The 102,804-nt window shown below is 71.3% G+C and carries 91 protein-coding genes, 1 tRNA gene and 1 pseudogene (1 of these 93 cut by a window edge); 61 read left to right on the forward strand and 32 right to left on the reverse strand.

Features of this window, described 5'->3' with window-relative positions; all coding sequences use genetic code 11:
* Positions 1 to 555, forward strand: the 3' portion of a protein-coding gene (locus ACGFIW_RS22390; protein WP_357556255.1) for an acyl-CoA thioesterase II. It extends 330 nt beyond the left edge of the window; the window shows 555 of its 885 coding nt (coding positions 331–885); its start codon lies off the left edge, out of view; it ends in the stop codon at positions 553 to 555.
* A 46-nt stretch (positions 556 to 601) separates the two neighbouring features.
* On the opposite strand, the gene ACGFIW_RS22395 is transcribed toward ACGFIW_RS22390, so the two are convergent.
* Complete coding sequence (locus tag ACGFIW_RS22395; protein WP_393318824.1) at positions 602 to 1,270, reverse strand: YceI family protein; 669 nt, start codon at positions 1,268 to 1,270, stop codon at positions 602 to 604.
* Positions 1,271 to 1,525: 255 nt separating this feature from the next.
* Here ACGFIW_RS22395 and ACGFIW_RS22400 point away from each other — a divergent pair, with 255 nt between their 5' ends.
* On the forward strand, positions 1,526 to 1,990 hold the full coding sequence (locus ACGFIW_RS22400; protein ID WP_393318827.1) for an RrF2 family transcriptional regulator: 465 nt from the start codon (positions 1,526 to 1,528) through the stop codon (positions 1,988 to 1,990).
* A 165-nt stretch (positions 1,991 to 2,155) separates the two neighbouring features.
* Positions 2,156 to 3,136: a sulfite exporter TauE/SafE family protein gene (locus ACGFIW_RS22405; RefSeq protein ID WP_393318829.1), complete on the forward strand. Its 981-nt coding sequence runs from the start codon at positions 2,156 to 2,158 to the stop codon at positions 3,134 to 3,136.
* A 602-nt stretch (positions 3,137 to 3,738) separates the two neighbouring features.
* Here ACGFIW_RS22405 and ACGFIW_RS22410 read toward each other — a convergent pair.
* A complete protein-coding gene (locus ACGFIW_RS22410) occupies positions 3,739 to 5,199 on the reverse strand; it encodes a pyridoxal-dependent decarboxylase (protein WP_393318832.1) in 1,461 nt (486 codons plus the stop codon).
* 229 nt (positions 5,200 to 5,428) lie between these two features.
* Here ACGFIW_RS22410 and ACGFIW_RS22415 point away from each other — a divergent pair, with 229 nt between their 5' ends.
* Positions 5,429 to 7,699 (forward strand): cellulose binding domain-containing protein, encoded by a 2,271-nt coding sequence (locus ACGFIW_RS22415; RefSeq protein ID WP_393318835.1) that lies wholly within the window; start codon positions 5,429 to 5,431, stop codon positions 7,697 to 7,699.
* 200 nt (positions 7,700 to 7,899) lie between these two features.
* Here the strand turns inward: ACGFIW_RS22415 and ACGFIW_RS22420 are convergent, their stop codons facing one another.
* Both ACGFIW_RS22420 and ACGFIW_RS22425 read right to left on the reverse strand, forming a co-directional pair.
* Complete coding sequence (locus ACGFIW_RS22420; RefSeq protein WP_393319417.1) at positions 7,900 to 8,943, reverse strand: LLM class flavin-dependent oxidoreductase; 1,044 nt, start codon at positions 8,941 to 8,943, stop codon at positions 7,900 to 7,902.
* An 11-nt stretch (positions 8,944 to 8,954) separates the two neighbouring features.
* Entirely contained in the window at positions 8,955 to 9,434 is a 480-nt protein-coding gene (locus ACGFIW_RS22425; RefSeq protein ID WP_393318838.1) for an Lrp/AsnC family transcriptional regulator, read from the reverse strand.
* Positions 9,435 to 9,517: 83 nt separating this feature from the next.
* Here ACGFIW_RS22425 and ACGFIW_RS22430 point away from each other — a divergent pair, with 83 nt between their 5' ends.
* Positions 9,518 to 10,696 carry a trans-sulfuration enzyme family protein gene (locus ACGFIW_RS22430; RefSeq protein WP_393318841.1) on the forward strand — a complete coding sequence of 393 codons (1,179 nt, stop codon included), beginning with the start codon at positions 9,518 to 9,520 and terminating at the stop codon, positions 10,694 to 10,696.
* Here the strand turns inward: ACGFIW_RS22430 and ACGFIW_RS22435 are convergent, their stop codons facing one another.
* From ACGFIW_RS22435 to ACGFIW_RS22445, 3 genes are all read right to left on the reverse strand, one after another.
* Positions 10,697 to 11,347: an NAD-dependent epimerase/dehydratase family protein gene (locus tag ACGFIW_RS22435; protein ID WP_393318844.1), complete on the reverse strand. Its 651-nt coding sequence runs from the start codon at positions 11,345 to 11,347 to the stop codon at positions 10,697 to 10,699.
* A gap of 92 nt (positions 11,348 to 11,439) precedes the next feature.
* The gene (locus ACGFIW_RS22440) at positions 11,440 to 11,922 is read right to left on the reverse strand and encodes a hypothetical protein (protein WP_393318847.1); all 483 of its coding nucleotides are present in this window, start codon (positions 11,920 to 11,922) and stop codon (positions 11,440 to 11,442) included.
* A gap of 299 nt (positions 11,923 to 12,221) precedes the next feature.
* A tRNA-Leu gene (locus tag ACGFIW_RS22445) sits at positions 12,222 to 12,298 on the reverse strand.
* A 105-nt stretch (positions 12,299 to 12,403) separates the two neighbouring features.
* Here ACGFIW_RS22445 and ACGFIW_RS22450 point away from each other — a divergent pair.
* The 8 genes from ACGFIW_RS22450 (at position 12,404) to polA (ending at position 22,466) form a co-directional block, all read left to right on the forward strand.
* Positions 12,404 to 13,027, forward strand: a complete 624-nt coding sequence (locus ACGFIW_RS22450; protein ID WP_088991522.1) for an ANTAR domain-containing response regulator — start codon at positions 12,404 to 12,406, stop codon at positions 13,025 to 13,027.
* A 70-nt stretch (positions 13,028 to 13,097) separates the two neighbouring features.
* Complete coding sequence (locus ACGFIW_RS22455) at positions 13,098 to 14,288, forward strand: hypothetical protein (protein ID WP_393318850.1); 1,191 nt, start codon at positions 13,098 to 13,100, stop codon at positions 14,286 to 14,288.
* Between the two features lie 354 nt (positions 14,289 to 14,642).
* Complete coding sequence (locus ACGFIW_RS22460) at positions 14,643 to 15,794, forward strand: branched-chain amino acid ABC transporter substrate-binding protein (protein WP_393318853.1); 1,152 nt, start codon at positions 14,643 to 14,645, stop codon at positions 15,792 to 15,794.
* A gap of 66 nt (positions 15,795 to 15,860) precedes the next feature.
* Complete coding sequence (locus ACGFIW_RS22465) at positions 15,861 to 16,844, forward strand: branched-chain amino acid ABC transporter permease (protein WP_393318855.1); 984 nt, start codon at positions 15,861 to 15,863, stop codon at positions 16,842 to 16,844.
* Positions 16,841 to 17,998, forward strand: a complete 1,158-nt coding sequence (locus ACGFIW_RS22470; protein ID WP_393318857.1) for a branched-chain amino acid ABC transporter permease — start codon at positions 16,841 to 16,843, stop codon at positions 17,996 to 17,998. Before ACGFIW_RS22465 ends, ACGFIW_RS22470 begins: the two co-directional genes overlap by 4 nt.
* 1 nt (position 17,999) lies before the next feature.
* Positions 18,000 to 18,932: an ABC transporter ATP-binding protein gene (locus ACGFIW_RS22475; protein WP_393319421.1), complete on the forward strand. Its 933-nt coding sequence runs from the start codon at positions 18,000 to 18,002 to the stop codon at positions 18,930 to 18,932.
* A complete protein-coding gene (locus tag ACGFIW_RS22480; RefSeq protein ID WP_393318860.1) occupies positions 18,919 to 19,632 on the forward strand; it encodes an ABC transporter ATP-binding protein in 714 nt (237 codons plus the stop codon). The genes ACGFIW_RS22475 and ACGFIW_RS22480 overlap by 14 nt, the downstream gene beginning before the upstream one ends.
* Positions 19,633 to 19,766: 134 nt before the next feature.
* Complete coding sequence (gene polA / locus ACGFIW_RS22485; protein WP_393318863.1) at positions 19,767 to 22,466, forward strand: DNA polymerase I; 2,700 nt, start codon at positions 19,767 to 19,769, stop codon at positions 22,464 to 22,466.
* Positions 22,467 to 22,798: 332 nt separating this feature from the next.
* On the opposite strand, the pseudogene ACGFIW_RS22490 reads toward polA, so the two are convergent.
* The 4 genes and pseudogenes from ACGFIW_RS22490 to ACGFIW_RS22505 all read right to left on the reverse strand — a co-directional run.
* Positions 22,799 to 23,146 (reverse strand): annotated as a pseudogene (locus ACGFIW_RS22490) (DUF3140 domain-containing protein); the annotation flags it as partial.
* Entirely contained in the window at positions 23,133 to 23,351 is a 219-nt protein-coding gene (locus ACGFIW_RS22495) for a DUF2945 domain-containing protein (RefSeq protein WP_393318865.1), read from the reverse strand. The gene ACGFIW_RS22495 and the pseudogene ACGFIW_RS22490, both read right to left, overlap by 14 nt.
* 52 nt (positions 23,352 to 23,403) lie before the next feature.
* On the reverse strand, positions 23,404 to 24,003 hold the full coding sequence (locus ACGFIW_RS22500) for a Uma2 family endonuclease (protein WP_393318868.1): 600 nt from the start codon (positions 24,001 to 24,003) through the stop codon (positions 23,404 to 23,406).
* A gap of 56 nt (positions 24,004 to 24,059) precedes the next feature.
* Positions 24,060 to 24,866, reverse strand: coding sequence for a class I SAM-dependent methyltransferase (locus ACGFIW_RS22505; RefSeq protein WP_393318871.1), 807 nt, complete (start codon positions 24,864 to 24,866; stop codon positions 24,060 to 24,062).
* Positions 24,867 to 25,257: 391 nt separating this feature from the next.
* Between ACGFIW_RS22505 and rpsA the strand changes: the two genes are divergently transcribed.
* Both rpsA and coaE read left to right on the forward strand, forming a co-directional pair.
* The gene (gene rpsA / locus ACGFIW_RS22510; RefSeq protein ID WP_393318874.1) at positions 25,258 to 26,769 is read left to right on the forward strand and encodes a 30S ribosomal protein S1; all 1,512 of its coding nucleotides are present in this window, start codon (positions 25,258 to 25,260) and stop codon (positions 26,767 to 26,769) included.
* Between the two features lie 590 nt (positions 26,770 to 27,359).
* Complete coding sequence (gene coaE / locus ACGFIW_RS22515) at positions 27,360 to 28,541, forward strand: dephospho-CoA kinase (RefSeq protein ID WP_393318877.1); 1,182 nt, start codon at positions 27,360 to 27,362, stop codon at positions 28,539 to 28,541.
* Positions 28,542 to 28,551: 10 nt separating this feature from the next.
* Here the strand turns inward: coaE and ACGFIW_RS22520 are convergent, their stop codons facing one another.
* Positions 28,552 to 30,597, reverse strand: a complete 2,046-nt coding sequence (locus tag ACGFIW_RS22520; RefSeq protein WP_393318880.1) for a hypothetical protein — start codon at positions 30,595 to 30,597, stop codon at positions 28,552 to 28,554.
* A gap of 299 nt (positions 30,598 to 30,896) precedes the next feature.
* On the opposite strand from ACGFIW_RS22520, the gene uvrB reads away from it, so the two are divergent.
* The 3 genes from uvrB to ACGFIW_RS22535 all read left to right on the forward strand — a co-directional run bounded on the left by uvrB (position 30,897) and on the right by ACGFIW_RS22535 (position 35,185).
* Positions 30,897 to 33,005, forward strand: coding sequence for an excinuclease ABC subunit UvrB (gene uvrB / locus ACGFIW_RS22525; RefSeq protein ID WP_393318883.1), 2,109 nt, complete (start codon positions 30,897 to 30,899; stop codon positions 33,003 to 33,005).
* 66 nt (positions 33,006 to 33,071) lie between these two features.
* The gene (locus ACGFIW_RS22530) at positions 33,072 to 34,220 is read left to right on the forward strand and encodes a VOC family protein (RefSeq protein WP_393318885.1); all 1,149 of its coding nucleotides are present in this window, start codon (positions 33,072 to 33,074) and stop codon (positions 34,218 to 34,220) included.
* 107 nt (positions 34,221 to 34,327) lie between these two features.
* A complete protein-coding gene (locus ACGFIW_RS22535) occupies positions 34,328 to 35,185 on the forward strand; it encodes a helix-turn-helix domain-containing protein (RefSeq protein WP_393318888.1) in 858 nt (285 codons plus the stop codon).
* A gap of 155 nt (positions 35,186 to 35,340) precedes the next feature.
* Here the strand turns inward: ACGFIW_RS22535 and ACGFIW_RS22540 are convergent, their stop codons facing one another.
* The gene (locus ACGFIW_RS22540; RefSeq protein WP_357069740.1) at positions 35,341 to 35,634 is read right to left on the reverse strand and encodes an antibiotic biosynthesis monooxygenase family protein; all 294 of its coding nucleotides are present in this window, start codon (positions 35,632 to 35,634) and stop codon (positions 35,341 to 35,343) included.
* 83 nt (positions 35,635 to 35,717) lie between these two features.
* Between ACGFIW_RS22540 and pnuC the strand changes: the two genes are divergently transcribed.
* The 3 genes from pnuC to ACGFIW_RS22555 all read left to right on the forward strand — a co-directional run bounded on the left by pnuC (position 35,718) and on the right by ACGFIW_RS22555 (position 38,887).
* Positions 35,718 to 36,374, forward strand: coding sequence for a nicotinamide riboside transporter PnuC (pnuC, locus tag ACGFIW_RS22545; protein WP_393318890.1), 657 nt, complete (start codon positions 35,718 to 35,720; stop codon positions 36,372 to 36,374).
* Positions 36,371 to 37,480: an AAA family ATPase gene (locus ACGFIW_RS22550; RefSeq protein ID WP_393318892.1), complete on the forward strand. Its 1,110-nt coding sequence runs from the start codon at positions 36,371 to 36,373 to the stop codon at positions 37,478 to 37,480. Before pnuC ends, ACGFIW_RS22550 begins: the two co-directional genes overlap by 4 nt.
* Before the next feature lie 408 nt (positions 37,481 to 37,888).
* Positions 37,889 to 38,887, forward strand: a complete 999-nt coding sequence (locus tag ACGFIW_RS22555) for a TerC family protein (protein ID WP_393318895.1) — start codon at positions 37,889 to 37,891, stop codon at positions 38,885 to 38,887.
* Positions 38,888 to 39,017: 130 nt separating this feature from the next.
* Here the strand turns inward: ACGFIW_RS22555 and ACGFIW_RS22560 are convergent, their stop codons facing one another.
* Entirely contained in the window at positions 39,018 to 39,998 is a 981-nt protein-coding gene (locus ACGFIW_RS22560; RefSeq protein WP_393318897.1) for an NlpC/P60 family protein, read from the reverse strand.
* Entirely contained in the window at positions 39,998 to 41,095 is a 1,098-nt protein-coding gene (locus ACGFIW_RS22565; protein ID WP_393318900.1) for a mandelate racemase/muconate lactonizing enzyme family protein, read from the reverse strand. The genes ACGFIW_RS22560 and ACGFIW_RS22565 overlap by 1 nt, the downstream gene beginning before the upstream one ends.
* 102 nt (positions 41,096 to 41,197) lie before the next feature.
* Here ACGFIW_RS22565 and ACGFIW_RS22570 point away from each other — a divergent pair, with 102 nt between their 5' ends.
* Positions 41,198 to 41,485, forward strand: a complete 288-nt coding sequence (locus tag ACGFIW_RS22570) for a helix-turn-helix domain-containing protein (RefSeq protein ID WP_393318903.1) — start codon at positions 41,198 to 41,200, stop codon at positions 41,483 to 41,485.
* Positions 41,439 to 42,236, forward strand: coding sequence for a tyrosine-protein phosphatase (locus tag ACGFIW_RS22575; RefSeq protein ID WP_393318905.1), 798 nt, complete (start codon positions 41,439 to 41,441; stop codon positions 42,234 to 42,236). The genes ACGFIW_RS22570 and ACGFIW_RS22575 overlap by 47 nt, the downstream gene beginning before the upstream one ends.
* Here the strand turns inward: ACGFIW_RS22575 and ACGFIW_RS22580 are convergent.
* The 3 genes from ACGFIW_RS22580 to typA all read right to left on the reverse strand — a co-directional run bounded on the left by ACGFIW_RS22580 (position 42,190) and on the right by typA (position 45,808).
* Positions 42,190 to 42,906, reverse strand: a complete 717-nt coding sequence (locus ACGFIW_RS22580; RefSeq protein WP_393318908.1) for a lysoplasmalogenase — start codon at positions 42,904 to 42,906, stop codon at positions 42,190 to 42,192. The two genes, ACGFIW_RS22575 and ACGFIW_RS22580, sit on opposite strands and share 47 nt — an antisense overlap.
* A 53-nt stretch (positions 42,907 to 42,959) precedes the next feature.
* Positions 42,960 to 43,820, reverse strand: coding sequence for a serine hydrolase (locus ACGFIW_RS22585; RefSeq protein ID WP_393318911.1), 861 nt, complete (start codon positions 43,818 to 43,820; stop codon positions 42,960 to 42,962).
* Positions 43,821 to 43,939: 119 nt separating this feature from the next.
* Positions 43,940 to 45,808 carry a translational GTPase TypA gene (gene typA / locus ACGFIW_RS22590; protein WP_393318914.1) on the reverse strand — a complete coding sequence of 623 codons (1,869 nt, stop codon included), beginning with the start codon at positions 45,806 to 45,808 and terminating at the stop codon, positions 43,940 to 43,942.
* A gap of 134 nt (positions 45,809 to 45,942) precedes the next feature.
* Between typA and ACGFIW_RS22595 the strand changes: the two genes are divergently transcribed.
* Positions 45,943 to 47,361, forward strand: a complete 1,419-nt coding sequence (locus ACGFIW_RS22595) for a DedA family protein (RefSeq protein ID WP_393318917.1) — start codon at positions 45,943 to 45,945, stop codon at positions 47,359 to 47,361.
* A gap of 33 nt (positions 47,362 to 47,394) precedes the next feature.
* Positions 47,395 to 48,276, forward strand: a complete 882-nt coding sequence (locus ACGFIW_RS22600) for a transglycosylase SLT domain-containing protein (RefSeq protein WP_393318920.1) — start codon at positions 47,395 to 47,397, stop codon at positions 48,274 to 48,276.
* Positions 48,277 to 48,317: 41 nt separating this feature from the next.
* On the opposite strand, the gene ACGFIW_RS22605 is transcribed toward ACGFIW_RS22600, so the two are convergent.
* On the reverse strand, positions 48,318 to 50,444 hold the full coding sequence (locus ACGFIW_RS22605) for an MMPL family transporter (protein WP_393318923.1): 2,127 nt from the start codon (positions 50,442 to 50,444) through the stop codon (positions 48,318 to 48,320).
* Positions 50,445 to 50,569: 125 nt separating this feature from the next.
* Here ACGFIW_RS22605 and ACGFIW_RS22610 point away from each other — a divergent pair, with 125 nt between their 5' ends.
* The 5 genes from ACGFIW_RS22610 (at position 50,570) to ACGFIW_RS22630 (ending at position 55,777) form a co-directional block, all read left to right on the forward strand.
* Positions 50,570 to 51,085, forward strand: coding sequence for a MarR family winged helix-turn-helix transcriptional regulator (locus ACGFIW_RS22610; protein ID WP_393319424.1), 516 nt, complete (start codon positions 50,570 to 50,572; stop codon positions 51,083 to 51,085).
* A gap of 3 nt (positions 51,086 to 51,088) precedes the next feature.
* On the forward strand, positions 51,089 to 52,753 hold the full coding sequence (locus ACGFIW_RS22615; RefSeq protein WP_393318926.1) for a CocE/NonD family hydrolase: 1,665 nt from the start codon (positions 51,089 to 51,091) through the stop codon (positions 52,751 to 52,753).
* Positions 52,754 to 52,930: 177 nt separating this feature from the next.
* Entirely contained in the window at positions 52,931 to 53,812 is an 882-nt protein-coding gene (locus tag ACGFIW_RS22620) for a hypothetical protein (protein ID WP_393318929.1), read from the forward strand.
* A 112-nt stretch (positions 53,813 to 53,924) separates the two neighbouring features.
* Entirely contained in the window at positions 53,925 to 54,500 is a 576-nt protein-coding gene (locus ACGFIW_RS22625) for an ArsR/SmtB family transcription factor (RefSeq protein ID WP_393318932.1), read from the forward strand.
* On the forward strand, positions 54,497 to 55,777 hold the full coding sequence (locus tag ACGFIW_RS22630; protein WP_393318935.1) for an MFS transporter: 1,281 nt from the start codon (positions 54,497 to 54,499) through the stop codon (positions 55,775 to 55,777). Before ACGFIW_RS22625 ends, ACGFIW_RS22630 begins: the two co-directional genes overlap by 4 nt.
* A 49-nt stretch (positions 55,778 to 55,826) precedes the next feature.
* On the opposite strand, the gene ACGFIW_RS22635 is transcribed toward ACGFIW_RS22630, so the two are convergent.
* Positions 55,827 to 56,030 (reverse strand): cold-shock protein, encoded by a 204-nt coding sequence (locus ACGFIW_RS22635; protein WP_007462771.1) that lies wholly within the window; start codon positions 56,028 to 56,030, stop codon positions 55,827 to 55,829.
* Positions 56,031 to 56,223: 193 nt separating this feature from the next.
* Between ACGFIW_RS22635 and ACGFIW_RS22640 the strand changes: the two genes are divergently transcribed.
* Together ACGFIW_RS22640 and ACGFIW_RS22645 are read left to right on the forward strand one after the other, a co-directional pair.
* A complete protein-coding gene (locus ACGFIW_RS22640; RefSeq protein ID WP_393318938.1) occupies positions 56,224 to 56,907 on the forward strand; it encodes a class I SAM-dependent methyltransferase in 684 nt (227 codons plus the stop codon).
* Between the two features lie 102 nt (positions 56,908 to 57,009).
* Positions 57,010 to 57,618: a DedA family protein gene (locus ACGFIW_RS22645; RefSeq protein WP_393318941.1), complete on the forward strand. Its 609-nt coding sequence runs from the start codon at positions 57,010 to 57,012 to the stop codon at positions 57,616 to 57,618.
* Positions 57,619 to 57,978: 360 nt separating this feature from the next.
* Here ACGFIW_RS22645 and ACGFIW_RS22650 read toward each other — a convergent pair whose 3' ends face one another.
* On the reverse strand, positions 57,979 to 58,632 hold the full coding sequence (locus tag ACGFIW_RS22650) for an MBL fold metallo-hydrolase (RefSeq protein WP_393318944.1): 654 nt from the start codon (positions 58,630 to 58,632) through the stop codon (positions 57,979 to 57,981).
* Positions 58,633 to 58,639: 7 nt separating this feature from the next.
* On the reverse strand, positions 58,640 to 59,356 hold the full coding sequence (locus tag ACGFIW_RS22655; RefSeq protein ID WP_393318947.1) for a maleylpyruvate isomerase family mycothiol-dependent enzyme: 717 nt from the start codon (positions 59,354 to 59,356) through the stop codon (positions 58,640 to 58,642).
* Between the two features lie 179 nt (positions 59,357 to 59,535).
* Between ACGFIW_RS22655 and rsgA the strand changes: the two genes are divergently transcribed.
* The 5 genes from rsgA to ACGFIW_RS22680 all read left to right on the forward strand — a co-directional run bounded on the left by rsgA (position 59,536) and on the right by ACGFIW_RS22680 (position 68,024).
* On the forward strand, positions 59,536 to 60,606 hold the full coding sequence (rsgA, locus tag ACGFIW_RS22660; RefSeq protein WP_393318950.1) for a ribosome small subunit-dependent GTPase A: 1,071 nt from the start codon (positions 59,536 to 59,538) through the stop codon (positions 60,604 to 60,606).
* 165 nt (positions 60,607 to 60,771) lie between these two features.
* A complete protein-coding gene (gene uvrA / locus ACGFIW_RS22665) occupies positions 60,772 to 63,717 on the forward strand; it encodes an excinuclease ABC subunit UvrA (RefSeq protein ID WP_393318953.1) in 2,946 nt (981 codons plus the stop codon).
* Positions 63,718 to 64,105: 388 nt separating this feature from the next.
* Positions 64,106 to 64,588, forward strand: a complete 483-nt coding sequence (locus tag ACGFIW_RS22670; protein ID WP_393318956.1) for a Rieske (2Fe-2S) protein — start codon at positions 64,106 to 64,108, stop codon at positions 64,586 to 64,588.
* A gap of 156 nt (positions 64,589 to 64,744) precedes the next feature.
* Complete coding sequence (gene uvrC, locus ACGFIW_RS22675; protein ID WP_393318959.1) at positions 64,745 to 66,736, forward strand: excinuclease ABC subunit UvrC; 1,992 nt, start codon at positions 64,745 to 64,747, stop codon at positions 66,734 to 66,736.
* Between the two features lie 625 nt (positions 66,737 to 67,361).
* Positions 67,362 to 68,024, forward strand: a complete 663-nt coding sequence (locus tag ACGFIW_RS22680) for a C39 family peptidase (protein WP_393318962.1) — start codon at positions 67,362 to 67,364, stop codon at positions 68,022 to 68,024.
* Between the two features lie 86 nt (positions 68,025 to 68,110).
* Here ACGFIW_RS22680 and recQ read toward each other — a convergent pair whose 3' ends face one another.
* Together recQ and ACGFIW_RS22690 are read right to left on the reverse strand one after the other, a co-directional pair.
* Complete coding sequence (gene recQ / locus ACGFIW_RS22685) at positions 68,111 to 69,952, reverse strand: DNA helicase RecQ (protein WP_393318965.1); 1,842 nt, start codon at positions 69,950 to 69,952, stop codon at positions 68,111 to 68,113.
* Positions 69,953 to 70,008: 56 nt separating this feature from the next.
* Positions 70,009 to 70,548, reverse strand: coding sequence for a hypothetical protein (locus ACGFIW_RS22690; protein ID WP_393318968.1), 540 nt, complete (start codon positions 70,546 to 70,548; stop codon positions 70,009 to 70,011).
* Positions 70,549 to 70,696: 148 nt separating this feature from the next.
* Between ACGFIW_RS22690 and ACGFIW_RS22695 the strand changes: the two genes are divergently transcribed.
* From ACGFIW_RS22695 to ACGFIW_RS22705, 3 genes are all read left to right on the forward strand, one after another.
* The gene (locus ACGFIW_RS22695) at positions 70,697 to 71,551 is read left to right on the forward strand and encodes a DUF5753 domain-containing protein (protein WP_393319427.1); all 855 of its coding nucleotides are present in this window, start codon (positions 70,697 to 70,699) and stop codon (positions 71,549 to 71,551) included.
* 24 nt (positions 71,552 to 71,575) lie between these two features.
* The gene (locus ACGFIW_RS22700) at positions 71,576 to 71,782 is read left to right on the forward strand and encodes a DUF397 domain-containing protein (protein WP_393318970.1); all 207 of its coding nucleotides are present in this window, start codon (positions 71,576 to 71,578) and stop codon (positions 71,780 to 71,782) included.
* Between the two features lie 159 nt (positions 71,783 to 71,941).
* Positions 71,942 to 72,748 carry a hypothetical protein gene (locus tag ACGFIW_RS22705; protein ID WP_393318973.1) on the forward strand — a complete coding sequence of 269 codons (807 nt, stop codon included), beginning with the start codon at positions 71,942 to 71,944 and terminating at the stop codon, positions 72,746 to 72,748.
* 175 nt (positions 72,749 to 72,923) lie between these two features.
* Here ACGFIW_RS22705 and ACGFIW_RS22710 read toward each other — a convergent pair whose 3' ends face one another.
* A complete protein-coding gene (locus ACGFIW_RS22710; protein ID WP_357379117.1) occupies positions 72,924 to 73,268 on the reverse strand; it encodes a hypothetical protein in 345 nt (114 codons plus the stop codon).
* 227 nt (positions 73,269 to 73,495) lie between these two features.
* On the opposite strand from ACGFIW_RS22710, the gene rapZ reads away from it, so the two are divergent.
* The 8 genes from rapZ to ACGFIW_RS22750 all read left to right on the forward strand — a co-directional run bounded on the left by rapZ (position 73,496) and on the right by ACGFIW_RS22750 (position 80,713).
* Positions 73,496 to 74,398: an RNase adapter RapZ gene (gene rapZ / locus ACGFIW_RS22715; protein WP_393319429.1), complete on the forward strand. Its 903-nt coding sequence runs from the start codon at positions 73,496 to 73,498 to the stop codon at positions 74,396 to 74,398.
* Complete coding sequence (locus ACGFIW_RS22720) at positions 74,395 to 75,579, forward strand: 2-phospho-L-lactate transferase CofD family protein (RefSeq protein ID WP_393318976.1); 1,185 nt, start codon at positions 74,395 to 74,397, stop codon at positions 75,577 to 75,579. Before rapZ ends, ACGFIW_RS22720 begins: the two co-directional genes overlap by 4 nt.
* A 54-nt stretch (positions 75,580 to 75,633) precedes the next feature.
* Positions 75,634 to 76,614, forward strand: coding sequence for a DNA-binding protein WhiA (gene whiA / locus ACGFIW_RS22725; protein WP_350872673.1), 981 nt, complete (start codon positions 75,634 to 75,636; stop codon positions 76,612 to 76,614).
* A gap of 266 nt (positions 76,615 to 76,880) precedes the next feature.
* Positions 76,881 to 77,885: a type I glyceraldehyde-3-phosphate dehydrogenase gene (gap, locus tag ACGFIW_RS22730; RefSeq protein ID WP_179780100.1), complete on the forward strand. Its 1,005-nt coding sequence runs from the start codon at positions 76,881 to 76,883 to the stop codon at positions 77,883 to 77,885.
* Positions 77,882 to 79,081: a phosphoglycerate kinase gene (locus ACGFIW_RS22735; RefSeq protein ID WP_393318980.1), complete on the forward strand. Its 1,200-nt coding sequence runs from the start codon at positions 77,882 to 77,884 to the stop codon at positions 79,079 to 79,081. The genes gap and ACGFIW_RS22735 overlap by 4 nt, the downstream gene beginning before the upstream one ends.
* Positions 79,082 to 79,083: 2 nt before the next feature.
* A complete protein-coding gene (gene tpiA / locus ACGFIW_RS22740) occupies positions 79,084 to 79,875 on the forward strand; it encodes a triose-phosphate isomerase (RefSeq protein ID WP_393318983.1) in 792 nt (263 codons plus the stop codon).
* 95 nt (positions 79,876 to 79,970) lie between these two features.
* Positions 79,971 to 80,231, forward strand: a complete 261-nt coding sequence (gene secG / locus ACGFIW_RS22745) for a preprotein translocase subunit SecG (RefSeq protein WP_355033235.1) — start codon at positions 79,971 to 79,973, stop codon at positions 80,229 to 80,231.
* 140 nt (positions 80,232 to 80,371) lie between these two features.
* The gene (locus tag ACGFIW_RS22750; RefSeq protein WP_393318986.1) at positions 80,372 to 80,713 is read left to right on the forward strand and encodes an RNA polymerase-binding protein RbpA; all 342 of its coding nucleotides are present in this window, start codon (positions 80,372 to 80,374) and stop codon (positions 80,711 to 80,713) included.
* A 7-nt stretch (positions 80,714 to 80,720) separates the two neighbouring features.
* Here ACGFIW_RS22750 and pgl read toward each other — a convergent pair whose 3' ends face one another.
* From pgl to tkt, 6 genes are all read right to left on the reverse strand, one after another.
* Positions 80,721 to 81,491, reverse strand: coding sequence for a 6-phosphogluconolactonase (gene pgl / locus ACGFIW_RS22755; RefSeq protein WP_393318989.1), 771 nt, complete (start codon positions 81,489 to 81,491; stop codon positions 80,721 to 80,723).
* A 139-nt stretch (positions 81,492 to 81,630) separates the two neighbouring features.
* Entirely contained in the window at positions 81,631 to 82,647 is a 1,017-nt protein-coding gene (locus ACGFIW_RS22760) for a glucose-6-phosphate dehydrogenase assembly protein OpcA (RefSeq protein WP_393318993.1), read from the reverse strand.
* Entirely contained in the window at positions 82,644 to 84,149 is a 1,506-nt protein-coding gene (gene zwf, locus ACGFIW_RS22765) for a glucose-6-phosphate dehydrogenase (RefSeq protein WP_393319432.1), read from the reverse strand. Before zwf ends, ACGFIW_RS22760 begins: the two co-directional genes overlap by 4 nt.
* A gap of 226 nt (positions 84,150 to 84,375) precedes the next feature.
* Positions 84,376 to 86,025 (reverse strand): glucose-6-phosphate isomerase, encoded by a 1,650-nt coding sequence (locus ACGFIW_RS22770; protein ID WP_393318996.1) that lies wholly within the window; start codon positions 86,023 to 86,025, stop codon positions 84,376 to 84,378.
* A 147-nt stretch (positions 86,026 to 86,172) separates the two neighbouring features.
* Entirely contained in the window at positions 86,173 to 87,348 is a 1,176-nt protein-coding gene (tal, locus tag ACGFIW_RS22775; protein ID WP_393318999.1) for a transaldolase, read from the reverse strand.
* Positions 87,349 to 87,363: 15 nt separating this feature from the next.
* Positions 87,364 to 89,505 carry a transketolase gene (gene tkt / locus ACGFIW_RS22780; RefSeq protein ID WP_393319002.1) on the reverse strand — a complete coding sequence of 714 codons (2,142 nt, stop codon included), beginning with the start codon at positions 89,503 to 89,505 and terminating at the stop codon, positions 87,364 to 87,366.
* A gap of 263 nt (positions 89,506 to 89,768) precedes the next feature.
* On the opposite strand from tkt, the gene ACGFIW_RS22785 reads away from it, so the two are divergent.
* The 3 genes from ACGFIW_RS22785 to ACGFIW_RS22795 all read left to right on the forward strand — a co-directional run bounded on the left by ACGFIW_RS22785 (position 89,769) and on the right by ACGFIW_RS22795 (position 92,277).
* The gene (locus tag ACGFIW_RS22785) at positions 89,769 to 90,722 is read left to right on the forward strand and encodes a heme o synthase (RefSeq protein WP_393319004.1); all 954 of its coding nucleotides are present in this window, start codon (positions 89,769 to 89,771) and stop codon (positions 90,720 to 90,722) included.
* A gap of 284 nt (positions 90,723 to 91,006) precedes the next feature.
* The gene (locus ACGFIW_RS22790; protein WP_357069825.1) at positions 91,007 to 91,342 is read left to right on the forward strand and encodes a hypothetical protein; all 336 of its coding nucleotides are present in this window, start codon (positions 91,007 to 91,009) and stop codon (positions 91,340 to 91,342) included.
* Positions 91,343 to 91,356: 14 nt separating this feature from the next.
* Positions 91,357 to 92,277 carry a RimK family alpha-L-glutamate ligase gene (locus ACGFIW_RS22795; RefSeq protein WP_393319008.1) on the forward strand — a complete coding sequence of 307 codons (921 nt, stop codon included), beginning with the start codon at positions 91,357 to 91,359 and terminating at the stop codon, positions 92,275 to 92,277.
* Between the two features lie 643 nt (positions 92,278 to 92,920).
* Here ACGFIW_RS22795 and ACGFIW_RS22800 read toward each other — a convergent pair.
* The gene (locus ACGFIW_RS22800) at positions 92,921 to 93,865 is read right to left on the reverse strand and encodes a heme A synthase (protein ID WP_393319011.1); all 945 of its coding nucleotides are present in this window, start codon (positions 93,863 to 93,865) and stop codon (positions 92,921 to 92,923) included.
* A gap of 116 nt (positions 93,866 to 93,981) precedes the next feature.
* Here ACGFIW_RS22800 and ACGFIW_RS22805 point away from each other — a divergent pair, with 116 nt between their 5' ends.
* The 10 genes from ACGFIW_RS22805 (at position 93,982) to ACGFIW_RS22850 (ending at position 102,666) form a co-directional block, all read left to right on the forward strand.
* A complete protein-coding gene (locus ACGFIW_RS22805; RefSeq protein WP_393319014.1) occupies positions 93,982 to 94,782 on the forward strand; it encodes a helix-turn-helix transcriptional regulator in 801 nt (266 codons plus the stop codon).
* A complete protein-coding gene (gene sufB, locus ACGFIW_RS22810) occupies positions 94,779 to 96,209 on the forward strand; it encodes a Fe-S cluster assembly protein SufB (RefSeq protein WP_234588434.1) in 1,431 nt (476 codons plus the stop codon). Before ACGFIW_RS22805 ends, sufB begins: the two co-directional genes overlap by 4 nt.
* 90 nt (positions 96,210 to 96,299) lie before the next feature.
* The gene (sufD, locus tag ACGFIW_RS22815; protein WP_393319018.1) at positions 96,300 to 97,445 is read left to right on the forward strand and encodes a Fe-S cluster assembly protein SufD; all 1,146 of its coding nucleotides are present in this window, start codon (positions 96,300 to 96,302) and stop codon (positions 97,443 to 97,445) included.
* Positions 97,445 to 97,771, forward strand: coding sequence for a non-heme iron oxygenase ferredoxin subunit (locus ACGFIW_RS22820; RefSeq protein WP_109820754.1), 327 nt, complete (start codon positions 97,445 to 97,447; stop codon positions 97,769 to 97,771). The genes sufD and ACGFIW_RS22820 overlap by 1 nt, the downstream gene beginning before the upstream one ends.
* On the forward strand, positions 97,771 to 98,544 hold the full coding sequence (gene sufC / locus ACGFIW_RS22825; protein WP_234588431.1) for a Fe-S cluster assembly ATPase SufC: 774 nt from the start codon (positions 97,771 to 97,773) through the stop codon (positions 98,542 to 98,544). The genes ACGFIW_RS22820 and sufC overlap by 1 nt, the downstream gene beginning before the upstream one ends.
* 20 nt (positions 98,545 to 98,564) lie before the next feature.
* Positions 98,565 to 99,869 carry a cysteine desulfurase gene (locus ACGFIW_RS22830; protein ID WP_393319022.1) on the forward strand — a complete coding sequence of 435 codons (1,305 nt, stop codon included), beginning with the start codon at positions 98,565 to 98,567 and terminating at the stop codon, positions 99,867 to 99,869.
* 2 nt (positions 99,870 to 99,871) lie between these two features.
* A complete protein-coding gene (gene sufU, locus ACGFIW_RS22835; RefSeq protein WP_393319435.1) occupies positions 99,872 to 100,345 on the forward strand; it encodes a Fe-S cluster assembly sulfur transfer protein SufU in 474 nt (157 codons plus the stop codon).
* Positions 100,346 to 100,421: 76 nt separating this feature from the next.
* Entirely contained in the window at positions 100,422 to 100,907 is a 486-nt protein-coding gene (locus tag ACGFIW_RS22840) for a metal-sulfur cluster assembly factor (protein WP_393319025.1), read from the forward strand.
* Positions 100,908 to 101,112: 205 nt separating this feature from the next.
* The gene (locus ACGFIW_RS22845; protein ID WP_393319028.1) at positions 101,113 to 101,712 is read left to right on the forward strand and encodes a TIGR03086 family metal-binding protein; all 600 of its coding nucleotides are present in this window, start codon (positions 101,113 to 101,115) and stop codon (positions 101,710 to 101,712) included.
* Between the two features lie 321 nt (positions 101,713 to 102,033).
* Positions 102,034 to 102,666, forward strand: a complete 633-nt coding sequence (locus ACGFIW_RS22850) for a LysE family transporter (RefSeq protein ID WP_393319031.1) — start codon at positions 102,034 to 102,036, stop codon at positions 102,664 to 102,666.
* Positions 102,667 to 102,804 lie beyond the last annotated feature (138 nt).

Genomic DNA, 102,804 nt, shown 5'->3' on the forward strand with positions numbered 1-102,804 from the left:
TTCATGTCGGCGTCGTTCCAACGGGCCGAGGAGGGGCTGGACCACCAGGCCCCGGCTCCGCTGGACGTGCCGCCGCCGCAGGACGTCCCGACGATGAGCGACCGGCTCTCCCGGTACCCGGAGCGGCTCGGCATGTGGGGTCAGATCCCGCGGCCGATCGACGTACGCTACGTCGGCGAGCCCGGCTGGGTCCGTCCCGGCGACCGGCCGGCCGACCCGCACCAGCGCGTCTGGATGCGCATCGACGGCAAACTGCCCGACGATCCGCTGCTGCACGCCTGCGCGCTCACCTACGCCTCGGACCTCACCCTGCTGGACTCGGTGCTCTCCGTCCACGGCGAGGTGTGGGGGCCGGGCGGGCTGGTCGGCGCGAGCCTGGACCACGCGCTGTGGTTCCACCGGCCGTTCCGCGCCGACGAGTGGTTCCTCTACGACTGCCTGAGCCCGTCGGCATCCGGCGCGCGTGGCCTCGCCACCGGCCGGATGTTCACCACGGACGGCCAGCAGATCGCCAGCGCCGTCCAGGAGGGCCTCCTGCGCCGCGTCGGCGCCTGACGCTCCCGACCACGTCCCCGCCAGGACCTGGCGGGGAGGGCCTCGGTCAGGCCTGGTGGATCGCCTCGCCCGCGATCTCGATCTGCACCGTCTTGCCGACCAGGACCCCGCCGCTCTCCAGCAGGACATTCCAGAGTAGGCCGTAATCCTCGCGGTTGATCTCGGCCGTCGCGCTGAACCCGAAGATGTTCTGCCCGTACGGATCACGACGGGCACCACCGAAATTCACCTCCAGGTCGACCGCCCGGGTGATTCCTTTCACGGTCAACTCACCGGTCAGCACGAATCGCCCCGGTGTGGCGTCGGACTGCGGCGGAACAATGGGACTCCGACCACGTCCACCGAGCCGGTGGCTGCGCAGCCGCGCCCATTGGAAGATGGGGTCCTCGGTGCCCTGCCACCTGATGCCGGTGCTTCGATATTCGAGCGTGGGATAGCGCTCCACGTCGAGGAAGTCGGCACTCTTCAGATGCGTGTCCCGGTCGCTGCTGCCGGTGGTGATGCTGGCCGACGCGATGGTCGCCGTCACCGAGGAGAGCAGCGGGTCCTCCGCCACGAAGATCTGCGCGGTGGCCTCGGCGAACTCGCCGCGCACCGGGCTCACCATCATGTGCCGGGACAGGAAACCGATCCGCTTGTGCGCCTGATCGAGAAGATAGGTGCCAGCGACCGGGATGGTCATGCCATCCCAGGTGCGTGTGGCGATATCGGTCATCGTGTTGCCTTCCCCCGATGTTTGTCAATCTGCTGACCGGCACCGCCACAACGGTCTGGCGGTCGTGCCCCCGCCCAGCATAAGGACGCTTCATGCCGGCATTTCGGCCCCCACCTCACGGTGGATCATGGCGTACTTTGACTGGTCCTCGACGACAGCCGGAACGGGCGCGAATGACGCGAATTCCATCGATGCTTAGCCGATCAGCCGAGGGTCGCCCGCCCGGCCGGTTGACCGGGGGCTAACCTTGCCGGCATGCGCCTCTCCGCCCGGGTCGACTACGCCCTCCGCGCGGCCGCCGAGCTTGCCGCGACGGCCAGTGGTCCTGGGCGCGGCCGGCCCGTCACGGCCGAGCAGATCGCCCGTGCCCAGGAAATCCCGCCGAAGTTCCTGGAGAGCATCCTGCTGCAACTGCGCCGGGGCGGCATCGTGCACGCCCAGCGCGGCCCGGAGGGCGGCTACTGGCTGGCCCGCCCCGCCGAGGAGATCTCGCTCGCCGAGGTGATCCGGGTGATCGACGGGCCGCTGGCCCACGTCCGCGGGCAACGCCCCGAGCAGCTCGGCTACCACGGCCCGGCCCGCGCGCTCCAGGAGGTCTGGATCGCGCTGCGGGCAAGCGAACGGGAGATCCTGGAACTGGTAAGCGTCGCCGACGTGGCCGCGGGCACCCTGCCCGCGCGAATCACCGAGCTGGTGGCCGACCCGCGCGCCTGGATCTGAGCACCGGCCCGATCCCGGGCCCCGTGCTGCCTGGGTCGGCCGTGCTGCCTGGGTTGGCGTCGCACGGTGGGCGTCCCATCCACCGATCAGAGGCTTGACCCGGGCCGCCCCGTGCCGCATTGTCGACTAAGTCGATAGGAGATACCGAAAAGTCAGGGGGCGCTCGTGCGCAAGCTGCTGGTACTCGCTCTGGTCGGGCTCGTCGCGCAGCTGATCGACGGCTCGCTCGGCATGGCGTACGGGCTGACCTCATCCACTCTGCTGCTGGTCGCCGGGGTCGCCCCGGCCGCCGCCTCGGCCTCGGTGCACCTGGCCGAGATCGGCACCACCCTCGCCGCCGGGGTCGCGCACTGGCGCTTCGGCAACGTCGACTGGCGGGTGGTGACCCGCATCGCCCTGCCCGGCGCCATCGGTGCCTTCGCCGGTGCCACTCTGCTCAGCTCGATCTCCACCGAGGCGGCCGCGCCGTGGATGGCCGGCATCCTCTTCACCCTCGGCGCGTACCTGCTGGTCCGCTTCGCCCGACCGCTGCGCACCGATCGGGTCGGCGGGCGGCTACGCGGGCGTTTCCTCGGCCCCCTGGGCCTGGTCGCCGGCTTCGTCGACGCCACCGGCGGTGGCGGATGGGGTCCGGTGGCCACGCCGGCGCTGCTGGTCTCCGGCCGCATGGAACCCCGCAAGGTGATCGGCTCGGTGGACACCGCCGAGTTCGTCGTGGCCGCCGCGGCGAGTGTCGGCTTCCTGATCGGGTTGGGCTCCGAGGGGTTCCTGCTCCCCACCGTCGCCGCGCTGCTGATCGGCGGGCTCATCGCCGCCCCGTTGGCCGCCTGGCTGGTGCGCATCGTGCCCGCCCAACTGCTCGGTGCGGCGGTCGGCGGCGTGATCGTGCTGAGCAACGCCCGCACGCTGATCCGCTCCGCCGAACTGGACGGCCCGGTCCGCCCGGTCCTGTACGCCCTGTTGGCCGCCGGCTGGCTGGCCGCCCTGGTGCTGGCCGTCCGAGCGCTGCGCCGCACCCGCCGGGCCCGCGCCGAAGCCGCGAGCGCTCCCTCCGTCGCGACCGTCCCCGCCGCGCTGCCCGAAGTTGCTGCCACCGGTGCGGTAGCGGCCGACCTGGCCGCCACAGGTACGCCCACGCCACGCTGAACCCCGTCCGCCTCCGGGCTTTGCCCCACGGTCGGGCTTGCCCCACGGTCGGGCTTGCGCCACGGTCGGGCTTGCGCCACGGTCGGGCTTGCGCCACGGTCGGGCTTGCGCCACGGTCGGGCTTGCGCCACGGTCGGGCTTGCCCCACGGTCGGGCTTTGCCCCGACGGCGAGGCACCACAACTCCATGATCGACGGCGGCTGCCGTCCGGGGGGTAGGGTGCGCGGTCCAGAGCGCGATAGGACCGGGTTGGCGTCGCGACTGCCAGGGTTGGGTCACCAAGATCGTGCACTATCCAGGATGTAGTGGCCTCCCCCGGCGCTTCGTGGCCACTACATCCTGGTTCGAGCGTGGCCCGGCGCCGTATGCGCCCCACACCCCGCCCCGGTCTTCCGGCGGTGGTGTTCGTTGCCAAGATCCGCGCAAGATCGGGGATAGTGCTGTCTCCCGCGTGTCTGAGGCAGCACTTTCGGGGATGTTGTGGCGCGGGGCGCGGGGCGCGGGGCACGGGGCACGGGGCACGGGGCACGGGGCACGGGGCACGGGGCGCGGGGCGCAGGAGTGAAGGGCGCGCGTGACGACGGGCGATGGTGCTGCGGCGGTCAGGGAGAACGCAGGTTGTCGGCCGTCTCGGCGAGCAGTGTCCAGGCCTCGTCGATATGGGCCTCGGTGGTCTGGGGCGAGCCGACCGCCAGCCGTAGCGTGTAGCGGCCGGCGACGCGGGTGTGCGTCAGGTGCACCCGTCCGGTGGCGTTGACCGCGGCCAGCAGTGCCGCGTTGGTGTCGTCGTCGGCGCGCAGTCGGAAGCAGACGAGTGAGAAGGGGTGCGCCGCCGTCACCTCGAACCGGTCGTCGGCGCGGACCCGCTCGGCGAACCGGTCGCCCAGTGCCACCCCGGAGCGGATGTGCGCCCGCAACCCCTCGGCGCCGTACCAGCGCACCACGAACCACAGTTTCAGGGCGCGGAACCGCCGGCCCAGCGGCACCTGCCAGTCCCGGTAGTCGATCACCGCGCCGGACTCGGAGGCCGCGTTGCGCAGGAACTCCGGCAGTACGGTCAGCGCGTCGATCAGTTCGGTGCGGTCGGCCACCCAGAACGCGTCGCAGTCGAACCCGGTGAGCAGCCACTTGTGCGGGTCGAAGCAGTACGAGTCGGCGTACTCCAGGCCGGCGTGCGACCACCGCAGTTCGGGGCAGACGGCGGCGGCGCCCGCGTACGCGGCGTCCACGTGCAGCCAGATCCCGTACTCGGCGCAGATGGCACCGATCTCCGGCAGTGGGTCGATCGCGGTGGTGGAGGTGGTGCCGATGGTTGCCACCACGATGGCGGGTACGTCCCCGGCGGCCAGGTCGGCCTCGATCGCCGCGCGGAGTGCGCCCGGCAGCAGTGCCTGGCTGTCCGGGTCGACGTCGATCGGCCGGATGCCGTCGGTGCCCAGCCCGGCGATCCGGGCGGCCTTCTCGATGGAGGAGTGCCCGTGCACGGAGGTGTACGCGCGGTAGCGCCTGTCGATGCCGGTGTCGCGCCAGCGGCCTCCGCTGGCCCGGTGCAGCGCGGCCAGGGTGGCCACCAGGGTCGCCGAGGACGCCGAGTCCTGGATGACGCCACCGCCGGTGCTGGTGGAGCGAAATCGGTGCGGCAGGTCCATCAGTTGGGCCAGCCAGTCCATGAGCACCGTCTCCAACTCGGTGCAGGCGGGGCTGGTGGCCCAGAGCATGCCCTGGACGCCGAGCCCGGAGCTGACCAGGTCACCGAGCACGCTCGGGCCGGACGCGTTGGCGGGGAAGTAGCCGAAGAAGCCCGGGTGCTGCCAGTGGGTCAGCCCCGGCAGGACGATCGACTCCAGGTCGGCGAGGACCGCCTCGACCGGTTCGCCGCCGGCGGTGGGCGGGGCGGCGGGGAGGGCGGCGGCCACCGTGCCCGGCGGGTCGGCGGAGGTGACAGGTCGTTGCGCCAGCGTCGTCCAGTAGTCGGCGATCCAGTCGACGACCGCGTGGCCGGCGCGACGGAACTCGGCGGGGTCCATGTGCGGGGTGCTCATCCACACGAGTTGATCAGCCATCGAGGGTGGAGGCAAGACGGGCCGTAGTGGTATCCAGCAACGGTCGTCGATGTTGCGTGGCGGAAAGCGCTTGCCCTACGATGCGCGGTGAGTCGGATCCGCGAGTTCCAGGGCGTTCACCCCCGATCAGATCGCCGTCCGCCGCCGTTGTGGCGCGACGGGTCCACCGCGCGTCCCGGGCAGGGCAGGTGGGCCGCCGCGATCTTCCGCGGATCCTCGGAGGCAGTCCATGCACCCGTCCAGACATCGGCTGATCCTGCTCGCCGGCACGACGGCGGCCGCCGTCGTGGCCGGCACCCTCGGCACGGTGGTCGCCTCGGCCGCCGCCGTCGGCTGCCGGGTCGACTATCAAGTAACCAACCAGTGGCAGGGCGGCTTCGGCGCCAACGTCACTGTCACCAACCTCGGCGACCCGGTCAGCGGGTGGGCCCTCACCTGGTCGTACGCGGCCGGGCAGCAGGTCACCCAGGCGTGGAACGCCGCCGTCACCCAGTCCGGTGCCCAGGTCACCGCCCGCAACGTCGACCACAACGCCGGCATCGCCACCAACGGCACCGCTGGCTTCGGCTTCAACGGTTCGTGGACCGGCAGCAATCCGGTGCCGACCAGCTTCGCGCTCAACGGCACCACCTGCACCGGCACCCCGGCCACCGAGGGACCGACGACACCGCCACCCACCACGGCACCCCCGACCACCCCGCCACCCACCACCCCGCCCCCGACCACGCCACCGCCCACCACACCTCCGGCCGGGGCGAAACAGATGGAGAACCTGGACCGGGGGTTGATCAGCGTCCGTTCCGGCAGCGGCAACCTGGTCTCCTGGCGACTGCTCGGCACCGAGACCTCCGGGGTGGCGTTCAACCTCTACCGGGGGTCGACCAGGGTCAACGCCAGCCCGATCACCGGCGCCACCACCTACCTCGACGGCGGCGCGGCGGCCGGCTCGGCGTACACCGTGCGGGCCGTGGTCGGCGGCGCCGAGCAGGCGGCGTCGGCACCGGCCCTACAGTTCGGCAACGGCTACCTGGACGTGCCGTTGCAGGTCCCGGCCGGCGGCACCACCCCCAGCGGGGAGAACTACACCTACAGTGCCAACGACGCCTCGGTCGGGGACCTCAACGGCGACGGCAGCTACGAGATCGTGCTCAAGTGGGACCCGTCGAACGCCAAGGACAACTCGCAGTCCGGCTACACCGGCAACGTCTACGTCGACGCGTACACCCTGACCGGCACCAGGCTGTGGCGGATCGACCTGGGCCGCAACATCCGGGCCGGCGCCCACTACACCCAGTTCCAGGTGTACGACTACGACGGTGACGGCCGCGCCGAGGTGGCCATGAAGACCGCCGATGGCACCCGCTCCGGCACCGGCCAGCTCATCGGCTCGTCGTCGGCGGACCACCGCAACTCCAGCGGCTACGTGCTGGCCGGCCCGGAGTACCTGACCATGTTCAACGGCCAGACCGGCGCGATCGCATCCACCGTCAGCTATGACCCGCCGCGTGGCACGGTGTCGTCCTGGGGCGACTCGTACGGCAACCGGGTGGACCGGTTCCTCGCCGGCACCGCGTACCTGGACGGGCAGCGCCCCTCGCTGATCATGGCCCGGGGCTACTACACCCGCGCGGTCGTCGCCGCCTGGGACTTCCGCAACGGCACGCTGACCAGGCGCTGGACGTTCGACTCGAACTCCTCCGGCAACGGCGCCGCCGCCGGCCAGGGCAACCACCAACTCTCCGTCGCCGACGTCGACGCCGACGGCCGTCAGGAGATCGTCTACGGCGCCGCCACCATCGACGACAACGGCCGGCTGCTCTACTCCACGGGCAACGGGCACGGCGACGCCATGCACGTCGGTGACCTCGACCCGGGCCGCGCCGGCCTGGAGGTCTTCAAGGTCGACGAGGACGCGAGCAAGCCCAGTTCCTGGTTCGCCGACGCGCGTACCGGTCAGATCCTCTGGTCCACACCGGCCTCCGGTGACAACGGCCGTGGCGTCTCCGCGGACATCTGGGCCGGCAGCCCCGGCGCGGAGTCGTGGTCGTCGGCCGTCGGCGGGTTGGCCAACACCAGGGGGCAGAACGTGGGACGCAAGCCGTCGTCGACGAACTTCCTCGCCTGGTGGGACGGCGACCCGGTACGCGAACTGCTGGACGGCACGAAGATCGACAAGTACGGCACCGGCGGCGAGACCCGACTGCTCGATGGCAGCGGGGTGGCGTCCAACAACGGCACCAAGTCCACCCCGGCGCTCTCCGGCGACATCCTCGGTGACTGGCGGGAGGAGGTGATCTGGCGGACCACCGACAGCCGGGCGTTGCGCATCTACAGCACGCCCACGCCGACCAGCACCCGGATCCACACCCTGATGCACGACCCGCAGTATCGGGTGGCGGTCGCCTGGCAGAACACCGCCTACAACCAGCCGCCACACCCGGGGTTCTTCATCGGCGACCAGATGGCCAGCCCACCCACCCCGAACATCTACCTACGTTGATCTGACCCCTGGCGGTCCCGAACGGGGTCGCCTAGGGTGGCAGGCACCGGGCCGCAGCCGCGGAATCCGCTCAGCTCCGGCCCGGTGCGCCACACCGCGGCATTCCCGACCCGTCCCGACCGGGGATGCCGTACCACCACCGGCACCAACATTAGGCAGCGTCGGGGTCGTGGGGGTGACGCTGACGTGAAGATCGTGTTTCATGCCTCCCGGCGCAGACCACCCGCCACCTGCTCGGCAATCAATTCGTAGGACCGCACCCGGTCGGCGACGTCGTAGACGAGCGTGGTCAGCATCAGCTCGTCCGCGCCGGTGCGCTCCACCAACTCGGTGAGCTGCCGGCGCACCGTCTCCGGCGAGCCCATCGCCTGACCGTCGCGGCGTTGCAGGACGAACTCCCGCTCGATCTCGGAGTACGGGTACGCCGCCGCCTCGTCGGGCGTCGACAGCGGCTCCGGCCGACCGGAGCGCAGCTTCAGGAACGACAGCGCGCTCGGCCCCGCCAGCCACTCGGCCCGCTCGTCGGTCTCCGCGCACACCGCGTTGACCGCCACCATCGCGTACGGCTTGTCCAACCACTGCGATGGCCGGAAGTTCTGCCGGTACAGGGCCAGCGCCGGCAGCGTGTTCGCCGAGCTGAAGTGGTGCGCGAAGGAGAACGGCAGGCCCAGCAGCCCGGCGAGTTGGGCACTGAAACCACTGGAACCCAGCAGCCACACGGCCGGCTGCTCACCGCGACCCGGCGTGGCGATGATCTGCCCCGGCTTCTCGCCGCTGAAATAGTTCATCAGGTCGGCCAACTCGCGCGGGAAACCCTCCGCCGACAGGCCCTCCATGGTGCGCCGCAACGCCAGCGCCGTCACCTGGTCGGTGCCCGGCGCCCGGCCGATGCCCAGGTCGATCCGACCGGGGTGCAGCGCCTCCAGGGTGCCGAACTGCTCGGCCACCACCAGCGGCGCGTGGTTGGGCAGCATCACCCCGCCCGATCCGAGGCGGATCGTCGACGTGTTCGCCGCCAGGTGCGCCAGCAGCACCGCGGGGGCGGAGCTGGCGATCGCCGGCATGTTGTGGTGCTCGGCCACCCAGAACCGGTGGTAGCCCAGCTCCTCCGTGCGGCGGGCCAGCTCGGTGGTCGCCTCCAGGGCCGCGCCGGCGGTGGTGCCCTTGGCGACCGGGGCAAGATCAAGAACAGACAACGGTACGGTGATCACACGCAGTGCCAACTCCCCGGCCCGCCCGTTCATTCCACCGCCGCTCACCCCATCCCACGTGCCTGTTCGAAGATCAGACTGGTCTGGGTGTGCTGCACCACCGGGTCCACCGCCAGGTGATCGAGCACGAAGTCGCGCAGCGCGTCACCGGACGCCGCCCGCACGTGCAGCACGTAGTCCTCCGCACCCGCCACGTGGAACACCGACACCACCCCCGGCAGCCGCACCGACCGGGCCCGGAAGGCGTCCACGGCGGCCCGCTCGTGCGCGGTCAACCGCACCGACACCAACGCCTGCAACGGCAGACCGAGCGCGGCCGGGTCCACCTCGGCGTGGAAACCACGGATCGCGCCCCGGTCCCGCAGCGCCCGGGTACGGGTCAGGCATGTCGACGGCGCCACCCCCACCCGCTCGGCGAGGGCATTGTTCGGCAGGCGACCATCCGCGGCCAACTCGGTCAGGATGGCCCGGTCCACCTCGTCCAGGGCCGGATACGGCCGCACATCGTTCGGCGCAGAAGACATCCGGCCATCCTCGCCCGAATCCACGAACGAAACCAGGGCCAACTCCAGAATCATCTGCCGACCCATTGCCTCCTGGCAGGTGGATGTTCGAACCTACCGGCATGACAACGATGGACACCCGGGCCGTACACGCCGGCCGCGACGACCTGCGCACCCTCGGCGTGCACGTACCACCCATCGACCTGTCCACCACCAACCCCCTGCCCTCGGTCGACGACGGCGGCGCCGCGTACGAGCAACTCGCCACCGGCGGCACCCTCCCCACCGACGGCGGCGCCGTCTACCAACGGCTCTGGAACCCCACGGTCGCCCGCTTCGAAACCGCCCTCGCCGAGCTGGAAGGCACCACGCAGGCCGTCGCCTTCGCCAGTGGCATGGCCGCCCTCACCGCAACCCTGCTCGCCGCCGCCCGCGACGACCGCCGGCACGTCGTCGCCGTCCGACCCCTCTACGGCGGAACCGACCACGTCCTCGCCACCGGCCTGCTCGGCACCACTGTCACCTGGGCCCGCCCGCACGAGGTCGCCGCCGCCATCCGCCCCGACACCGCGCTCGTCATCGCCGAGACACCCGCCAACCCCACCCTCGACCTGGTCGACATCGCCGCCCTCGCCGCCGCGGCCGGCGACGTCCCGCTGCTCGTCGACAACACCGTCGCCACCCCCGTCCTGCAACAACCCGCCCGACACGGCGCCACCCTCGTCCTGCACAGCGCCACCAAGAGCATCGGTGGGCACGGCGACGTGCTGGCCGGCGTCGTCGCCTGCGACGACGACTGGGCCGTGCGACTACGCCAGGTCCGCGCCGTCACCGGCGCGATCCTGCACCCGCTCGGCGGCTACCTGCTGCACCGCGGCCTGCAAACCCTGCCGCTGCGCGTGCGCGCCCAGCAGGCCAGCGCCGAGAAACTCGCCGGCTGGCTCGCCGGCCACCCCGCCGTACACCGGGTGCACCACCCCTCGACGCACGACCCGGCGGCGCTGGTCGGCCGCCAGATGTCCGGACCCGGCAGCCTGCTCGCCTTCGAGGTACGCGGCGGCGCACCCGCCGCGGCCGCCGTCGCCGGCGCCTGCCAGCTCATCACCCACGCGGTGTCCCTCGGCGGCGTCGACACCCTGATCCAGCACCCCGCCTCGCTCACCCACCGCCCCGTCGAGGGCGACGCGAAACCCGCGGCCGGCCTGCTGCGCCTCTCGGTCGGCCTGGAAGACCCCGAGGACCTGCGCGCCGACCTCGCCGCCGCCTTCGACACGATCGCCTGATCAGCGCAGCTCGCGGTTGCCCAACACCCGGGTCGGCGAGCCCTCCCGGGTCACCCGCAACATCGCCCGACCGATCCCGTCGGTGGTGGTCACCTGGTTCGGCAGCAACCGCCGCAACACCGGAAACAGCGGACGCGTGACCGCGTACCCCAGCCGGTACCACCGGGTCTTCGACACCGCCCCGTACGTCGGCTGGATGAAACCCGGTCGCGCCGCGTAGCCGTTGGGCAGCAGCTCGATGATCGCGTTCTCGGCGCGACCCTTGACCCGCGCCCACATCACCCGGCCCCGACCCGACGAGTCGGTCCCCTGCCCCGAAACGTAGACGAAGGTGACCTGCGGGCTCACCTCCGCCAACAGTCGCGCCGCCGCGAGCGGATAGTCGTAGCTGACCCGCGTGTACGCCGCCTCGTCCAGACCCAACGAGGACACCCCCAGGCAGTAGAAACAGGCGTCCACACCGGTCAGGTCGGCCCGCACCGGGTCCAACTCGCCCACGTCGGCGACGGTCAGCTCCCGCAGCCTCGGATCCTGCCGACCGGTCGGTCGGCGACCCACCGTCACCACCTCCCGCACGTCGTCGGCGAGCAGACACTCCCGCAACACGCCCTGGCCGACCATGCCGGTCGCGCCGAAAACAACAACCCGCATCGGTTTGCACCCCTGTCGTCGACCCGGCAACCGGCCATCCGCCCGCGCGTCGGTCAGGCTCCCACGATCGACGTGATCCGCGCGACAGGCGATCAGGATTTCGGGCCGACGTGCCGGTCCAGGGCGGCGACAGCGGCCCGCCGCGCCACCGAGAGCGAGTTGCGCCGGTTCATCCGCCAGGCGATGCCCAGCAGGTCGAGACTCCACTGGCACAGCGCCATGATGTCGGTCGACTCGTTGACGAACATGTAGCGCGGATAGACGTACACCCGGCCGCGCATGGTCACCCGGTTGGCGATGCGGCAGCCGTCGGAGTGGAACAGGCCGCGCAGGAAGTCACCCGGGTGGGCGGCAACGAGATCGCGCTGCCAGTCGGCAAGGACGATCGGCCGTTCGTGCTTCCTGCCGGGACCATGCTGGGGAAGCAGGCATGGCCAGTGCTTGGCGGAACTCTGCACGCTGACGCAACCAGGCTGCTGGACACGCTGGACCTTCGCCGCGAGCACCTGCCGCATGCTGGCGTCGCACGCCTCGATCAAGCCCGGCCAACTACTGCTGCAAGCGATGCGCAGCACCGGTACTCGTGCGGAGGTGACGAGATGCCCGTCGCCCAGGTAGAGACCGAGCAGGTAGAGGTATGCAGATGGAGCTGTCTGATTCTCGACCTCGGGCCGGCAGCGAAAGCAACGAAGCTCGCTGCTGGACCTTCTCGGCTTGACCTCGTGCTTGCACCAGCCCCTGACCGTCGGGTACGGAAGTCTCAGACGTCTGGCAACCTCGGCGACCGTACTGCCAGCGAGGTGCTCCTGCCGCGCACGAATGCGTAGTTCAGGTGGATGCACATCACGATTTTGGAACAGCCGTACGACACTTTTGGTGCCCCCGGTGGGAGTCGAACCCACACTGTCGGAGGTTTGAGCTCCGTTTCTCTGCCGGTTGGAATACGGGGACGCTTGGCCGAGTGCTCTGGTGGCCTCACATAGGATACCTACTACGCTGAGGGCGGTGACACCCGGCTGGGCGGGTGACGCGTTCGAACTGGTGGGGGTAGGGCTGGTGGCTGAGATGCCGACGGATGCCGAGCGCAGGCGCGTACTGATCGCCGAGGATGAGGCGCTGATCCGGCTGGACCTCGCCGAGATGCTCGTCGAAGAGGGTTACGAGGTGGTGGGGGAGGCCGGTGACGGCGAGACCGCCGTCCGCCTCGCCGAGGAGCTGAAGCCCGACCTGGTCATCCTCGACATCAAGATGCCGATCATGGATGGGTTGGCCGCCGCCGAGCGAATCGCCGGCGCACGGATCGCCCCGGTGATCATCCTGACCGCGTTCAGCCAGCGTGACCTCGTGGAGCGGGCGCGGGCGGCGGGCGCGATGGCGTACCTGGTGAAGCCTTTCCAGAAGAGCGACCTGGTCCCGGCGGTGGAGATCGCGCTGTCGCGCTACTCGGAGGTCGCGGCCCTGGAGGCGGAGGTCGCGAGCCTGACCGACCGTCTGGAGATCCGCAAGGCGGTGGAGCGCGCCAAGGGTGCGCTGATGACCACGTACGGGATGACCGAGCCGCAGGCATTCAAGTGGATCCAGCGCACGGCGATGGACCACCGGATGACCATGAAAGAGGTTGCCGAGCGGATCCTCGCGGAGACCGCCGGCGGCGAGGTGTCCCAGCAGCCGACCGTCTGAGTCCCCGATCCGTTCGATCCGGGCCGCGCCGGGGCCACCGCGCGCGACTCCCGGTGGTTAGCATCGACGGGTGTCCGTCCGACGGGTGATCGCGGTGTTCGGCCTCTTCGCGCTGTTGTTAGCCGGCGGTTGCGACGGGCCGACCGCGCCGGGCCGCGCCGGTGCGACGCCGGCCATCGCGCCGGCGCTACGGCCGGGTTGGCAACCCCTGGCGCTGCCGGCGCCGCCGGGTGGTGCGGGCCGCCTTCTGGTTCGCGACGCGACGTCGTGCGCGGGTCGGTGGTTCCTGGTCGGTGGCGTGCTCGACGCACAGGGCGGCACCCGTCCGGCGGCCTGGACCAGCGTGGACGGTACGACGTGGACGGTCCAACCGGTGCGTGCGGATTCCTTCTACGGTCGGCAGAACGTGTTCCTGTCGGTGGCGTGCCGCGATGGTAAGGCGGCGTTGATCGGCGCCAAGGTCGGCGGCGCGCACGGCAATCCGCGGGTGAGCACGTGGCGTCAGGTGGCCGATGGCGCGCTGGTCGAGGTGCAGGCGTCGTTCGAGACGTACGGCGGGCCGACGGCGGTGAACGTGTCCCGGCTGACGGCGGGTGCGCCGGGCTGGTTGATCGTCGGCAACCGTTCGGCGGGTGCGGCGTCCTGGGTGTCGGCACCGGCCGCGGCGGAGTTCGCGCTCGTCGAGGGTGCGCCGGAGTTGGCCAGTGACCCGGCGGGGGTGACCTGGGCGTTCGACGCGGTGGCGACGTCGTCGGGTTGGCTGGCGGTGGGTGGTTTGCTGCCGGCTGGCCGGATCGACCGTGACCCGGCGGTGTGGTCGTCGCCGGACGGGCGCTCGTGGCGGCGCACGGTGTTGCCGGGCGGTTCGGAGTACGAGGAGTTGCAGCGGGTGACGCTTGTCGGCGGGGTGCCGGTGGCGGTCGGGCTGCGCGGGGCGACGTTCGGGGCGTGGCGGCAGGAGGCCGGGGGCTGGGTGGCCGGCGGGACGTTCGGGCGGTGGGCCGGGGCCGGGGTGCAGGCTGTGGCGTCGCTGGTGTCGTCCGGGGATCGGCTGTTCGCCGCGGTGACCGATGGCGCACGGCACTCGGTGTGGGTGTCGACGGATCTGGGTGGGTCGTGGCGGGAGGTCGCGATGCCGCTGGGTGTGTCGGCGGGCGTCGACCGGGACGTGACGCTGGTGGCGGTGGGCGACCGGTGGTGGTTGGCGGCGGACGACGGCTCGCGGGCCGGGCTGTGGTGGGCGTCCGGTCCGGGAGTCTGAAAGCCGACGCTTCGCCCGCAGCTGTGCTTCGTCCGGCTGTTATCGCTGTTCAGGGTGGGTCCTGTGGGGCTGTGGTGGCCCCTGTGAGCGTGGCCGGACGCCCTCTGGACCCGGGCTTAAGGACCAACTGGCGGATTCGCCTGTTACGGGCATCGACATGATTGCCCACGTCTTCGTAACGGTTTCGCAGACCCCGCCTTCAGGCCTTCCGGGACGGTATGTCGTGTCGGTACGCTCCGCCATCACGAGCCGTAACGCAGGGGGAGTCCCTGCGGGGTGGGTGGAATTGCGGTCTGCGTGCTGTCGCCGTCGCAACGGGTCAGTCGCGTCCGCATCTGGAGGAGGTCAGTAGCCGTGAGGCGAAGCTATGTACGGGCGCTGGGCACCGTTGCGCTCGCCGCGACCCTGGTGGTCGCGGCTGGTTGCCAGGATTCCGGTGGTGGCGACGATAAGGCCGCGTCCGGTAGTTGCGGTGGCAAGATCGCGATCTTCGGCGCGTTCACGGGTGACAACGCGGGTCTGGTGATCCCGTCGCTCAACGGCGCGGAGCTCGCCTTGGAGCAGTTCAACGCGGCCAACCCGAACTGCAAGGTCACCATGCAGCGGTTCGACACCCAGGGTGACCCTGCGGTGGCGACCCCGTTCGCGAACCAGATCGCGTCGGACAACTCGTTCCTCGGTGTCATCGGTGGTCACTTCTCCGGTGAGTCGGACGCGACGATGCCGATCTACCAGGCCGCCGGCCTGGCGATGGTCAGCCCGTCCGCGACCCGGGCGGACCTGACCCAGAAGGGCAACACGTCCTTCTACCGCGTGGTCGGCAACGACGGCACGCAGGCCGGCGCGGTGGCGAGCTACCTGAAGACGCAGAACGCGCAGAAGGTCTTCCTCGTCGATGACGCCAGCGCGTACGGCGCGGGCATCACCGAGGAGCTGGGCAAGCAGCTCGGCCCGCTGATCGTGAACAAGGACAAGATCCAGGAGCGGCAGGCGCAGTTCGACGCCACCATCTCCAAGATCAAGGCCGCGCAGGCGGACTTCGTCTTCTACGGCGGTTACACCCGTGAGGCCGCTCCGCTGGTGAAGCAGATGCGCGCCGCCGGTGTCCAGGCCAAGTTCGTCGGCCCGGACGGTCTCTACGACCCGGCGTTCCCGAAGGGTGCCTCCGGTGGCGCCGAGGGCTCGATCATCACCTGCCCGTGCCTCCCGCCCGACAAGGCCGGCGGCACCTTCTCGGCCGACTACAAGAAGAAGTACGGCATCCCGCCGGGCTCCTACGGTGCCGAGGGCTTCGACGGCGCGACGGTCTTCCTGGACGCCTTCAAGGCCGGCAAGAAGACCCGCGCCGACATCCTGGCGTTCGTGAAGTCGTACGACAAGCAGGGTGTGTCGAAGTACATCAAGTTCGACTCCAAGGGTGACGTCGACCCGACGAAGGTCGTCATCTGGGCCTACCAGGTCAAGGGCGAGGCCATCGAGCCGCTGCAGGAGCTCAAGCTCAGCTGACGCCCACGAAATGGAGTGCGGCCGGGGTGTTTCGCCCCGGCCGCACTCGATTCAAGGAGACCCCCGGTGCATTTCGATGAACTGATCGGCCATCTCGGCCAGCACACGGTCGACGGCCTGTCCAAGGGCGCCATCTACGCCCTGATCGCCCTTGGCTACACCCTCGTCTATGGCGTCCTTCGTCTGATCAACTTCGCGCACTCCGAGGTCTTCATGGTCGGCACCTTCGCGGTGCTGATCCTGTGGACCCAGCTCGGCGTGCAAAATAACCCGCCTGTCGGCCAGGCGATCCTCTTCCTGGTGCTCGGTCTGGTCGTCGCGGCGGTCGCCTCGGGCGGTACCGCTCTCGCGCTGGAGCGGATCGCGTACCGGCCGTTGCGGCGCAAGAACGCGCCGCCGTTGATCTTCCTGATCACCGCGATCGGCCTGTCGCTGGTCTTCGTGGAGCTCTTCGGGCAGGTGCTGCCCAAGCTGCTCGGTGGTGTGCTGCCGGATGTGTTCGGCCGGCCCCGGCAGATCGTCGGTATGCCGACGATCATCCAGCAGGAGACCCTGTTCACCATCGGCAACACCGCGATCACGAACATCCAGCTGATCGTCTTCGTCGCGGCGGTGGCGATGATGGCCCTGCTGGACTGGTTCATCAACCGCACCCGCTACGGGCGGGGTGTGCGGGCGGTGGCCCAGAACCCGGAGACCGCCGCGCTGATGGGCGTCAACCAGGAACGCGTGATCATGCTGATCTTCGTGCTGGGTGGCATCATGGCCGGCGCCGCCGCGCTGTTGTGGAGCATGCGGTTCGGCTTCACGCAGAACAGCATCGGTTTCGTGCTGGGTCTGAAGGCGTTCACCGCCGCGGTGCTCGGCGGCATCGGCAACCTGCGCGGTGCGCTGCTGGGTGGCCTCTTCCTCGGCATCGTCGAGGTGTACGGCGCCACGCTCTTCGCCTCCAACTGGGAGGACGTCATCGCCTTCGTGGTGCTGATCGTGGTGCTGATGTTCCGGCCCACCGGCCTGTTGGGTGAATCGCTCGGGAGGGCCCGCGCATGATCGACAAGATTCGCTCCGCAGACCGTCGCCGGGTCGGCGCGCTGACCTCGGTCGGCGACCGCTGGCGGGCGCTCACGAAGTGGCAGCAGGCGATCGGCCTGGCCGCCTTCGTGGCGATCCTCTACTACCTGCCGCTGCTCGGCATCCCGGGTCTGACCTGGTTGCGTACCGACTCGATCGAGGGCGGCAACAACTGGGCGGGCGTGCTCTTCGTCTGCGCCATCTACGTGCTCGTCGCGATCGGGCTGAACGTGGTGGTCGGCCTCGCCGGTCTGCTCGACCTGGGCTACATCGGCTTCTTCGCCATCGGGGCGTACAGCGTGGCGCTGTTCGGTTCGGTGAACTCGCCGGTGGTCAAGTGGATCCAGCAGGAGTTCAACCTGCCGCCGACCTGGGCGGTGACCTGGGCGATCTGCCTGTTCATCGCGATCGTGCTGACGATGATCTCCGGGGTGCTGCTGGGCTGGCCGACGCTGCGGTTGCGCGGTGACTACCTGGCCATCGTGACGCTGGGCTTCGGCGAGATCATCCGGATCGTCGCGCGCAACGCCACCGGGCTGACCAACGGGCCGGTCGGTATCTCGGCCATCCCCGGTCCGGAGGGCGCCCCGTCGGCGGACAACAAGGTCTTCGGTCTGATCGACGCGAAGCCCTGGTACTGGTTGGCGATCACCTTCGTGCTGGTCATGGTGTTCCTGGTGCGTCGACTGGAGCACAGCAGGGTCGGCCGGGCGTGGTTGGCCGTCCGTGAGGACGAGGACGCCGCAGCGGTGATGGGTGTGTACCCGTTCAAGTTCAAGCTGTGGGCGTTCGCCATCGGTGCGGCGCTGGGCGGCCTGTCGGGCTTCCTGTTCGGCAGCCGGAACGCGTTCATCGACCCGACCCAGTTCAACGCGAACCTGTCCATCCTGTTCGTCGCCATGGTCGTGGTCGGTGGTTCCGGCAACATGATCGGCGTCTCGCTCGGCGCGGTGCTGCTGGCGTACCTGCCGGAGCGGTTCCGCGACTTCGCCGACTACCGGTGGCTGGTCTTCGGCCTGGCCATGGTCCTGGTGATGATCCTGCGTCCGCAGGGTCTGGTCCCGAGTCGGCGGCGTGCCCGCGAGTTGAAAGACCGCGCGGCGGAGGCAGAGGAGGTGCCCGCTCGTGTCTGATCTGACCACCAGCACCGCGACGCCGAAGATCCCGACTCAGGCGGGGCCTCGGTCGGTGCTGCTCGAAGTCGACGACGTCACGCTCCGCTTCGGCGGCGTGGTCGCCCTCGACAAGATCAATTTCCAGATCTACGAGGGCGAGATCCTCGGCCTCATCGGGCCGAACGGCGCCGGCAAGACCACCAGCTTCAACGTGATGACCGGGGTCTACAAGCCGACGTCGGGGGCGGTCACGTTCCGCGGTCAGCGCGTGACCGGCCGCAAGCCGCACCAGATCAGCCAGTTGGGCATCTCCCGGACGTTCCAGAACATCCGGCTCTTCCCGGAGATGACCGCACTCGAGAACGTGATGGTCGGCACCGACTCCCGGCACAAGACGAGCGTTCCCGGGGCGCTGTTCCGGCTCTACCGGGTGCGACCGAAGCCGGAGGAGCTGCCGCAGGTCACCGCCGCGTCCGGGATCGCCCGGACCTGGCAGCAGGTGCGCCTGTCGGCCGCGAAGATCTTCGGTCTGTCCCGGCACATCCTGGAGGAGCGGGCGGCCGAGGCCAAGGCGCTCGAGTTGCTGCGCTTCGTCGGGATCGCCGACCGGGCCAACGACGAGGCGCGCAACCTGCCGTACGGCTACCAGCGCCGACTGGAGATTGCCCGCGCGCTGGCCACCGAGCCGAAGCTGATCTGCCTGGACGAGCCGGCCGCCGGCTTCAACCCAGCGGAGAAGGAGGAGCTCCTCACCCTGATTCGCCAGATCCGTGACATGGGCCTCACCGTCCTGCTCATCGAGCACGACATGCGGCTGGTCATGGGTGTCACGGACCGGATCGTGGTGCTGGAGTTCGGCCGCAAGATCGCCGAGGGTGCGCCCGCGGAGGTCAGCCGCGATCCGAAGGTGATCGCCGCGTACCTGGGGGAGCCCGCCGATGACGCTGCTTGAGCTGGAGAACGTCGCCGTCGCGTACGGGCGGATCGAGGCGCTGCACGGGATCAACCTCACCGTCAACGAGGGTGAGGTGGTGGCTCTGATCGGCGCGAACGGCGCCGGAAAGACCACCACCATGCGGGCCATCTCCGGGACCAGGTCACTGGCCGCCGGGAAGATCACGTTCAACGGCGAGGACATCAGCAAGCTCCGGGCCGACCTGCGGGTGGTCCGGGGGTTGTGTCAGTCGCCCGAGGGACGGCAGATCTTCCCGGGTATGACGGTCATGGAGAACCTGGACATGGGGGCGTACACCCGGCGGGACTCCGCCGGCATCGCCTCCGACCTGGACCGGGTGTTGACCCTCTTCCCGCGGCTGGCCGAGCGGCGCAAGCAGGCCGGTGGCACCCTCTCCGGCGGCGAGCAACAGATGCTCGCGGTCGGGCGGGCGCTGATGAGCCGACCGAAGCTGCTGCTGCTCGACGAGCCGTCGATGGGTCTGGCCCCGTTGGTGATCCGGCAGATCTTCGACATCATCACGGAGATCAACCAGCAGGGCATGACGATCCTGCTTGTGGAACAGAACGCCCAGCAGGCGTTGTCGCGGGCACACCGCGGCTACGTGCTGGAGACCGGTCAGATCGTGAAGGAGGGGTCCGGTCAGGACCTGCTGCACGATCCGTCGGTCAAGGAGGCGTACCTCGGCGTGGCCTGAGCCACCCGAGCGGCGGCCGGTCATCCCTTCCGGGGGTGGCCGGCCGTCGGCGTTCGGGCCGGCGGCTGTTCTCGCCCCGGTTCACTCGGTGCCGCCGGCCAGGGATGTCGGTGCGACGGACTAGAGTCGCTGCCGTGACAGCTACGACGCCGCGCCTGCTCCTCGTCGACGGACATTCCCTGGCATACCGGGCCTTCTTCGCCCTGCCTGTGGAAAACTTCTCCACCACGACGGGTCAGCCGACCAACGCGGTGTATGGCTTCACCTCCATGCTGATCAACGTGCTGCGTGACGAGCAGCCCACCCACATCGTCGTGGCCTTCGACGTCTCCCGCCGGTCCTTCCGCACCGAGAAGTACGCGGAGTACAAGGCCGGCCGCAGCGAGACCCCGACCGACTTCAAGGGCCAGGTCAGCCTGGTCAAGGAGGTCCTGGCCGCACTCCAGATCCCGGTGGTGGAGATGGAGGGCTACGAGGCCGACGACGTCATCGCCACGCTCGCCTGCCAGGCCCGCGACCAGGGCATGTCGGTGCTCATCAGCAGCGGTGACCGCGACGCGTTCCAACTGGTCGACGACCAGATCACCGTCCTCTACCCGCGCAAGGGCGTCTCCGACCTGGCCCGGATGGACCCGGCGGCGATCGAGGCGAAGTACGGCGTGCCGCCGCAGCAGTACCGGGACCTCGCCGCGCTGGTCGGCGAAACAAGCGACAACCTGCCCGGCATCCCCGGCGTCGGCCCGAAGACCGCGGCCAAGTGGATCGCCACGTACGGCGGGGTGGAGGGCGTGATCGCCCGCGCCGACGAGATCAAGGGCAAGGCCGGCGACAGTCTGCGGGAGCGGCTCGCCGACGTGATCCGCAACTACGAGATCAACCGCCTCGTCTCCGACCTGGAGCTGCCGCTGCGCCCGGAGGACGCCCGCTGGGCCGGCTGGGACCGGGAGGCGGTGCACCAGGTCTTCGACACCCTGGAGTTCCGCATCCTGCGCGACCGTCTCTACCAGTACCTGGAGGCGGTCGAGCCGGAGGCCGAGTCCGGCTTCGACCTCACCGGCGAGGTGCTCACCGAGCCCGGCGCGCTCGCGGGGTGGCTGACCACGCACGCCCCGACCGGCATCCCGGTCGGGTTGGCGGTCAAGCTCGACAGCGGTCCCAACCGCCGGCACACCGCCCCCATCCTCGCGCTGGCGTTGGCCACCGCGGGTGGTGCGGCGGCCTGGGTCGACCCCACGCGGCTCGACGCCACCGACGAGAATGCCCTGGCCGGCTGGTTGGCCGACGCGCAGCGGCCCAAGGTGCTGCACGACAGCAAGCCGGCCGTGCTGGCCTGCGCCGCGAACGGCTGGCAGCTCGCCGGCATCGTCCGCGACACGCAGATCGCCGCGTACCTGGCCCGCCCCGACCAGCGGTCCTACGACCTGACCGACCTGGCGCTGCGCTACCTGCACCGGGAGCTGCGGGTGGACGTCCCGGAGTCCGGTCAGCTCACCCTCGACGGGCTCGGCGACGAGGGCGTAGCCGAGCAGAACCTGATGCTCCAGGCCCGGGCCACCCTCGACCTGGCCGACGCGATCGACGCCGAGCTGTCCCGTGACGGCGAGCAGTCCGCCCGGCTGATGGCCGGGGTGGAGCTGCCGCTGATGCGGGTGCTGGCCGGCATGGAGCGCACCGGCATCGCCGCCGACACGCACTACCTGTCCGAATTGGAGGCGGACTTCGCCGCCGAGGTGAAGGCCGCCGCGCAGGGCGCGTACGAGGCGGTGAACCGGGAGTTCAACCTCGGCTCGCCCAAGCAGTTGCAGGAGATCCTCTTCACCGAGCTGGGCCTGCCCAAGACCAAGAAGATCAAGACGGGTTACACCACCGACGCCGACGCCCTGCAGTGGCTCTACGCGCAGCAGCCGCACCCGGTGCTGGCCCACCTGCTGCGCCACCGGGACGTGGCCAAGCTCAAGTCGACAGTCGACGGGCTGCTCAAGTCGGTCTCCGACGACGGCCGGATCCACACCACGTTCAACCAGACGGTGGCGGCCACCGGGCGGCTCTCCTCCACCGAGCCCAACCTGCAGAACATCCCCATCCGCACCGAGGAGGGCCGGCGGATCCGCCGGGCCTTCGTGGTGGGTGAGGGGTACGAGTGCCTGCTCACCGCCGACTACAGCCAGATCGAGATGCGCATCATGGCGCACCTGTCCTCGGACGACGCGCTGATCGAGGCGTTCAACTCCGGCGCCGACTTCCACGCCGCCACCGCCTCGTCGGTCTTCGGGGTGCCAGTCGACGAGGTCAGCGCCGACCAGCGCCGCAAGATCAAGGCCATGAACTACGGCCTGGCGTACGGGCTGAGCGCGTTCGGCCTGTCCCAGCAGCTCACCATCAGCACCGAAGAGGCCCGCGGGCTGATGGAAAACTACTTCGCCGGTTTCGGCGGGGTGCGCGACTACCTGCACCAGGTGGTCGCGAAGGCCCGTCAGGACGGCTACACCTCCACCATCCTGGGGCGCCGCCGCTACCTGCCCGACCTGGTCAGCGACAACCGGCAACGCCGCGACATCGCCGAACGGATGGCCCTCAACGCCCCGATCCAGGGCTCCGCCGCCGACATCATCAAGGTGGCGATGCTGCACGTCGACACCGCGCTGGGCGAGGCCGGGCTGCGCTCGCGGATGCTGTTGCAGGTGCACGACGAGCTGGTCTTCGAGGTCGCCCCCGGCGAGCGGGAGGCGTTGGAGGCACTGGTCCGGCGGGAGATGGGCGAGGCGTACCCGCTGTCGGTGCCCCTGTCGGTGTCGGTCGGCGACGGGCTCGACTGGAACAGCGCTGATCACTGATTGTTGGTTGCGGTGTGGGGGTTCCGGGGCAGCCCGACCCGCTCCGGGTGGTCAGGCTTGATCCCTGCGCGGGTCGGGCTGCCCCGGAACCCCTGACCGGTCGCCCTGGTCGTGGTCGCCCGTGTGCCGGGAGGACCCTGACCAGGTTGCTCTGGTGACGGCCGTTGGCCTCGTGGGCGTCGGCCAGGTCGAGCGCCCCCGTCCCGCCGGCCCCGCCCGCCCGGCGGGCACCGTTTCAAGATCTGCGCAACTTCGGGGAAAGTGCTGGGTCGTGTCGTTGTGAGGCATCAACTTCACCGACGTTGCGCGGATCTTGCGCGAAGCACCTGTTACTTCATTGGGTCGTGGCCCCAGTTCATGAGGGACCAGCGCCACCTCGTGTCGCGGACGTTGCCGGAGGGGCGCTGTGCCATGTGCCGGCGGACGTACCCGACGACCTTGCGCATGTGCTTGTAGTCGCCCTCGGACAGGTCGCCACGTTTGCGCCGGAGCAGGTTGATGATCTTCCGGCCGGATTCGTGTCCGACGGACTCGCCGCCACCGGACCGGCCGCCCTTGTGCCAGCCAACCTGCTTCGACTCGTCGGTCTCCAGCCAGGTGGACAGCTCGCCGGGCTTCATGTTCACCGCCTCGGTGAACTCCCGGTAGGTGTCCCGGCCCTGGTCGTCAGCCTTGCTCATGACGCAGCGCCTCGGGTCGGTGGGCCACGTCGCGGCCCGTTCCGTCACTGCGAACCCGGTACTGCGGGTCGTCGGGGGCCGCGTTCACGGCCCGTCCGCGGATCCGCGTCCGCTCGGTGATCGTCTCCTGCACCACGCCGTACGCGCGGCTGCCGTGGGCCGACCAGGAAACCTGGTCGCCCTCGCGGAATCGCTGCTCGGCCATGCTCCTCGGCTACCCGACAGCGGCGCGACGAAACGGCAGGTCCGGGGACGCGCTACGGGGTGATCTCGGCGATCGGCAGCTTGATGTCGAACGGCTCGGCCAGCTCGATCACGTCGGCGCCGTCGGCGACCAGCTCGTACTGCCGCTCACCGCCGGGGCCCACCCGGTCGCCGATCCGGTACGCGTAGACGTGCACCGGGTCCTGCTCGATGCGCCAGTAGAACGGGATGCCGGCGGCGGCGTACTCGCCGGGCTTGGCGAACCTGTCGACCCGTCGCGTGCCGGGCGAGACGATCTCCACGGCGAGGACCACGTCCGCCGGACGCAGCGAGGATCGGGATGGCGCCACGCCGGCCCGCCGCAGGAGAACGTCCGGCTGTCGGCTGGTGTTGGGACTCAGCCCGACTCCGACGGCCTGAACGACCCGAAGGTCAGCCGGCACGTGTTGCAGCAGCCAGTGCGCAAGCAGGAACGAGATGTCTTGATGGCCCAGGGTGGGGGAGGGTTTTACCTGGATAACTCCGTCGACGAGTTCGACGCGGGGGGCGTCGTCCGGCAGGGTGAGCAGGTCCTCCAGCGTGTAGTCGGCACGCTGCTGCCGCATCGGATCCGGACGCCAGGGGCCAGGTGATGGGATGGGCTCGGCGCTCACGGGACGAACCTACCGGCGGTCGATGCGACGCAGGGCGGACTGCGGGTGCGACGCGCTCACCTCCCGGGCTTCTCGGTGACGAAGATGGCGGTGCCGGGGAAGAGCCGACCGCGCAACGGGCTCCACTGCCCCCAGACGCCCTCGTGCCCCTGCGGCCATTCCGGCTCCACCAGGTCCAGCAGCCGGAAGCCGGCGCCGACTAGCTCCCGGATCCGGTCGCCGAGGGTGCGGTGCTGCTCGACGTACGTGGCGACGCCGGCCTCGTCCTGCTCGACGTAGGGGGAGCGGTCGAAGTACGAGTGCACGGCGGTCAGCCCGCCCTCGCCGGGATCGTCGAGGAAGATCCACCGCATCGGGTGGGTCACCGAGAACACCCACCGTCCGCCGGGGCGCAGCACCCGGTGCACCTCGGCGAGCAGCGCCGCCGAGTCGTCCACGAACGGGATCGCGCCGAAGGCGGTGCAGGCGAGGTCGAACGACCGGTCGGCGAACGGCAGGGCGAGCGCGTCGGCCTGCACCAGCGGTACGCGTACCCCGGTGCGGTCGGCGGCCTTGGCGGCGTGCCGCAACATGCCGGCGGACAGGTCGAAGGCGACCGGCCGGGCACCCTGGGTGGCCAGCCAGCGGGCGGCGGAGGCCGCGCCGCAGCCAACCTCCAGCACCCTTCGACCGGGTAGGTCGCCGAGCAGCCGGGCATCGGCCTCGCGCAGGCCCTCCGGGCACCAGACGAAGTCCACGTCGCCGAGGAACGCGCCGTGCTCAGCCTGGTAGTCGTCGGCGTCGCTGTCCCACCAGCCGCGGTTGGCCCGCCGGGCCTCGGCGTCACCCACCCGGCGCCGGGTGACCCGGTTGTCGTCATCCACGCGCCCACGCTAGGCCCCAGCCGCCAGGTTGGGTGCGGCGGCGCGTCCACGATCGGCGCGAGTTCGCGAGTGCGGGGGGCGTGCGACGTCCGGGGCGGCTGTGACGCACGAGACAGCAGAGGTGTTTTCCGGGCGATTGTTCGTCTTTCGCAGGTCATCACACGGAGAGAAGCCGGGAGGGCTTGCACGCTGTGGTAATGCGCACGGTAGGCTAGACGATGCGCTCGCGGATCGCGTTGCCTCGGCAGGGAGCAGGTGCGCGGTCGACGGAGCCACATCATGATCTCACTAGGCGATCGTTCGGTGTGCCCGGCGACGGATCCGCTGGCGCGAACAGGTCACTGCGACACCAGCCTGCTGTGACAACCCACCGACCGGAGCAACCGCCCACATGACGAGCAGCATCGAGGCCCCCTCGAGCGCCACCCGGGTCACCCACGACGATCTCGGTTCCGAGGAGGCATTCCTCGCCGCGATCGACGAGACCATCAAGTACTTCAACGACGGCGACATTGTCGAAGGCACCGTCGTCAAGGTCGATCGGGACGAGGTCCTGCTCGACATCGGCTACAAGACCGAGGGCGTCATCCCCTCTCGTGAGTTGTCGATCAAGCACGACGTGGACCCTGCCGAGGTTGTGACGGTTGGCGACCACATCGAGGCCCTTGTCCTCCAGAAGGAGGACAAGGAGGGTCGTCTGATCCTCTCCAAGAAGCGGGCACAGTACGAGCGGGCCTGGGGCACGATCGAGAAGATCAAGGACGAGGACGGTGTCGTCCGCGGTTCGGTCATCGAGGTGGTCAAGGGCGGCCTCATCCTCGACATCGGGCTGCGCGGCTTCCTGCCCGCCTCCCTGGTCGAGATGCGTCGTGTGCGCGACCTGCAGCCGTACGTCGGGCGGGAGCTCGAGGCCAAGATCATCGAGCTGGACAAGAACCGCAACAACGTGGTCCTGTCCCGCCGGGCCTGGCTGGAGCAGACGCAGTCCGAGGTGCGCACCGAGTTCCTCAACAAGCTGCAGAAGGGCCAGGTCCGCAAGGGCGTCGTGTCCTCGATCGTCAACTTCGGCGCCTTCGTCGACCTTGGCGGCGTCGACGGTCTGGTGCACGTCTCCGAGCTGTCCTGGAAGCACATCGACCACCCGTCCGAGGTCGTCGAGGTGGGCCAGGAGGTCGAGGTCGAGGTCCTGGACGTCGACCTGGACCGCGAGCGGGTCTCGCTGTCGCTGAAGGCGACCCAGGAGGACCCGTGGCGGCAGTTCGCCCGCACCCACGCGATCCAGCAGATCGTGCCGGGTAAGGTCACCAAGCTGGTGCCGTTCGGTGCGTTCGTCCGCGTGGACGACGGCATCGAGGGCCTGGTCCACATCTCCGAGCTGGCCGAGCGCCACGTGGAGATCCCGGAGCAGGTCGTCCAGGTCGGCTCCGAGGTCATGGTCAAGGTCATCGATATCGACCTGGAGCGCCGCCGGATCTCGCTGTCGCTCAAGCAGGCCAACGAGGGCTTCGTCGAGGGCGAGGAGCACTTCGACCCGACCCTCTACGGCATGGCCGCGACGTACGACACCGAGGGCAACTACATCTACCCGGAGGGCTTCGACCCGGAGACGGGCGAGTGGCTCGAGGGGTACGACAAGCAGCGCGAGACCTGGGAGAACCAGTACGCGGAGGCTCGTCAGCGTTGGGAGGCCCACACCAAGCAGGTGCAGACCTCTCGGGCCGCCGACGCCGAGGCTGCCGCCAACCCGACTCCGGTCGTCCCGGCCGCTGCCGGTGGCGGCGGCGGTGGCACCACCTCTTCGTCCAGCCCGGCCCCGAGCCGGCAGGCCGAGGAGCCGGCCGGCACGCTGGCCACCGACGAGGCGCTCGCCGCTCTGCGGGAGAAGCTCGCCGGCGGCAAGTGACCCGCTGAACGACTGAACGACTGAACGACGACGGGCCCCGCCCCCGCGATCTCCGGATCGTCGGGGGCGGGGCCTTCGCCGTACGCCCCGTGCCCCGCGCCAGTCGCCGTACGCCCGCCCCGTGCCCCGGGGGGCGAGTCGCGGGCGCGCTGGGCCGGCGACCGGGGCGCTGTGGCGGGGCGTGCTGAGCGGCGGCCACGGCGCCGTGGCGGGCGTGCTGAGCGGCGGCCACGGCGCCGTGGCGGGCGTGCTGAGCGGCCGCCGTGGCGCCGTGGCGGGGCGCGCCGGGCGGCGACCGTGGCGCCGTGGCGGGGCGTTCTGGGCGGCGGCCGTGGCGCCGTGGGCTCCGCGGTTGGTGTGGACCGCCAAGATCGTGCTCGATCCATGATGTAGGTGCCTCCCGGACGCCACACACCACTACATCCTGGATCGAGCATGATCTTGGCGTGGGGCGTGGGGCGTGGGGCGTGGGGCGTGGGGCGTGGGGCGTGGGGCGTGGGAAAGCAGCGGCCGCAGATGGGGCGGGCTGGGGCCTCGCCGAGCCGGCGGTGGGTTTGGCGGCAGGGCTCGTGATCCGGTTGACTGGTCGGGTGCTGAGAGTGGGGTTGACCGGCGGGATCGGGTCGGGCAAGAGCGCGGTGGCGGCACGGCTCGTCGAGCGGGGCGCGGTGCTCATCGACGCCGACCGGGTGGCCCGCGAGGTCGTCGCCCCGGGGAGCGATGGGCTGGCCGAGATCGTTGCCGCCTTCTCCGAGACAGTGCTGGATGCCGATGGCGCCCTGGACCGTGCCGCGCTGGGCGCGGTGGTGTTCGCCGACGAGGCCGCCCGCCGTCGGCTGGAGTCGATCACCCACCCCCGGGTCCGGGCCCGCACCGCGGAGTTGGCCGCCGCGGCACCACCCGACGCGATCGTCGTCAACGACGTACCGCTGCTGGTGGAGGTGGGTCTCGCGCCCACGTACCACCTGGTGATCGTGGTGCAGACGGCCGTGACGACCCGACTGGAACGGCTGGTGCGCGGCCGGGGGATGGGGCGTGCGGAGGCCGAGCGGCGGATTGCCGCGCAGACCGACGACGCCCGCCGCCGGGCGGCTGCCGACGTGGTGCTCGGCAACGACGGGAGCCTGGTGGCGTTGCACGACGCCGTCGACGCGCTCTGGTCGCAGCGGCTGCTGCCCTACGAGGACAACCTGCGTCAGCGGCGGGTGGTCCCGCCGGGTGGTGGCGACCCGGTGGGGCCCGACACGAGTTGGCCCGAGCAGTACGCGCGGCTGGCCGCCCGGATCCGGCACACACTGGCCTCGGACGCCCTGCGGATCGACCACATCGGCTCGACCGCGGTGCCCGGCCTTACCGTCCAGGACGTCATCGACGTGCAGGTGGCCGTGCCGAGCCTCGTGGACGCCGACGGGGCGCTGGCCGACCGGCTGGCGAACGCCGGGTTCCCGCGGGTGCCGGGGCAGTGGTGGGACGATCCGCGCCCGGCCGGCAGTGGTCGGTGGGAGAAGCGGCTGCACGGCAGCGCGGACCCGGCTCGTCCGGTGCGTCTGCACGTGCGGCTGGAGGGGTCGCCGGGCTGGCGGTACGCGTTGCTGATGCGCGACCACCTGCGTGCCGACCCGGATCACCGGGCCGCGTACCTGCAGCTCAAGCGGGATCTGGTCGATGCGGCTCCGGTCACCGGCGACTCCGGCACGGCCCGGGACCCCTGGTTCGACGAGGAGTACCTGCGGGCCGAGCAGTGGGCCGCGCAGACCGGCTGGCGGCCCTGAGGGTCACGGGTCAGCGACGCCGGGGAGCCGGTGGTCGAGGCTTGGCAGGCGCTCGGGGCACCGGCGTCAGTCGGGGCACCACGGCGGGGTGGAGATCCAGTTGGGCCCACGTGTTGCCGTTGGTGTGCAGCTCCAGCCGCCGTAGCGACCCGTCGCGGTCGATCCAGTAGCGCAGCCGTCCGGCCGCCGGACCCGCCTCGACGACGTCCACGGCCCGTCCGGCGATGACGTCCTCGCGTACCCGCACGGCCGCGCCGCGTGGCCCGACCGACCCGGCCGCCACCGCGGCGTCGACGAGCAGGCTCACGTCGTCCCCACCGGATCGGGCGGCTCGCCACGCTCCGGCCGGGGGCGGCAGGGGTGGCCGGCCCGGCTCCTCCGCCGTGCCGCCGCCAGCGGCAGCCGCCGGCAGATCCGCCCGGGCCAGCCCAGCGGTGTCGCGGCGCAGCAGGGTCCGCCGATCCGGTGCGCCCAGGTCGGCGACCGTGAGGTACGCGGTACGCGCGGTCCAACTCAACCAGCCGGCACCCCGGAGGTTGGTGTCCGTGCCGGTCGGCGCGGTCAGCGTGACCGCCGCGCCGCCCTGGGCGCGTAGCCGGGCTGGCAGCCGATCCAGTCGACGCTGCTCGGCGTCGTTCAGTGCGCGGGGCAGACCGGGCCGGCCGCCGAGGGCGTCCACCGGCCGGAGGGTCGGCCGGTCCGCCCGGTGCAGGGTCACCGTGACCGGTCCGACGCCGGGCAGCCGGGTGACGAGCTTGTGCAGTCGGGCGTCCGGGTCGAGCCAGTACCGGGTCTGCCCGTCCGGCCCGGTGCTCGTCGACCCGACCTCCGGCGCGGGTGCCGCGGTGCTGCCCGCCGGTGTCCGGGCGAGCAGCGGTGCCTGGAGGACGTCCACCGGGCCGCCCGCCACGGTGTCCCGGGCGATCCAGCGCGCGGCGCCGTCCGGCACCGTCGGGGTCGCGTCCGGGCGGTCGGCGGCGAGGCCGAGGAGCAGGTCGAGCACCGCTGCCAGGCTCGCCCCGGACGGCAGGCGGTGCAGCCGCCAACGGTCCGCCGGAGGCACCAACGGAGGTGCGGCGGGGGTGGGCACCGCCGCCACGTCGGGCCGGATCACCAGCACCGAGCCGGCCCGCTGCACCAGCCCGCGCTCAGCACCCGCGCCGGGCCCGCCCACGTCGAGGTAGAGCAGCGACCGCGACCAGTCCACCCAGCCGACCAGTTCGATCCGGGCCGCGTCGACGCCGGCGGTGACGCGGACCCCGGCGCGCAGGTCCCGCAGGTTGGTGACCCGCACGGCGGCCAGCCGCTCGCCCTCCGCGAGAGTCAGCGGCCGGGCGGGCTCGGGCGGATCCGGCGCCCAGCTCAGCAACCCGAGCACCAACGCCGTCGCGGACGTCACGGCGGTCAGACCGAGCGCCATCAGCACGGTACGTCTGCGCCGGCTGGTCGAGGCCGGACCGGTGGTGCCGGCGGCCGGGTCGGCGTCGGTGCGGCTGGTCGTCGGCGTCCTGGCGGCGGACCGGCCGGTGGTCGTTCGGCGGGGGTGGGCGGGCCGTGCGGTGGTGCTGCTCCGGGGCGCGGCGGACCGGCCGGTGGCGGGCTGGGTCGTGGCGGCCGGTGGGTCGGTGGTGGGCCGGTCGTTGCCGGTCGGTCGGGCGGTGGTGGTGGGCTGGTCGGTGTCGGTCGACCCTCCGGTGTCCTTGGGCCATCCGGTGTGCTTGGGCCGTCTGGTGTCCTTGGGCCGTCCGGTGTCTTTGGGCCGTCCGGTGTCCCTGGGGCCTCCGGTGTCGATGGATCGTTCGGTGGTGGGCTGGTTGGTGTCGGTCGGCCGCTCGGTGTCGGGCCGGCCGGCGGTGGACCCGCTCCGGCTCCCGGTGGACCGGTTGGTCGCGTTGGCGCCGGCCGAGCCGGTGCGGTGCCGTCCGGCGCCGCGCCGTCCGGCGGCCGGCGTGCCGGACCTACCCGCCGGGGAAGCGCTCCGCCGGTTGGTGCTGGTCGGCTGGGGCGTGCCCGTGGGGGTGGTGGTGTCGGGCGGCGGGGTCGCAGAGGTGTCCACGGGAGGTGAAACGGGCGGGAGGCGCCGGGGTGACGAGCAGGGGCGCTCGCGGCGGCCGGTCTGCGCCTCGAGCGCGACCACACGGGTGCGCACGCCGAACGAGCCGGGTGCTGCGACCGCAGTGCCGGGGGTGGCCGGCCGTGATGTTGGCCTGGCCACCGGCCCGGTCGGCCGCCGCGAGCGGCCTACGTGGAGAGCGTAGTCCCGGTGACATCTGCCACACAATGGGAATATTGAAGCTGATCACGTACCTGGCGTGACGGCCGTTCCTGTCGGACCTCCGGCGTACCGTTGACGGCATGGCGCTCGACATTCCCCGGCTCGACAGCCGCTTCCAGGTCGTCAGTGAGTTCCAGCCGGCCGGCGACCAACCGGCCGCCATCGACGATCTTGCGCGCCGGGTGCGGCGCGGCGACCGCAACACCGTGCTGCTCGGCGCGACCGGCACCGGCAAGAGCGCCACCACGGCGTGGCTGATCGAGCGGTTGCAGCGCCCGACGCTGGTGCTCGCCCCGAACAAGACGCTCTGCGCCCAGCTGGCCAAGGAGTTCAGCGAGCTGCTGCCGCACAACGCCGTCGAATACTTCGTCTCGTACTACGACTACTACCAGCCCGAGGCGTACATTCCGCAGACCGACACCTACATCGAGAAGGATTCCTCGATCAACGAGGAGGTGGAGCGGCTGCGGCACTCGGCGACCATGTCGCTGCTCACCCGCCGCGACGTGATCGTGGTGGCGACCGTCTCGGCGATCTACGGTCTCGGCACCCCGGAGGAATACCTGGACCGGGCGGTGAAGGTGCAGGCCGGCCAGGAGCTCGACCGTGACCAGTTGCTCCGCCGGCTTGTCGACATCCAATACACCCGCAACGACATGGCCTTCCAGCGCGGCACGTTCCGGGTCCGCGGCGACACGCTGGAGATCATCCCGGCGTACGAGGAGTTGGCGGTCCGCATCGAGCTGTTCGGCGACGAGGTGGAGAAGCTCTACTACCTCAACCCGTTGACCGGTGACGTGGTCCGCGAGGTCGACCAGCTGGTGATCTTCCCGGCGACGCACTACGCGGCCGGTCCGGAGCGGATGGAGCGGGCGATCCGCGACATCGAGGTGGAGTTGGCCGAGCGCCTCGCCGAGCTGGAGCGGCAGGGCAAGTTGCTGGAGGCGCAGCGGCTGCGCATGCGCACCACCTACGACATCGAGATGATGCGGCAGGTGGGCTTCTGCTCCGGCATCGAGAACTACTCGATGCACATGGACGGGCGGCTGCCCGGCAGCCCGCCGCACTGCCTGCTCGACTACTTCCCGGACGACTTCCTCACCGTGGTCGACGAGTCGCACGTGACCATCCCGCAGATCGGCGGCATGTACGAGGGTGACGCGTCCCGTAAGCGGATGCTCATCGACCACGGCTTCCGGCTGCCCAGCGCGGCCGACAACCGGCCGCTGCGCTTCGACGAGTTCCTGGAGCGGGTCGGCCAGATGGTCTACCTGTCCGCGACCCCCGGCACGTGGGAGATGGAGCAGGCGCAGGGCGAGTTCGTCGAGCAGGTGATCCGGCCCACCGGTCTGGTCGACCCGGAGGTCGTGATCAAGCCGACCAAGGGCCAGATCGACGACCTGATGCACGAGATCAAGCTGCGGACCGACCGGGACGAGCGGGTGCTGGTCACCACGCTGACCAAGAAGATGGCCGAGGACCTGTCCGACTACCTCCTGGAGAACGGCATCCGGGTGCGTTACCTGCACTCGGAGGTCGACACGTTGCGCCGGGTGGAGCTGCTGCGCGAGCTGCGCAAGGGCGACTACGACGTGCTTGTCGGCATCAACCTGCTGCGCGAAGGTCTGGACCTGCCCGAGGTGTCGCTGGTGGCGATCCTCGACGCCGACAAGGAGGGCTTCCTGCGCAGTGGTCGCTCCCTGATCCAGACCATCGGGCGGGCCGCCCGTAACGTCTCCGGTCAGGTGCACATGTACGCCGACAAGATCACGCCGTCGATGGCGGCGGCGATCGACGAGACCGATCGGCGTCGGGCCAAGCAGATCGCGCACAACGAGGCGCACGGGATCAGCCCGGAGCCGTTGCGCAAGAAGATCCACGACATCCTGGACGACATCTACCGCGAGGCGGAGGACACCGAAAACTCCCGGGTCGGCGGCGCGGTGCGCCAGCTCTCCCGAGGCAAGGCGCCGGTCAAGGAGACCCGCAGCCGGAGCCGGGGCGCCGCCGTCACCACCTCGCGGGAGGGGATGGCCCGCGCCGACCTCGCCCAGCTCATCCAGGAGCTCAACGACCAGATGCTGGCCGCCGCCCGCGAGTTGCAGTTCGAGCTGGCGGCCCGGATCCGTGACGAGGTCTCCGACCTGAAGAAGGAGCTGCGCGGCATGGACGCCGCCGGCGTGAAGTGACGACCAGCCGCCGGGCGTGACCAGCGAGCCGCTGGGTCGCCTCCGGCGTGCGGAGGGCGGGCGGGCGTGACGGCGGTGGCACCGGTCGGCGAGATGGTCGTCGGGCTGCCCGAGGTCAGCCTGCGTCCGTTCGTCGACCGGTACGTCGGCTACCGGGAGCGGGCGGACGTCCCGCTGGTCCGCCGCGAGTCGGCAGGCGTCTTCGTGGTGCTGATCCTGGGCTGGGGCGCTCCGCTGGACGTGACCGACCCGCGCAGCGCGGAGCGCGGGGCCAGCGGGGTCGACTCCTTCGTGGCCGGCACCTTCGACGGCTGGTGCACCACGCGTACGGCGGGTGTGGGGCAGGGCGTCGAGCTGCTGCTCGCCCCACTGACCGCCCGTCGGCTCCTCGGCCTGCCGCTGAACGAGCTGACCAACCGGGCCGTCGACGTCGGGCAACTCCCGGGCCGTTGGCTGGATCGGCTGCGCGGCCGGCTCGCCGAGGCCGCCGGTTGGCCGCAACGGTTCGCCCTTCTCGACAGTGCGCTCGCCGGCCGGCTGGCGGCGTCGCCACCCGTCGACGCCCGGCTCGACCGGGCCTGGCGGTGGCTGGTCGCCAATGGTGGGCGAGAGGGCGTCGGTGTGCTCGCCGACGAGCTGGGCTGGAGCCGGCGGCACCTCGCCGCCCGGTTCCGCCAGGAGATCGGGCTGCCGCCCAAGACGGTCGCCCGGTTACTGCGCTTCCAGCAGGCGTGCACGGCGCTGACCGACGTGGGGTCGAGGTCACATTCGTCCAATCCGGAGCGGAGCCGCCGGCCGCAGAATGGGGTCATGCGAACCATCTACCCGGTCTTGCGTTACCCCGATCCCCGCGCGGCCATCGACTGGCTCTGCTCCGCGTTCGGCTTCCAGGTGCACGCCGTGCACGAGACACCGGACGGCGCTGTCGCGCACGCCGAACTCGTCCTCGACAGCGGCATGATCATGCTGGCCGGTCGGGCCGATGCGACATCCGGGCCCGCCGACGCCGGTCGGGCCGACTCGGCGCCCCGGCCGGCCGACGATGACTGGTCGGTCTACGTGGCCGTACCGGACGTCGACGCCCACTGCGCCCAGGCCCGCCTGGCCGGCGCCGAGATCACCCAAGAACCGTTCGACACCGACTACGGCTCCCGCGACTACGCCGCCCGGGACCTGGCGGGCACGGTCTGGGCGTTCGGCACCTACCGCCCCTGAAGGCGGTCCGGGCGGCCGGCCGCGCCGAATGACCTGATTGCGGTGAGCGAGCGAGCTATTGCACTGGGTGATCGTCCTGCGTACGCTCCCTCGGTGGGGAGGCCGGGATGCCGCTGCCAACGAGTCCTGTCATTCGACGTGCACGTCTGGGCGCAGAACTGCGCCAACTGCGTCGGCGCGAGGCGCTGACCCTGGAGCAGGTCTGCGACCGGCTGGGGTGGGCCTCGACGTCGAAGTTGTCCCGCATCGAGCTGGGCCAGAGCCGTCCGGACCTCGCCGACGTGCTCGATCTGCTGGACATCTACAAGGTGCCCACTCCTACCCGGGACGCGCTGATCGTGATCGCTCGGGATGCGGCGACCAGCCGAGGCTGGTGGAAGACGCTTGGCGAGATGAGCGAACGGCAGCGCACCTACGCCGAGTTGGAGGCGGGCGCCGCCGACATCGTCGAGTACCAGCCGACGGTCGTGCCGGGGCTGCTACAGACACCCGCGTACACCCGGGTGTTGGTGGAGGCCGGCGCCCAGCTCACGCCGGAGATCGACGTGGAGGCCGAGGTGCGTGCCCGCGCCCTGCGGCAGGAGGTGTTGCGGCGGGCCTATCCGCCGCGTTACACGGCGGTGCTCGCCGCGGCCGTCTGCGATCCGGGTGACCTGCCGGTGGCGGTCTGGCGTGAGCAGCTACGGCACCTGGTCACCGTGACCGGGCTGTCCCACGTCACCGTGCGGTTGCTGCCCCCGGGGGCGGCCGGTGGCGGGCTGCACCCGCTCACGCCGTACTCCTGCTATGCCTTTCCCGACCCGGCGGACCCGCGGACAGTGATGATCGAGGCGTTGACCACCGACGTCCGGTTGGCCACCGTGCTCGACGTCGGCCGCTACGAGCGGATGACCGAGGCGTTGCTGGGGGCCGCGCTGTCACCGGAGGAGACGGTCACCGCGCTGGCCCGTCGCGCCGGGGAGTAGGCGGCACGCCGCGCGGCCACCGGGCCCGGCGCCCCCGAGCCCGTCGGGACCGGCGGCCGTCGCGTGCGCAGGCACGGTATTCGCCGGGTACGACAGTGTCGCTCGGGCTGGTGCGTCGAATCAGGCGGTACGTCTCATCAGGCCGGTATGTCTTATCAGGCCGGTACGTCGAGGAAGTGCTCGACCACGGGCGGCCCGGCGAAGTGTGGCCCGATCAGCGCCCGCCACCTGTCGAACCGCTCGGTGGCCCGGAAGTTTTCCTCGTGCGCCTCGACCGAGTCCCATTCGACAAGCAGCACGAACCGTGTCGGCGACTCGATTCCCCGGGTCATCCGCACGGACCGGCAGCCGGTTGCCCCGGCGAGCACGGGGTGACCCTCGGCGTACGCGGCGGCGAACGCGTCCTCGTGTCCGGGCAGTACGTCGATCAGCGCGACCTCAAGCACCATGTCGGGAAGTTTCCCACGGCGGGCCGGATCGGCGGCGTCGCGGGGTCTGTCCCGCTGCCGAGGGTGCGTCCTAGGGTGGCAGCGTGATCATTGACTGGCTCACCGGCACCGCGTTCTCGGTGGCGGGCACGGCCACGACCTGGGCGGAACTGCTGGGGTTCGCGACGGGTGTGCTCAACGTGTGGTTGGTGGCCCGGCAGAGGATCGCCAACTGGCCGATCGGCATCGCCAACGTGCTGCTGCTCATGCTGGTCTTCTGGATCGCGGGGCTGTACGCCGACGCGGGGCTCCAGGTCGTCTACGTCGCGCTCGGCTGCTACGGCTGGTGGCAGTGGATGTTCGGCGGCGAGCGGCGGAGCCGCCTCACGGTGAGCCAGGGCGGGCGACGGGAGTGGCTCACGCTGACGGTCGTCGGGGTGGTGCTCACCGGCGCGCTGTGGGTGCTGCTGGACCGGGCCACCGACTCGACCGTGCCGCTGCCGGACGCGTTGACCACGGCGCTGTCCCTGCTGGCCACGTACGGGCAGACCCGCAAGCGGGTGGAGAGCTGGTGGCTCTGGATCGCCGCCGACCTGATCTACATCCCGTTGTACGCGTACAAGGGGCTGCACCTGACCGCCGTCCTCTACCTGGTCTTCCTCGCCCTGTGCGTCCTCGGGCTGCGTGCCTGGCGGGCGGACCTGCGTCGGGTCGCCCGGCCGGCACCGGTCCCGGCCGGCCCGGCTCCGGTCACCCCGTGAGCGCCGACCCGCCGGCCCCGGTTCGTCCGCAAGCGCGCGCCCCGGAGTTCGGGCACGGGTTGGTGGTGGGCAAGTTCTACCCACCGCACGCCGGGCACCACTCGTTGATCGCGGCCGCCGCGGCCCGCTGCGCCGAGGTCACCGTCGTCGTGGCACCGTCGCGTCGGGAGTCGATCCCGCTCACGCTGCGGCTCGACTGGTTGCGTGAGGTGCACGCGGACACCCCGTGGGTCCGCTTCGTCGGCCGCTACGACGACCACCCGGTCGACTACGACGACCCGGCGGTCTGGGACGCGCACTGCGCGGTGTTCCGCGACGCGGTCGGTTCCCGGCAGGTGGACGTGGTCGTCTCGTCCGAGGCGTACGGCGCGGAGTTGGCTCGTCGCTTCGACGCGGTGCCGGTGTCGGTGGATCCGGACCGGCGGACCGTGCCGGTGTCGGGCACGGCCGTCCGTGCGGATCCGGTGGGTCACTGGCGGTGGTTGAGCCCGCCGGTGCGCGCCTGGTTCGTCCGGCGGGTGGTGGTGGTCGGCGCGGAGTCGACAGGCACCACCACGATGGCCGCGGCACTCGCGGCGCACTACGGCACGACCTGGGTGCCGGAGTACGGCCGGGAGTTGACCGCCCGCAAGTTGGCCCGGTTGCGCGAGCGCGTCGCGCAGGCGAGCGTCTTCGACGTCACGTGGGACCGGAGCGACTTCCGCACGGTGGTGCGCGAGCAGCAGGCGGCCGAGGACGCGGCGGCCCGGACGAGCGGGCCGCTGCTCGTCTGCGACACCGACGCGCGGGCCACGGCGGTGTGGGAGGAACGCTATCTGGGCAGCACGTCGCCGCAGGTGCGGGCGGCGGCCCGCCGGCCGGCCCTGTACCTGCTGACGGATCACCGGGACGTGCCCTTCACCGACGACGGACTTCGCGACGGCGAGCACCTGCGGGCCTGGATGACCGAGCGGTTTCGGAGCGAGCTGGCCGGGTGCGGGGTGCCGGTGGTGGAGTTGACCGGGACGCACGCCGAGCGGCTGGCCCGCGCGGTACGCGCCTGCGACGACCTGTTGGCCGCCGGCTGGTCACTCACCGACCCAATCGCCGCACCCGACCTACACTAGCCTCCTAGGAAGCCCTGCCGGGTGTGCCGCCGGGTGTGCCGCCGGGTGTGCCGCCGGGTGTGCCGCCGGCTGTGCCGCCGGCTGTGCCGCCGAGCAGGCTGTGCCGCCCTGCCGGTGCACCGCACCGGAGGCCCGTTCGGACGCCACCGGCTGCCCGGGGTGTGATCACGGCGCGTGGTGGGCAACAATGGTCACCGAGGAGGGGAGTATTCCCCCGCGACGGAGTCGTCAGCACGGTCGATCGCCGGAACCACGGCGACCCGACCCGGCCCCGTGGGTCGCCACCCTGTTGCAGGGCGGCGGCGGAAGAGACCTCCGACAGTCACCAGAGTGAGCGACAGTGGCACGCCGGCCCCCGCAGGGGCGTACGGTGTGCCCGACGCCGCGTGTCTGCCGGAGGAATGAACGTTGGACGTGTCCGGATTGGTGTGGGCGGGGACGCTTGTCGCACTGACTGCGGTCCTGCTCGTCGACCTGTTGATCATCGGTCGGCGTCCGCACGAGCCGAGTGTGCGGGAGTCGAGCCTCTGGGTCGCCTTCTACGTCGGGCTTGCCCTGCTCTTCGGGGCGGGGGTCTGGCTGAGTGCGGGCGCCAGCCCGGCCGGGCAGTTCTACACCGGCTGGCTCACCGAGTACAGCCTCTCGGTGGACAACCTCTTCGTCTTCGTGATCATCATGGCCCGCTTCGGGGTGCCCCGGCAGTACCAGCAGAAGGTGCTGCTCGTCGGCATAGTGCTGGCCCTGGTGATGCGCGGCGGGTTCATCGCCGCCGGTGCGGCGCTGATCTCGCAGTTCTCCTGGGTCTTCTACATCTTCGGCGCGTTCCTGATCTACACCGCGGTCAACCTGGCCCGACAGGGTGAGCCGGACGAGGACGAGTTCTCCGAGAACGTCCTGATCCGGTGGAGCCGCAAGGCGCTGCCGATCTCGAAGGACTACGACGGCGCGAAGCTCACCACCCACGCGACCGGCAAGCGGCTGTTCACCCCGATGCTGATCGTGATGATCGCGATCGGCACCACCGACCTGATCTTCGCTCTGGACTCGATCCCGGCGATCTTCGGCATCACCCAGGAGCCGTACCTGGTCTTCACCGCGAACGTCTTCGCGCTGATGGGCCTGCGTCAGCTCTACTTCCTGCTCGGTGGCCTGCTCGACCGGCTGATCTACCTGAGCTACGGCCTGGCCGTCGTGCTCGGCTTCATCGGGGTCAAGCTGGTGTTGGAGGCGTTGGCCGACAACAACCTGCCGTTCATCAACGGTGGTGAGCACGTCGGTTGGGCGCCGCACATCCCGATCTGGCTGTCGCTGCTGGTGATCATCGGCACCCTGGGCATCGCCACCGCCGCCAGTCTGATCAAGTCCTCCCGGGACCGGCGCCGCGAGTTGGCCGACGCCCGCCGCTGACCGCGCACCGGCCGGGCGCCCGACGCGCCCGGCCGGTGCGGTTCGACACACTCGGTCGGCTCAGGCCCGAGGCGCCCGGCCGGCTCAGGCCCGAGGCGCCCGGCCGCTCAGGCCCGACGCGCCCGGCCGCTCAGACCCGGTGCGCGCCGACCAGGGTCGCGGTCCGATCGGCTGGCAGCGGCTCCTCGATGACCCGCCGCCGCCGGTAACAGGCGTGCAGCATCCGCCGCTCGCCGTTGTCGCCGGGTGTGGCGGTGACGATGCCGATGTGGTGGATGCCGCGGCCGGGCCGGGCGAAGAAGTAGAGATCGCCGGGGCGTTCCGTGCCCAGCGGCAGCGGGGTGGTGGCCGCGGCCTGGTCGTCGGCGTCGCGGGGGAGCAGCACCCCGAATCGCCGCCAGGCCAGGTGCACCAGCCCCGAGCAGTCGATGCCGTGCGCGGAGAGCCCACCCCAGATGTAGAGCACGTCCAGCAGTCGCTGTGCCACCGCGAGCGGCTGCTCGGCGTGCGGTGACGCGGCCGGTGCCGGGACCAGGTGGCTGTCGGGCAGCCAGAGCGGCGTGGCCTGCCCCGGGACGCGTACCGGCCGCCAGTCGTCGCGTGCGGGGCCGGCCGGGACGAGGCGGGTGCCGACGACGACGCCGGGCAGCACCATCGCGCCGCCCGGGGTGGCGCGCAGCCCGGTGACCGTGGCGTCCACCACCAGCGGGTGGTCGGTGCCGGTGGCCGGGTCGACGGTGGTCAGTTGGTCGGCGGGGAGCCAGCCGGGGTAGCCGCGCGGGTCCAGCTTGGCGGCCGGCTGCTCGACGGCGACGACCCGGGCCCAGCCGTCCGGGCGTAGCTCGTTGACGAGGACCCGCTCGCCGAGCAGGAGCTGGCTCAGCACGCAGTCGCCGACCTGCTGGTCGGTGGTGAGACCGGAGACCCAGGCGGGGATGTCGGCTCCGGCGCTCAGCGCCGGCCGGTCGGCCGGACGGACCGCCTCGGGTGAGGTCCACAGTGTCGCCACCGCGACCCGGACGACGGCCTCGCGGCCCGGTTGCAGCTCCACGTCAACCCCCAGATCGAGTCGGTTGTCCAGGGGAACCCTATGAAAGAAACCAACGGTCATCAAGCGCGAGTCTGCACCTTTGCTTCAGCCAGACCGGAGATGCCCAGGCCAGGGGCGTTCGGCAGCACCACGTAAGACCCGTCGTAGCGTATCCCGCCCTGCACCGGCGACCAGGCCAGCCACCAGGCGGCGTCCAGGTCGGCGACCGCGGTGGTGCCGTACGCGGCGACCAGGCTCGCCGCCGCCCCGACACCGACCTGGCTCTCCATCATCGAGCCGACCACCGTGCCGAGCCCGTGTGCGGTGGCCAGATCGAGGAGGGTACGGGCCGGGTGCAGGCCGCCGCACTTGGCCAGCTTGACGTTGACCAGGTCGGCGGCCCGGCGGCGGATCACCTCCACCAGGTCACGGACCCCGAAGACCGCCTCGTCGGCGAGGATCGGCACGGACACCCGGTCGCTGACCCAGGCCAGCCCGTCCAGGTCCCAGCGGGCCACCGGCTGCTCGACCAGCTCCACGTCGAGCCCGGCGTCCTCGATGCCGCGAATCACCCGGACCGCCTCCCGGGGCGTCCAGCCCTGGTTGGCGTCGAGCCGGATCCGCACCCCGGGGCCGACGGCCGCGCGGACGGCCCGCACCCGGTCCAGGTCGCCTGTCGCGTCGGTGCCGACCTTCAACTTGAGCACGCCGAAGCCGTCGGACTGCCGCTGCCGCGCCGCCGCCGCCAGGTCCACCGCGTCGCCCGCGGCAAGCGTGACGTCCGTCGGCACCCGCAGCGTGGTGCCCCCGAGCAACCGCACCAGGGGTACGCCCAGCCGCCTGGCGGCGAGGTCGTGCAGGGCGACGTCCACCGCTGCCTTCGCCGCCTCGTTGCCCGCCACGGCGCGCTGCACCTCGGCGCAACGGGTCACCAGGTCGTCCGGATCGCGACCGATCAACCTAGGACCGAGCACCTCGCGTACGCACGCCCGTGCGCCGGCGACCGACGCGCCGGTGACCTGCCAGACCTGGGGTGCTTCGCCGAAGCCGGATCGGCCGTCGGTGTCGACGAGTTCGACGACCAGGGTGTCCACTGTGGTGGTACGGCGCAGCGCGGTGACGAACGGGGTGTGCAAGGGGGCGGAAACCCGGTGGGTGCGTACCTCCGAGATCGTCATGTGGGGCGCGGCTTGAGACCCCTCCGCTCGCAGGCGAAGCAGGAGACGCCGCTACCTCCCTTCGATATTCGTCTTACCCGGTGGACCGCTGGAAGGTGAGGCATGGGTCAGGCGGTGAAGCGAGCGTACAGGTGCCGCTTCCATCCGCCCGCCACGCAGGCCGAGCAGCTCAGCCGCACCTTTGGCTGCGGCACTGACCGGCGCAGGCTGGCGACGTCGACGCCGCCCCGGGTGACCGAGAAGGCTCCGCCCCGCAGGGCCGCGGAGGAGGCCACGTCAGGCACCCTGTACGCGTGCACGCCGGTACGGGGCGGACTGCCTCGGCGTAGGGAGGGGAGACCGGATGACCGGGCAGGGCTGGCAACTGGTGGGTGCGCCGAACGCGCGTGACCTGGGTGGGCTCGTCGGCGCGGGCGGGCGGCGGGTGCGCGTCGGCCAGTTGATCCGCACTCCGGCGCTGGGCCGGCTGACCGACGATGACCTGCCGGTGCTGACGAAACTCGGCCCGGCGTGCGTGGTCGATCTGCGCGCCCCCGCGGAGATCGAGGTCGCCCCGGCGGATCGGCTGGCCGGTGAACCACGGGTGGTGTGCCTGCCGGTGCACGACCCGGAGCACCCCGTCTTCACGTACGTCTCGGCGGTGCTGCTGGGTCACGACCTGGACGCGTACGCGGAGTTGGCCCGGCAGGGCACGGCGGGGGCGATGGCGGCCATCTACCGGTGGTTCGTCACCGGGCAGTCGGCGAGGGTCGGCTTCGCCGAGGCGGTCCGGCTGGCCGCGCGGCCGGAGAACCTGCCGTTGGTCTACCACTGCTCCGCCGGCAAGGACCGCACGGGTTGGCTCACCGTCATCCTGCTGACGGCACTCGGGGTGGACGAGGCGACGGTCCGCGCCGACTACCTGCGCAACAACGACCTCACCGAGAGCCTGCGCGTGGTGATCGTCGAAGCGATGCGGCGGCGGCAGCCGGAACTGGACGTCGACGCGGTGCTGCCGGTGTTGGAGGTCCGAGCCGAGTACCTCGACGCCGGCTACGACGAGGTGCGCCGGGTGCACGGTTCGTTCGACGCGTACCTGCGTGACGGGCTCGGGCTCACCGACGAGACCCTGCACGCGTTGCGGGCGCGACTGCTGGAGTGACCGGCGCTCTCGGAGGTGTGCCGACGCGGACGGCCAGGCCGAGGACGATCAGCGCCTGGCCGGCGGCGTAGGTGGCCATGACCAGCACCGGGGCTCCGGGTGGTCGGGCCACTTCGGCCACCCCGGCGGCGATCAACAGGTCGGAGCCGAGGAACAGCGCCGCGCCGAGACCGACCCGCCAGCCCTGGGTGGCGGCGGTGGTGGCCATCGTGGCCAGCGCGAGCGCGTAGCCGGCGACCGGCACGGCGAGCCCGACGTCGGTCAGCCCCGCCCACATCCAGGTCAGCGCGGCGACGGTCAGCACCGCGTACCCCAGGGGAAGCGCGACCAGCGGCGCACGGCGCAGCGCGGCCGCGGCGCCGTGCCGGGTGAAGGCCGCGACGTAGCAGAGGTGCGTGCCGAGGAAGCAGGCCATGCCGGCGAGGAACCAGCCGGTGCCGTCGATCATCAGGGCGACGTCACCGCCGGTGGCGAAGGCCAGCGCGACGAGCACCAGCCGGTCCGGTCGGGCTCCGCGTTCGGCGCCGGCCCGCCAGAGGTACGCGGCCAGGAGCGGCATCAGCAGCGGCTTGGTGAGCAGGAAGGCCACGCCGCCGCCGGTGGCGTTGGCCAGCAGGTTCGCCGCCGTCACGACGAGGAAGGCGATCAGCAGGCTGCGACTGCGGGGCATCGGCGGCTCCGGGTTGGGGTGCGAGCAGCGTAGCCGGACGGACGTATCCCGGGTCAGAGCTGGTGACGTGCGGCCCAGACCTGCGCGGAGATGTGCGCGATCAGCAGGCAGGCGTCGTCCTCGGTCCCGTCGCCGGTGGCGTTGCCGTCGGTCGGGTCGGTGGTGGTGCAGACGGCGATCAGGTAGGGCGGGGCGTCGGCGGGCAGCACCAGGCCGGCGCCGTGGCGCACACCGCGTACCCAACCGCTCTTGTGCGCGATGCGGGTGCCCTCGGGCAGGCCGGCGGCCAGGTCCTCCCGGTGTTCCTGCGCGAGCAGGACGTCCAGCATGGCCGAGCAGGCGGCCGGCGAGGCGAGTCGGCCCGGGGTGCTGGCCCCGGTGCCCAGCGCGCTGAGCAGCGCTGCCAGGTCGGCGGCGGTGACCGTGTTGGTGATGCCGGCGGCGCGGGCCGCGAAGTCCTCGATGCCGCGACCGGTGACGCTGGTGCGGGCGCCGGCCAGCGTCCACACCTCGGCCACCGCGGGCAGCCCGACGTGCCCGATGACCAGGTTGGTGGCCAGGTTGCTGGATCGCACGATCATCCGGTGGGCCAGCCAGCGCAGCGGTGCCCTGCCGCCCAGCCGGTCCCAGACCGCGTCGTCGTTGTCGTAGTGCGGGGCGCAGGAGAAGCGGGGCGCGCCGGGCTGGGCGGAGTCGAACTCGTTGACCACGGGGACCGGGGCGTCCAGGTCCAGTGCGCCCGCCTCGGCGGCACGGTGGAGCGCGGCGAGCACCGCCACCTTCATGGTGCTGGCCGCGTAGTGGGCGGCGTCCGGGTGGCGGGTCCAGGTCGGCGGCGCGTCCAGCCGGCCCACGTACGCCGAGACGGTGCCGGGCACCCGGTCCAGGTGCGCGTCGAGATCATCCCAGGTCATGCCGGTGACGGTAGCCGATCGGCGACGGCCGCCCGGGTCGGCCCGCGTACCCCCGCCGCAGACGCGCGGGCGCGTCGACCGCAAGCGGTCGACGCGCCCGGTGTCGGGTGCTGGTGTGCTCAGCCGGCGTGCTTGCGGCGGGCGGCGGCCCGGCCCCGCTGCTGCTGGTCGAGCACCACCTTGCGGATGCGCACCGCGGTCGGGGTGACCTCGACGCACTCGTCCTCGCGGCAGAACTCCAGGGCCTGCTCCAGCGACAGCTTGCGCGGCGGGATCAGCTTCTCGGTCTCGTCGGAGGTCGACGCCCGCATGTTGGTGAGCTTCTTCTCCTTGGTGATGTTGACGTCCATGTCGTCGGAGCGGGAGTTCTCCCCGACGATCATGCCCTCGTACACCTCGGTGGTCGGGTCGACGAAGAGCTGACCGCGCTCCTGAAGGTTGATCATCGCGAAGGCGGTGACCGCACCGGCCCGGTCGGCGACGAGCGACCCGTTGTTGCGGGTGCGCAGCTCGCCGAACCACGGCTCGTACGACTCGAAGACGTGGTGCAGGATGCCGGTGCCCCGGGTGTCGGTGAGGAACTCGGTGCGGAAACCGATCAGGCCGCGCGCCGGGACCAGCCACTCCATCCGGATCCAGCCGGTGCCGTGGTTGACCAACTGCTCCATCCGGCCCTTGCGGGTGGCGAGGAGCTGGGTGATCGCGCCCAGGTATTCCTCCGGGGCGTCGATGGTCAACCGCTCGACCGGCTCGCAGGTCTTGCCGTCGATCTCGCGCGTGACCACCTGCGGCTTGCCGACGGTCAGCTCGTAGCTCTCCCGGCGCATCTGCTCGACCAGGATGGCCAGCGCCAGCTCACCGCGGCCCTGCACCTCCCAGGCGTCCGGCCGCTCGGTGGGCAGCACCCGCAGCGACACGTTGCCGATCAGCTCCTTGTCGAGCCGGTCCTTGACCATCCGCGCGGTGACCTTGGAGCCCTTGACCCGGCCGACAAGCGGCGAGGTGTTGGTGCCGATGGTCATCGAGATGGCCGGCTCGTCGACGGTGATCAGCGGCAGCGCGACCGGGTTCTCGACGTCGGCGAGCGTCTCACCGATCATGATCTCCGGGATGCCGGCGACCGCGATGATGTCGCCCGGGCCGGCGGTCTCGGCCGGCTTACGCTCCAGGCCCTCGGTCATCAGCATCTCGGAGATGCGGACCCGCTGGGTGCTGCCGTCGGTGCGGCACCAGGCCACCGTCTGACCCTTGCTGATGGTGCCCTGGCGGACCCGGCACAGCGCCAGCCGGCCGAGGAACGGCGAGGCGTCCAGGTTGGTGACGTGCGCCTGCAACGGCGCGCCGTCCTCGAAGGCGGGGGCCGGGATGGTGTCCAACAGGGTGCGGAACAGCGGCTCCAGGGAGGTGCTGTCCTCCGGCACCGAACCGTCGGCGGGCTGGGTCAGCGAGGCGATGCCGTCGCGGGCGCAGGCGTAGACGATCGGGAAGTCGATCTGCTCCTCGTCGGCGTCCAGGTCGAGGAAGAGCTCGTAGGTGTCGTCCACGACCTCCTTGATGCGGGCGTCCGGACGGTCCACCTTGTTGATCACCAGGATGATCGGCATCCGGGCCCGCAGCGCCTTGCGCAGCACGAAGCGGGTCTGCGGCAGGGGGCCCTCGCTGGCGTCGACGAGCAGCACCACGCCGTCGACCATGGTCAGGCCGCGTTCCACCTCACCACCGAAGTCGGCGTGGCCGGGGGTGTCGATGATGTTGATGGTGACCGGGTCGGAGCCGTCCGCCGGCAGGTAGCGCACGCCGGTGTTCTTGGCCAGGATCGTGATGCCCTTTTCCCGCTCCAGGTCACCCGAGTCCATTACCCGCTCGGTGTTCTCGCCCCGGGCGCCGTACGCCCCGGCCTGCCGCAACATGGCGTCGACCAGGGTGGTCTTGCCGTGGTCGACGTGAGCGATGATGGCGACGTTGCGGAGGTCGGTGCGAAGCTGCATACCCTCTATCCTTCCGCCTGCGCTCGCGCAGGCCGCGTCGGGGTCACCCCCCAGGGGCCCCTGATCTATGGTGAAACTGCTGTCCCGGTCGTTCCCCCGGCTGGCATGCTGACTCCCGTGTTCCGGGGGCCTGAGTGCACGACCTGTTGACCTGGGTGCAGAGTCTGCCCGCCCTGTGGATCTACCTGGTCGCCGCGCTGATCGTGGCGGGCGAGACCGCGGTGATCTTCGGCCTGCTCGTGCCGGGTGAGGCTACCCTGCTGCTCGTCGGCTTCCTCACCTACAACGGTACCTTGCGGCTCGGGCCGGCGTTGCTCGCGATGATCGTCGCCGCGGTCCTCGGTGATGGGCTGGCCTTTCGCGCCGGACGGCGCTACGGGCCCCGGCTGCGCGCCGGGCTGGGCCACCGCGTCGGCCCCGCGCGCTGGGCCAGGGCCGATGCCATGCTCGCAAGGCTCGGTGGGCGGGGTGTGTTCGCCGCCCGGTGGGTGGCGTTCGCCCGCACCCTGGTGCCCCGGCTGGCCGGCGCGGCCGGCATGCCGTACCAGCGGTTCGCACCGTGGAACCTGGCCGGGGTGCTGACCTGGGTGGGCGGCTCGGTCCTGCTCGGTCACCTCGCCGGTGAGTCGTACGACACGGTCTCCCGGCTGCTCGGCCGGGCCACCGGGGTGGCGCTGCTGCTGCTGGCCGGCATGGTGGGGGTCGTGCTCGTCGGCCGGTGGCTGGGTCGCAACCCCGACCCGGTCCGCGCGCTGTTGTCCCGGGCCGGCGCGCTGCCCCCGGTGCGCTGGCTCACCGCCCGCTACGGGGTGCTGTTCTTCCTGGTGGCCATGCGGATCGGGCCGGCCTGGACGCTGCTGCTCAATCTGGCCGCGGGGCTCCTGCTGCTGTTCGCCGCCGGGCTCGTCATCGCCGGCCTGCTCGCCGTGGCCATCCGCAACAGCGGGTTGGTCGCGCTGGACGACGCCATCGCGGGGTGGTTCGCCGCCCGGCGTACCCCGGACGCCGCCGACGCCACGATGCTCGTGGTGTCCGTGCTCCGAGGGTCGGTGTTGATCGCCCTGGTGGGGCTGGTGGCCGCGGTGCTGGCGTGGCGCAACAGGCCCTGGCGTGCGGACCTGCTCAGTGTGGTCGGCACGGTGGGTGCGTTCGTGCCGCTGGTGGTGCTGGCCGTGGCCGCCGAGGTGACAGGTGCGCACGGCACGGCGCCGGGCGTCACCGAGGTGGCCTCGCTCTCCACCCAGAACGCCGTTGTCGCGGCGAGTTTCTGCACCCTGGCCTGGCTGGTGTCGCGCAGTTCCCGCTGGCCGGTGGCGGTGGCCGCGTGGACAGCTGCCGCCGCGGGCATGCTCGGCATCGGCGGTGCGCGGCTCTACCTGGGCCTGGACACGGCCAGCGGCACCGCCGCGGCGGTGCTGCTCGGGGTGCTCTGGACTGTCGTGTTCATGGTCGCCTGGGCCACCCGGGACCGGGCGGTGGGTGACCTGGAGCAGCCGGACGACCAGGCCCGGACGCCGCCGCAGGGGCACCGCCGACCGGTGGAACCTTGCTAGGGTGCGGCGACGGTCACACGGGGAGGCACCGGGATGGTTCGGCGCACCGATCGGTTGGGCGCGGTGCTGCTCGCCGGGTTGCTGTTGTCCAGCGCGCTGGTCGGGTGCGCCACCGAGGGGGCGAGCCCGCAGGACCAGACCGGTCCGGTCGCGCTCGCCGACACGCCGTCGGACGCCCCCACCGACGAGGTCACCGCGGAGCCGAGCCCGTCGGTGAGCGCCGTGGAGTCGATGGGTGCCGCGCCGAGTCGTCGCGCGTCCCCGTCGCCGTCTCCGAAGCCGAAGAAGAAGCCGACCCGCACGGCGCCGAAGCCGCTCGCGGTGGCGAAGCCGCCCACCGAGACCATGGTCCCGCCGGCCCCGCCGAAGCCGGCACCGAGTTCCTGCAAGCCGACCTACCAGGGTGCCCAGGCGGCCCGGGCCGAGGTGAAGGCGGCGCTGACCGACGCGGCCGGCCGTTCCTACTGGCCGGTCTCCGCACCGGACATCACGGTGCCGCTCAACCTGCTCAAGGCCACCGCCTGGCAGGAGAGCGGTTGGCAGTCCAACATCCACGCCTGCGACGGCGGTGTGGGGTTGATGCAGGTGATGCCGGACACGGCGACCTGGATGAACCAGCGGTTCGAGCAGAGCTACCAGATCGACGACTACCGGGACAACGCCAGCCTCGGTGCCACCTACCTGGCCTGGGCCACCAAGTACATCGGCGACATGTACTTCGAGTCCGACTTCCGCCTCGACCCGGCCCTGTGCACCGCCGAGTTGAATTCCTGCCTGCTCAACGCGGTCATCGCCGCGTACAACGTCGGGCACGGTGCGGTGGCGCGGGAGGGTGCGCCCCTGGCCATCCCCAACCCGTCCTACGTGCGCAACGTGCGGGCGCTGATGACCGGGTGCGTCTGCCTGGACTACTGACCCGGGCGGGGCCGTGCCGGTGTCGCCACGGCCCCCGCCGGTCAGTCGCGGACGGTGACCGGCTCCGGCGGCACCGCGGTGTCCGCCGGGCGCTCCGGTGTGAGCCGGGCGGGCCACCAGAAGCGGTCTCCGAGCAGGAACGCCAGCGCCGGCACCAGGACCGTGCGGACCAGCAGGGCGTCCAGCAGGACGCCGATGCAGACGATGATGCCGATCTGGGTCAGCGTGATCAGTGGCAGCACGCCGAGCACGGCGAAGACCGCGGCGAGCAGCACCCCGGCGCTGGTGATCACGCCGCCGGTGACCCGCAGGGCGGACAGCATCCCGTCGCGGGTGCCCGCGCCGCGCGCGTCCTCCCGGGCCCGGGTGACCAGGAAGATGTTGTAGTCCACCCCGAGCGCCACCAGGAACACGAAGGCGAGCAGCAGCACCCCGCTGTCCAGTGCGGGGAAGTCCAGCACGTGGTCGAAGAGCAGCCAGGCCGCGCCGAGGCTGGCGAAGAACGACGCGATCACGGTGAGTACCAGCAACACCGGTGCGAGCAGGCCGCGCAGCAGCAGCACGAGCACCCCGGCGACCAGCAACAGGATGATCGGCAGGATGAGTCGGAGGTCACGGTCGTTGGCCTCGTCGGAGTCGTACGTGGCGGCCACGGACCCACCGACGATCGCCCCGGACGGCGCGTCGGCGCCGGCGGCGGCCGGGGGAGCGGAGTCGGGAACGGCGGCCACCGCCTCGCGCAGCGCCTCGATCGCGCGGTCCGAGGCGGTGGTGCCGGGTTCGGCGTCCAGGACCACGTCGACCTGGGCGACGGCGGCACCGGCGGCACCGGGGCGGACCGAGGCGACGCCGGGCACCACGGTGGCGGCGTCGGTGACCGCCCGCACCGCCGCCGGGGTGGTGAGCACGGCGACCGGCTGGGTGCTGCCGGCGGGGAAGGCCCTGGCCAGGATCTGTGCCCCGGTCACCGCCTCGGGTTCGGCCCGGAACTGTTCGGTCTCGGACAGGCCGGTGCGGATGCCGAGCCCACCGAGGGCCAGGCCGCCGAGCAACAGGGTGGCCAGCGTCGCGACCAGCACCGGGCGGCGTCGCACGGCGACGCCGAGTCGGCCCCAGAGCCGTCCCTCGCGGACCGGGCCGCCGACCCGGGGGACGAACGGCCAGAACAGGCCGCGGCCGAAGAGCACCAGCACGGCGGGAAGCACGAACAACGCCGAGAGCATGGCGAAGACCACACCGGTGGCGCAGGCCACCGCCAGTGCCCGGTTGGTCTCCTGCTCGCTGAACAGCAGGGTGAGGACGCCGAGCACGACCGTGCCGCCGCTGGCCAGGATGGGCTCGGCGGTGCGACGCAACGCGGCGCGCATGGCCGCGTACCGATCCTGGGCGCGGCGTAACTCCTCCCGGTAGCGGGCGATGAGCAGCAGCGCGTAGTCGGTGGCGGCACCGAAGACCAGCACGCTGGCGATGCCGGTGACCTGGCCCTGTTGGAGGTGGATGCCGACAGCCGGCACGATGACGTCCACCGCGCGCAGGGTGAGCTGCTCGGTCGCGGCGACCACGACCAGCGGCACGATCCACAAAAACGGGCTGCGGTAGGTGACCAGCAGCATCAGCGCCACGACGGCGGCGGTCACCGCGAGCAGGGTGACGTCGGCGCCGTCGAACACCGAGGAGAGGTCGGCGGTGAACGCTGGCGCACCGGTCACCTCGGCGGTCAGCCCGCCGGGCAGGTCCGCCAGGGCGGCACGCAGTTGGGTCACCGTGTCCGTGACGGCTTCCTGCCCGCCGGCGGTGTCCAGCGGCACGGCGACGAGGGCCACCGTGCCGTCCGGGGCGAGCTGGGCGGGGCTGACCTGCCCACCCACCGCGAAGCGGCGCAGGTCGTCGGCGCGGGCGCCGACGGTGGCCCGGTCGGCCTCGCTCAGCGCGCCGCCGTCGCCGCGGCTGACCACCACGACGGCCGGCTGCACGTCGCGCGACGGCAGTTGGTCCTGCAGGCGCTGCACCTGGGTCGACTGCCACCGCACGGACAGGCCGGTGGCGGAGACCGGCGCCGGGTTGTCCGGTCGGGGCGTGGCGAAGACCGCCGCGCCGACGACGATCGCGGCGGCCACGGTGAGCCAGGCGGCCAGCCTGCCGCGGGCGACTCTGGTGAACAGGGACATCAGGGTGACCTCAAGGTCCTTCGGAAGCCAAGTATCTTGATGGTCGAGATTATCGAGGGTTGTTCTATGCTGCAACCCGGGGGAACCGACGACGGGAAGAGCAGCGCGAGGTGGCGACTCACGGCATGTACCGACGGCGCGACACGCGCCGCGAGCAGCTGGTCGCGGAGATCACCAACAACCTCCGGCGGTACGCGGTGGACGCCCAACACGTCGGCCACGCCTTCGCCAACCTGCACGGCCTCAACCCGACCGACCTCCAGGCCCTGATCGCGGTGATGGACGCCGAGCTGCTCGGTGACCCGATCACCCCGGGCCGCCTCGGCGAGCAGCTCAACCTCTCCTCCGGCTCGGTCACCGCCCTGGTCGACCGGCTGGAACGGGCCGGGCACATCCGCCGCGACCGGGACACCGCCGACCGCCGCAAGGTGCTGCTGCACTACGCCGACCAGGGCGCCGCCCTGGCCATGGAGTTCTTCCAGCCGCTGGGCGCGCGCACCGACACGGTGATGGCCCGCTTCGGCGAGGACGAGCTGGAGGTGGTGCACCGGTTCATGGCGGAGATGAGCGAGTCGCTGCGGGGGCACCGGGACGCGGTGCGCGCCGCCCGGCCCGAGTCCCCCCGCGCGCCGACGGGCTGAGCGGTGCCCGACCGGCTCGTCTCCCGCCTCGCCGGCGTCGCGCTGCGGTTGCCACCGACCCGCCCCGCCCCGGTGCGGGTCACTCGCGACATCCCGGTCCGGGCCCGCGACGGTGTGGTGCTGCGCACCGATCACTACGCCCCGGGCGTCGCGGACGCGCCGACCGTGCTGATCCGCACCCCGTACGGGCGGGGCGGACCGCTGCGGCTGCTCGGCCGGCTGCTCGCCGCACGCGGCCGGCACGCGGTGATCCAGTCCTGCCGGGGCACCGGAGGGTCCGGTGGGACGTTCGCACCGCTCGTGCACGAGCGCGACGACGGGGTGGACACCCTGGACTGGCTGCGCCGCCAGCCCTGGTGGTCCGGCCGACTCGGCATGTTCGGGGTCAGCTACCAGGGTTTCGCGCAGTGGGCGCTGGCCGCCGACGCCGGTGACGAGCTGCGGGCGATGGTGGCGGTGGTGACCGCCTCGGCCACCCGGGACTCGACGTACGCGGGGGAGTCCTTCGCCCTGGACACCGTGCTGACCTGGGCGGAGCTGCTGCACGCGCAGACCGTGCCGTGGCTGGCCCGGCAGTGGGAGCTCAAGCGTGGCCAGCCCCGGCTGGCCGCCGCGCTCACGCACCTGCCGTTGGCCGCCGCCGACCGGGTGGCCACCGGCGTGACCATCCCGTTCTTCCAGGAGTGGCTGCGCCACCACACCCCGCAGGCGGCGTACTGGCGTGCGCGCGTCTTCGCCGACCGGGTCGCCCGGGTGCGGGCGCCGGTGCTCATGGTCACCGGGTGGCACGACATCTTCCTGCCCGCCCAACTCGACGACCACGCCACCCTGCGTGCCTCCGGCGCGCGACCACGCCTGGTGATCGGCCCCTGGACGCACGGCAGCCCCGGGCTGTTCGTGGGTGCCCTGCGGGAGGGGCTGGCCTGGCTCGACGAGCACCTGCTGGCTCCGTCGCCGGCCGACGGGCGGTCGCGCCGCGCCGCGTCCGCCCCGGTCCGGCTGCACGTGGGTGGTCCCGGCGGCGGCTGGCGGGACCTGCCGGACTGGCCCCCGCCGGCCACCGACACCGCCTGGCACCTGCATCCGGGCGGTGAGCTGGCGCAGCGCCCCCCGGTCGCGTCGGCACCCGACGAGTTCCGGTACGACCCGGCCGACCCCACCCCCTCGCGGGGAGGGCCGCTGCTCGTCGCCAAGCGGGCCGGCCCGGTGGACAACCGGGTGGTCGAGGCCCGCCCCGACGTGCTGACCTACACCAGTGCCCCGCTGACCAGGCCGGTCGAGGTGATCGGCCCGGTACGCGCCGAGATCCACGTCCGCGGTGAGCTGCCGCACCTGGACGTCTTCGTGCGACTGTGCGACGTGGACCGGCGCGGTCGCTCGTGGAACGTGTGCGACGGTCTGGTGCGGGTGACCCCCGAGCGTTTCCCCGTCGACGCGTTCGGGGCGTTGCGGGTCCCGGTGGCGCTCTGGCCGACCGCGTACCGGTTCGCGGCCGGACACCGGCTGCGGGTGCAGGTCGCCGGTGGCGCCCATCCGCGGTGGGCGCGCAACCCCGGCACCGGCGAACCCCTCGGCACTGCGGTGACGCTGCGTGCCGGCTGGCGGCAGGTTCTGCACGACCCGGAGCACCCGTCGGCGGTGCTGTTGCCGACCGTCCACTCAGCCTGACCGAGCCTCCAATCTAAAAAGAACCCGTCTGAGCTGGGCATTCATCGATAGTGCGGGCTATGGTTGGGTCAACGCCCGGTGCCGTGCAGTAAGCAGACCGGGATCGCCCGAAGCCCAACACCGCGTACGCGGTGTGACGTCGTACCCGGTCCCCGCCCCACCTGAGAGGGGGACCCCATGACGCGGGCCCCGGCAAACCTGTTGGCCGTCCGAAGCCTTCTTCTCACTCATCTGAACGTCGACCCGAACACCGTCCGCGCCGCCGACCTGGAGCCGGACGAGGTCGGCATCGTCGGCGACCCGGCCCACCGCGGCGGCTACCACTGCGGCTCGGACCGGGTGGTCGAAGGCGACTACTCGGTGGTCGAGTCACCCCGGGACCGGGCCGGACTGACCCTGGACGCGGCGGCGTTGGACGTCGGCCAGTTCGAGGTCCGCTCCGGCGGTCGGACCCACACCATGGCCAGCTTCTCGGTCTGGTGCGTGGCCCAGTGCGTCGCGAACGCGGCCGACACCCGGGACCTCCGCGAGATCATCTACAGCCCCGACGGCAGCACGGTGAAGCGGTGGGACCGCCTCGGCAAACGCAGCAGCGGCGACAGCTCGCACCGCTGGCACACCCACTTCAGCTTCTTTCGTGACGCCATCAAGGCCGGCCGCGACCAACGGCCGTTGTTCCGCCGCTATCTCAGCTCCATCGGACTCCTGGAGGACGACGACATGACCCCCGAAGAGCACAACTGGCTGGCCACCGTCCACAAGAACCTCACCGTGCTGGACGGCCGCTACCCGATCGGACAGATCTACACCCGGATGGCGGAGGGTCGGGACGACACCGGCGCGCCGGTGACCGGCAACTGGAACCTGCAGGCGATGACGAAGCAGCTCACCGCTCTGCAGGCCACGCTCAACGCACTGGCCGGGAAGGACTTCACCGACGAGGCGGCGATCATCGAGGGCGTCCTGGCCGGGCTCACGCCGGAGGAGATCGCCGCGGCCATTCCGCCCACCATCGCCAAGCAGGTGGCCGACGAGCTGTCCCGCCGGCTGGTCGCCTGAGCGGAGGGGCGGCCCGTAGCCGCCGGGTCGCCCCTCTCCGCGCTCCTCATCCGCAAGAGGAGTTGCGCAATACCTGTTGCGCAACATTCCTTGCGGATGTGATGGTGGAGCCATGGACAACTCCGATGTGCGTCAGGTCACCGACGCGCGGGTGCTGGCCGCCATGGCCCACCCGCTGCGCCGCCGGCTGATGGACATGCTCAAGGTGCACGGGCCCTCGACCGTCGGCCTGCTCGCCGAGCGCACCGGCCAGGCGCCGGCGAACATCAGCCACCACCTCAAGGTCCTCGCCGCCGCGGACCTGGTCACCGAGGCTCCCGAGCTGGCTCGCGACCGGCGCGAGCGGTGGTGGCGACTGGTCGCCCGAGGGGTGCGCTGGTCCAACACCGACTTCGACGCCGACCCCGCCGCCCGAGCGGTCGCCGACGCCGCCACCTCGCTCAACCTGGACCGGCAGGTCGCCCTGGCCCGAGCCTGGCACGCCGCCGACGACGCGGCGCAGGCCGCCTGGCGGGACGGGCCGTTCTCCACCGACAGGTGGTTGCACCTCACCCCCGACGAACTGGCCGAGCTGAGCCGCGAGATGATCGACCTGCTGGCCCGGTGGGGCGAGCGCGCTGTTCCCGACGACGGGGTCGAGCGCCAACCCGTGTTCGTGTTCGCGTACGGCGTTCCGGCCCGGCCGTGACCGCGGCCACCCGTACCGACCCGGGGCCGGTCCGCCCGCCCGGCGGGCTGCTGCGGCATCGGGACTTCCGGCTGCTCTGGGCCGGTCAGGCCGTCAGCAGTGTCGGCAGCAACGTCACCACCGTCGCGCTGCCGCTTGTCGCGGTGGCCGTGCTCGACGCCGGCACCTTCCAGGTGGCGGTGCTCACCGCCGCCGCCTGGCTGCCCTGGCTGCTGATCGGCCTGCCGGCCGGCGCGTGGGTCGACCGGCTGCCCCGTCGGCCGGTGATGGTGGTGTGCGACCTGTTCTGCGCGTTGGCGTTCCTCAGCGTGCCGCTGGCCGCCGTGCTGGGCCGGCTGACCGTGGCGCACCTGCTGGTGGTCGCCCTCAGCGCCGGCGCCGCGCGGGTCTTCTTCGAGACCGCCGACCAGGTGTACCTGCCGGTGGTGCTGCGACCCGAGCAACTGCCGGAGGGCAACGCGAAGCTGCACGCCACCCAGACCGTCAGCTACGTCGTCGGGCCCGGCCTCGCCGGCCTGATCGCCCAGCTCACCGGCGCCGTCGCCGCGCTGGTGCTGGACGCGTTCACGTTTCTGGCCTCCGCGATCCTTCTGCTGCGGATCCGCATCGTCGAACCACGCGCACGCCGGGCCGACCGGTCCCGAACACTGCGCCGAGACATCGCCGAGGGGCTGCGCTTCGTCATCCGGGACCCGTACCTGCGGGTGCTGACGGCCTTCGGCGCGGCCTGCAACATCGGGCTGATCGGCTACCAGGCCGTCCTGGTGGTCTTCCTGGTCCGGGAGCTTCGGCTCGAACCGGGCCTGGTGGGCGCGTTGGTCGCGGTGATGAGCGCCGGAGGGATCATCGGGGCGCTGCTCGCCACCACGGTGGGCCGCCGCTGCGGAACCGCACGGGCAGTGCTGATCGCCGGGGTGCTCACCGGCCCGCCAGCCCTGCTCATCCCGCTCGCCGCACCGGGCGTCGGGCTGGTCTGGCCGGCCCTCGGCGGGGTGCTGATCGGCCTCGGCGTGGCCATCGGCAACGTGGTCAAGGGTGCCTTCCGGCAGACCTACACGCCGCACCACCTGCTCGGCCGGGTGACGGTGAGCATGCATCTGCTCAACTACGGCACGATCCCGCTCGCGGCCGTGCTCGCCGGAGCCCTCGGCGCGCGCTACGGCCCCGGGACAGCGATATTCGTGATGACCGCCTGGTTGGCGCTCACCCCGTTGATCCTGTTGATCGGGCCGATCCGGAGGCGGCGGGACCTGCCCGCCGCCCCGGTGGCGTCTTGAGTGCGCTGCGACGGCGGCCGGGAGACCGGCCGCCGTCACCGGCACGGAGCTACATCGGGCGGACGTTGTCCGCCTGCGGACCCTTCTGCCCCTGGGTCACCTCGAACTCGACCTTCTGGCCCTCGTTGAGCTCCCGGTAGCCGCTCGAGGCGATGGCGGAGTAGTGGACGAACACGTCCGGCCCTCCACCGTCCTGCTCGATGAAACCGAAGCCCTTTTCCGAGTTGAACCACTTAACCGTGCCGGTTGCCATGCATCTCTCCCTGTTCAAAGCGGCTGACCCTCGGCCTCTGGCCGATGATCGCCCGTACCTGTCCGACAGTAACGGGCAAAACCCGGATCCGCTGGCCGAAGTGCCGTAGGTCTTCGGGTGAAGTCGGGTGAACTCTGCGCGCCGGCGCGCGAAACCCACCCCTACCACCCGCCGCTGGGGCATGCTTGCGCCGATGAAGGGTGCCGCAGCCGACGCGCTGACCGAGCTGGAGCGCGAGATCGACGCGCCCGGCGACGGCCTGGACCGGCTCCGGTTGGTGCCCACTCCGTTCGTTCCCGAGGTGCGGCTGCACCTGGCCGAGGACGCGATCGTCTGGTGGGCCCGGATGGAGGCCGCCGTCGGGCATCCCCTGCCAGCCCCGTACTGGGCGTCCGCCTGGGCCGGAGGCCAGGCCCTGGCCCGCCACCTCCTGGACCACCCGGAGTTGGCCGCCGGTCGTCGGGTGCTCGACCTCGCCTCCGGCTCGGGGCTGGTGGCCATCGCCGCCGCGCTGGCCGGTGCCGCGGAAGTGGTCGCCAACGACATCGACCCGTACGCCGTCGCCGCCGTCACCCTCAACGCCCGGGCCAACCGGGTCGCCGTCGACGTCTTCGGGGACGACCTGCTCGACGACACCGACTCGGAGGCCGACCTGGTGGTCGCCGGAGACGTCTTCTACGACCGCGCGATGGCCGACCGGATGCTGCCCTTCCTCCAGAGGGTCGCCGCCAGGGGCACCGACGTGTTGGTCGGTGACCCCGACCGGGGGCACCTGCCAGCGGACCGCCTGACCGTCCTGGCCGACTACCCGGTACCCACCACCGAACCCTCGGTGGACTCGTCGTTACGCCGGGTGCGGGTGCTGCGGCCCGTCTGAGCGCGGATGCCACCTCAGGGACGACCCCGAGGCCGATACCAGGGGGCCCTGGGGGCTGAAACCCGATGTCCGCAGTGGTGCGACGGCCCTAGCGTGGGTGACATGACGCAATGGCTGGCCCAGATCGGCGACCTGCCCATCCTGCTACTGATGGGTGCGCTCGGGCTCGTCATGCTCTTCGATGCCGTACCCCTGCTGGGTGTCCTGGTCCCCGGCGACGTGGCGATCCTGGCTGCCGTCGGGGTGGGCCGCCCGACCACCGGGCTGGCGACCTTCGCCGCGGTGCTGATCGGCTGTCTGGCCGGCTGGTCGCTGAGTTTCGTGATCGGCCGCCGTTACTCCGAGCGGTTGCGACACAGCCGGATCGGCGACTGGATCGGCGAGACGCGCTGGACCGCGGCCGAGGGGATCCTGCGTCGCGGCGGCGGTCGGATGATGGTCGTCGCGCCGTTCCTGCCCGTGTTCAACGCGCTGCTGCCGCTGGCCGCCGGCGGGCTACGGATGTCGTACCGTCGATTCCTCGGCTGCGCGGCGCTCGGCGCCGCCGCCTGGGCCGGTCTCTACCTCGCGCTGGGCACCGCATCCCGATCGCTGGCCGGGCTGCTGCCGGGGGACCCCAGCCCGCTGCTGGTGACCATGGGGGTCGGGATGGCGCTGGCCTCCGTCGTGCTGCTGGGGGCGCGGCGGCGGTTGTTCGCCGTCGCTGGCTGAGGGTGGGGCGGGGCCGGCTTGCGGTGTGGGGCCGGCTTGCGGTGGGGCCGGTTGCGGTGGGGGGCGGGGCCTGCCGTGCCCGGCTCCGGGCGGTCAGGCACCGGCGTCCCCGAACCGCCCCCACCGGGCATGATCCACTCGCGTTCATGAAAATCGGGGCATCCCGGACGCCCGGACACCCCGATCTCAAGAAAACCGAGTCGATCATGCCCAGTCGCGGGCGAACTGATCCCTGCGCCGGGCACGGCAGGCCCCGCCCCCGTCGGGGTTGCGGCTCGTCCGGTGGTGCCGCGCCCCACCTGGGGTGTTGATCTTGGGCGCTCTCGGTCGGCGTCTGGTTCTTCGTGTGTGGGGTGGGGGTTACCAGCCTCTTGCTTTCCACTGAGGGAGGGCGGGGCGCTCGGCTCCCAGGGTGCTGTCCTTGCCGTGGCCGGGGTAGAACCAGGTGTCGTCCGGGAGTTTGTCGAACAGCTTGTGCTCGACGTCGTCGATCAGCGCGGCGAAGCGCTCCGGGTCCTTGTCCGTGTTGCCAACGCCACCCGGAAAAAGACTGTCGCCGGTGAAGAGGTGCGGGGTGCCGGCCGGGTCGCGGTAGAGCAGTGCGATCGAGCCCGGCGTGTGCCCCTTGATGTGGATGACCTCCAGCGCGCAGTCGCCGACCGGCACCGTGTCGCCGTCGGCGAGACGCTCCGCCTCGATCGGCAGCCCGTCCGCGTCGTCGGCGTGCACCAGTGCCCGCGCGCCCGTCTTGGCGACCACCTCCTCCAGCGCCACCCAGTGGTCCATGTGCTGGTGGGTCGTCACCACGGCGGTGAGCCCGCCGTCGCCGATCAGCTCCAGCAGCCGGGGCGCCTCGTTGGCGGCGTCGATCAGCACCTGGTCGCCGGTGCCCGTGCAACGCAGCAGGTAGGCGTTGTTGTCCATCGGGCCCACCGACAGTTTGCTGATGGTGAGCCCGTCCAGCTCGCGTACCGCCGGCGCGCCGCCGTGGGTGACGTCTCCGCTGTAAGTCATGACGTTTCTAGATCCATTCCGGTGGAGTAGGCAGGGGACCGTCGGGCGTGACGGAGAGCGGGCTGCCGTCGGCACGGCCGATCAGCCAGGCGGCGAGGTCGGAAACGGGACCGGCGACGATCGGGGCGCCGGCACGGTCGCCGAGCACCACGTCGTGCTCGCTCCCGTCCGCGCGTAGCACCATCGACGGCGGCGTGGGCCCGGTGGCGTGATGGCTGGCGGCCTCGCGCAGCAGCCGGTGGGCGAACGTGGCCGACCAGTCGGCGGCGCCGTAGCCGGCGGCGAGGTCGAGGTGGTGCACCTCGATCTCCCGCAGGCGACCCCAGACGAGCAGCGCGGCCGGCCACGGGCCCATCCGCGCCTGCACCGTCGCCGCCCACGCCTCGGCCGGCATCGCCGCGACCGCCTCGGCGAACAGGTCCGCGGTGCGCCGCAGGTCGTCCAGGTGCTCGGCGGGTGGTCGACCCGAGCCGGTCTCGATGTCCGCGTTGCGGACCTCAAGCGAGGCGTACATCGGCAGCGCCGCGCCGGTGCGGGCCGCCGTGAGCAGGTTGACGAAGCCGTCGGCGTTGCGCGCCAGGTGCGCCAGCACGTGGCCGCGCGTCCAGCCCGGCAGCAGCGACGCGCCGGCCAGGTCCGCGGCGTCGAAAGACGCTGCGGTACGCAGGAGTCGGCTGGTGGCCGCGTCCACCTCGCCCATCAGTAGGAGCGGATCCGTGGTCACCCGTCGACCCTAGCGGTCCGCCGCCCGCGCCGTCGCCGGGGAAATCGCTTTCGGCGCGTCGGCGGGCGACCTACCGTCAGCGGCAGACGCGGCACCGGGACATCGGACGGAGGTGGTGATCATGCCGGACGTGGCACGCGTGTTCCGCCATCACCTGCTTCGACACCGATGAGGATGCCATGACGATCGATCTGACCGCGCTCGGCTGGGACGCCGAGCGGGCCACGTACGCCGCGCGACGCGGCGAGCACCAGCCGGGCCGGGTGGCCCGGGTGGACCGGGGGGTCTGCACGGTGCTCACGGCGGCCGGCCCGATCCGGGCCAGCCTGGGCCCGGCGGTGCTGGCCACCGCGGCCGGCGACCCGTCCGCGTTGCCCTGCGTCGGAGACTGGGTGTTGCTCACCCACTGGCCGGACCACCGCGTCACCGTGGAGGCGGTGCTGCCGCGGCGGGGCGCGTTGATCCGGCGTACCGCCGGCAAGGACTCCAGCGGCCAGGTGCTGGCCGCCAACCTGGACGCGGCCGCCGTGGTGGAGCCGGTGCACCCCGAGCCGGACGTCGGCCGCATCGAGCGGTTGCTCTCGCTGGCCCACGAGTCCGGCGCCCGGCCGCTCGTCGTGCTGACGAAGGCCGACCTCGCGGCCGACCCGGCCGCGCTGGCCCGCCAGCTCGCCGCGGTCGCCCCGGGGGTGCCGGTGCTGCCGGTCAGCGCCGAACACGGCGTCGGGCTGGGCCCGCTGCGCGCCGAGGTGGCCCCCGGCCGCACGCTCGGCCTGCTCGGGCCGTCCGGGGCAGGCAAGTCGAGTCTGGTCAACGCCCTGGTCGGGGCGGTGATGATGCCCACACAGGCGATCCGGCGCGTCGACGGCAAGGGTCGGCACACCACGACCTGGCGGGCGCTCGTACCGATCCCCGGCGGCGGTGCCGTGATCGACACGCCCGGGGTGCGCGCGGTGGGCCTGCTGGACGGCGCGGTCGGGCTCGACCGGGCGTTCGCCGACATCGCCGGGCTGGCCGAGGGCTGCCGGTACGCCGACTGCGGCCACGACGGCGAGCCCGCCTGCGCGGTCCGCGAGGCGTTGCAGACCGGCGAACTCCCCACCCGCCGGTGGGAGAGCTGGCGACGCCTACAGGGGGAGCTGTCCCACGAGAGCCGACGGCGGGAAGCGCGGGTGGCGGCGGAGCGGCGTGGCGGATGGCGTTCGGCCCGGCGACGGACCGCCCGGCCCCCGTCGCCCGGGGGGTACTGACCGGCGGCCGACCGGGCTGAGCTGGGGGAATGTGCGGGCGCGGGAAACTGTCATACCTCGGGGCTAGAGTTGCCGAGGCGTGTTTTCCGCGCCCGCACGACCGCTCAGATCATCCCAGAGCGGGACAGATCCTTCGCTTCGTCTTCTCCCGGGAGTACACGCACCGTGGTCGACCGACTGATCATCCGTGGCGCGCGCGAGCACAATCTGCGTGACGTCAGTCTCGACCTGCCCCGGGACGCACTCATCGTGTTCACCGGGCTGTCCGGGTCGGGCAAGTCGAGCCTGGCCTTCGACACGATCTTCGCCGAGGGTCAACGCCGCTACGTCGAGTCGCTCTCGTCGTACGCCCGGCAGTTCCTCGGCCAGATGGACAAGCCAGACGTCGACTTCATCGAGGGCCTGAGCCCCGCCGTCTCCATCGACCAGAAGTCCACCTCGCGCAACCCGCGTTCGACAGTCGGCACCATCACCGAGGTCTACGACTACCTGCGCCTGCTCTACGCCCGCATCGGCGAGCCGCACTGCCCGGTCTGTGGTGAGCGGATCTCCCGGCAGAGCCCCCAGCAGATCGTCGACCGGGTCCTCGCGATGGCCGAGGGCACCAAGTTCATGGTGCTCGCGCCGGTCATTCGCGGCCGCAAGGGCGAGTATGTCGACCTCTTCGCCGAGTTGCAGGCCAAGGGCTACGCCCGGGCCCGGGTCGACGGCGTGGTGCACCCGCTGACCGAGCCGCCGAAGCTCAAGAAGCAGGAGAAGCACACCATCGAGGTGGTGATCGACCGCCTCACCGTCAAGGCGAGCGCCAAGCAGCGGCTGACCGACTCGGTCGAGGCCGCCCTGGGCCTGTCCAGCGGCCTGGTGCTGCTCGACTTCGTCGACCTCCCGGAGGACGACCCGGACCGGGAGCGCCGCTACTCCGAGCACCTGGCCTGCCCCAACGACCACCCGCTGGCCATCGAGGATCTGGAGCCCCGGGTCTTCTCCTTCAACGCGCCGTACGGCGCCTGCCCGGAGTGCACCGGCCTGGGCACCAAGAAGGAGGTCGACCCGGAGCTGCTGGTCCCCGACCCGGAGCGCAGCCTGCGCGAGGGCGCCATCCAGCCCTGGGCGACCGGGCACAATCTGGAATACTTCCTGCGCCTGCTGGAGGCGCTCGGCGAGGCCCAGCACTTCGACGTGGACACCCCGTGGCGGGCGTTGCCGGCGCGGGCGCAGAAGACGATCCTGCACGGCTCCGACGACCAGGTGCACGTGCGCTACCGCAACAAGTACGGTCGCGAGCGCTCCTACTACACCGGCTTCGAGGGCGTGGTGCAGTGGATCGAGCGCCGGCACTCCGACACCGAGTCCGAGTGGTCCCGCGACAAGTACGAGGGCTACATGCGCGACGTGCCGTGCGCGGCCTGTGGCGGCGCCCGACTCAAGCCCGAGGTGCTCGCGGTCACCCTCGCCGGCAAGAGCATCGCCGAGGTCTGCAACCTGTCCGTGGGGGAGTGCGCCGACCTGCTCGCCGGCATCGAGCTGACCGACCGGCAGAAGCTGATCGCCGAGCGCGTCCTCAAGGAGATCAACGCCCGGTTGCGGTTCCTGCTCGACGTGGGCCTCGACTACCTCTCGCTGGACCGGCCGGCCGGCACCCTGTCCGGCGGTGAGGCGCAGCGCATCCGGCTGGCCACCCAGATCGGCTCCGGCCTGGTGGGCGTTCTCTACGTGCTCGACGAGCCCTCGATCGGGCTGCACCAGCGCGACAACCACCGGCTGATCGAGACCCTGATCCGGCTGCGGGGCCTGGGCAACACGCTGATCGTGGTCGAGCACGACGAGGACACCATCCGCACCGCCGACTGGATCGTCGACATCGGGCCCGGCGCGGGCGAGCACGGCGGCAAGATCGTGCACAGCGGCTCGGTGCCCGCCCTGCTGAAGAACAAGGAGTCGATCACCGGGGCGTACCTGTCCGGAAAGCGGTCGATCCCGACGCCGAAGACGCGCCGCCCGCAGGACGCGGCCCGGGAGTTGGTGGTGCACGGCGCGCGTGAGCACAACCTGCGCAACCTGACCGTCCCGTTCCCGCTGGGCCAGCTGATCGCCGTCACCGGTGTGAGTGGCTCGGGCAAGTCGACGCTTGTCAACGACATCCTCTACGCGGTGCTGGCCAACCAGATCAACGGCGCCCGACTGGTCCCCGGTCGACACACCCGGGTCTCCGGTCTGGAGCACGTGGACAAGGTCGTCGGCGTGGACCAGTCGCCGATCGGCCGGACGCCGCGCTCCAACCCAGCCACGTACACCGGGGTCTGGGACCACGTCCGCAAGCTCTTCGCGGAGACCACCGAGGCGAAGGTGCGCGGGTACGGGCCGGGTCGGTTCTCGTTCAACGTCAAGGGCGGGCGCTGCGAGGCGTGCTCCGGCGACGGCACCATCAAGATCGAGATGAACTTCCTGCCCGACGTGTACGTCCCCTGCGAGGTCTGCAAGGGTGCCCGGTACAACAGGGAGACCCTGGAGGTGCACTACAAGGGCAAGACCGTCTCGGACGTGCTGGAGATGCCGATCGAGGAGGCCGCCGAGTTCTTCTCCGCCATCCCGGCCATCCACCGGCACCTGAAGACCCTTGTCGACGTCGGCCTCGGCTACGTCCGCCTCGGTCAGCCCGCGCCGACTCTCTCCGGCGGTGAGGCGCAGCGGGTCAAGCTCGCCTCCGAGTTGCAGAAGCGCTCCACCGGGCGGACGGTCTACGTGCTCGACGAGCCGACCACCGGCCTGCACTTCGAAGACATCCGCAAGCTGCTGATGGTGCTGGAAGGTCTCGTCGACAAGGGCAACACGGTGATCACCATCGAGCACAACCTCGACGTGATCAAGACGGCCGACTGGCTGATCGACATGGGTCCGGAGGGCGGTCACCGGGGCGGCACCGTGCTCGCCACCGGCACCCCCGAGGAGGTCGCCGAGGTGACCGAGAGCCACACCGGCCAGTTCCTGCGCCAGGTGCTCAAGCTCGACGGTGCGGCCAAGGGCGCGGCCGGCGCCACCACCCGGGCGGCCAAGGCCAACGGCGTCACCAAGGCGCGGGCCAGCCGTAAGGTGCCCGCCGCCGCGCGCTGACCTCGGGAGGCGGGTCCGGCCGGCCTCGTGCGTGCGGTCCTCCGGGGGCGGTCTGTCGGTGGTCCGGCCGGCCTCGTGCGGGCGGTCTGTGGGTGGTCCGGCCGGCCTCGTGCGGGCGGTCTGTGGGTGGTCCGGCCGGCCTCGTGCGGGCGGTCTGTGGGTGGTCCGGCCGGGCTCGTCCGGGGCGGGTGCGGTCCGGTCGGGTCGCGCTGCGGCGGTCCACGATCGCCGTCGCGCGTGTGCATCGCGGCGTGCGGCTGGCGGGAGGGGCCGCCGCGTCCGAATTCGGGGTCGCACGCATGCGGTGGTGAACCATCCGGCACAGTTGCCCGTGTGGACAGGTGTGACCGGGTCTTGACCGGCGCAGCGGGCTAGAGAGAGGCGAGGCATGAGTGACGATCAGGCGCTGACCGGTCCGGGGACGCACACGCGTCGTACCCTGCTCACCGGTGTCGGGGCAGTCGGCGCGGCCGTCGTCCTGGCTGCCTGCGGCAGTGACGACGGCAACGGCAGCGGGGCCCCCACCAGTGGTGGCCCGGCGGTTCCCAGCAGCGGTGACGCCGGCGGCGGTGACCGGCAGGGTGCCCAGTCCCTGGCCACCACCGCCGACATCCCGGTCGGTGGCGGCAAGGTCCTCGCCGCCGAGGGTGTCGTCATCACCCAGCCGGTGGCCGGCCAGTTCAAGGGCTTCAGCCCGATCTGCACCCACCAGAACTGCCCGGTGACGAACGTCGACGGCGGCACCATCAACTGCACGTGCCACGGCAGTAAGTTCTCGATCGACGACGGCTCGGTGAAGGCCGGCCCCGCCACCAAGCCGCTGCCGCCCAAGAACATCAAGGTGACCGGCGACCAGATCTCGCTCGCCTGACCGGCCGGGGGCGCGGCCAGCGCTCCCGCTACATGATCGACTCGTGTTCCGGGTGGTCGGGGTGTCCGCGGCCTGCCGACACCCCGACTTTCCGGGGCACCGAGTGGATCTAGCGCCTGCTACGGGCTGTCGGTGGTGCGGACTAGGCTTGTTGGTGTGGCTGACCCCTCGACCTACCGCCCCGCACCCGGCACCATCCCGGAGCTACCGGGGGTCTACCGCTTCCGCGACGGCACCGGCCGGGTGATCTACGTCGGCAAGGCGAGAAATCTGCGCAGCCGGCTCAACTCCTACTTCGGCGACGTCTGGAACCTGCACGAGCGCACCCGCCAGATGGTCACCACCGCCGAGTCGGTGGACTGGATCACCGTCGGCACCGAGGTCGAGGCGCTCCAGCAGGAGTTCACCTGGATCAAGCAGTACGACCCGCGGTTCAACGTCCGCTACCGCGACGACAAGTCGTACCCCTATCTGGCCGTCACCCTCAACGAGGAATACCCACGGCTGCAGGTGATGCGTGGCGCCAAGCGCAAGGGGGTGCGCTACTTCGGCCCGTACTCGCACGCCTGGGCCATCCGGGAGACCCTCGACCTGCTGCTGCGGGTGTTCCCCGCCCGGACGTGCTCCGCCGGCGTGTTCAAACGCGCCGGCCAGGTTGGTCGTCCCTGCCTGCTCGGCTACATCGGCAAGTGCTCGGCACCGTGCGTCGGCACCGTCTCCGCCGACGAACACCGCGCCATCGTGGACGGGTTCTGCGACTTCATGGCCGGGCGCACCGACACCATGGTTCGCAAGATCGAGCGTGAGATGACCGAGGCGAGCGAGCACCTGGAGTTCGAGCGGGCCGCCAAGCTGCGCGACGACGTGGCCGCCCTGCGCCGTGCCATGGAGAAGCAGACAGTGGTGTTGGGCGACGGCACCGACGCCGACGTGGTCGCGTTCGCCGACGACCCGCTCGAAGCGGCCGTGCAGGTCTTCCACGTTCGTGACGGCCGGGTCCGCGGCCAGCGCGGCTGGGTGGTGGAGAAGACCGAGGATCTGACCACCGGCGACCTGGTGCACCACTTCTGCACCCAGGTGTACGGCGGCGAGCACGGCGAGACCGACGTGCCCCGGGAGCTGCTGGTGCCCGAGCTGCCCGCCGACGCCGAGGCGCTGGCGGACTGGCTCTCCAACCATCGGGGCAGCCGGGTGTCACTGCGGGTGCCGCAGCGCGGTGACAAGCGCTCACTGATGGAGACGGTCGAGCGCAACGCCAAGGACGCGCTGGCCCGGCACAAACTGAAGCGTTCCGGTGACCTCACCACCCGGGGCAGGGCACTTGACGAAATCAGCGAGGCGCTGGACATGCGCACCTCGCCGCTGCGCATCGAGTGCTTCGACATCTCCCAGATCCAGGGCACCGACGTGGTGGCCAGCATGGTGGTCTTCGAGGACGGGTTGCCCCGCAAGAGCGAATACCGGCGGTTCATCGTCCGTGGCGCCACCGACGACCTCTCCGCGATGTCCGAGGTGCTGCGCCGCCGTTTCGCCCGCTACCTGGACGCGAGGGCCGAGACGGGCGAGGTCGGTGTGGAGTCGGCCGACGACCCGGCCGCCCCGCAGGACGCGGTTGAGCCACAGGTCGGCGTGCTGATCGATCCGACCACCGGCCGGCCGCGCAAGTTCGCGTACCCCCCGCAGTTGGTGGTCGTCGACGGCGGCGCCCCACAGGTCGCGGCCGCCGCGCAGGCCCTCGCCGACCTGGGCATCGACGATGTGGCACTGTGCGGTCTGGCCAAGCGGCTGGAGGAGGTCTGGCTCCCGGACGACGAGTTCCCGGTCATCCTGCCGCGCACCTCGGAGGGCCTCTACCTGCTCCAACGGGTTCGCGACGAGGCCCACCGGTTCGCCATCACCTTCCATCGACAGCGCCGCTCGAAGCGGATGACCGAGTCGGCACTCGATCACGTGGCCGGCCTCGGCGAGGTACGGCGCAAGGCGTTGCTGCGGCACTTCGGCTCACTCAAACGACTCTCCGCCGCGACAGTCGAGGAGATCACCGAGGTCCCCGGGGTCGGTCGACGTACCGCCGAGGCGATCCTGACCGCCCTCGACAAGGACATGAAGACCGACGAAACCGCGGAGGCGAAGCCCAGCGCCACCTGAGCACTGTCGTCGTCCGCCCGGCGGGGGCGGCTGTCGGCTCATGCCGACTGTCGTCCGCCCGGCCTGGGGAGGTGACCGACCAGTTCATGCGGAATGTTGTCGTATGTCCGGACTGGGGGCGGCCAACGAGCGGCGAAGGTGGACATGATCCACTCGTGTTTCATGAAGTCGGGCTGTCCTCGGCGCTCGGTCACCGCGGTTTCAGCAAACCCGAGTCGATCATGCCGACTTGACCCCGCCGTGGGGCGGCCGAGTGGGTTGATTGTCTGTTTTGTTCGGCAGTGTCCTGTGGTCGGGGTCATCGTGGCCGTGGAATGGGGGGGCGGGCGGGGTCGTTATACCTGGCATGCCGCCGTAGCCCCCGGGCTCTGGTGTGCGGCGACCCCTCGGGAACATCCGCCGGGGCGCCACCGTTACATCCCCCGGCCCACCGAGTACGGGCAGGGCCGCTCCCCCCCGGGTTCAGTGCGGTGGAATGCCTCGCCGCTGGGGGGCGTTACATCCCCCGCGACGCTTCGAGCAGGTCCCCGTGGATCGCCGGCGTTGTCTCGAACTTCCCCGCATGGCACGCACCCCCCGTTGACTGCCGTGCGGGCACACCCCCGATGCAGAGGAGCACGCCATCATGCGTACCGATCTGATGCGGAAGACTGTCCTGGCCGCCGCTGGTCTCGCGTTCACCGGTGGGGCTATCGCCGGACCCGTCACCACGGCGTTCGCCGCGCCGAGCACCGCCAAGGCGACCTCGCAGACGCAGACCGACCGCAAGCCCAACGGTGAGCGCCAGCTGGGTGTGCGCTACGAGGCGCAGCCGAACTTCTACTACTGCGGCCCCGCCGCCACCCGAAACGCCCTCAGCGTCCAGGGCAAGAACATCAACGTCGACGACATGGCCAAGGAGATGGGCACCACCGAGGCCGGCACCAACAGCATCAACGACATCACCCCGGTCCTGAACAAGGAAACCGGCAAGGCTGACGCCTACCACAGCGTCGAGATCAGCAAGCCCGACGCCGACACGAAGCAGACCGACACGCTGCGCGCCGACATCGTGCGCACCGTCGACAACGGCCGGGCCGTGGTCGCCAACATCGCCGGCACCACCACCGACACCGCTGGGACGACGCACTCCTACGAGGGTGGGCACTACATCAGCGTCGTCGGCTACCGCGACAACGGCACCATCGTGAAGATCGCCGACTCCGCCGACCCGAACCAGGCATCCTACGAGGTCACGGTCGAGCACCTCGCCGACTGGATCGCCACCCGCGGCTACGCCACCAGCTGACCCACACCGACAAGCACCACCGCACCAACAAGCACCACCGAAGGGCCGGACCCCACCACGGGGCCCGGCCCTTCGGCACGTCCAGGTCAGGTGTCGGCGAGTACGGCGAGGATCTGCTCGCCGTACTTGGCGAGCTTGTTCTCGCCGACCCCGCCGACGCGGGACAGGTCGGCCAGCGTGCTCGGCGCGTCGCTGGCGATCTGTCGCAGCGTCGCGTCGTGGAAGACCACGTACGCCGGGACGCCCTGCTCCTTGGCGGTGGCGGCCCGCCAGCCGCGTAGCCGCTCGAAGAGCGACGCGGCGGCCGGCGTCAGCTCGGCCACCACCGTGGCCGCGCCGCGCGGTTTCGACGAACGACTCGACGCGGGCTTCTCCGGTTCGCGGCGCATCGTGACCGTGCGGCGGCGACCCAGGACGTCGGCGCTGGCCTCGGTCAGGGCCAGCGTGCCGTAGTCGCCCTCCACGGCGAGCAGCCCCTCGGCGAGGAGTTGCCGGACCACGCCCCGCCACTCGGCCTCACTCAGCTCGGAGCCGATGCCGAAGACGGTCAGGGAGTCGTGGCCGTACTGGCTGATCTTGTCGGTCTGTTTGCCGAGCAGGATGTCGATGCAGTGCCCGGCGCCGAACCGCTGGTTGCGTTCACGGTCGAGGCGGAAGACGGCGGACAGCAACTTCTGGGCGGCGACCGTGCCGTCCCAGGACTCCGGTGGGTTGAGGCAGGTGTCGCAGTTGCCGCAGGCGGCCGTCGTCGTCTCGCCGAAGTATTCGAGCAGTTGGACCCGGCGGCAGCGCACCGTCTCGCACAGGGCGAGCATCGCGTCCAGGTGCGCGGCGAGGTTGCGGCGGTGGGCCAGGTCGCCGTCGGACGTCTCGATCATCTTGCGTTGCTGGACCACGTCCTGAAGCCCGTACGCCAGCCAGGCCGTGGACGGCAGGCCGTCGCGGCCGGCGCGGCCGGTTTCCTGGTAGTAGCCCTCGACGGACTTGGGCAGGTCGAGGTGGGCGACGAACCGGACGTCGGGCTTGTCGATGCCCATGCCGAAGGCGATGGTGGCGACCATGACGAGGCCGTCCTCACGCAGGAAGCGCTGCTGGTTGGCGGCGCGGGTCGCCGCGTCCAACCCGGCGTGGTACGGCAGGGCGGCGATGCCGTTGGTGACGAGGAAGTCGGCGGTCTTGTCGACCGAGGCCCGGGACAGGCAGTAGATGATGCCGGCGTCGCCCGGGTGTTCGTCGCGCAGCAGTGCCAGAAGTTGCTTGCGCGGCTCCCGCTTGGGCACGATCCGGTACTGGATGTTGGGCCGGTCGAAGCTGGCCACGAAGTGCCGCGCGTCGTCGAGTTTGAGGCGGGTGGCGATCTCGGTGCGGGTGGCGCTCGTCGCGGTGGCGGTGAGCGCGATCCGGGGGACCTGCGGCCACCGTTCGTGCAGCATCGACAGCGCCAGGTAGTCGGGGCGGAAGTCGTGGCCCCACTGGGACACGCAGTGCGCCTCGTCGATCGCGAACAGGGAGATGCGACCCCGGTCCAGCAGGGCGAGGGTGGACCGGACGCCGAGGGCCTCCGGGGCGAGGTAGAGCAGGTCCAGCTCGCCGGCGACGAAGGCGGCCTCGACCCGGCGTCGGGCGTCCAGGGTCTGGGTCGAGTTGAGGAAGCCGGCGCGGACGCCGACCGCGGTAAGGGCGTCCACCTGGTCCTGCATGAGCGCGATCAGTGGGGACACGACGACCGCGACGCCCTCGCGGACCAGGGCGGGGATCTGGTAGCACAACGACTTGCCGCCACCGGTGGGCATCAACACCAGGGCGTCGCCACCGGCGACCACATGGTCGATCACCTGCTGCTGGAAGCCGCGGAAGGCGTCGTAGCCGAACACCCGGCGCAGCACCGGCAGAGCGTCCTCGGTGCGCAGGTCGGTGGGGGAAGCCATCCGCGGAGTCTACGAGCCGACCCCGACAGCAGTGCCCGCACACCTGCCCGGCGCGTCTACCGCGTCTGCCCCGTCTCGCCATCCCCGTCACCCCAGCAGAGCCCGCCGAGGCCGGCCGCGCTGTGGAAGCCAGGGTGCCCGGTGACGTCCATGCAGACCTCCTTGTCGGGACCGACCCGGCCGCAGAAGACGGGCTCGACGTGGTTCCAGGCGTCGGCCCGGGACAGCAGCGCGGCCCCCGCCGGCATCTCGGGCCGCAGGATCGTCAGCCCCTCCGTGTAGACGACGGCCTGGTCGCGGGCCTCCGCCACGTCGGTCGCCAGGTAGGTCAGGTGCAGCGTCCAGCGCCGGGGCATCCGAAACCCGCCGGCAGGCGGCCCGTTGCGGCCCGAGCGCCGCTCGCGCTCCGTCGTGTAGCGGCTGACCAAAGAGTTGGCGTACGCGGACAGAGCGCCCGGTTTCGCCAGCGCGTGCGCGATGGCCGCCCGGACCCGCTCGGACACGTCGGCCCCGTCGAGTACGGCGGTCAGGTCGTCCTGGAAGCCGTTGTGCTGCCGCGGCTCCCGCTCCCACCGCGACGATCGGTTGTCAGTCACCAGTCCCTGCCTCTCCGTAGTGAGTGATTACCAAGAGACTGGACCACGGCGAACGGAAATGCAACGTCGTGTTTTCCTTTGCTAGATGCTTGATCTGTGGTCGCTCCTGGGCAAGAATCGATTACTCACAGTGGAGGTGGTGCTGCCGATGTCACAGGTGCCAAGTCCGACGATCAGGGCTCGTCGTCTGCGGCGCGAGCTGCGTCGTCTGCGGGACCGCACCGGACACACCGCCGAGGAGGTGGCCAAGATCCTGGGGTGGCATCGGACCAAGGTCATCCGCTTCGAACTCGGGCACTCCAGGGTGATGCCGAAGGACCTGCCTCCGCTGCTCGACCTCTACGACGCCTCCGAAGAGGAGCGCGAGTCGCTGACCGGGTTGCTTCGGCAGTCTCGCCAGAAAGGCTGGTGGAGCGCCTACGGCGACGTGTTGCCGGACGACTACGTCGGCTTCGAGGCGGAGGCCACGTCGATCAGCGCGTTCGAGAGTCTGTACGTCCCCGGGCTGTTGCAGACGGAGGAGTACGTCCGCGCGATCGTCAAGGCGGGCCGCAGCACCGCCGACCAGGACGAGACCGATCGCGTAGTGGCGGCGAGACTCGCGCGCAAAGCTCTGTTGGCCCGTGATGCGCCGCCGTCCTTGTGGGCCGTGTTGGATGAGGCGGTCGTGCGCCGGGTGGTTGGTGGCCCGACGGTGATGCGTGCGCAGCTTGCGCGCTTGGTCGAGGCGTGTGAGATGCCCACGGTGGAGATACAGGTCATGCCGTTCGCGGCAGGGGCGCACGCGGCCATGGGTGGAGCTTTCACACTGCTGGGTTACGCCGACCCGATGCTTGATCCGGCGGTGGTCTACCTCAGCAACGACACCAGCGCGCTGTTGCTGGAGGAGGACCGACAGGTGGCCCGCTATAGACTCATGTTCGACCACCTTCGGGCCAAGGCGTTCGACCCTGACCGGTCTGCGGACCTTCTTACGCGGGTTGCTGCCGAGTTCCCGGACTGAGTCCGATTACTAGGAGCGCTAGCGATGACCCTCCCGGATCTGGCACAGGTTGCCTGGCGCAAGAGCAGTCGAAGCGGTGCCAACGATTCGAATTGCGTAGAGGTGGGCGAGGTGTTGAGTGGGCGGCTGGCCGTGCGGGATTCCAAGGATCCGGGCGGGCCGGCGCTCATCTTCGATCCGACCGCCTGGTCGTCGTTCGTGACCGGTCTGCGGCGCGGCCCGCTCGGCTGACGCCTGCGGCAAGGCGTCGGCGCCCTGATGCCGGCGGCATCACCTCCATCCGGTTGGATGGCCCCCATGGCGGTACGCATCGATATCAGCGCACTCCGGGACGCGGCCGGACCTGTGGTCTGTGCAGCAGCGGACAAGCTTCGAGCATCTGATCAACCGGTGGTGCCGAGGCCGGCCGGTGGTGGAGTTTTCTGCGAGTTCCGCGAGGCCGGGCAGCCTCCGTTCGAAGTCTGGGTGGGCATCACGGCCGACGGTTTCACCGCCGAGTGTGACTGCGCAGCCGCTGAGGAGTTGTGCGCCCACGCCGTGGCCCTCACCGCCACTGCCCTGGACGACGGTTTCACGTGGTCGTCGGCGGCTGCCCCGCCGTCGGCCCTGGCGGTCGACCCAAGGGTCGCCGAGTTGGCCGAAGTCGCGAGCGGCATCCCCGCCCGACGCCTGGCGCTGTTGGTCGCCGAGTGGGCAGCCACGGATCGTGTGTTGGAAAACCGGCTTCGCGCGCAGGCCGGCCAACTCGCGCCTTTCTCCGCTGCCGAGCTGGCCGACCTTCGTCGGACGATCGACAACCTGGCCCACGAGGCGACCAGCGGTAGCCGTTGGGATCTGCACGATGTCGAGAAGGCCGGTCGGGCGATCGTCGAGGAGATCGAGGTGCTTGCCCAGCGGCCGCCGACCCCGGAGGCGCTGTTGCTGGTCGAGCGGGCCGCCCGTGCGTGGGACGGCCTCGCTGGCTACCTCAACGACGCCTGGGAGACGTACGAGGAAGAACCGGCCGAGATCGGCGGCGCGTTACGGGCGGTCCACGTGCAGCTCTGCGAGCAGGTGCGGCCGGATCCCGACGAGTTGGCCGCCCGACTGGTGGAGATCGTCGAGGCGGCCGAGGTCGACTCGTGCCTTGATGAGCCGAACGATTACCTCGCCGTGCTTGGTCACCAACGGGTCGAGGCCCTTCGGCACCGCCGCTGACGGTTGTCGTGATCCGCGTCGCCGGCCGCGGGTGGTCGGCGGTTGCCGGGCGGGCAGGTCCGCCTGAGTGCGGTTGAGTTCGTTGAGCTGTGCGTCCAGGAAGGTGCTCTGTAGGCGTCGGCCGGGAACCCGTCCGGCGCACCCGCGCGACGGGTGTGCCGGACGGGCGACGCGGTCAGCTGGGCTGGCTGGACCGGTTGGCCAGACCTCGCGGCGGGGCCTTCATCCCGACGACGATGTCGACGATCTCGATGTAGCGGGCCTTGGCACCCATCCGGAAGGCGGTGGCCGCCGCGTTGATCTCCTCGAGGGTGTCGCCCTCGACGATGGTGACCTGGTCGTACTTGCCGTTCACCCCGGTCGTCACCACGTGGGTGAGCTGCTTGGCGAAGCGGCCCAGGTCCCGCGCGTGTTCGGCGGAGACCTCGTGGATGCCCTCCCGGCCGAGGGCGAAGTATTCCGGACTGATCCGCATGAACAGGAAGCCGATGTATTTGTTCTTGTCCGCAAGGTCGTGCATCGCACCCTCCCAGATGTCGGTCTGACCTGCGACGATCACAAAGAGCGTATTGAGAGTTACTGATCGTCATCAAGAGTGCCGACTGTCGGGAGCGCGACCCGCGACGGGTGCCGGCCCGTCGGCCGGGCGGCGGGATAGAGTCGCTGATTGACCAAACGCGGCCGAGGGGGCCGCGGCGCCACGGCTTGGGGGTACGGGTGAGCGAGGCGCGTGCGGGCGGCGGACGGATCGACGGTCCGACCGCGGGGGACGGGCAGCCGGCGGCTGAGTCGGAAACCACACTCGTGGTGGTCACCGGCGTTTCCGGGGGTGGCCGCAGCACGGTGGCCCGTGCCCTGGAGAACGTCGGCTACTACGTCGTCGACAACCTGCCGCAGGCACTGATGCTGGACATGGCGGAGTTGGCGTTCAAGGCGGGCGGCGCGGCTCGGCGTACCGCGATGGTGTTGGACGTGCGGTCGCGGGCCTTCTCCACCGACCTGGCCGGGGCGATCCGGGAGCTCAAGGAGCGCGGGTTCTCGCCCCGGGTGGTGTTCGTCGACGCCGACGACGAGGTGTTGATCCGGCGGTTCGAGAGCGTTCGGCGTTCGCACCCGTTGCAGGGCGACGGGCGGTTGGCCGACGGCATCGCCGTGGAGCGTGGGCTGCTCGAAGAGGCGCGCGACCAGGCCGACGTGATCATCGACACCAGCCACCTCAACGTCAACCAGCTCCGTCGGCGCATCGAGGAGCTGTTCGGCGGCGAGGACGCCCGCCGGCTGCGGGTCACCGTGCTGTCGTTCGGGTTCAAGTACGGCCTGCCGCCGGACGCCGACTTCGTGCTGGACGCCCGGTTCCTGCCGAACCCGTACTGGGTGCCGGAGTTACGCGAGCACACCGGTCGGGAGGAGGCGGTCAGCGCGTACGTGCTGGGTCAGGAGGGCGCGGAAGCCTTCGTCGCCTCGTACGCCGACCTGGTCAACGCCACCACGGCCGGCTTCGAGCGGGAGGGTAAGCGCTACCTGACGGTCGCCGTGGGCTGCACCGGCGGCAAGCACCGCAGCGTGGCCATCTCCGAGGAGTTGGCCGCCCGCCTGCGGCACTCCGGGCTGGCGGCCAACGCCCAGCACCGCGATCTGGGGCGCGAATGACGGCCCGCCGGGTGGTGGCGTTCGGCGGTGGGCACGGGCTCTCCGCCTCGTTGCGGGCGCTGCGCCACTGCGCACCCGAACTCGACCTCGACATCACCGCCGTGGTCACCGTCGGCGACGACGGCGGGTCCAGCGGCCGCCTGCGTGCCGAGCGGGGTGGCCTGCCGCCGGGTGACCTGCGCCAGGCACTGGTGGCGCTTGCCGGAGACCACCCGGCCACCCGGCGCAGCGCCGGGCTGTTCCAGCACCGCTTCGCCGCCGTGCCGGCCGGCGTACCCGCAGGCGGCGAAGCCGACCCGGCCCCGGCTGCCACCGACGCCCCCGGCCCACGCGACACCGACCGCCCCAGCCCGCGCGACCAGGGCGCGGACGCCCCCGGCCCGCGCGACCACGACGGCCCGGCGCCGCGGGACCAGGGCGCCGACGGCCCGGCGCCGCGGGACCAGGGTTCAGACGGCGGGGGTACGGGCGGCCCCGGCGCGACGCGCGGCGACGGGCTGGCCGGGCACGCGGTGGGCAACCTGGTGCTCTGCGGCCTCATGGAGTTGCTCGGCGACCCGGTGGCCGCTCTGGAGCACGCCGGCGCGATGCTCGGCGCGGTTGGCCGGGTGTTGCCGATGTCCCGTCAGCCGGTCGGCATCGAGGCCCGGGTCCGCGGTGTCGATCCGACCGCCCCCGACGAGGTGCACACCGTGCGTGGCCAGCACCAGGTGGCCGTCACCACCGGGCGGGTCGAGTCGCTGCGCCTGACGCCCGCCGCCCCGGCGGCCTGCGCCGAGGCGATCGAGGCGATCATGGCGGCGGACTGGTTGATCTTCGGGCCGGGCAGTTGGTACACGAGTGTGCTCCCGCACCTGCTGGTGCCGCAGTTGGCCGACGCGATCGTGTCCACCTCGGCGCGGCGGCTGGTCACGCTGAACCTCGCCGCCGAGAAGGAGACCCTCGGGCTCTCCGTCGCCGACCATCTCGCGGCCCTGCACTGGTATCTGCCCGAACTCAAGGTGGATACCGTGCTCGCCGATGCCAGAGCGGTGGGTGACCCCGAACCGGTCGAACGTGCGGCAGAATCGCTTGGTGCCCGCCTGGTCCTCGCCTCCGTCGCCGTCACCGACGGCACTCCCCGCCATGATCCGGCTGCCCTGGGCGCCGCGCTGGTGCCTGTCCTGGGCGCCGATCGTTAGACACGTACGTAATCACCGGCGACACGCCGGAACCGGTCCGTGAGGGGACGCACAATGGCGATGACGGCCGCGGTCAAGGACGAGCTGAGTCGGGTCGACGTGCCCAAGCCCTGCTGTCGGCGGGCGGAGATGGCCGCGCTGCTGCGCTTCGCCGGCGGCCTGCACATCGTCTCCGGCCGCGTGGTGGTGGAGGCGGAACTGGACACGGGGGCGGTGGCCCGGCGGTTACGCCGGGAGATCGCCGAGGTCTACGGATATTCGAGCGAGATCCACGTGCTGGCCTCCGGTGGCCTGCGCAAGGGCAGCCACTTCATCGTGCGGGTGGTCAAGGACGGCGAGGCCCTCGCCCGGCAGACCGGCCTGCTCGACGTGCGGGGCCGCCCGGTGCGCGGGCTGCCCCCGCACGTGGTGGCGGCGAACGTCTGCTGCGCGGTCTCCGCGTGGCGGGGGGCGTTCATGGCACACGGTTCGTTGACCGAGCCGGGCCGCTCCAGTGCTCTGGAGATCACCTGCCCGGGCCCGGAGTCGGCGTTGGCGCTTGTCGGCGCGGCCCGCCGGATCGGCATCACCGCCAAGAACCGCGAGGTGCGCGGGGTGGACCGGGTGGTGGTCAAGGACGGCGACGCGATCGCCGCGCTGCTCACCCGCATCGGCGCGCACTCCAGCGTGCTGGCCTGGGAGGAGCGTCGGGTACGCCGGGAGGTGCGGGCCACCGCCAACCGGCTCGCCAACTTCGACGACGCCAACCTGCGCCGCTCGGCGCGCGCCGCGGTCGCCGCCGCCGCCCGGGTCACCCGTGCGCTGGAGATCCTCGCCGACGAGGCACCCAACCACCTGACCGACGCCGGGCGGCTGCGCCTGGAGCACCGGCAGGCGTCCCTGGAGGAGTTGGGCGCGCTGGCCGACCCGCCGCTGACCAAGGACGCCATCGCCGGGCGGATCCGCCGGCTGCTGGCGCTTGCCGACAAGCGCGCCCGGGACCTCGGCATCCCGGATACCGAAGCGGCAGTCACGCCCGACATGCTCGTGGTCTGATAGGACGGTGGGGCCGCACGGTGCGCCCGGGAACACGCCCCGGCGCAGCGTGGTCTCGCACGCTCGGATAGGGTCGCTGCGTACGGCAAGGGGGCCGACACCGGCACTCCTCGCTGTGCCCACCGCCTCGGGCGGTCAGGTCCGCAGACCGCGCGGCGGGGTGGCCGAGATGAACCGTCAGCGGCCGGCTCCACCGGTCGGCGCACACCATTCCCGCCGGCCCGTTGTCTGAAGCCGGCGGACCAGAACGCGAGGAGATGGGACCTGTGACCATCCGGGTTGGCATCAACGGCTTTGGCCGAATCGGCCGTAACTTCTTCCGGGCAGTGCTGGCGTCCGACGCCGACATCGAGGTCGTGGCGGTCAACGACCTGACCGACAACGGCACGCTCGCCCACCTGCTCAAGTACGACAGCATCCTGGGTCGCCTGCCGTACGAGGTCAAGGCCACCGCCGACGAGATCACCGTCGGTGGCAAGACCATCAAGGCGTACGCCGAGAAGGACCCGTCGAAGCTGCCGTGGGGCGAGGTCGGCGCCGACGTCGTCATCGAGTCGACCGGCTTTTTCACCGACGCCACCAAGGCCAAGGCGCACGTCGACGGCGGGGCCAAGAAGGTCATCATCTCCGCCCCGGCGAAGAACGAGGACGTCACCGTCGTCATGGGTGTCAACCACGACACCTACGACCCGGCGAAGCACACGATCATCTCCAACGCTTCGTGCACCACCAACTGCCTCGCCCCGATGGCGAAGGTCCTGCACGACACGTTCGGCATCCAGCACGGTCTGATGACGACGATCCACGCGTACACCCAGGACCAGAACCTCCAGGACGCGCCGCACTCGGATCTGCGTCGGGCCCGGGCCGCCGCGCTGAACATCGTGCCGACCTCCACCGGCGCCGCGAAGGCCATCGGCCTGGTCCTCCCGGACCTCAAGGGCAAGCTCGACGGGTACGCCCTGCGGGTGCCGATCCCGACCGGCTCGGTCACCGACCTCACCGTCAACGTGGGTCGCGAGACCACCGTGGACGAGGTCAACGCCGCGCTGAAGGCCGCCGCGGACGGCCCGCTCAAGGGCATCCTGGTCTACAACGAGGACCCGATCGTGTCCTCGGACATCGTCACCGACCCGGCGTCGTGCATCTTCGACGCGCCGCTGACCAAGGTCGTCGGCAACCAGGTCAAGGTCGTCGGCTGGTACGACAACGAGTGGGGCTACTCCAACCGGCTCGTCGACCTCGTCAAGCTGGTCGGTTCGTCGCTGTGAGCATCCGGACCCTCGACGACCTGCTCGCCGAGGGGGTGGCAGGTCGGCGCGTGCTGGTGCGCGCCGACCTGAACGTCCCGCTCGACAAGCAGTCCGGAGCCATCACCGACGATGGCCGCATCCGCGCGGTGCTGCCGACCCTCGGCGCGCTTGTCGGGGCCGGCGCGAAGGTGGTCGTCTGCTCGCACCTGGGTCGCCCGAAGGGCGCACCGGACCCGCAGTTCAGCCTGGGCCCGGTCGCCGGGCGGCTCGGTGAGCTGCTCGGCGCGCCGGTGCACTTCGCCACCGACACGGTCGGCGACTCCGCCCGCTCCACCGTCGCGGACCTGGCCGACGGCCAGGTCGCCCTGCTGGAGAACCTGCGTTTCAACGCGGGCGAGACCAGCAAGGACGAGGCCGAGCGGGGCGCCTTCGCCGACCAGCTCGCCGCGTTCGGCGACGCGTACGTGGACGACGCGTTCGGCGCCGTGCACCGCAAGCACGCGAGTGTCTTCGACGTGCCGGCCCGGTTGCCGCACGTCGCGGGCCGGCTGGTGCTGCGTGAGGTCGAGGTGCTCTCCAAGCTCACCAGCGAGCCCGAGCGGCCGTACGTGGTGGTGCTCGGCGGGTCCAAGGTCTCCGACAAACTCGCGGTGATCGAGGCCCTGCTGCCCACTGTCGACCGGCTGCTCATCGGTGGCGGGATGTGTTTCACCTTCCTCAAGGCCCAGGGCCTGGAGGTGGGCACGTCGCTGCTGGAGAAGGACATGGTCGAGACCTGCCGCAACCTGCTGGAGCGGGCCAACGGCAAGATCCTGCTCCCGGTCGACGTGGTGGTCGCGGACGCGTTCGCCCCGGACGCCGCGCACGACACGGTCCCCGTCGACGGCATCCCGAGCCACCGGCTCGGTCTGGACGTCGGCCCGGAGACGGTGGCCGGCTTCAGCGCCGCGCTGTCCCCGGCGAAGACGATCTTCTGGAACGGCCCGATGGGCGTGTTCGAGATGCCGGCCTTCGCGGCGGGCACCCGGGGGATCGCCGAGGCGATCACCAAGGCCGACGCGTTCAGCGTCGTCGGCGGCGGTGACTCCGCTGCCGCCGTCCGTGCGCTGGGGCTGGACGAGACGTCCTTCGGGCACATCTCCACCGGCGGTGGCGCCTCCCTGGAATACCTCGAGGGCAAGACCCTCCCCGGCATCGCGGCCCTGGAGAACTGAACATGGCAAGCACCACCCGTCGGCCGCTGATGGCCGGCAACTGGAAGATGAACCTCAACCACCTTGAGGCCAACCTGCTCGTGCAGAAGCTGGCGGCGAGCCTCACCGAGAAGCAGCTCACCGAGGTCGAGACGGTCGTGCTGCCGCCCTTCACCGACCTGCGGACGGTGCAGACCGCCGTCGACGGGGACAAGCTGCTCATCGGCTACGGCGGGCAGGACCTGTCCGCGCACGCGTCCGGCGCGTACACCGGGGAGATCTCCGGTCCGATGCTGGCCAAGCTCGGCTGCACGTACGTGGTGGTGGGGCACTCCGAGCGGCGGGCCTACCACGACGAGGACGACGCGCTCGTCAACGCGAAGGTGAAGGCCGCGCTCACGCACGGTCTGACCCCGATCCTCTGCGTGGGGGAAGGGCTTGACGTCCGCGAGCAGGGCAACCACGTGGCGCACTGCGCCGACCAGCTCGACGGGGGCCTCGCCGGGCTCACCGCCGAGCAGGTGCGGCAGGTCGTGATCGCGTACGAGCCGGTCTGGGCGATCGGCACCGGCAAGACCGCGACGCCCGAGGACGCCCAGGAGGTCTGCGGGGCGGTCCGGCAGCGACTTGCGGAACGCTTCGACCAGGAGACCGCCGACCAGGTCCGGGTGCTCTACGGCGGCTCGGTCAAGGCGTCGAACGCCGCCTCGATCATGGCTCAGCCGGACGTGGACGGGGGCCTGGTGGGGGGCGCCAGCCTGGACGCGGAGGAATTCGCTCAGATCTGCCGCTTCCCGGAGCACATCGTCCGCTGATCGGTCGGTATCCTGGACACCGCCCGTCCGCCGGTCGGTGCCGCCGTGCCCGATCAGACCGGGCGAGGATCGCTACGAGAGGACTGACCCCAGCCATGCCGATCTGGTTCGCATACACGTTGATCGTGTTGCTGATCATCACGAGCATTCTGCTCACCATGCTTATCCTGCTGCATCGCGGCAAGGGCGGCGGTCTGTCGAGCATGTTCGGCGGTGGCGTCAGCTCCAGCCTCGCCGGCTCCTCCGTGGCAGAGAAAAACCTGGACCGTTACACCGTTCTGGTGAGCGTCGTCTGGTTCGCCGCCATCGTCGGGCTCGGGCTGTGGCTGCGCCTCCAGATGAACAGCGGCACCTGAGCGAGCTCGTTGAGTCGTACAATCTGCGCGCGGTCCGTCACCACGACGGGCCGCGCGCAGGCTTTTCTCCGCTGCACCGCGTCGCCCGCCGTCCACCCCTGTTCGACGGCGGGTCCCTCCGACGACAGGAGCGAGCAGCCGTGCCCAGTGGCAACGTCATCCGTGGCGCCCGAGTCGGGTCCGCACCCATGCGCCCCGACGAACGGCACCAACCCGCCCCCCGACAGGACGTCACCTACTGGTGCCGCAACGAGCACCGGATCGACATCCGGATCGCCGCGGACGCCGAGGCGCCGGCCCGGTGGGACTGCCCCCGGTGCGGGCTACCCGCCGGCCGGGACGCGCAGAACCCGCCCGGCCGGGTCCGCGCCGAACCGTACAAGAGCCATCTGGCGTACGTGAAGGAGCGGCGCACCGCCGAGGAGGGCGAGGCGCTGCTGAACGAGGCACTGGCGGCGCTGCGCCGCCGCCGCGGCGAGTAGCGGGCCGTTAGCGCAGGCTGCGCAGGCGTGCGGGCACGTCGGCCGCCGCCGCCCGGTCCAACAGCCAGCGGGTGCGACCCACGCCGTGCACCCCGGCGGCCGGCAACTGCACCGACCCGGCTCCGGCCAACGCCATACCCACCGCGCGTGCCTTGTCGGCACCTCCGGCCACCAGCCAGACCTCCTCGGCGGTGTTGATCGCCGGCAGGGTGAGCGTGGTCCGCACCGGCGGCGGCTTGGGGCTGCCCCGCACCGCGCTGCACGGCCGGGTCTCGTAGTGCACCGGGTGCTCGGGGAAGACCGACGCCACGTGCCCGTCCTCGCCGACGCCCAGCATCAGCACGTCGAAGTGCGGCAGGGCGGCATGCCCGGGCCGGGCGGCACGCGCCAACTCCTGCGCGTACGCGGCCGCCGCCGCCTCCGGGTCGTTGCCGGCCGGTCCGTCGGAGGCCGGCATCGGGTGCACCCGGGCCGGGTCCAGCGGCACCACGTCCAGCAGGGCGGCGCGGGCCTGGGTCTCGTTGCGGTCCGGATCACCGGCGGGCAGGAACCGCTCGTCGCCCCACCACACGTCGACCCGGGACCAGTCCACCGCGTCGCGGGCGGGCAGCGTCGCCACCGCCCGGTACACGGCGGCGGCGATCCGGCCGCCGGTGAGCACCACCGAGGCCGCACCCCGGTCGGCCTGGGCGTCGAGCAGCTTCACCAGCAACCGGGCCGCCACGGCCTGCGCCAGCAGGTCGGCGTCGGCGTGGACGGCGACACTCGCCTCACTCATGGAATGCGCCTTCGTTTCCCGACCGCCCCGGCGGTCGCTGTCGCGTCGTGCCCGGGCCGCGATGCCCGAGATGGTGTGTTCTCGGGGCAGGGGCCGGTCGGTACCGGCCCCTGCCCCGACGTCACGCCCCGGTGGGGCGTCAGCTCTCACCGCTCGTGCCGGAGTGCGCGGCGACACCGGCCTCGGCGCGCTGCGCGGTGGCCGGATCCTTCCACACGTGCACCCGCTGCGCGGGACGCTGCTCCAGCCCGCGCAGCCCGACAGTCGCGCCCAGCGCCTCCGCGTACACCTGGTCGGCGTCCAGACGCCGCAGTTCCTCGGCCAACTCGTCACCGAGGGGCCGGCGGACCAGCGGCAACGTCCGGTCGTCCTGGCCGGTACGCCGGAACACCGCCATGCTGTCCTCGCGGGTCAGCACCAGTTGGTCGCCGTTGGCGCAGCTCAACCGCACCTCCCGCATCCGGGGAAACTCGTCGGAGTCCACCCGCTGCGGGGTGATGCCCAGCCGGCTGGACAGCCACCCGACCATCAGCGACGCCGTCGGGTCGGTGGGCGGCGCGACCACCGTCGCCTCGACGACCCGCTCGCTGGCCGTGTCGAACGCCCCGGCGACCAGGGTCCGCCACGGGGTGATCCTGGTCCACGCCAGGTCCGTGTCGCCGGGTGCGTAGTCCCGGGCACGCTGCCGCAGCGCCTCCACCGGGTCGGCGGCCTGCGCCGAGTCGGTGATCCTGCGGTCGGCGACCACCCCGAGGAAGTCGGTGGCGATCTCCGCCGGCGGCTCGCCGTGCCACCAGGTGACCACCGGCACGTCCGGAACCAGCAGTGGCATCACGACCGACTCGGCGTGCAGGGCCAGCCGGCCGTACATCCGGGTGACCACCGCCTCGCACGGGCCGAGACGGCCACCGACCACGATCTCCGCGTCCAACCGGTTGCGGTCCCGCTCGATCTCGGAGCGAACCACCACCACCAGCCGGCACGGGTGGGCGGCGGCGGCGATCGTCGCCGCCGCCTCCGCCTCACGGACCCGCTTCTCGTCCACCACCACGATGAGCGTGAGCGCCATTCCGCTGGCCACACCGCCGGCGCTGCGCCGCTCGGCGGCGAGCGCCTTGACCACCTCGTTGCCGGTGGTGTCCCACAGCCCGATCATGCTCTTCTCCAAGCGCGGCCCTCGCGGGCCAGCATCTCGTCGGCCGCCCGCGGCCCCCACTCGCCGGCCCGGTACGGCTCCGGCTTGGTGCCCGCCCAGGCATGCTCCAGTGGGTCGATCACCTGCCAGCTCTGCTCGACCTCGGCCGCGTCCGGGAACAGGGTGCGGTCGCCGATCAGCACGTCCAGCACCAGCCGCTCGTACGCCTCGGGGCTGGACTCGGTGAACGCCTCGCCGTACTGGAAGTCCATCGCGATGTCGCGGACCTCCATCGTGGTGCCCGGCACCTTCGAGCCGAACTTGAGCACCACGCCCTCGTCCGGCTGCACCCGGATGACCAACTGGTTGTTGCCCAGCGACTCCATGTCGGCGTCGTTGAACGGCAGGTGCGGTGCCTTCTTGAACATGATGGCGACCTCGGTGACCCGCCGGGGCAGCCGCTTGCCGGCCCGGATGTAGAACGGCACCTCCGCCCACCGGCGGTTCTGGATGCCCAACCGCACCGCCACGTACGTCTCCGTGGTGGAGTCGGTGGGGACGTCCCGCTCCTCCAGGTAGCCGACCGCGCGCTCACCCCCCACCCAGCCGGGCAGGTACTGGCCACGGACGGTGTCCCGGGCCACATCCTTGGGCAGGGTGATCGCCTTGAGCACCTTCAGCTTCTCGGCCCGGATCTCGTCGGCGTCGAAGCTGGTCGGCTCCTCCATCGCCACCAGGGCGAGGAGTTGCAGGAGGTGGTTCTGGAGCACGTCGCGGGCGGTGCCGACGGTGTCGTAGAAGCCGGCACGGGTGCCGATGCCGACATCCTCGGCCATGGTGATCTGCACCGAGTCGACGTACTTGGAATTCCACAGGGGCTCGAACAGGTTGTTGGCGAACCGCAGGGCCAGGATGTTCTGAACTGTCTCCTTGCCCAGGTAGTGGTCGATCCGGAAGACGTCCTCCCGGGTGAACACGTCGTCGACGAGGTCGTTGAGCGACTTCGCCGAGGACAGGTCGTTGCCGAACGGCTTCTCCACCACCACCCGACGCCAACCGCCGGACTTCTCGTTGTCGGCCATCCCGGTGCGGGCCAGTTGCTTGAGCACGACGGGGAACGCGGCCGGCGGGATGGAGAAGTAGAACGCCGCGTTGCCCGCGATGCCGTGGGTCTGGCGCAGGTCGTCGAGCGTCGAGGCGAGCTGGTCGAAGGCGTCGTCGTCGTCGAACGACCCGCCGACGAACTTGATGTTGCCGGCCAGCCGCGCCCACACCTCGTCCCGCCACGGGGTACGCGCGTGCTTGCGGGCGGCCTCGCAGGCCAGGGTCTCGAAGTCGCCGTCGCCCCAGTCGCGGCGGGCGAAGCCGAGCACCACGAAACCGGGCGGCAGCAGCCCCCGGTTGGCCAGGTCGTACACCGCCGGGAGCAGCTTCTTGCGGGCCAGGTCGCCGGTCACCCCGAAGATCACCAGAGCACAGGGCTCCGGGATCCGGGGCAACCGGCGGTCCTGCGCGTCGCGCAGCGGATTCGGCGAGCCACCTTCGGTTCGTGACTGCGGGGCCTGCGACCCCGGCTCGCTCCTCGCGCTCACGGTGCCTCCTTGGTTCGCGACTGCGGGGCTCGCAAACCCGGCTCGCTCCTCGCGCTCACGGTGCCTCCTTGGTTCGCGACTGCGGGGCTCGCAAACCCGGCTCGCTCCTCGCGCTCACGGTGCCCCCTCGCTTCCGCTTCAGTCACGTCGTCCATCCTCAGGCCCGCAGCGCACCGGCGGCGTCGAGCAGTTGGGCGACACCGGCGGCACGGTCGGTCAGATGCAACCGCAGCACCGGCCGCTCCCGCCCGGCGAGCGCCTGCCGGTCCCCGGCGGCCTGCGCCGCCTGCAACACACCGAACGAGTACGGCTTGCCCGGCACCGCCAGGTCCTCGGCGACCGCGCCGGTCACCTGAAGGTAGCTGCCCACCTGGGGCCCGCCCTTGTGGTACTGGCCGGTGGAGTGCAGGAACCGCGGCCCCCAGCCGAAGGTGACCGGCCGCCCGCCCGCCTCGGCGAGCAGCGGCCGCAACCGGGCCGCGTCGGCGTCGGCGAACCGGTCCAGGTACGCCATCACCGCGAGGTAGCCGTCGTCGCCCAGCCCGTCGAGCAGCCAGCGCAGCACCCCGGCCAGGTCACCGGGAGCGCCCTGCGGGGCGTACACCTCGATCGCGCCCTCGGTGAACGACGGCGACTCCGCCGGCAGGCCCGAGGCCAGGATCTTGTTGGTGTTCTCCTTGGACTCGGTGACGTTCGGCTGGTTGAACGGGTCGATACCGAGCACCACGCCGGCCACCGCCGTCGCGTACTCCCAGGCCAGGAACTGCGCGCCCAACGGGCCGTTGACGGCCACGTCCGGGGTGGTGCCGCCACCCGGCGCGTCACCGGGGGCGAGCGAACCGCCGTAGCTGACCGTCAGCACGTCGGCCCCGGTCGCGCCGGGGCTGCCCGGGGACTCCACGACCACCGGGAGGATGCCCACCCCGGCCTTGCCCGTCGACTCGGCGATCAGCTGCTCGGCCCAGTCGCCCAGCCCGTCGATGCCGGAGCCGTCGGAGACCAGGGCCACCTTGTCCCGGGCCAGCGTGGCCGCGGCACCCAGGGCGGCACCCAGCGCCAGCGCCGGATTGTCCCGGTCCGCGCCGAGCGACGCGGCCAGCGCGTCGGCCTGGTCGAGCAACTCCGCGACCTCGACCCCGGCCAGCGCCGAGGGCACCAGGCCGAACGCGGTGAGCGCCGAGTACCGGCCACCCACGTTCGGGTCGGCGAGCACGGTGAACGCGCCCATCTCGGCGGCGGTGGTCTCCAGCGGCGAACCCGGGTCGGTGACGATGACGAAGTGCCGACCGGCCTCCGCCTCGGTCATCCCGGCGTCCAGGAACGCCTGCCAGTAGGCGCGTCGGTGGCTGTCGGTCTCGACCGTCGAGCCGGACTTGCTGGCCACCACCACCACCGTGCGTTCCAGCCGGTCACCGAGCGCCGCCCGGACCTGGCCCGGGTCGGTGGTGTCCAGCACGGTCAGCGGGCGACCCAGGGTCCGAGTGATCACCTCGGGGGCCAGCGACGAGCCGCCCATGCCGGCCAGCACCACGTGGTCCAGGTCGGCCAGCTCCGCTTTCAGCTCGGCCAACTGCGCCAGCAGCTCCCGGCTGCGCCGGTGGGTGTCCACCCAGCCGAGTCGGACCTTCGCCTCGGCCTCGGCGTCCGGACCCCAGAGGCTCGCGTCCTTGCCCGCCAACCTGCCCGGGACGCCGGCCTTGACCAGCGCCTCCCGGGTCGACGCGGGCGCGGACTTGTCGACCGTGTCCGCGCCGTACACGGAGAGCCCGGCAGCGGCCTCCACCGGCCCCGCAGGTAGGTCGCTCATGCCGTCACTCCGCTTCGCTGCGTGCCGTCCTGAGGCACCTTCGCACTGAGCTTGCTGATTCGCTCGCTGCGCTCGCTCATGCCGTCACTCCGCTTCGCTGCGTGCCGTCCTGAGGCACCTTCGCACTGAGCTTGCTGATTCGCTCGCTCATGCGCCACCGGCCTTCTCGGCGCCCTTGGCGTTGCCCTTGGCGGCCTTGTTCGGTGCACCCTTGCCCTCGGCCGCCGCCTTCAGCGACTTACGGACGCCGTCGAGCAGCTCCTGCCAGCTGGCCTCGAACTTCTCCACGCCCTCGCGCTCCAGGGTGGCGATCACGTCGGCCATGTCCACCCCGACCGACTCCAGGTCCGCGAAGACCTTCCGGGCCGCGTCGTAGGCGCCGGTGATGGTGTCACCGCGGGTCTCGCCATGATCGGCGTACGCGTGGATGACCGACTCCGGCATGGTGTTGACCGTGCCGGGGGCGATCAGCTCCTCGACGTAGATCACGTCGCGGTAGTCCGGGTTCTTCGTCGAGGTGGACGCCCACAGCGGCCGCTGCGGGTGCGCGCCGGCGGCGGCGAGCGCCTTCCACCGGTCGGAGGAGAACACCTCGCTGTAGCGCTCGTACGCCAGCTGGGCGTTCGCGATGGCGGCCTTGCCCTTCAGGGCCTTGGCCTGGTCGGAGCCGATCTTCTCGAGCCGCTTGTCGACCTCGGAGTCGACCCGGGAGACGAAGAACGACGCCACCGAGCCGATCTTGGAGAGATCGTGGCCGTTGGCCTTGGCCTGCTCCAGGCCGGCGAGGAACGCCTCCATCACCGCCGAGTAGCGGTCCAGACCGAAGATCAGCGTCACGTTGACGCTGATCCCCTCGGCCAGGGTGTCGGTGATCGCCGACAGGCCCTCCTCGGTGGCCGGGATCTTGATGTAGAGGTTGGGGCGGTCGACAAGCCACCACAGGGCCTTGGCCTCGGCCACCGTCCGGTCGCTGTCGTGCGCCACCCGGGGGTCCACCTCGATGGAGACCCGACCGTCGACGCCGTCGCTGCCGTCGTAGGACGGACGCATCACGTCGCAGGCCCACCGCACGTCGTAGGTGGTGAGCATGCGCACCGACTCCTCGACCTCGATGCCACGGGTGGCGAGGTCGTGCAACTGCCAGTTGTACTCGTCGGCGTCGCTCAGCGCCTTCGCGAAGATCGTCGGGTTGGTGGTGACACCGGCCACGTGCTTCTCGCGGCGGAGCTGGTCCAGCCCGCCGGAGCTCAACCGCACCCGGGAAAGATCGTCGAGCCACACCGCCACGCCCGCGGCGGTCAGCTCATTCAGCTTGTCGGTCATGCCGTCCACGCTCCCTCAGTTGCCGGTGGTGAAACCGGTGATGTCGCCCACCCGGGCCAGCGAGGCGTGCGCCGCCGCCACGATCCGGTCGGGGGTGAACCCGAACTGCTCGAAGAGCACGGTGTGCGGGGCACTCGCCCCGTAGTGCTCCAGGCTGACGCTCTCGCCCAGATCACCGACGACGCCACGCCACGACATCGCGATGCCCGCCTCCACGCTCACCCGTGCCTTTACCCCGCGCGGGAGCACCGACTCCCGGTACGCCTCATCCTGCTCGTAGAACCACTCCTGGCAGGGCATCGAGACGACGCGGGTCGGGGTGCCGTCGGCCTCCAGCCGCTCCCGGGCGGTCAGGCAGAGCTGCACCTCGGAGCCGGTGCCGACGATGATCACCTGCGGCTTGCCGTTGGACGCCTCGGCCAGCACGTACCCGCCCTTGGCCACCCCCTCCGCGCTGCCCAGGACGTCGCGGTCCAGCGTCGGCAGCGGCTGACGGCTCAGCGCCAGCGCGGTGGGCCGGTCGGTGTGCTCCAGCGCCTGCCGCCAGGCCCAGGCCGTCTCGTTGGCGTCCGCCGGACGGACCACGTCCAGGCCCGGAATGGCCCGCAGCGCGGTCAGGTGCTCCACCGGCTGGTGGGTCGGGCCGTCCTCGCCGAGGCCGATCGAGTCGTGCGTCCAGACATAGGTGACGGGCAGCCCCATCAGTGCCGCCAGCCGCACCGACGGGCGCATGTAGTCGCTGAACACCAGGAACGTGCCGCCGTAGGGGCGGGTGCCGCCGTGCAGGGCGATGCCGTTGAGGATCGCGCCCATGGCGTGCTCACGGATGCCGAAGTGCAGGGTGCGGCCGTACTCGTGACCCGGGAAGTCCTTGGTGGCGTGCGTGGCCGGGATGAACGACGGCTCGCCCTTCATGGTGGTGTTGTTGCTCTCGGCCAGGTCGGCCGAACCACCCCACAGCTCCGGCAGCACCGGCGCGAGCGCCTCCAGCACCTTGCCGGACGCGGCCCGGGTGGCCACGCCCTTGGCGTCGGCGGGGAAGACCGGCAGCGCGTCGGCCCAGCCGTCCGGCAGCACCCGGCCGGCCAACCGCTCGTAGAGCGCGGTGCGCTCCGGGTTGGCCTTCTTCCAGGCGTCGAACGCGGTGGTCCACTGCTGCTCGGCCTCGGACCCACGGCCCATCACCGAACGGGCGTGGGCGAGCACGTCCTCGTCGACCTGGAAGGTCTGCTCCGGGTCGAAGCCGAGGATCTGCTTGGTGGCCTTCACCTCGTCGGCGCCGAGCGCCGAGCCGTGGATCTTGCCGGTGTTCTGCTTGTTGGGGGCGGGCCAGCCGATGATGGTGCGCAGCGCGATGAAGGAGGGGCGGGCGGTCTCCGCCCGGGCGGCCACCAGCGCCGCGTACAGCGCCTCCGCGTCCTCGTGGTAGTCGCCCTGGTCGGCGTCGCCGCTACGCCAGTCGACGGTCTGCACGTGCCAGCCGTACGCCTCGTAGCGGGCGGCCACGTCCTCACTCTTGGCGATCCGGGTGTCGTCCTCGATGGAGATCTCGTTGTCGTCGTAGATCACCGTGAGGTTGCCCAGCTGCTGGTGCCCGGCGAGGGCGCTGGCCTCGTGGCTGATGCCCTCCTCGATGTCGCCGTCGGAGACGATGCACCAGATGTCGTGGTCGAAGACCGACGCGCCCGGCTCGGCCTCGGGGTCGAACAGGCCGCGCTCGCGGCGGGCCGCCATGGCCATGCCGACCGCGTTGCCCAGGCCCTGCCCGAGCGGGCCGGTGGTGGTCTCCACGCCCGGGGTGTGCCCGTGCTCGGGGTGACCAGGCGTCTGCGAGCCCCACTGCCGCAGCGACTTGAGGTCGTCCAGGCTCAACGGGTAACCGGACAGGAAGAGCTGGATGTAGAGCGTCAGGCTGGAGTGCCCGGCGGAGAGGACGAACCGGTCCCGGCCGGGCCAGTTCGGGTCGGCCGGGTTGTGCCGCATGACGCGGTTGAAGAGGAGGTACGCCGCGGGCGCGAGGCTCATCGCGGTGCCCGGGTGGCCGTTGCCGGATTTCTCTACGGCGTCCATGGCCAGCACGCGGACGGTATCGACGGCCCGGCGATCGAGGTCGGACCAGTTCAGTGCGGCGGAGTGCTCGGGTCGTTTGGCAGCCACGATGGTTGTGCTCCTCGGCAGATGGGCGGAACCCTCACCGATGACCTTATCGAGCGTCCCTAAACCTGCGCCCGGGGATCTCCGCATGGTGTGTGTGACGTGACGTTCCGGATGCTTGGTTCAACTCGGTGGTGTGACGGCCCGCACCGTTGTCGGGTCGGCCGGGCAGCCAAAACGACAACGCGTAGTGTGTGGGTCGGTGTGCGGGCCCGAGCGGCCCGCCGATCCGATCTCCCCGTGCCGATGCCGGAAGGTGCCAATCCGTGAGCATGATCACCGAGCGCCCCGCGAGCAACCCGGCCGGGCAACACCCGGCACGGGCGGCCGAGGGTCCGGTGACCCGGCGGGACGTGCGTGGGGTCCTCTCGGCGTACGTGGCGCTCACCAAGCCGCGGATCGTCGAGTTGCTGCTGGTCACCACCATCCCGGCGATGATGCTCGCCGACGGCGGGCTCCCGTCGCTGTGGCTGATGGCCGTCGTGCTGATCGGCGGCTCGCTCGCCGCGGGCGCCGCCAGCGTGCTCAACTGCTACATCGACCGGGACATCGACCAGTTGATGCGGCGTACCAAGCGCCGGCCGCTGCCGGCGCACACCGTGTCTCCGCGTAGCGCGCTGGTCTTCGGTCTGGTCCTGGCGGCGGTGTCGATCGCCCTGATGGCGGCGTTCACCAACCTGCTCGCCGCCGGGCTGACCCTCGCCGCGATCGTCTACTACGACGTCATCTACACGCTGTGGCTCAAGCGTTCCACCCCGACCAACACCTTCTGGGGTGGCGCCTGCGGGGCGGCTCCGGTGCTGATCGGCTGGGCGGCGGTGACCGGCTCACTGGCGCCGGCCGCCTGGGGGCTCTTCGCGGTGGTCTTCTTCTGGCAGATGCCGCACTTCTACCCGCTCGCGATGAAGTACAAGGACGACTACGCCCGCGCCGGGATCCCGATGCTGCCGGTGGTGGCCTCCATCCGCCGGGTGAACGCCGAGATCCTGATCTTCGCGTGGCTGACCGTGCTCACCTCCCTCGCGGTCTGGCCGCTGGGGCTCAGCGCGATCTACGGGGTGCCGACCCTGGTGGTGGGTGCCATCTTCGTGGTCGAGGCACACCGGCTCTGCCGGCGCGCGACGCGGGGCGAGGCGGTCAAGCCGATGCGGCTGTTCCACTGGTCCACGACGTACCTGACGATCGTGTTCGCGGCCGTCGCGCTCGACGCGCTGATCTGACCCGTCACCCCGGGCCGCGGCTCTGCCGCCGGGACTCTCCTGACTAATCATGGGCATGGATGAGTTGTCCGGTTTTAACGTCACATCAGAGCAACTTTCAGTATGAGCCGGATCGGCTCAACTGTGCGGGCTCGCGCACGGTTTGGCCGCCCGTTCTGCGGGGGAAAGTCCGGATATAACCGGGCAGGAAACCTATGATCGTTCTCAAACCTGTAGGTAATTGGCATCACAAAAGGTTCATGGTTCTCGCCCGAGAGGGTGCGAGTCTGCTTAGGCTTCGCGTTATGGCAGATGGTTCCGATACGACGATGACGGCCGAGCAGACCGCCGCGGAGCAGGCCCCCCAGGGCCTGGTCGCGGGCCTCAAGGCGTTCGCCGCCGGCCACGGCGGCGCGAAGGCGGTCATCGAGTACGTCGGCAAGCGTGGCGCGCGAATCGTCCTGGTGGGTTCCGACGGCGAGTGGGGCGACCAGTTCGCCGACGACACCGTCACCGCACGGGAGGCGTGCGCCGAGGCGGGAGTCACCGTCGAGAACGCCTGGGAGCGTGAACTGATGGACCAGATGCGCCCGAGCAACGACCTCTGGCGGTCGATGGCCCGGCGCACGATGGCTCGCTGAAATAGACATGTGAATTGACCACCCACCACCAGTCGACCCGGGGGGAACCCCGGGTCGCTCTCGTTACCTGCGCCGACCTCGGCGATCTCGACCCGGACGACCGGCTGGTCCTCGCTCCGCTCACGGCCCGTGGCATCTCCGTCGAGACCGCGGTGTGGGACGACCCCGACGTCGACTGGTCCTCCTACGACCTGGTCCTGCTCCGTTCCCCGTGGGACTATGCGCTACGCCGCGACGAGTTCGTCGCCTGGGCGGCCACCGTCGCGGCGTTGGTCAACCCGGCCGACGTGGTCCGCTGGAACACCGACAAGCGCTACCTCGCCGAGCTGAGCGCCGTCGGGGTGCCGACCGTGCCGACGTCCTGGATCGAACCGGGGGAGAGCTGGCAGCCACCGGCCGAGACCGGCGAGTACGTGGTCAAGCCCGCCGTGAGCGCCGGCAGTCAGAACACCGGCCGCTACGACCTGGCCGACCCGGAACACCGGGACCTGGCCGTCGCACACGTCCGCCGGCTCTCGGACGCCGGCCGGGTGACCATGGTCCAGCCGTACCTGCGCGCCGTCGACACCGAGGGTGAGACCGCGCTGCTCTTCCTGGCCGGCCCGGACGGGCTCACGTTCAGCCACGCGATCCGCAAGGGCCCGATGCTGACCGGTCCGGACCTCGGCCCGGACGGGCTCTACAAGGCCGAGGAGATCACTGCCCGGATCGCCCGGCCCGCCCAACTGGCGGTGGCCGAGAAGACCCTCGCCGCAGTGCCCGGCGGCACGCGGCAACTGCTCTACGCCCGGGTCGACCTGATCCCCGGCCCGGACGGCGAGCCGGTCCTGGTCGAGCTGGAGCTGACCGACCCGTCCCTGTTCATCGGGTACGCGGACGGTGCCCCCGACCGTCTCGCCGCCGCGATCGCCACCCACCTGGCCTGCCGGGCCTGACCCCGCTGCCGGCTGGCCTGCCGGGTCTGACCTTGCTGCTGGCTGGTCTGCCGGGTCTGACCCTGCTGCTGGCCGGCCTGCCGGGTCTGACCCTGCCGCCGAGCCGCCCGGCGACGGTGGCGCAGCCGAGATCCGCCCGCAGAGCCCGGTGAGCGACGCGACTTCGCTGTGATCGACTCGGCTTTCTGCAAGTCGGCCCATCGGACCGGTTCGGACACCGCGACATCAAGAAACCCGAGTCGATCAAGGCCGTGTGGGCGGGCCGGCGGCGCGGGGCGTGCGATGCGCGCGGGGCCTGCGATGCGCGCGGGGCCTGCGATGCGCGCGGGGCGTGCGATGCGCGCGGGGCGTGCGTGCGGTGCTCGCGGGGCGTGCGGGGCGTGCGGTGCTCGCGGGGCGTGCGTGCGGTGCTCCGGGGCGTGCGGTGCGTGCGGTGCTCGCGGTGCGTGCGGTGCGTGCGGTGCGTGCGGTGCGTGCGGTGCGTGCGGTGCTCGCGGTGCGTGCGGTGCGTGCGGTGCGTGCGGTGCGTGCGGTGCTCGCGGTGCGTGCGGTGCGTGCGGTGCGTGCGGTGCGTGCGGTGCGTGCGGTGCGTGCGTGCGGTGCGCGCGGTGCGCGCGGTGCGGCGGGGCGCGCGTGCGGGGCCTCAGACGGTGACCGGGACGGGGGCGGCGTCGGCCGGGGTGGCCTCGGGGGTCGGGGCGACCGGGCGGCGGTCGCGGGTCGACCACTGCACCGAGAGGGTGGCCAGCAGCACCAGGCAGGCGCCGAGCATGTGCGCGCCGACCAGGAATGCCGGCACGTGGGTGAAGTACTGCACGAAGCCGATCACACCCTGGCCCAGCTCCACGGCGACCAGGACGATCGCGGCGCGGGTGGCGCGGCGGGCACCCACGGCACGGAACGCGAAGATCAGCGCCACCGAGAGGCCGACCAGCAGGAAGACCCCGTCGGCGTGTACCTGGGAGATCGACTCCGGGTCCAGTCCGTTGCGGGCCGCGCCGTGGTCGCCGGCGTGTGGACCGCTGCCGGTGACCCAGGTGCCGATGACCAGCACCGCGACGGCGACGCCGGTGGTGACGCGGGCCAGCGCGCGCAGCGCTGGGGGCACCACGGGCACGGTCGGGCCGTCCGGGTCGCCGATGCGCCGCCAGAGGGCGTACGCGGCGGCGAGCACCGCCATCGAGGCCAGGAAGTGCAGCCCGACCACCCAGGGGTTGAGGTTGGTGAGCACGGTGATGCCACCGACCACCGCCTGGGCGGGAATGCCCAGGAACACGGCAACCGCGAGGGCCAACAGCCCGGGTCGGCGCGGTCGGTGGACCAGCACGGCCAGCACGGTGGCCAGCGCGATGAAACCCACCACGAAGGCCAGCAGCCGGTTGCTGAACTCGATCACCCCGTACACACCCATCTCGGGGGTGACGACGTACGAATCGTCGGTGCAGCGGGGCCAGGTGGGACAGCCGAGGCCCGAGGCGGTCAGTCGGACGGCTCCGCCGGTGACGACGATGCCCACGTTCGCGATGATCGAGGCGAGCGCGAGGCGGCGCAGCAGGATGCCGGGGACCGGACGGACGATTCGGTTCACGGCGCAAATCCTACGCACTGTAGTGATCGAGGTTCGTCCGACTCCGTCGGCTCGGTGGTTCGGATCACCGGGGCCCGGGTTTGCGACCCTCCGGGTAATTACGTAACGTTGGCGTTGTGAAAAACGCGGCGGCGCTTCCCGGGCACCAGCCGACGGCTGTCCGGGCCGTCGGTGCGTCCGCGTCCGCGCCGGTCGTGACCGCGTCGGCGGCGCCCGCTGGTGCCACGGCGGCGGAGAGTTCCACCCGTGACCGGGTCACCCAACTGCTGCTGGAGCGGGGTGCGACGACCGCCGCCCAACTCGGCGTGGCCCTCGGGCTCAGCCCGGCGGCGATCCGCCGGCATCTCGACGCGATGCTCGCCGACGGCGACGTGTACGCCCGCGAGCAGGCCGTGCTGGGCAGCCGTGGCCGGGGGCGTCCGGCCAAGGTGTTCATGCTGACCGAGGCCGGCCGGGTTCGCTGTGGCACCCATCACTACGACAACATGGCCACCGCCGCGCTGCGGTGGATCGCCCGCGGCGGCGGGTCGGACGCGGTCGAGGCGTTCGCCACCGAGCAGGTCTCCGCTCTGGAGTCGCGCTGCCGGGCGGCCATGGAGGACGCCGGCGACGACCCACTCGCGCGAGCCGAGGCACTCGCCGCGGCGCTCACCGCCGAGGGTTACGCTGCCAACGCGACCACGATCGCCTCCGGCGGTCAGCTCTGCCAGCACCATTGTCCGGTGGCGCACGTGGCCGCCGAGTTTCCTCAGCTGTGCGAGGCCGAGACCGCGGTGATCTCCCGTCTGGTCGGCACCCACGTGCAGCGCCTTGCCACCATCGCGCACGGCGACGGGGTGTGCACCACGCACATTCCGACCCAGCCGGGGCGTGCTCAATCCGGTAATCCCGTCACCACTGTGAGGACAGATAGATGACCGAGCAGATCGTCCAGCCCCTGACCCAGGAAGAGCAGCTCGCCGCCCTGGGCCGGTACGAGTACGGCTGGTCCGACCCGGACGCCGCCGGGGCGGTCGCCCAGCGCGGCATCAACGAGGCGGTGGTGCGGGACATCTCGGCCAAGAAGAACGAGCCGGCGTGGATGCTCGACCTGCGGCTGAAGGGTCTGCGGCTGTTCGGCCGCAAGCCGATGCCGGCCTGGGGCGCGGACCTCACCGGCATCGACTTCGACAACATCAAGTACTTCGTGCGGTCCACCGAGAAGCAGGCCACCAGCTGGGAGGACCTGCCCGAGGACATCAAGAACACCTACGACCGGCTGGGCATCCCGGAGGCGGAGAAGCAGCGCCTGGTCGCCGGTGTCGCGGCGCAGTACGAGTCCGAGGTCGTCTACCACAAGATCCGTGAGGATCTTGAGGAGCAGGGCGTCCTCTTCCTGGACACCGACACCGCGCTGCGCGAGCACGAGGACGTCTTCAAGGAGTACTTCGGCACGGTGATCCCGGTCGGCGACAACAAGTTCGCCGCCCTGAACACCTCCGTGTGGTCCGGCGGCTCGTTCATCTACGTGCCGAAGGGTGTGCACGTGGAGATCCCGCTGCAGGCCTACTTCCGGATCAACACCGAGAACATGGGCCAGTTCGAGCGGACGCTGATCATCGTCGACGAGGGTGCGTACGTGCACTACGTCGAGGGCTGCACCGCGCCGCTCTACTCCTCCGACTCGCTGCACAGCGCGGTCGTGGAGATCATCGTGAAGAAGAACGCGCGCTGCCGCTACACGACCATCCAGAACTGGTCGAACAACGTCTACAACCTGGTCACCAAGCGCGCCGTCTGCCACGAGGGCGCGACCATGGAGTGGGTCGACGGCAACATCGGCTCCAAGGTGACCATGAAGTACCCGGCGGTCTACATGACCGGCGAGCACGCCAAGGGCGAGGTGCTCTCGGTGGCGATGGCCGGCGAGGGCCAGCACCAGGACGCCGGCGCCAAGATGGTGCACGCCGCGCCGCACACCTCCTCGTCCATCATCTCCAAGTCGATCGCCCGGGGCGGCGGCCGCACCTCGTACCGTGGCCTGGTCCAGGTGCTGGAGGGTTCGCACCACAGCCGCAGCACGGTCAAGTGCGACGCGCTGCTGGTGGACACCATCTCCCGCTCGGACACCTACCCGTACGTCGACATCCGCGAGGACGACGTGTCGATGGGGCACGAGGCGACCGTCTCCAAGATCAGCGACGACCAGCTCTTCTACCTGATGAGCCGGGGCCTGAGCGAGGACGAGGCGATGGCCATGATCGTGCGCGGCTTCATCGAGCCGATCGCCAAGGAGCTCCCGATGGAGTACGCCCTGGAGCTCAACCGCCTGATCGAGCTTCAGATGGAGGGCGCGGTCGGCTGACGCCGCCACTCCCGCGGGGCGGGCCGGAACGTCGGCCCGCCACACCAGGCCCCACCTCGTCGTCACGGAAACAGACAGACCAAGGAAGACATGACTACCCAGGCTTCCGCGCCGCCTCCCAGCACCAAGTCGCAGGCGCTGCGCTCGTACGACGTCGCCGACTTCCCGGCCCTCACCGGCCTGGAGGAGGAGTGGCGTTTCACCCCGCTCAAGCGCCTCCGCGGCCTGACCACCGAGGCGCCGGCCGCGGCCGGCGCGGTCCGGCACGAGTACGGTGACCTGCCCGAGGGCGTCGCCATCACCCGGGTCGGCCGTGACGACGACCGGATCGGCAGTGTGCTGACCCCGGTCGACCGGGTCAGCGCGCTGGCCTACGGTGCCGCCGCCGACGCCCTGCTGCTGCGGGTGGCCCCCGACGTGGTGCTCGGTGAGCCGGTGCGGCTGCGGGTGGTCGGCGAGGGCGTCGGGCAGCCGGCGTTCGGTCACACCTTCGTCGAGGTGGGCCGGTTCGCCGAGGCGACGGTGGTGGTGGAGCACGTCGGGTCGGCCACCCTGGCCGACAACGTCGAGGTGGCCGTGACCGACGGCGCGAAGTTGACGCTCGTCACGATCGCCGACTGGGCCGACGACGCGGTCCAGGCCCAGCACCTGAAGATCAAGCTGGGCCGGGACGCCAAGGTCATCCACATCCAGGTGTCCCTGGGTGGCGACCTGGTCCGGCAGTTCACCAGCGTGGAATACACCGGTCGGGGTGGCGAGGCCGAGCTGTACGGCGTCTACTTCGCCGACTCCGGCCAGCACCTGGAGCACCGGCAGTTGGTCGACCACTCCGTGCCGGACTGCCGCAGCTACGTCGGCTACCGGGGCGCCCTGCAGGGCGAGAGCGCGCACACCGTCTGGGTCGGTGACGTGCTGATCCGGGCCGAGGCGACCGGCACCGACACGTACGAGATCAACCGGAACCTGCTGCTCACCGACGGCGCGCGGGCGGACTCCGTACCCAATCTGGAGATCGAGACCGGCGAGATCGCCGGCGCCGGCCACGCCAGCGCGACCGGCCGCTTCGACGACGAGCAGTTGTTCTACCTGATGGCCCGGGGCATTCCGGAGAGTGAGGCCCGCCGGCTGGTGGTCCGTGGTTTCTTCGCCGAGCTGATCAACAAGATCCCGGTGGAGTCGCTGCGCGAGAGCCTCGGCGACGCGATCGAGGCCCGGCTGACCAAGGCGGGCGCCTGATGATCCGGATCTGCTCGACCGAGGACGTGCCGAAGGGCACCGCGATCAGCGCGGACGTCGACGGCACCCCGATCGCGCTGGTGCACGGCGAGGACGGCGAGTTCTACGCCGCCTACGACGAGTGCTCGCACGCCTCGGTCGCCCTCTCCGAGGGCGAGGTCGACGGCTGCACGCTGGAGTGCTGGCTGCACGGGTCGCGCTTTGACCTGCGCACCGGGCAGCCTTCCGGTCTGCCGGCCACCGAACCCGTCCCCGTCTACCCCGTCGAAGTCCGCGACGGCGACATCTACCTCAGCCTGACGCCGAGTAATGGAGTGACCCGATAATGAGCACCCTGGAGATCCGCGACCTGAAGGTGTCGGTCAAGCTGCCCGAGGGTGAGCTCAAGCCGATCCTGGCCGGCGTCGACCTGACCGTGAAGTCGGGCGAAACCCACGCGATCATGGGCCCGAACGGTTCCGGCAAGTCCACGCTTGCGTACTCGATCGCCGGTCACCCCAAGTACGAGATCACCGGCGGCTCGGTGACCCTCGACGGCGAGGACGTGCTCGCCATGACCGTCGACGAGCGCGCCCGCGCCGGCCTGTTCCTGGCCATGCAGTACCCGGTCGAGGTGCCCGGCGTCTCGGTGGCCAACTTCCTGCGGACCGCGAAGACCGCCATCGACGGCGAGGCGCCCAAGCTGCGCACCTGGGGTGGCGAGCTGCGCGGCGCGATGGAGCGCCTCCAGATGGACCCGGCGTTCGCCCAGCGCAACGTCAACGAGGGCTTCTCCGGCGGTGAGAAGAAGCGGCACGAGATCGTCCAACTGGAGCTGCTCAAGCCGAAGATCGCCGTCCTCGACGAGACCGACTCCGGCCTCGACGTGGACGCGCTGCGCGTGGTCAGCGAGGGCGTCAACCGGGTCCGCGACACCGGCGACACCGGCGTGCTGCTGATCACCCACTACACGCGGATCCTGCGCTACATCAAGCCGGACTTCGTGCACGTGTTCGTGGCCGGCCGGATCGTCGAGCAGGGCGGCCCGGAGCTGGCCGACAAGCTTGAGGCCGAGGGCTACGAGCGGTACGCCGCCGGGGCCGGCACGGCCAAGGCCTGAGCGGGAGAGGCGCTGCCGAGATGACCAGCATCGCGATCCCCGCGGGGATGCCGCAGTACGACGACGTGCCGCGTTTCGACGTGGCCCGGGTGCGTGCCGACTTCCCGATCCTCGATCGGGAGATCAACGGGCACCCGCTGGTCTATCTCGACAGCGCCAACACCTCGCACAAGCCACGCCAGGTGCTCGACGTGCTCGACGAGCACTACGCGCGGCACAACGCCAACGTGTCGCGCTCGGTGCACACCCTGGGCACCGAGGCCACCGAGGCGTACGAGGGGGCGCGGGCCAAGATAGCCGCGTTCGTCAACGCGCCGAGCGTCGACGAGGTGGTGTTCACCAAGAACTCCACCGAGGCGATCAACATCGTGGCGTACGCCTTCTCGAACGCCTCGCTGCGCGCGGACGGTGACCCCCGGTTCCGGCTCGGTCCGGGCGACGAGGTGGTGATCTCCGAGATGGAGCACCACTCGAACATCGTCCCGTGGCAGCTGCTCTGCGAGCGCACCGGCGCGACCCTGCGCTGGTTCCCCGTCACCGAGCAGGGCCGACTGGACGAGTCGGGCCTGAACGAGCTGGTCACCGAACGGACGAAGATCGTCTCGCTGGTGCACATGTCCAACATCCTCGGCACCGTCAACGCCACCTCCCGCATCACCGCGCGGGTCCGCGAGGTGGGCGCGTTGCTGCTGCTGGACTGCTCACAGTCGGTGCCGCACCTGCCCATCGACGTGGTCGACCTGGACGCCGACTACATCGTCTTCACCGGTCACAAGATGCTCGGCCCGACCGGCATCGGCGTGCTCTGGGGTCGGGGTGAGCTGCTGGCGGCCATGCCGCCGGTGTTCGGTGGCGGTTCGATGATCGAGACGGTCACCATGGCCCGCTCGACGTTCGCCGCGCCGCCGGCCCGGTTCGAGGCGGGCACCCCGCCGATCGCCGAGGCGGTCGCGCTCGGCGCGGCTGTGGACTACCTCACCGGCATCGGTATGCGGGGCATCCAGTGGCACGAGAAGGAGCTGACGGCGTACGCGTTGGACGCCCTCGGCACGGTGCCCGACCTGCGGATCTTCGGCCCGACCGTGCCGATCGGCCGGGGCGGCACCATCTCGTTCGCGCTCGGTGACGTGCACCCGCACGACGTGGGTCAGGTGCTCGACTCGCTCGGCGTGCAGGTGCGCGTGGGCCACCACTGTGCCAAGCCGGTGTGCAGTCGGTTCGGTGTCCCGGCGATGACCCGGGCCTCGTTCTACCTCTACACCACCACCGAGGAGATCGACGCTCTGGTGGCCGGTCTGGAGCAGGTGCGGAAGGTGTTCGACTGATGGTGCAGCTCGACCAGCTCTACCAGGAGATCATCCTGGACCACTACAAGCGCCCGCACGGTCGTGGCCTGCGCGACGCCGACGACCCGGCGGACCGGGTCGGGGAAGCGCACCACGTCAACCCCACCTGCGGCGACGAGGTCACCGTCCGGGTGGCCACCGACGGCACGGTGCTGCACGACATCTCGTACGACGGCATGGGCTGCTCGATCAGCCAGGCCTCGGCGAGCGTGCTGCACGAGTTGCTGCGCGGCCGGGGCGCCGGGGAAGCTTTCGAGGTGCACGAGGCGTTCGTGGAGTTGATGTCCGGGCGTGGCCAGGTCACGCCGGACGAGGACGTGCTCGGTGACGGGGTTGCTTTCGCGGGTGTGGCCCGCTATCCCGCCCGGGTCAAGTGCGCGCTGCTGCCGTGGATGGCGTTCAAGGACGCCGCGGCACGCGCCGGTGTGGGCGTGAGCCCGGAGGTGAAGGCATGAGCGAGCGTCAGCGAGCGAGCCAGTGGTGCGGCGCGGTGGTGCCTCATGGCGTTACGAAGCGAAGCGGAGTGAAGGCATGAGCAGCGAGAACACGGCTACTGCGGCGACGCCGGAGGCCGATGACGCCGTAGTGGCGCAGACCGATGCGGTGACGCCGGATGCCGGCGATGCCGCCGTCCCGGCGGGCGATGCTGCTGCCCAGGCGGGCGATGCGGCCGTCCCGGCGGGCGGTGTCAGTAAGGCCATGCTCGCCGACATCGAGGAGGCGATGAAGGACGTCGTCGACCCGGAGCTCGGCATCAACGTGGTCGACCTGGGCCTGGTGTACGGCGTCCACGTCGACGACGAGAACGTCGCCACCCTGGACATGACGCTCACCTCGGCGGCCTGCCCGCTGACCGACGTGATCGAGGACCAGGCCCGGCAGGCGCTGACCACCGGCCCCGGCGGTGGCCTGGTCAACGACATCCGGATCAACTGGGTGTGGCTCCCGCCGTGGGGCCCGGACAAGATCACCGACGAGGGTCGGGACCAGCTCCGGTCCCTCGGCTTCAACGTCTGACCCGACTCCGTTCCACCTTCGTCGAGCGCGGCGCCCATTCGGGTGCCGCGCTCGATCTGTGATGCCTCGACGCGCTCCATTAGTGGAACGGATCGTTCCGGTCTGATAGGCTGAATTACAGAACGGAGCGGAACATTCCGTTCAGGGGGTGAGCGGAATCGCTCACGTGACGGGTTCGGCGGAGAGGGTCGGGACAATGGGTGAGATGGCAGCGGGACAGTGGCGGATCGTGCTCGACGAGGCGCACAGGGCGCTCCGGACGACCGCCGAGGGAATCCCGGCAGACGCGTGGGACCTGCCCACCCCGTGCGAGCGGTGGACGGTCACGCAGGTGCTTCAGCACGCAACAGGCGACCAGATCGCCTTCGCGGCGGCGATCGTCGGCGGGGCGGGGCCATCGGAGGACCCGTTCGCGCCCTCCGGTCGGATCGAGGGTGACAAGCTGACCGGGCTGCGCGCCGCCCTCGACGCGTCCGCCCGCGCCTGGGCGGGCGTCGCCGACGACGATCCGCAGGTGCGGACGCCGCTGCCCCTGGGTGCGCTGCCGGCCGAGGTGGGTGCCGTCGCGTGCGCCCTCGACGCGGCGGTGCACGCCTGGGACATCGCGGCGGCCACCGGCCAGCCGTCCCCGCTCCACGACGACCTCGCCCGCCCCCTGCTGGAGATCGCCCGGCAGGTCGTCGAGCCGTTGCGGAACTACGGCGCGTACGCCCCGGCGCTCGACGCCGGCGCGGAGGCCGACGACGTCAGCGCCCTGCTCTCCTACCTCGGCCGCGACCCCCAGTGGCCCGGCGTGCGGCTCTGAACGCGCGACCGACCCCGGAACAACCCAAGATCGCGCTCGATCATTGATGTAGTGCCCTCGGTGCGATGCCGAGGCCACTACATCCTGGTTGGAGCGTGACCTTGGCGCGCTGGGTGCCCGGTGCGCGGGGGCGCGGGGGCGCGGGGCGTGGGGCGCGAGGGTGTGGGGGCGCGGGGAAATCCGGTGGCGGGGACACTGCCTCGGCGCGGAGGATGCGTGTGTGATCGAGGCGTACCCGATGCAGGTTTCTGTCCGTGCGGCGACTGCCGTGCGGCGACAGCGGCCGCTGATGGGACGAGCCTCGACCCGCCGCCGACGTCCGTGACCGGGGCGTTCCTCGCCGGCGTGGTCGCCGGCTACGGCGTTGCCATCCCGGTCGGCGCGATCGCGATCCTCATCCTGGGGCTCAGTGCCCGTACCTCGTTCCGGGTCGGTGCGGCCGCGGCGCTCGCCGTGGCGACGGCCGACGGGCTCTACGCGGCCGTCGCCACGCTCGGCGGCGCTGGCCTGGCCGACGTCATCGCGCCGCTCGCCGGGCCGCTGCGGGTCGTCGCCGCCGTGGTCCTGCTGGGGCTCGCCGGGCACGGCCTCTGGCGGACGTGGTCCGCGCACCGGTCGCGGCGACCGCCGACCGCACACGCCGGCCGGGGTATGAGTACCCCGGGGCGGGCCTACGCGGCGCTGCTCGGGCTGACCCTGCTGAACCCGATGACGGTGCTCTACTTCACCGCCCTGGTGCTCGGCCGTGGGGACACGGCCGACGCGGGCGTGGTCTCCGTGGCGCTGTTCGTGGCCGGGGTGTTCCTCGCGTCGGCAAGCTGGCAGTTGGTCATCGCCGGCGGTGGCACGGTGGTCGGCCGGGCGCTGACCGGGCCGCGTGGTCGGCTGGTCACCGGCCTGCTCTCCAGCGCGCTCATCGCCGCGCTGGCAGTGGCCGCGGTGCTGCCGGGCTGACCGGTCACCGCCGGCCGCCTGACCGCGCCGGGCCTACCGGTCGCCTGACCGCGCCGGGCCTACCGGTCGCCTGACCGCGCCGGGCCTACCGGTCGCCTGACCGCGCCGGGCCTACCGGTCGCCTGACCGCGCCGGGCC

Source organism: Micromonospora sp. NPDC048935 (assembly GCF_043197875.1).
In the GTDB taxonomy this organism is placed as follows: Bacteria; Actinomycetota; Actinomycetes; order Mycobacteriales; family Micromonosporaceae; genus Micromonospora.

What these genes read in the sequence shown, in the direction of transcription:
- ACGFIW_RS22395 (WP_393318824.1), bottom strand. Translation starts at nt 1,270, where the DNA reads ATGACCGATATCGCCACACGCACCTGGGATGGCATGACCATCCCGGTC.
- ACGFIW_RS22400 (WP_393318827.1), top strand. Translation starts at nt 1,526, where the DNA reads ATGCGCCTCTCCGCCCGGGTCGACTACGCCCTCCGCGCGGCCGCCGAG.
- ACGFIW_RS22410 (WP_393318832.1), bottom strand. Translation starts at nt 5,199, where the DNA reads ATGGCTGATCAACTCGTGTGGATGAGCACCCCGCACATGGACCCCGCC.
- ACGFIW_RS22415 (WP_393318835.1), top strand. Translation starts at nt 5,429, where the DNA reads ATGCACCCGTCCAGACATCGGCTGATCCTGCTCGCCGGCACGACGGCG.
- ACGFIW_RS22420 (WP_393319417.1), bottom strand. Translation starts at nt 8,943, where the DNA reads ATGAACGGGCGGGCCGGGGAGTTGGCACTGCGTGTGATCACCGTACCG.
- ACGFIW_RS22425 (WP_393318838.1), bottom strand. Translation starts at nt 9,434, where the DNA reads ATGTCTTCTGCGCCGAACGATGTGCGGCCGTATCCGGCCCTGGACGAG.
- ACGFIW_RS22430 (WP_393318841.1), top strand. Translation starts at nt 9,518, where the DNA reads ATGTTCGAACCTACCGGCATGACAACGATGGACACCCGGGCCGTACAC.
- ACGFIW_RS22435 (WP_393318844.1), bottom strand. Translation starts at nt 11,347, where the DNA reads ATGCGGGTTGTTGTTTTCGGCGCGACCGGCATGGTCGGCCAGGGCGTG.
- ACGFIW_RS22470 (WP_393318857.1), top strand. Translation starts at nt 16,841, where the DNA reads ATGATCGACAAGATTCGCTCCGCAGACCGTCGCCGGGTCGGCGCGCTG.
- ACGFIW_RS22480 (WP_393318860.1), top strand. Translation starts at nt 18,919, where the DNA reads ATGACGCTGCTTGAGCTGGAGAACGTCGCCGTCGCGTACGGGCGGATC.
- ACGFIW_RS22495 (WP_393318865.1), bottom strand. Translation starts at nt 23,351, where the DNA reads ATGGCCGAGCAGCGATTCCGCGAGGGCGACCAGGTTTCCTGGTCGGCC.
- rpsA (WP_393318874.1), top strand. Translation starts at nt 25,258, where the DNA reads ATGACGAGCAGCATCGAGGCCCCCTCGAGCGCCACCCGGGTCACCCAC.
- uvrB (WP_393318883.1), top strand. Translation starts at nt 30,897, where the DNA reads ATGGCGCTCGACATTCCCCGGCTCGACAGCCGCTTCCAGGTCGTCAGT.
- ACGFIW_RS22535 (WP_393318888.1), top strand. Translation starts at nt 34,328, where the DNA reads ATGCCGCTGCCAACGAGTCCTGTCATTCGACGTGCACGTCTGGGCGCA.
- ACGFIW_RS22540 (WP_357069740.1), bottom strand. Translation starts at nt 35,634, where the DNA reads ATGGTGCTTGAGGTCGCGCTGATCGACGTACTGCCCGGACACGAGGAC.
- ACGFIW_RS22560 (WP_393318897.1), bottom strand. Translation starts at nt 39,998, where the DNA reads ATGACCGTTGGTTTCTTTCATAGGGTTCCCCTGGACAACCGACTCGAT.
- ACGFIW_RS22565 (WP_393318900.1), bottom strand. Translation starts at nt 41,095, where the DNA reads ATGACGATCTCGGAGGTACGCACCCACCGGGTTTCCGCCCCCTTGCAC.
- ACGFIW_RS22570 (WP_393318903.1), top strand. Translation starts at nt 41,198, where the DNA reads ATGGGTCAGGCGGTGAAGCGAGCGTACAGGTGCCGCTTCCATCCGCCC.
- ACGFIW_RS22575 (WP_393318905.1), top strand. Translation starts at nt 41,439, where the DNA reads ATGACCGGGCAGGGCTGGCAACTGGTGGGTGCGCCGAACGCGCGTGAC.
- ACGFIW_RS22580 (WP_393318908.1), bottom strand. Translation starts at nt 42,906, where the DNA reads ATGCCCCGCAGTCGCAGCCTGCTGATCGCCTTCCTCGTCGTGACGGCG.
- ACGFIW_RS22585 (WP_393318911.1), bottom strand. Translation starts at nt 43,820, where the DNA reads ATGACCTGGGATGATCTCGACGCGCACCTGGACCGGGTGCCCGGCACC.
- typA (WP_393318914.1), bottom strand. Translation starts at nt 45,808, where the DNA reads ATGCAGCTTCGCACCGACCTCCGCAACGTCGCCATCATCGCTCACGTC.
- ACGFIW_RS22600 (WP_393318920.1), top strand. Translation starts at nt 47,395, where the DNA reads ATGGTTCGGCGCACCGATCGGTTGGGCGCGGTGCTGCTCGCCGGGTTG.
- ACGFIW_RS22605 (WP_393318923.1), bottom strand. Translation starts at nt 50,444, where the DNA reads ATGTCCCTGTTCACCAGAGTCGCCCGCGGCAGGCTGGCCGCCTGGCTC.
- ACGFIW_RS22610 (WP_393319424.1), top strand. Translation starts at nt 50,570, where the DNA reads ATGTACCGACGGCGCGACACGCGCCGCGAGCAGCTGGTCGCGGAGATC.
- ACGFIW_RS22620 (WP_393318929.1), top strand. Translation starts at nt 52,931, where the DNA reads ATGACGCGGGCCCCGGCAAACCTGTTGGCCGTCCGAAGCCTTCTTCTC.
- ACGFIW_RS22625 (WP_393318932.1), top strand. Translation starts at nt 53,925, where the DNA reads ATGGACAACTCCGATGTGCGTCAGGTCACCGACGCGCGGGTGCTGGCC.
- ACGFIW_RS22635 (WP_007462771.1), bottom strand. Translation starts at nt 56,030, where the DNA reads ATGGCAACCGGCACGGTTAAGTGGTTCAACTCGGAAAAGGGCTTCGGT.
- ACGFIW_RS22640 (WP_393318938.1), top strand. Translation starts at nt 56,224, where the DNA reads ATGAAGGGTGCCGCAGCCGACGCGCTGACCGAGCTGGAGCGCGAGATC.
- ACGFIW_RS22645 (WP_393318941.1), top strand. Translation starts at nt 57,010, where the DNA reads ATGACGCAATGGCTGGCCCAGATCGGCGACCTGCCCATCCTGCTACTG.
- ACGFIW_RS22650 (WP_393318944.1), bottom strand. Translation starts at nt 58,632, where the DNA reads ATGACTTACAGCGGAGACGTCACCCACGGCGGCGCGCCGGCGGTACGC.
- rsgA (WP_393318950.1), top strand. Translation starts at nt 59,536, where the DNA reads ATGACGATCGATCTGACCGCGCTCGGCTGGGACGCCGAGCGGGCCACG.
- ACGFIW_RS22670 (WP_393318956.1), top strand. Translation starts at nt 64,106, where the DNA reads ATGAGTGACGATCAGGCGCTGACCGGTCCGGGGACGCACACGCGTCGT.
- ACGFIW_RS22680 (WP_393318962.1), top strand. Translation starts at nt 67,362, where the DNA reads ATGCGTACCGATCTGATGCGGAAGACTGTCCTGGCCGCCGCTGGTCTC.
- recQ (WP_393318965.1), bottom strand. Translation starts at nt 69,952, where the DNA reads ATGGCTTCCCCCACCGACCTGCGCACCGAGGACGCTCTGCCGGTGCTG.
- ACGFIW_RS22695 (WP_393319427.1), top strand. Translation starts at nt 70,697, where the DNA reads ATGTCACAGGTGCCAAGTCCGACGATCAGGGCTCGTCGTCTGCGGCGC.
- ACGFIW_RS22700 (WP_393318970.1), top strand. Translation starts at nt 71,576, where the DNA reads ATGACCCTCCCGGATCTGGCACAGGTTGCCTGGCGCAAGAGCAGTCGA.
- ACGFIW_RS22710 (WP_357379117.1), bottom strand. Translation starts at nt 73,268, where the DNA reads ATGCACGACCTTGCGGACAAGAACAAATACATCGGCTTCCTGTTCATG.
- ACGFIW_RS22720 (WP_393318976.1), top strand. Translation starts at nt 74,395, where the DNA reads ATGACGGCCCGCCGGGTGGTGGCGTTCGGCGGTGGGCACGGGCTCTCC.
- whiA (WP_350872673.1), top strand. Translation starts at nt 75,634, where the DNA reads ATGGCGATGACGGCCGCGGTCAAGGACGAGCTGAGTCGGGTCGACGTG.
- tpiA (WP_393318983.1), top strand. Translation starts at nt 79,084, where the DNA reads ATGGCAAGCACCACCCGTCGGCCGCTGATGGCCGGCAACTGGAAGATG.
- secG (WP_355033235.1), top strand. Translation starts at nt 79,971, where the DNA reads ATGCCGATCTGGTTCGCATACACGTTGATCGTGTTGCTGATCATCACG.
- pgl (WP_393318989.1), bottom strand. Translation starts at nt 81,491, where the DNA reads ATGAGTGAGGCGAGTGTCGCCGTCCACGCCGACGCCGACCTGCTGGCG.
- ACGFIW_RS22760 (WP_393318993.1), bottom strand. Translation starts at nt 82,647, where the DNA reads ATGATCGGGCTGTGGGACACCACCGGCAACGAGGTGGTCAAGGCGCTC.
- ACGFIW_RS22770 (WP_393318996.1), bottom strand. Translation starts at nt 86,025, where the DNA reads ATGAGCGACCTACCTGCGGGGCCGGTGGAGGCCGCTGCCGGGCTCTCC.
- tal (WP_393318999.1), bottom strand. Translation starts at nt 87,348, where the DNA reads ATGACCGACAAGCTGAATGAGCTGACCGCCGCGGGCGTGGCGGTGTGG.
- ACGFIW_RS22790 (WP_357069825.1), top strand. Translation starts at nt 91,007, where the DNA reads ATGGCAGATGGTTCCGATACGACGATGACGGCCGAGCAGACCGCCGCG.
- sufB (WP_234588434.1), top strand. Translation starts at nt 94,779, where the DNA reads ATGACCGAGCAGATCGTCCAGCCCCTGACCCAGGAAGAGCAGCTCGCC.
- sufD (WP_393319018.1), top strand. Translation starts at nt 96,300, where the DNA reads ATGACTACCCAGGCTTCCGCGCCGCCTCCCAGCACCAAGTCGCAGGCG.
- ACGFIW_RS22820 (WP_109820754.1), top strand. Translation starts at nt 97,445, where the DNA reads ATGATCCGGATCTGCTCGACCGAGGACGTGCCGAAGGGCACCGCGATC.
- sufC (WP_234588431.1), top strand. Translation starts at nt 97,771, where the DNA reads ATGAGCACCCTGGAGATCCGCGACCTGAAGGTGTCGGTCAAGCTGCCC.
- ACGFIW_RS22830 (WP_393319022.1), top strand. Translation starts at nt 98,565, where the DNA reads ATGACCAGCATCGCGATCCCCGCGGGGATGCCGCAGTACGACGACGTG.
- ACGFIW_RS22840 (WP_393319025.1), top strand. Translation starts at nt 100,422, where the DNA reads ATGAGCAGCGAGAACACGGCTACTGCGGCGACGCCGGAGGCCGATGAC.
- ACGFIW_RS22845 (WP_393319028.1), top strand. Translation starts at nt 101,113, where the DNA reads ATGGCAGCGGGACAGTGGCGGATCGTGCTCGACGAGGCGCACAGGGCG.